Below are 115,343 nucleotides of genomic sequence, written 5' to 3'. Positions count from 1 at the left end.
TAGATAATCCAGGAACAGGAGATAATGATTCTCCATTACAATATCCTTCACTTACATTTAATTGGTTTAAAGAAACAAGCCCTACTACATCTGATTTTGTTGCTTCAGGGGCAAGTTTAGAAGTAAGTGAACCTGGAACTTATTTTGTAGAAACAAATTATGGAACTTGTTCTTCAAATTCATTTTCAAATAGAGTAACTGTAAGTCAGGCTTCGTCTGGTGGGACTAGTAATATCAGTTCCAGTTTAGGGAATCCATTTTGTTCTAGTCAAGGTTTAACAACCTTAACAGCAACATCAGGTGCTAGTTACCAATGGTTTAAAGACGGTAATGAGATTATTGATGCTATAAATCGAACCTATGAAACCAACGAATCAGGAGTATACTCAGTAAATGTTACTTTAGGTAGTTGTTCAACAAGTGCATCCATAGATTTAGATGCCAATCAATTTACAAGTAGTATTGATATTCCTGAAGCTCCGGTAATGAATTTATTGCCAGCTAGTGGTACATTGACAGTAACTGTTACAGACACAGCTACCAACCCAGAATATGAGTGGTATTTAAATGAAACTTTAATAACGGGAGCTATTAATAATACTTACGAAGCAACACAGGTAGGTCGTTATAAAGCGGTTATTAAACAAACAGCAGGGTGTATATCATCAAAAGAATATCTTTTTGAAATACAAGAAACCTTTCCAGATGTTCCTAACATCCCTAATTTAATAAGCCCAAATGGTGATGGTATAAATGATACTTGGGTGATTCCCCAAGCCTATATAAGTGGAACAAATACAAAAATTACATTGATTAGTTCACAGGGAGAAATAGTATTCCAAACTAATGATTATCAAAATAATTGGCCAGTAGAAGCATTAGATTTTAAAGATGTAAATCCAGTTTACTACTATATAATAACAACTGAAACTCAACAAACAAAAAAGGGTTCAATAACGGTGATAAAATAGCGTGAAAAAATATTTATTACATATCGTTATATTTTTATGTTTTTTACAGCAATTCCATACTCAAGAAAAAGAAGATGGAGTTGTTTCGTTTGCGCTACCTGTTAGAAATTCTTTAAAGTTTAATAGATATATTATCAATCCTACTTTCAGTTTTGTAAGAGAACAAAATAAATATATTAGTTTTAATAATAAAAGACAATGGGTTCAGTTTGAAGATGCTCCACAAACATATTTATTCGGTTACTCAGGAAGATTTAGAGAAGATATAGGTGTTGGTGTTGGATTATTTCAACAAAGTTATGGCGTATTAACCACCTTTGGGGGGGTCTTAAATTTTGCTTATAATGTTGTTTTAGACAGAGATAGCAATTTAACTTTTGGTATGAATCTGGGATTTTACAAAAGTGGTTTGAACGACGGCAAAATAGTCACAAATTTTCCAGACGATTCATTAGATAATATACCTTCAAATTCATTATTAACTGTAAATCCTGGAATAAATTATGGCACAGATTTTCTTGATTTTGGACTATCAATTAATAATGCTGTTTTATATAATTTAAAAACATCAAAAATAGTTGAAGATGATCCTGAACAAAGTATTCAGGCACATGTTATGTATACAGGTTATACTAATAGTCGCGGTTTTTTTGATGAAAGTAAGTTTTCCGGATTAATTAGATCAGAATTCAAAAAGGATAAAACGGTTCTTTCCGGAATAGCTATGTTGACTGTTCCTAAAGGTATTTGGGCACAAGTAGGATACAACACTTTATATGGATTATCCGGTGGATTGGGGCTTAATATTAGCACTCAAATTTCTATAGAGTATAATTTTGAAAAAGCGATGGGAGACTTAGTAGATTTTGGAAGCTCTCATGATATTACTTTAGCTTATAAATTTAAAAATAGATACAGATATAGATATAGTGGTGATGACGAAGAAAATTCAATTATTATTCCTACTAAAAGAACAAGACGTCCTATAGCTAGGAGAAAAGCGCCTACAAAACCAAAAGTTTCGGCTAAAGAAAGAGCAGCAGCGGCAGCGAAAGCAAAAGCCGATGCAGCAGCTAGAGTAAAAGCAGCAGAAGAAAGAGCTAAAGAAAGAGCTGAAGCAGCAGCTAGGGCAAAAGAAGCCGCAGAAGCTAAAGCTAAGGCAGATGAAGAAGCAGCCAGATTAAAAGCGACAGCCGAGGCGAAAGCAAAAGCAGACGAAGCAGCTAGATTAAAGGCAGCAGCCGAGGCGAAAGCAAAAGCAGACGAAGCGGCCAGATTAAAGGCAGCAGCCGAAGCGAAAGCCAAAGCAGACGAAGCAGCCAGATTAAAGGCAGCAGCCGAAGCGAAAGCCAAAGCAGATGAAGCAGCCAGATTAAAAGCAGCAGCAGAAGCGAAAGCCAAAGCAGACGAAGCAGCCAGATTAAAAGCAGCAGCAGAAGCGAAAGCCAAAGCAGATGAAGCAGCTAGGTTAAAAGCAGCCGCCGAAGCGAAAGCCAAAGCAGACGAAGCAGCTAGATTAAAGGCAGCAGCAGAAGCGAAAGCCAAAGCAGACGAAGCGGCCAGGTTAAAAGCAGCAGCCGAAGCGAAAGCCAAAGCAGACGAAGCGGCCAGATTGAAAGCAGCAGCCGAAGCGAAAGCCAAAGCAGACGAAGCAGCTAGATTAAAGGCAGCAGCCGAAGCGAAAGCAAAAGCAGACGAAGCAGCTAGGTTAAAAGCGGCAGCCGAAGCGAAAGCAAAAGCGGATGAAGAGGCTAGGTTAAAAGCAGCAGCCGAGGCGAAAGCCAAAGCAGATGAAGAGGCCAGGTTAAAAGCAGCAGCCGAAGCGAAAGCAAAAGCAGACGAAGCAGCTAGATTAAAGGCAGCAGCAGAAGCGAAAGCCAAAGCAGACGAAGCAGCTAGATTAAAGGCAACAGCCGAAGCGAAAGCCAAAGCAGATGAAGAGGCTAGGTTAAAAGCGGCAGCCGAAGCCAAAGCAGACGAAGAAGCCAGATTAAAAGCGGCAGCAGAAGCGAAAGCCAAAGCAGACGAAGCAGCTAGATTAAAGGCAGCAGCCGAAGCCAAAGCCAAAGCAGACGAAGCGGCCAGATTAAAGGCAGCAGCCGAAGCGAAAGCAAAAGCGGATGAAGCAGCCAGATTAAAGGCAGCAGCAGAAGCGAAAGCCAAAGCAGATGAAGAGGCTAGGTTAAAAGCAGCAGCAGAAGCGAAAGCCAAAGCAGACGAAGAAGCCAGATTAAAAGCGGCAGCAGAAGCAGCGGCCAAAGCTAAAGCTGAAGAAGAAGAAAGGGCAAAATCACCAGTAGCTGATATTACCAAATCGATGAATGATTTATTAACAAGGTTAGATGAAACAGTGGCTATTAGAGATCAAGACCTTAAGGATTTAAAAGAAGAAAATGATTTAGGTGAAAAAGGTATTTTTAAAGCTCCAAGACCTTTTAAAAGTATAACAGCAGAAAATGCTGCTTTAGAATCCTTGAAATCAGAGCTTGACGGTGTTATTAATACCCGAAATGAGCAAATTGAAAAGTTAGAAAAATCATATAAAGGTTCGATTAATCCGACTGAATTGAAAATGTTAGAAAGATTGAAATCAGAACAAATACAAGCTTTAAAATCAAGAGAAAATTTAATGTCTGCATTAGATAAAATTAATGTAGCTACAGAAATAGAGAGAAAACGAAGAATTAAACGTGCGGCTTACGATAATGCAGATGACAGGCATTCAAAAGATATGGCTACATTAAATCGAATCAAACAAAATACACGTGTAAGTACGGTACCTCTTAAAGAAGAAGATTTTGATTTTGGAGAAAAACAGAGTGAAAACATACAAATTGTAAAAGATGTTAAAAATACAGAAAGTGGTTATTATTTAGTAATTGCTGTACATAATGATGTTGATAAAAGAGATGAGTTTGTAAAGAAAGCAGTATCTGCAGGACAAGCTGATATAAACTTCTTCTACGACGAAAACACTAGTAAGTATTTCATTTATTATGAGAAGTTTAATAGTGTAGAACAAGCAACAAGGGCTTTAAAAACTAAAGGTGATAAACCATATAATGGAAAAATGTCAATGGTTAAAATTGAAAATTAGAAATATGCAACAAAACTAGTCTAGCTATACTTTATCTGATTATGCCCCAATACAAATGAGGATAAAGAAGCATCAAATATAAACTATTATGAAAAAACCTACTACTTTTAAAAAAGAACTAATTGTTCTACTGATATTTTTGTTCAGTTTACAATTATTCGCTCAAAATCAAGTGCCCTTCACACCCAGATTTAATCAAGATTTGAAGGGTGATATCGTTCTGATAGGTAATAACATTTTGGGACCAAATAATAATGATTTCAATAATAACTCAACATATAACCATACGGTTAATATGAGATATATTGATATTGATTCAGATGCAACAACGTTTAGTTCATCAAGTGCGGATTTAGCAATTCCTATTAATCCTAACATTCCTCCCGCAGCCAATAGTTGTTATGAAGTTGTACATGCCGGTCTATATTGGAGTGCGGTTACAAGTGGCACTGAATCTATTACCGATGTAAAATTAAGAGGGCCCTCAGGTGGATATGTAGATATTGTGGCAGATGACACTATTTTTAATGCAGGAGGCACATCAGTAGATGGAGGTAATAGTTTTCCATATGCATGTTATGCAGATGTAACAAATATAATAAGAGCGTTAGGAACCGACCAGGGAACATATACAGTTGCCAATGTATCATCAGCTGAAGGACAAACAGATACTTTTATCCCTAGAAATGGTACAGGGTATTCTGCAGGTTGGTCTTTATTTATAGTATACCAGAACCCATCATATCCGGGTAAATCAATCACTAGTTTTGATGGTTTTAGTACCATTACCAGTGCTTCTAACCCTACGGTTGATGTCGCAGTTTCTGGATTTAGAACAGTGCCAGCACCTGCACCGGTCAGAGCAAATTTTGCATTTGCAGCTTTAGAGGGAGATAAACCAATTACTGGTGATCGTTTAAGAATTAATGGAACAAGTTTGTCCGATTTGAATCGTGCAACAAATAACTTTTTTAATAGCTCGGTAACCGGGCCACCTGTCAGACAACCTAATAGTAGTAATGCATTAGGGTTTGATACAGGTATATTAGCTATTCCTAATCCTAGCAATACTGTTATTGCTAATAATGATACGAGTGCTACAGTACGTTTAGAATCCACTGGAGACACTTATTTTCCATACTTTTTCGCTTTTGCTGTCGACATTATCGCCCCAAATATGGTACTGACTAAGACCGTTGAGGATTCTTCAGGAAACAATATTGGAGGAGGATTAGTAAATCTTGGAGAAGAATTAAATTATGTTATTGGTTTTCAAAATACAGGAAATGATGATGCTACTGGTCTCACGATTAGGGATATACTTCCTACCAATATTGAGTTTAATTACCCCGCTGACATAGGCTTATTGCCTCCGGGTGTTACAGTACAGAGTTATAACGCGGGAACCAGAGAGCTTATTTTTGCTGTAGACGATTCTGTGATTGAGGAGAATGATCCTATACTAGAAATTCGTTTTAAAGTTACGGTAGTAAGAGAATGTAGCTTATTAAATAATGCGTGTGATAATGTTGTAAGTAATCAGGCATTTTCAACATATAGAGGAACACTAAACCCTTTGTTTGTTATTTCTGATGACCCAAGTTATAGTACCAATACAGGCTGTTTAATTACACCAGGGGCTACGAACTTTTTGGCTGATATTAATTGTACGTTTGAAGAAGACGTTATACTCTGTGGAGATAATGTCGTATTAACGGCAGGTGCCGATTATGATACATATTCATGGTCAACAAGTCCTTCGGGTACTCCGGTAATAGGAACAACGCAATCTATAACAGTTACAACAGCAGATACATATTATGTTCGTAATACAGCAACGGCACCTTGTCAATCTATCGATCAAATATTTAATGTCATTACTTATGGAGCTGGGGTTACAAATCCAGTCATTCCATTTGCAGATCAAGTAGTTACATGTCCTAATGATGGAAAAGCATTACCTAATATATTTATGTGTGGTGCTAATGATACAACATTTATTGACACAAATATTACTGATGCATCCTCAATAATTTGGGAAAGATTGGACGAAACAAGCTGTGCTGCAGTTGCTGATATTAGATGTGCTAATGAAGATGCTTCTTGTGCATGGAATCAAGTCCAAACCGGACCAGATTATCTGGTAGATACAGCAGGACAATATAGATTAACGATAAATTACACAGGCGGTTGTTTTAATGAGTTTTTCTTCAATGTTTATGAAAATGTATTGAATCCTACAGTAACAACTAATGATATTATTTGTACAACACCAGGAGAAATAGTTGTAGGAGATGTTCCTAGCGGCTATGAATACAGTATTGATAATGTAAATTTTCAAGCAAGTAATATTTTTTCTATTACAACTGCAGGTATTTATACTGTTTATATTAGACAAATTGGTGTGACACCTAACCCTTGTATCTTTACAGTACCAGATATTCAAATAAGAGAAAGAAATTTTACCGTTTCAACAGACATTACACAACCCTTATGTCATAACGGACAAGGAAGTGTCTTAATAGCGGCAAATGATGTGCGTCCACAGTATTACTTTTCAATTTCCCTAGGAGGTACATTAATAAATAGTGTAGGTCCTATAGTTGCTGGTGATTATACGTTTCCGAACTTAAATCCTGGAACATATACTATAAATGTATCGACAGACGATGGTTGTGCTTATACAGGAGATATAACAATAATAAACCCGCCACTGTTAACAGCTACTGCGGCATTAACAAGTCCATTAACTTGTACGGACGGGGAGATTACCGTATATCCGGTAGGAGGTACAGCACCTTATTTCTATTTTGTAAATAGTACAACTGTTTTTCAAACCGTGCCGGTAATTCCTGTATCGAATCCAGGAGGCGTATATAATATTAGAGTAGTAGATTCTAATAACTGTTTTGTAGATTTATCAATAACGGTAGATCCCGTACTACCTCCAGATTTTAATATTACTAAAACGGATATTTTATGTGCAGGCTCAGGTAATGTTGGAGAAATAAATATTAATGTTACAAACCCTAATGGCAATAGTTTACGATATAGTATTGATAATGGGGCGACATTCTTTAATTCACCTAATTTTACAGGGCTCGCTGTTGGAAATTATGAGGTAGTCGTTGAATACACTACAGGACCAGATGTCTGTGAGACTGCACCTCAAACAATAAATATCATAGAACTTTCTGCAGTTACAGGAACAGTGACATTAACAACACCATATACTTGTATTACGAATGGTGTTATAACTGTTTCTGGAGTTTCAGGAGGAACAGGGCCTTATACATATAGTATTGATGGCGTTACTTTTCAACCAGGACTTACATTTACAGGATTAACAGATGGTACTTATACAGTTACTATAAGAGATGCCAATAATTGTACATTTGTAGCAGCACCTATAACGATAGATCCATTAGACCCACCAACAGATTTAGCTTTTAGTAGCTCAGCTCTAACTTGCCCTTTAAATGTGTCTGACGTTACAATTACTGGAACAACAGGAGGTTTAGGAACATTAGAATATCAAATAACAGCACCTGCAGCATCGGCTACAGCGTATCAAGCTTCAAATATTTTTTCAGGATTAACGCCAGGAACTTATACATTTCAGGTAAGAGATGCGGCTGATTGTACTTATAGTGAGTCTTATACCATTGATCCACTGCCAGCATTAAGCGTAGTAGGGCAATTGATAAATGATGTTACTTGTGTTGGAGCCTTAGATGGTGCAGTTCGATTTACAGTTTCAGGATCAACTGGCTTTACTTATACGATTAATGGTGGCGCTTCCGCAGCAGGAACGTCTCCTATTAATCTAACAGGTTTGGGAGCTGGAACTTATACGATTCTTATCACGGATACAACAACAAATTGCCAGGATACGGCTTCTGTAACGGTAAATGAACCACCAGTGTCATTAAGTGTTACGGCAACCGAGTCTCCTATTACTTGTGATGTTGATGGTAGTGTTGTTATTAATGCCACAGGAGGTTGGGGCGGAAATACATATACGCTTACATTACCAGATACAACAGTTTTAGGGCCGCAAGGAAGTAATACGTTTGCAAACTTAACGCAGACAGGAACTTATACGGTAACGGTTACAGACGCAAATGGATGTATAGTTACAGATACATTTACTTTAAGTTCACCAACAGCACCAACAGCTTCTATTGATGTAACATCAGATTTATGTTATGATGTAACCAATGCAGCGACGTTAGTGGTAACAGCATCAGGAGGGCAGATTCCTTATGAGTATAATATTAATGGAGGCCCTTTTGGACCTGGTAATACATTTGCTAATTTAACTCCTGGGAATTATACGATTATAGTAAGAGATGCCTATGGATGTACGGTTACTTTGCCCGCTCAAACTATTGCCCCACAATTAACGGTAAGTGCGGTTTTAACGAAAGATTTGGATTGTTCCGCTACGCCAGATGCCTTGATAACGTTTACAGTAGCGGGAGGGGTATCCCCGTATACTTATGAGATATCCGTAAATGGAGGAGCATATGGAGTTTCATCCGCAGTAACAGCAAACCCGTTTACATATTTAACGCCAAACCCAGGAGATTACAGGTTTAGAATTACCGATGCACAGGGATGTGTGGCAGAATCGAATGTTGTTACTATTGATGCGATAACAAACCCAACAGCTACGGTAATACCAGTAGACCCTACATGTAATGGCGCAGCCGATGGATCGGTACAAATAACAGCATCAGGCGGCGTAGGCCCTTATACCTATAGTTTTAACGGAAGTGCATTTACAGCAACATTGTTATATACAGGGCTAAGTGCGAATATTGTATACCCATATGTAGTAATGGACAGTAAAGGGTGTGTATTTAATGGTTCAGTAACATTAACAGAACCAACGTTATTAGCAGCAACAGCAGCAGTGGCACCCCCATTAAGCTGTAGTCCAGCTAATACGAACCAGCCAGCAACGGTAACGGTAACCGCTACACCAGGGACAGGGACAGCACCATACGAATACAGTTTTAACGGATCAGGGTTTAGTGCAACCAACACATTAAGTGTAAACGATAACGGATCAGATCAAACGATAAACTATATAGTAAGAGATGCACAAGGGTGTACCGTTCCAGGTTCTATAGTAGTAACGGCGTTAGATCCACCAACAGATTTAAGTTTTGGATCTACACCAGTTACCTGTACAGATATAACCAGTAATGTAACCCTGACAGCAACAGGCGGGGTAGGACCATTAACCTATGCGATTTTATCACCAGCATCAGCAACAGGAAATGTTACAGGGCTTAATACTGGAGTTTTCATAGGCTTAGCCCCAGACACCTATTTATTTGAAGTAAGAGATGCCAATGGATGTTATTACACAGAATCATATACGGTAGATCCAGTAATCAATATAACAGTTTCAGGATCATTGGTTAGTGATGTTAATTGTAATGGTGGATCAGATGGCGCAGTAAGTTTCTCAGTAGGAAGCTTTACAGGAACCTATGATTATACTATAACAGGCGGCATCGTACCAATAGTACCAGTAGTTGGTTTAGCTCAATCAGGAGCCACAGTTAACTTACCAGGTTTAGCAGTTGGGATTTATACTATAGATGTAACAGATAATACAACAGATTGTACAGCTACATTTGCAGTAACCGTAAATGAACCGGCCAATCCTTTAGCATTTACAGCAGTAGGAACCAATGTATTCTGTACAAATTATAACTCACAAATAACGGTAACGGCCACAGATGGTACAGGGCCTTATACTTATATAGCACTTGCATCAGGAGCTCCGGCACCTTTACCAGGAGCATATGGTAACAGTAATGTTTTAACAGTAGACACAAGTTTAGGGACAGTTTTAGCTTGGGATGTATATGTTTTAGATGCTAATGGTTGTCCAGCAATGAGCACCATAAATATCACTAATGATCCATTGCCAACAATCAATCCAGTAGCACAACAATGTTACGTAGGAAGTCCTTTAAATATAACATTAGTAGAGGGAACAGGTACGGCCATAGCACCATTAACCTATAGTATAGGCAGTGGTTTTCAAGCGAGTCCAAACTTTGTAATTAATACCCCAGGAACCTATACATTAACAGTAAGAGATGGAAATGGATGTGAGGCGACAACACCTTATGTGGTTGATCCTCAGTTAACGGTAGGAGCTGTATTAACGAAGGAGTTAGATTGTTCCGTTACGCCCGATGCCTTGATAACGTTTACAGTTGCGGGAGGGGTATCTCCGTATACTTATGAGATATCCGTAAATGGAGGAGCATATGGAGTTTCATCCGCAGTAACAGCAAACCCGTTTACATATTTAACGCCAAACCCAGGAGATTACAGGTTTAGAATTACCGATGCACAGGGATGTGTGGTAGAATCCAATGTTGTTACTATTGATGCGATAACAAATCCAACAGCAACAGTAACATCAGTAAACCCTACTTGTTTTGGAGCAGCCGATGGATCGGTACAAATAACAGCATCAGGCGGCGTAGGCCCTTACACTTATAGTTTTAACGGAAGTGCATTTACAGCAACATTGTTATATACAGGGCTAAGTGCGAATATTGTATACCCATATGTAGTAATGGACAGTAAAGGGTGTGTATTTAATGGTTCAGTAACATTAACAGAACCAACGTTATTAGCAGCAACAGCAGCAGTGGCACCCCCATTAAGCTGTAGTCCAGCTAATACGAACCAGCCAGCAACAGTAACGGTAACCGCTACACCAGGGACAGGGACAGCACCATACGAATACAGTTTTAACGGATCAGGGTTTAGTGGAACCAACACATTAAGTGTAAACGATAACGGATCAGATCAAACAATAAACTATATAGTAAGAGATGCACAAGGGTGTACCGTTCCAGGTTCTATAGTAGTAACGGCGTTAGATCCACCAACAGCTTTAAGTTTTGGATCTACACCAGTTACCTGTACAGATATAACCAGTAATGTAACCCTGACAGCAACAGGCGGGGTAGGACCATTAACCTATGCGATTTTATCACCAGCATCAGCAACAGGAAATGTTACAGGGCTTAATACTGGAGTTTTCATAGGCTTAGCCCCAGACACCTATTTATTTGAAGTAAGAGATGCCAATGGTTGTTATTACACAGAATCATATATAGTAGACCCAGTAACCAATATAACAGTTTCAGGATCATTGGTTAATGATGTTAATTGTAATGGAGGCTCAGATGGCGCAGTAAGTTTCTCAGTAGGAAGCTTTACAGGAACCTATGATTATACTATAACAGGCGGCATCGTACCAATAGTACCAGTAGTTGGTTTAGCTCAATCAGGAGCCACAGTTAACTTACCAGGTTTAGCAGTTGGGATTTATACTATAGATGTAACAGATAATACAACAGATTGTACAGCTACATTTGCAGTAACCGTAAATGAACCGGCCAATCCTTTAGCATTTACAGCAGTAGGAACCAATGTATTCTGTACAAATTATAACTCACAAATAACGGTAACGGCCACAGATGGTACAGGACCATATACTTATATAGCACTTGCATCAGGAGCTCCGGCACCTTTACCAGGAGCATATGGTAACAGTAATGTTTTAACAGTAGACACAAGTTTAGGGACAGTTTTAACTTGGGATGTATATGTTTTAGATGCTAATGGTTGTCCAGCAATGAGCACCGTTAATATCACTAATGATCCATTGCCAACAATCAATCCAGTAGCACAACAATGTTACGTAGGAAGTCCTTTAAATATAACATTAGTAGAGGGAACAGGTACGGCCATAGCGCCATTAACCTATAGTATAGGCAGTGGTTTTCAAGCGAGTCCAAACTTTGTAATTAATACCCCAGGAACCTATACATTAACAGTAAGAGATGGAAATGGATGTGAGGCGACAACACCTTATGTGGTTGATCCTCAATTACAGGCAATTGCTGCTTTAACAAAAGGTTTAGATTGTTCCGTTTCACCAGATGCAGCTATTGATGTGAACATATCAGGAGGAAATGCGAACTACACAGCGTATGAAGTTTCTATAAATGGAGCTGCTTACGTACCGGTGTTACCAGCACCAGTAGGCGCGTCATTTACATATCCAACCTCTGTTGTAGGAACATATGAGTTTAGAATAACAGATACAAACATAACAGGCGGTACTTGTACGGTAATAACCAATGAAATTACAGTGGTAGCTTTAGTACCGGTAACAGCATTAGATGTACAGTTGGATCCTACATGTAATGGTTATACAGATGGTTCTATTACCTTAACGGCCACAGCAGGTCAGGCTCCTTTTACTTATAGTATAGATGGAGGTGCTACTTTTGTGTCTACCAATGTATTTGGAGGTTTGGGAGCAGGTGTCTATAATTATGTGGTAAGAGATAATTTAAGTTGTACAGTAGCAGGGTCTGTAACATTAAATAACCCGTCACCAATTATTGCTAATGTTCAGCCATTTGGGTTATCATGTACAGGTATGGTACCAACACCAGGAAGAATTGAAGTTAGTATAACTTCAGGAGGTACAGCAAATTATACTTATACTTTATTAGATAATACCTTTACGCAAGTTGGATTAGCACATGTTGAAGCATCAGCAGCACCAACTCCAACACATACTTTTGGAGGATTATCCTTTGGAGATTATTATGTTAGAATTGTAGATGACAACGGTTGTGAATTCAACAGTGGCTCTATAAGAGTAAATACAACACCGGATTTATTATTAACTGGTAATGTAGATACAAATAATTGTGCTACTGGAGTGGATTATACCGTTACAACAATAGGAGGAACAGGACCTTATAATTATTCGATTTTAGGTCAACCTGAAACAGTTGGACCAGCTGTTTATACTTTTACTGGACTATTACATAATGTAAGTTACTTTTTACAGGTAAGAGATGCGAATAATTGTATTTTTGTTTTACCTATTGTAACGCCAGCACCACCATCTACGATAGCCATATCGGGTACAACAGTGACCAACGTAACTTGTAATGGTGCTGATGATGGTACATTTGCATTTACCGTTGAAAATTATGACCCTACGGTTACAGATATTGATTATAGACTATTAAATGCTCTAACATTATTACCATTACCAACACCAGTAAACGGAACACTAGTTGGACCGGCAGGAGGGCCAGTATCACATACTATTACTGCTTTACCTCCGGGTAATTATGTTTTAGAAGCTAGAGAGGCAACAGGAACGCTTTGTGCTAGTACATTTACTTTTGAAATTACACAACCGACACAACCAGTTTCTACAACAGTTTCAAACTTGGTACCTTCAAATTGTAATGCTGATGCCCAATTTACACTTACAACAGTAGGAGGTACAGGACCTTATACTTATGCAGCAGTAATACAAGGAGCACCAGCTCCGTTAGTAGGCGCTTATGGTAGTAGTAATGTTATCACAGTTAATACAAATTCGGGATCAGATTTAGATTGGGATGTGTATGTTTTAGATGCCAATGGTTGTCCTACAATGATCACCGTTAGTGTTACTCATGACCCATTACCAACAATCAATCCAGTAGCACAACAATGTTACGTAGGGAGTCCTTTAAATATAACATTAGTAGAGGGAACAGGTACGGCCATAGCACCATTAACCTATAGTATAGGAAGTGGTTTTCAAGCGAGTCCAAACTTTGTAATTAATACCCCAGGAACCTATACATTAACAGTAAGAGATGGAAATGGATGTGAGGCAACAACACCTTATGTTGTAGAACCACAATTATTGGCAAATGCAACATTAACGAAAGAGTTAACGTGTTCGTTACCAGCCGAAGCAACAATAGATGTTGTTGTATCAGGAGGAACGACAACATATACGACCTATGAGGTTTCAACAGATGGCGGTGCTACTTATTCAGCAGTCTTACCGGCACCGGTAGGAGCTACGTTTACATATTCAACCGCAGTAGCAGGAACGTATCAGTTTAGAATAACAGATACAAACAGTTGTGAAATAGTAACGAATGCAACTACTATTGATGCGATAACAAACCCAACAGCTACGGTAACATCAGTAGACCCTACATGTAATGGCGCAGCCGATGGTTCAGTACAAATAACAGCATCAGGCGGCGTAGGCCCTTATACCTATAGTTTTAACGGAAGTGCATTTACATCAACATTATTATATACAGGGTTAAGTGCAAATATTGCATACCCATATGTAGTAAGAGACAGTAAAGGTTGTGAATTTAATGGTTCAGTAACATTATCAGAGCCATTGGCATTATTAGCAACAGCAGCAGTGGCACCCCCATTAAGCTGTAGTCCAGCTAATACGAACCAGCCAGCAACGGTAACGGTAACCGCTACACCAGGGACAGGGACAGCACCATACGAATACAGTTTTAACGGATCAGGGTTTAGTGCAACCAACACATTAAGTGTAAACGATAACGGATCAGATCAGACGATAAACTATATAGTAAGAGATGCACAAGGGTGTACCGTTCCAGGTTCTATAGTAGTAACGGCGTTAGATCCCCCAACAGATTTAAGTTTTGTATCACCAGCAGTTACATGTACAAATTTAACCAGTGATGTAACCCTGACAGCAACAGGCGGGGTAGGACCATTAACCTATGCGATTTTATCACCAGCATCAGCAACAGGAAATGTTACAGGGCTTAATACTGGAGTTTTCATAGGCTTAGCCCCAGACACCTATTTATTTGAAGTAAGAGATGCCAATGGATGTTATTACACAGAATCATATACGGTAGATCCAGTAATCAATATAACAGTTTCAGGCTCATTAGTTAGTGATGTTAATTGTAATGGAGGCTCAGATGGCGCAGTAAGTTTCTCAGTAGGAAGCTTTACAGGAACCTATGATTATACTATAACAGGTGGCATCGTACCAATAGTACCAGTAGTTGGTTTAGCTCAATCAGGAGCCACAGTTAACTTACCAGGCTTAGCAGTTGGGACTTATACGATAGATGTAACAGATAATACAACAGATTGTACAGCTACGTTTCCAGTAACCGTTGGAGAGCCAGCGAATCCTTTAGCATTTACAGCAGTAGGAACCAATGTATTCTGTACAAATTATAACTCACAAATAACGGTAACGGCCACAGATGGTACAGGGCCTTATACTTATATAGCACTTGCATCAGGAGCTCCGGCACCTTTACCAGGAGCATATGGTAACAGTAATGTTTTAACAGTAGACACAAGTTTAGGGACAGTTTTAGCTTGGGATGTATATGTTTTAGATGCTAATGGTTGTCCAGCAATGAGCACCATAAATATCACTAATGATCCATTGCCAACAATCAATCCAGTAGCACAACAATGTTACGTAGGGAGTCCTTTAAATATAACATTAGTAGAGGGAACAGGTACGGCCATAGCACCATTAACCTATAGTATAGGAAGTGGTTTTCAAGCGAGTCCAAACTTTGTAATTAATACCCCAGGAACCTATACATTAACAGTAAGAGATGGAAATGGATGTGAGGCAACAACACCTTATGTTGTAGAACCACAATTATTGGCAAATGCAACATTAACGAAAGAGTTAACGTGTTCGTTACCAGCCGAAGCAACAATAGATGTTGTTGTATCAGGAGGAACGACAACATATACGACCTATGAGGTTTCAACAGATGGCGGTGCTACTTATTCAGCAGTCTTACCGGCACCGGTAGGAGCTACGTTTACATATTCAACCGCAGTAGCAGGAACGTATCAGTTTAGAATAACAGATACAAACAGTTGTGAAATAGTAACGAATGCAACTACTATTGATGCGATAACAAACCCAACAGCTACGGTAACATCAGTAGACCCTACATGTAATGGCGCAGCCGATGGTTCAGTACAAATAACAGCATCAGGCGGCGTAGGCCCTTACACTTATAGTTTTAACGGAAGTGCATTTACAGCAACATTGTTATATACAGGGCTAAGTGCGAATATTGTATACCCATATGTAGTAATGGACAGTAAAGGGTGTGTATTTAATGGTTCAGTAACATTAACAGAACCAACGTTATTAGCAGCAACAGCAGCAGTGGCACCCCCATTAAGCTGTAGTCCAGCTAATACGAACCAGCCAGCAACGGTAACGGTAACCGCTACACCAGGGACAGGGACAGCACCATACGAATACAGTTTTAACGGATCAGGGTTTAGTGGAACCAACACATTAAGTGTAAACGATAACGGATCAGATCAAACAATAAACTATATAGTAAGAGATGCACAAGGGTGTACCGTTCCAGGTTCTATAGTAGTAACGGCGTTAGATCCACCAACAGCTTTAAGTTTTGGATCTACACCAGTTACCTGTACAGATATAACCAGTAATGTAACCCTGACAGCAACAGGCGGGGTAGGACCATTAACCTATGCGATTTTATCACCAGCATCAGCAACAGGAAATGTTACAGGGCTTAATACTGGAGTTTTCATAGGCTTAGCCCCAGACACCTATTTATTTGAAGTAAGAGATGCCAATGGTTGTTATTACACAGAATCATATATAGTAGACCCAGTAACCAATATAACAGTTTCAGGATCATTGGTTAATGATGTTAATTGTAATGGAGGCTCAGATGGCGCAGTAAGTTTCTCAGTAGGAAGCTTTACAGGAACCTATGATTATACTATAACAGGCGGCATCGTACCAATAGTACCAGTAGTTGGTTTAGCTCAATCAGGAGCCACAGTTAACTTACCAGGTTTAGCAGTTGGGATTTATACTATAGATGTAACAGATAATACAACAGATTGTACAGCTACATTTGCAGTAACCGTAAATGAACCGGCCAATCCTTTAGCATTTACAGCAGTAGGAACCAATGTATTCTGTACAAATTATAACTCACAAATAACGGTAACGGCCACAGATGGTACAGGACCATATACTTATATAGCACTTGCATCAGGAGCTCCGGCACCTTTACCAGGAGCATATGGTAACAGTAATGTTTTAACAGTAGACACAAGTTTAGGGACAGTTTTAACTTGGGATGTATATGTTTTAGATGCTAATGGTTGTCCAGCAATGAGCACCGTTAATATCACTAATGATCCATTACCAACAGTAACAGTTCCTGTAATGGCTACATGTATAGGAGGAGCAGACCCATTTACTTTTACAATAACTGGGAGTTCAGGTGTAGCACCTTTAGAATATTCTATAGGAACTGGTTTCCAATCTAGCGGAACATTTACGGTTTCTACAGCAGGAACTTATACAGTAACAGTAAGAGATGCTAATGGTTGTACAGCAACTAGTACTCCTGTAACTGTTTATGAACCTTTAGATTTAACACCAGTAATAACGACATTGCCTAGCTGTACTAATGATGATGGTGTGATCACGATAACACCATCTGGAGGTTCAGGAGGACCTTATACTTTTGCTATAAGTCCGAGTCCAGCATCAATAAGCATTTCTAGTAACGTGATTTCTGGTGTACCATCAGGAACCTATACGATTACAATAACCGATACGGTGACTACATGTATAAGTACGGCTTCAGTAACTTTAGACCCTGCAACACCAGTAACATTTACGACATCGGTAGTCGATGTAAGCTGTAATGGCGGCAATGATGGTTCAATCACTGTAAGTTTACCTGCTAGTAATGATAATCCAGTTTATACTTATGAGATAACGGCACCTATAGTGGTAGCCCCACAGACCTCAAATATTTTTACAGGATTAATAGCTGGAACTTATACAGTGCGAGTAAACTCAGGTAGAGGGTGTTTCTTTGCCGATGATATTACTGTTACAGAACCATCTCTTCTAACAGTTTCAGGAACGGCGACTGCTTATACGTGTGCACCAGATAATTCTGTAAACACGTCTACATTAACCATTAATGAAGGAGCGGGAACAGGAACTGCACCATATGTATATAGTATTGATGGTACAAATTATTTTACCACAAATACGTTTGATATCATTGACACGGGAAGTGCACAAAATATCAGCATCTTTGTAAGAGATGATAATGGATGTATAGCGACCAATACGGTTGCTATAGCACCATTGCCAACATTAACAGCAGCCACAGTGGTCGTTGCAACACCTATTGATTGTAATGGTACAGGTTCGGTTGCAATAACCGTTACCGGAGGTTCTGGTAACTTTAGTTATCAAATGTTGCCAGGTGGTACGCCACAGGCTTCAAATATATTTAGTATAACAGCTCCCGGGGATTATTATTTCCAGGTAAATGACTTAACTACAGGTTGTACGATAGTAACACCGCCATTTACTGTAGCTCCTTTTGATACTATTGATGCAGTGATAACTGCAACAACAGCGGTCACTTGTTTTACAGACACTAATGGGGTATTTGAAATTAATGTAACGGGTTATACAGGACCTTATAATTATGATATATTAGATAGCACAGGTGCCTCAGTAAGAGGTCTTACAGCTGCTAATACATCTACTAATCCTGAAGTAGTCATGGGATTGTCAGGAGGTAATTACACAGTGGTTGTGACAGAAACAGCTAGTCCGTTTTGTACAACAACATCGAATGTAGTTACTATAGATTCTCCTGCTACGCCACTAACAGTGGTAGCAACAGAAACTGCTAATGTAACCTGTGATAATAATATAGGAACTATTACTGCTGTTGCCAGTGGAGGTAGAGGTACTTATGAGTATGAATTAACAGGAGCAGCTACAGTTGCTTATTCTCCAAACGGAACGTTTAGAAACTTGGCAGCAGGAGCTTATACTGTAAATGTAAGAGATGCAGGAGGTTGTATAGCTTCCGATCCAATTACGCTTACGATTCCAACACCTATTAGTGCAACGGTAACCCCAAGTACAAACTTATTGTCTTGCTTTGGTGATACAAATGCTACAATAACTGTAAGTTTAGTGACTGGTGGACAAGGAAGTAATTATTCTTATTCACTTAATATGATTTCGCCAACGGCGACTACATCAGGTCCTCAAACATCGCCTGTATTTACTAATTTAGGAGCAGGAACTTATAATGTGACTGTAACCGATGGTTATAATTGTGTGTTTAACTCACCTAATATTGTTATAAATGAGCCTACTCAAATACAAACAACTTTAGCAAGTGCGACTTCACAAACCTGTTTAACAAGTTCTACATTAACATTAAGTGCTACAGGAGGAACAGGGCCATATACGTATAGTGATACTCAAAATTTTGTAACAACATTAGGATCATTTGCATCATCAACGACATTCCCGGTAGGGGTCGGAACTCATGTATATTATGTGAGAGATGCTAATGGTTGTAATGCGAATGTGTCTAATGAAATTAAAATTGATCCGCTTCCAGCTTTAACAGCAGATATAGTGTCTACTAACATTAATTGTGCAGGCGATAATACAGGGAGCATAGTTGCCACGGCTCAAGGAGGTTTGGGTAATTATGTTTACACCTTACAAGACGCTTCTGGAACTAATATAACGCCAGTAACACAAAATAGTCCAGGTGTTTTTACAGATCTAGTAACTGGAATTTATCAAGTAAGAGTCGATAGTGGAGATTGTGTGTTTACTTCGGCAACTATTAATATTACAGAGCCTGCAAATCCATTAATAGCAAGTTTTGTGACAAGTGCCGTAACGTGTCCTGGTACTAATGATGGTATTTTACAAATAAATGCTTCAGGTGGTACAGGGGTTATTAGATATGCTATTTCTCCTAGGTTAGATCAATTTTTTGAAACATCTACATTTGAGAATCTTGCTCCTGGTACTTATCAAGTCATAGCGCAGGATGAATTGGGTTGTTTCGTATTTGATAATTTCACTATAGATGCTCCAGTTCCAGTAATACTGACTATTGTACCTAATTCATTGATTCCTGAGATTTGTGAGGGTGATATGGATGGCGAATTTAGTGTTGATATTTCTGGAGGGGTTTTACCATATAGTGTTGCCTTAGATGATATAAATGGTACTTACATAACAGGAGCTCCAACTCAAACAGTATTTGATTTCACAAATCTTGGAGGCGGAGACCATATAGTTTATGTTAGAGATGCTCTTGGTTGTGAGTCTGAATGGACTATAACATTCCCGGAATCGGTGATAATTAATCCCGAAGCTAGTGTTGAATATGGTTGTACAGGTAATTTATCAACCAATACCGTTACGGTAACTGTGGATGCTAGTATAACAAATCCAACAGATTTAGATTATTCGTTAAATGGTGGGCCATATCAAGCTAGTAATGTGTTTGTAAACGTGCCGGCTGGATTAGATCATTTTATAGATGTAAGACATACGAATGGTTGTATTCAAAGAACAGAAACTTTCGATATTTCTCAATTCGATCCATTAACACTTGTTTTAGAAGATGGTGGATTAAATGAAATCGTTGCAGTAACCGGTGGAGGTTCTGAACCATTTGAATACACGCTTAATGATGAATCTTATGGTAGTACTAACACGTTTATTATTTATGCATCTGGAGATTATACAGTCACTGTGACAGACAGTAAAGGTTGTGTTGCTACAGCTACTAGATATTTTGAATATATAGATGTATGTATTTCTAATTACTTTACGCCAGATGGAGATGGTAATCTTGATGAATGGGGTCCAGGCTGTACGTCTCAATATAAAGATCTTACTTTCGATATTTTCGATAGATATGGTCGAGAGATAGCAACATTACGTGTGGGAGATACATGGGATGGAAAATATAATGGCTCTGAGCTTCCAACTGGAGATTATTGGTATGTTTTAAAACTCAATGACCCAAAGGACGATCGTGAATTTGTTGGACATTTTACACTTTATAGATAATGAAAATAAAGGATTATGATTTTAAAAATTAAAATGATTCAAATGCAAAAACTATTTATATATGTATGTCTCTTGGTTATAGCTAACAGCTATAGCCAAGAGTTAAACTTACCTGTTTTTACGCAGTATTTGGCAGAAAACAACTTTGTAGTTTCTCCTGCATATGCCGGAATTGGAGATAACCTAAAGACTAGAGCTAATGGATTGACACAATGGGTTGGTATAAAAGATGCACCTCAGAACCAATCTATTTATGCTGATTTTAGAATTGCGGACCGCTCTGGGATAGGTGTATCTCTTTACAATGATAGTAATGGACTTACCATTCAACAAGGAGCCAAATTTTCTTTTGCACATCATCTTATCTTAGATTATTATGCTAAGATGTACTTATCATTTGGTATTTCTTATAACCTCAATAGTTTTAGAATTGACGTTGATAAATTTGAACCTTCTTCTCAAGATCCTTTCCCTGTTATACCAACAGATGATAGATCTACTTCAAATAATAACTTTGATGTTAGTGCCTTGTACAGGTTTAAAGGTTTTTTTATGAGCTTTAATGCTAATAATATTCTAGGTAAAGATATTGACGAAACTATTAGAACATTTGAACCAAATTTACTTTTAAATTATCAAATATACTCTGGATATACATTTCGAGGCCCTAAAAAAAGTGGTTTAGAATTTGAACCGTCGGTTTATTATCAATTGTTTAGTAGTGATAAAAGATCAAGTACAGATTTAAATTTTAAATTTAGAAAGTTTAGTAGAAATGAAGATTATTATTGGGCTGGAATATCGTATCGTTTTCTTAATGATCAATTTTTTAAGCCTTTGAACATTGGACCAATGGTCGGTTTTAAGAAGTCTATTTTCTATTTAGGTTATGCTTATCAAATTACAACTAATAACCTGTCCAGTTTCAACTCTGGTACACATATGGTTACTATAGGATTAGACTTTTTACGTGGTATTAGTAACTGTCCATGTACACAAAGCCCTGTGCATTAATTAAACTTATTTTTATTTTATAATAAGAAATAATGTATTCTATTTTTTAAATATGTGATTACTTTTTTGAAAAAAAGTGATCATTTTAGTTATATGCGCATTATAGCTGTTTTTCTTCACCCACGCTTTAATTAGATAAAGTATATTAGTATCTATTAAACATTATTCTCTTATAATTTATACCCAAATTGGTATTAGATACTCAACAAAAAAATGATTCAAGATAACTAGCCAAAAGGTTGAAAGTCTATTTCAACTTATAAACCACCGTTTTTAACTTTCCAGATTCAATAGTATTTATTTGGTATTAAAGAGGCGATCAAATTAAAAATATCAGCGTTCTCTAAAAGTCAATACTCATGTTGAATTTATGTTGTGCACGACATAAATATGTATTTGTTATTTGTAATTCTTTATAAGTAATTATTTCCAGAACTACCCGTTCTAAGTTTTATTTGTTGTTATTTAAAGAATACTTTGTCAAACAAAAAGATAATTTTAACATTTTATTAATAGGGTAAAATAAAATACTGGCGTCTTAACCTACATACAAACAAAAACAAATACTAATGATTAAACAACAAGTTAAAACAATTGCTTTTTTACTATTTATAGTAAGCACCATAACTAATTTGCTTGCACAAGAGGTGGTAAAAAGCGTAGATTCAAACAGTCTACTACCTATAGACCAAAGTATAAAAAAGGGAGTGCTCCCAAATGGTTTAACTTATTACCTAAAAAGTACAGATATTACTAAAGATGTAGCGAGTTATTATATTATCCAAAATGTAGGTTCTGTTTTAGAAAACGATGATCAACAAGGTTTGGCTCATTTTTTAGAACACATGGCGTTTAATGGAACCAAAAACTTTGAAGGAAAAGGTATTTTAAATACAATGCAAAAACATGGACTAGTTTTTGGAAAAGACATTAATGCTTATACATCTTTTGATGAGACCGTATACAATATAAACAATATCCCTACAACACCAGAACTAATAGATACAGGCTTATTGGTATTACATGATTGGTCAAATTATTTATTACTTACAGATGAGGAAATTGATGCAGAAAGAGGTGTTATTAAAGAAGAATGGCGTACACGCCAGAATGGCGGTATGCGAATCCTTCAGAAAAATATAGGCACCATGTTTAATGATTCAAAGTATGCACAACGTATGCCAATTGGATTAATGGATATCGTTGATAATTTTGAATACAAAGCATTACGTGACTTTTATCATGATTGGTATAGAACCGATTTACAAGCTATTGCTATTATAGGGGATATAGATGTTAATCAAGTTGAAAAAAAAATTAAAGCATTATTTTCAAAGATTCCAGCTGTCAATAATCCTAAAGAACGTTTTGTTGTTAATATTCCGGATAATGACGTTATGTTGTATTCTATGGCTATGGACGAAGAGGTATCTACATCTAGTATAAGTTTTGGAATAAGACACCCGAAGCCTTTAAAAGAAGAAACCGTAGCAAGCTTAAAAGAATCTTTATTAAATAATATGATAACTAGTATGTTATCCGCAAGAATCAATGAGCTTTCTAGAAAACCAGAAGCTACTTTTTTAGGTGCAGGCATAGGCTATTCAGATCATTCTAGATCAACAAAAGCTTTTAACATTTCTGTGTCTCCAAAGCCAAATCAACAGCATGCAGCATTTAAATCAGTTTTAACAGAAGTTAATAGAGCTGTGAAATTTGGGTTTTCTAAAGCTGAGATAGAACGAATTATTACAAATTTCACTAGTTATTACGAAAACCAGATCAGTAAAAAAGACGATATGTCTCATAGTCGTATCGTTCAATTAATACAGGATAATTATTTAACTAATGTAGCTATTACAGATATTGAAAAAGAATTTGAGATTGTAAAAAGAATTTTTAGCACATTAAAATCAGATGAAATTAATGTAGCACTTAAAAAGTTATACGCAGATAAAAATAGATTTTTAACTGTTACTGGTGTAAAAGGTAATAATAATTTGACTAAAGAAGATGCATTAAATATTATTAGCAAAGTGGAAAATGATGCCTCTATAGAAGCTTATACAGATGAATTTGGAGGAAAAACATTAATTTCTGGTATTACGATTAAAAAAGGTGCTATTACATCTGAAGAAGAAAATAAAATTTTAGGTTCTACAACATTTACTTTGGATAATGGCATTAAAGTACATTACAAGTATGCCAATAAGAATGCAAACGATGTAAAACTAATGGGACTAAGTAAAGGAGGTACATCGTTATTAAAAGATACAGATTTGCCTTCAGCAAATTTATTAGGTAATGTTATACAATACTCTGGATTAGGAGATTATTCTGCTACAGATTTGCCAAAAGTGTTGGCTGGTAAAACTGCGAGTGCCTCAGTTAGTGTTTCAAATTTATCAGAAAGCGTTTCAGGTTCATCTGTAACAAAAGATACAGAAACCATGTTACAGATGGTATACCTTCGTTTCGTAAAGCCCCGTTTTGATGAGAATGGATTTAACGTCATCATGCAAAATGTAGAAAATTACAAAATAAGAAGAAAAGAAAATGTAGCTGAGAAAATGAAAGATAGTATGACGGTTACGTTATACGGAAATAATAATCCAAAACGCCGTCTGTTTAATGACGATTTTATTAAAGATATTTCTTTTGATAAAATAAAGGTTATCTATAATGACAGGTTTAGTAATGCAGCAGATTTCGAATTTTTTATTGTAGGTGATATTCAAAAAGATGCTTTAAAACCTTTATTAGAAAAGTATATAGCGAGTATACCAACCAACGATATAAAGGAAAATTGGAAAAACAATTCCACACCATGGTTAAGTGGAAAAATAGATAAAGACATTTATCTAAAAATGGAAGACCCAAAAAGTTCTGTAAGGATTTCATATAAAAATGATTATGAGTATAGTTTAAAAAATGCCTTGATAGCTCGTACATTAGGAGATATGTTGGATTTAAGGTATACAGAAACTTTAAGAGAAGAAGAAGGAGGGACTTATGGAGCTAGCACCAGTGCGGGTTTATCTAAACGTCCATTGCAAAAAGCATCTATTTCTGTGAATTTTGATTGTAACCCAGAAAAGGTAGAAACTTTAATAGCTATTGTGCATGAAGAAATAAATAAAATAGCGCAGGGTAATATTATTCAAGTAGATTTAGATAAAACGCTAACAAATTATTTAAAAGAAAGAAAGCAGCAAAAAGATTATAATAGTTACGATATGAGTTTGTTAACACGTTTTTATCGTGAGGGGTATAATATGAACGATTCAAAGAATTTTGAAGATATTATTAATAGTATTACAACAAAAGATATTCAAAACTTTGTAAAAACATTCTTAAAAGACGCAAAATCATATGAAATTGTATTCAAACCTAAAGTTTAATCGGTGTTGTTTATAAATAAATAATATATATAATTAAAAGTGCTGGTATCTTTCTTTATACTTTTGTTTTAGTGTAAATTATTTGAGTTAGTTAGAAATAAATGGAAGATAGCAAAAGGGTTATTTTATATAAAATAACCCTTTAAAAAAATATTATGAAAAGCTTATTCTTCTATTTTCTTTAACTAAATTCATCTTGATAATTCCGAAATAAAATCAAAAACCCTATCCAAAATAGGATTTCTATTGTGCTTATTCCAAACAATTGAAAGTGTGGTTTTTTGTTTTATTTTAGATAATTCAATAAACTTTACTTTTTTGTTATTGATATCTATTAGAGATTTAGGAACAATAGATACTCCAAAACTATTTTCTACAAGTTTATATATGGAGCTTGCATGAATGGTATTATGAGAAACAATAGGAGAAAAACCACTATCATCAAAAATTTGCATCACTTTTTCATAATAGGTAGCGCTATATTTTGGATCGAATAAAATAAATGACTCCTCCTTTAATTGATATAAACCCTTAAAGTTTTCTTTATTCAGAGCATGGTTATGCGGTAATACGAGGCAAAAATTTTCTTTTAAAATAGGTGTAATTTCCAATTCTTTTGGCACACGGTCTAAACGCACAAAGCCTAAATCTATATGGTATGAAAGTAACTCTTCTATTTGTTTATGATTATCCATTTCCTTTAGATTAAAAAGGACATTAGGATGTTCTTTTTTAAATTCTATTAATAAATTTGGAATTATTTCCTGCATGGCAGAACCTACATAGCCAAATTTTAAATCACCTTTTTTTCCATCATTTAACAATTTTGCGTGATAAAAAGTATGTTCCAGGCTTTTTAAATTTAATGCTAATTCTTCTTTAAGATATTCACCAGCTTTAGTTAGTATGACCTTTCTATTATGCCTTTCAAATAAAAGAACCCCCAAATCATCTTCCATCTGTTTAATTTGTCTACTTAATCCTGGCTGGGAAATAAATAATCGCTCTGCAGCTTTTCTAAAATGTAAATCTTTAGCAACCGCTAAAAAGTATTTTATATGTCTTAACTCTATTTGATAACTCATAGTTATTATTTAGGGACTTAAATAGTATTGTTGGTTATCAAAAATAGAAATAACTTTGTTATTCACCAATTTTTATAAAATGACATTCAAATACGGTATAGATAATTTGACAGTTGATAAGGTATTAGCCATTTCTAAAGGCGAATTAAATGGGGTTATCACTGTTGAAGCAAAAGAACAAGTGATAGCCTGTAGAAAGAAAGTTGAGACTATGGCAGCTGGACATAAAGCGGTGTATGGCATTAATACTGGATTCGGACCATTATGCGACGTTCAAATCACCGCAGAAGAGACCAATAAATTACAAGAAAACCTGTTGATTACACATGCAGTTGGTGTTGGAAACCCTATAGACAAAGAGTTGTCTAAGATTATGATGATTTGTAAGGTTCATGCTTTATGTCAAGGGTATTCGGGAGTCCGATTAGAATTAATTGAAAGAATTTTATATTTCATTGACAATAATTTATTGCCCGTAGTCCCTGAGCAAGGTTCTGTTGGAGCATCAGGAGACTTGGCACCATTATCACATTTATTTTTACCTTTAATAGGAGAAGGAGAATTTTGGATTGATAATAAAATTGAGCAAGCAAAAATTGGATTAGAAAAACATCAATTAACACCTTTAACATTGCAGGCTAAAGAAGGCCTGGGTTTAATAAATGGTACGCAATTTATTTTGGCACATGCTATTATTGGCTTAAATAAAATGGCCTATTTATTAGATTTAGCGGATGTTTCTGGTGCTATGAGTATAGAAGGCTATCAAGGGAGCTCTTCTCCGTTTAGAGAGGAATTACATAGAATACGCCCTTTTAAAGGCACTATAAAAGTTGCTGAAAGAATGTCTATGTTACTTCATAAGTCACAAAATTTAAACTCTCATGAAGATTGTGAACGTGTTCAAGATCCTTACTCAATGCGTTGTATTCCTCAAGTTCATGGAGCTTCTAGAAATGCCTATTATCATTTAAAAGAATTAGCAGAAATAGAAATGAATTCTGTTACAGATAACCCTATTGTCTTAAGCGATACAGAAGCTATTTCCGGAGGAAACTTTCACGGGCAACCTTTAGCCATGGCATTAGATTATGCCTCTATTGCAGCATCAGAATTAGGAAACATTTCAGACAGACGTTGCTATCTATTATTAGAAGGGAAATTTGGGTTGCCACGATTATTAACTAGCGGTGGTGGGTTAAATTCTGGTTTTATGATTCCGCAATACACAACAGCCGCTTTGGTTACAGAAAATAAATCATTATGTTTTCCGCCATCGGCAGATAGTATTCCAACATCTTTAGGGCAGGAAGACCATGTGTCTATGGGAAGCATTTCAGGTCGTAAATTCAATCAGATATTAGGAAATGTCGATAAAATATTAGCGATAGAGCTTATGTATGCTGCGCAAGCTTTAGAATTTAGAAGACCTAACACTTTTTCAGATATTCTGGAAGAAAACTTCAGAATTATCAGAGAAAAAGTTCCAAAATTAGAAGATGATAGAATCCTGAAAGATGATATCAATAGTATGATTCAATTAGTTAAAAACCAAGCTTTCATTTTAAAGTAAACACAGAAATGACATTTCAAGATCAAATATTACAGGGAATCCCTAAGGTATTACCAACTAAAAGAGTATATCCATTAGATGTAAATAGAGCTCCAAAGCGAAAAGATATTTTATCCATAGAAGAAAAACAATTGGCCGTTAGAAATGCGTTGCGTTATTTTCCAAAAGATTGGCATTTGGAGTTAGCTATTGAATTTGCAGAAGAATTGAAAGCATATGGCAGAATTTATATGTATAGATTCAAGCCAGATTATACAATGTATGCAAGACCAATTTCAGAATATCCTGCTAAATCTTCACAAGCAGCTGCCATTATGCTCATGATTCAGAATAATCTAAATCCTGCTGTTGCGCAACACCCTGAGGAATTAATAACTTATGGGGGAAATGGTGCTGTATTTCAAAATTGGGCACAGTACCTTTTAGTAATGCAATATTTAGCGACCATAACGGATGAACAAACCTTGCATATATATTCAGGTCATCCCATGGGTTTATTTCCTTCTTCTAAAAATGCCCCAAGAGTTATTGTAACCAATGGTATGATGATACCTAATTATTCGCAGCCGGATGATTGGGAAAAATTTAATGCATTAGGGGTGACTCAATATGGACAAATGACAGCCGGTTCATTTATGTATATAGGACCGCAGGGCATTGTACACGGGACAACGATTACAGTTATGAATGCTTTTCGTAAAATTTTACCAAAAGGAGAAGATTCTAAAGGAAAAATATTTTTAACAGCAGGGTTAGGAGGGATGAGCGGTGCACAACCCAAAGCAGGTAACATAGCTGGCTGTATTACTATTTGTGCAGAAGTAAATCCAAAAGCAGCTACCAAGCGTTATGAGCAAGGTTGGGTGGATGTATTGATTGATAATATGGATGACCTCATTATGAGAGTTCGACAAGCACAAGCCAATGAAGAGGTCGTTTCTATAGCGTTTATAGGAAATGTTGTTGAAGTATGGGAGCGATTTGATGAAGAAAATATTTTTATTCATGTCGGATCAGATCAAACCTCATTGCATATTCCCTGGACTGGGGGATATTACCCTGTTGATATTTCGTATGAAGAATCAAATCGACTCATTCGTGAAGAACCAAAAGTGTTTAAAGAAAAAGTGCAGGAAACATTGCGTAGACACGCTTCATCCATAAATAATCACACTAAAAAAGGAACTTATTTTTTCGATTATGGTAATGCCTTTTTATTAGAATCGTCTAGAGCAGGAGCAGATGTGATGGCAGAAAATGGTATTGATTTTAAATATCCATCGTATGTACAGGATATTTTAGGACCTATGTGCTTTGATTATGGGTTTGGTCCTTTCCGTTGGGTTTGTACTTCTGGAAAATCCGAAGATTTAGATATGACTGATGAGATTGCTGCAACCGTTTTACAAGAAATCATGGAAAGCTCACCGGAAGAAATTCAGTTGCAAATGCAAGATAATATTACCTGGATTAAAAATGCCAAAAAGAATAAAATGGTCGTAGGATCCCAAGCTCGCATATTATATGCAGATGCAGAAGGACGTTCTAAGATCGCTGAAGCATTTAATAATGCGATTGCAGCAGGTAAAATAGGATCTGTAGTTTTAGGAAGAGATCATCATGATGTAAGCGGAACGGATTCGCCTTTTAGAGAAACATCTAATATCTATGATGGCAGTAAATTTACTGCAGATATGGCTATTCATAATGTTATTGGTGATAGTTTTAGAGGTGCCACATGGGTATCTATCCATAATGGTGGTGGTGTTGGCTGGGGAGAAGTGATGAATGGCGGTTTTGGTATGCTATTAGATGGCACACCAGAAGCTGAAGCTCGCTTAAAAAGTATGTTATTCTATGATGTAAACAATGGCATTGCTCGTAGAAGCTGGGCTCGAAATAATGAGGCTATCTTTGCAATAAAACGAGAAATGGAAAGAACACCTAATTTAAAAGTAACGATTCCTAATTTAGTAGAAGACAACATACTTAACAATTTATTTTAATGACTACTTTATTCAAAAATATTAAAGAACTCATTCAAGTTCGTACAGAACCAATTTCATATGTTTCAGGAAAAGCAATGAGTGAATTACCAACCATAAAAAATGCTTTTTTAATGGTTAATAATGGATTGATTTCTGATTTTGGAAGTATGAATGATTGTCCAAAAACAGGTTTTTCAGAAGTCATTGATGCCACCGGAAGGATGATTTTGCCGTCTTGGTGTGATTCTCATACACATATTGTCTATGCTGGAAATCGTGAAGGTGAATTTGTAGATCGAATAAAAGGCCTGTCTTATGAAGCTATTGCTGCTAACGGTGGAGGCATTTTAAATTCAGCTAAAAAATTACAAGAAACTTCAGAAGAAGTATTATATCAGCAAAGCAAAGAGCGTTTAGAAGATGTTATTCAACTAGGGACAGGAGCCCTTGAAATTAAATCGGGTTATGGTTTAACGGTAGCTGCTGAATTAAAAATGTTGCGTGTTATTAAACGTTTAAAAGAGAACTACCCTATAGCCGTTAAAACGACTTTTTTAGGTGCACATGCCCTCCCTTTAGAATATAAAGAAAATAAGGAAGGCTATTTAAAACTATTAATAGATGAAGCACTTCCAAAAATAGCGGAAGAAAACTTAGCAGAATACATCGATATTTTTTGTGAAACAGGTTACTTTTCTGTAGAAGACACAGAATTAATGCTTGAAGCTGGTAAAAAATATGGCTTGATACCAAAAATTCATGTGAATCAATTTACGGCTATTGGAGGCGTTCAAGCTGGCGTAAAGCATCATGCTTTGTCTGTAGATCATTTAGAAGTCATGCGTGATGAAGATATAGAAGCTTTAAAAAACACAAAAACAATGCCTGTAGCTTTACCAAGCTGCTCTTATTTTTTAAGCATACCATATGCTCCAGCCCGTAAGATGATTAACGCTGGATTACCCTTAGCATTGGCAACGGATTATAACCCAGGTTCTACACCATCTGGAAATATGAATTTTGTGATATCAACGGCCTGTATAAAAATGAAAATGACACCAGAAGAAGCTATTAATGCTGCTACAATAAATGGCGCTTATGCGATGGGGCTGGATGATAAAGTGGGCTCAATAACTAAAGGGAAACAGGCAAATTTAATCCTTACTAAACAAATTAATTCTTACGGATTTATTCCGTATTCGTTCGGAACGAATCAAATAGAAAAAGTGTATCTAAAAGGCAAAGAAATTTGTATATAGAAGCCATGACTAAGTTGTTGTTTTCAGATGTCATTCAGAGCAAAGCAAAGAATCTCATAATCATTAGCCGCAAATAAAAATTAAAGGATAACTATTATGCTTTATACTTAATAGGTAAATAAATAGAGTTTAGATTCTTCAGTAGTTCCTCCTTCTGAATGACATTCCGATGCCTTTTGTTAATGAATAGTGTCAGAGCAAAGCGAAGAATCTTATCGAGCAAATCAAAAGAAAAATTGATGTTCAAGAATAGTGTTAAACTATATAAAAGAAATCACCCAAGACCTATTTTACTAAGCTCTCTTTTTCAGTAATTTCTACTTCAAACAATTTGTCCCAGCGTTTACCTGTTACAAAAATGGTATTGGTTTTAGGGTTATAAGCGATGCCATTAAGAACATCTAATGTTTCATGTTGAGTGACCAGTTTTTTAAGAGGAGAAAAATCAATAACACCTATAACAGCGCCATTTTTAGGATTAACAATAGCAACACCATCTTTTTGATAGCGGTTTGTATATATTTTTCCATTTATCCATTCCATTTCATTGATGCCCACAATTTTTCCTTTATTAGTATATACCTGAATAAACGATTCTTCGACTAAAGTTTCTGAGTTTAAAAGCCATATTTTTTCCGTGCCATCACTTTTATAAATAGTATTTTCATTGTTGCACAATCCCCAGCCTTCTTTACTGTTTCCATATTTGAAACTGCTTATTTTATCAAATGAATTTACATCATAAACAAAACCAGTACTTGCTTTCCAAGTTAATTGATATATTTTGTCATTTAAGATAGTAAGCCCTTCTCCAAAATATTCATCTGCAAGGTTAATGCTTTTAATGATTTTACCTGTTTTATAATCAATTTTTCTAAGCTTAGATTTTTTATATTGACCGGTGCTTTCATAAAGCGTATCGTTAAAAAATTCAATCCCTTGAGTGTATGAAGTAATGTCATGTGGGTATTCATTGATAATTTTATAACTATAAACCTTTGGAGGTGCATCACTTAATATGGAAACAGTTGTATTAACCGTTTCTTTTTGATTATTAAAGTATACAATAGCTTCAATGGTTTGTTTTCCTAATTTGAAATTGGTTAGTTGAATATTATCATCAACCTTAATACCATCTAAAGTATATGATACAGAATCTATAATATGCTTTTTTTTATTTTCTAAGGACAGTGATAAGGTCTTATTATTAGAAATATCCCCTTTAATTGCATTAGTTTTAATAAAAAAACCGCTTTTATTTTTACCAGAATTAGAGCCACAAGAAATAATTAATCCGCCTAAAAATATGATTAATAGATATTTAAAAGTATTCATTGTTTATTTTTAATTTGAAGCAAGATATTTATTTAAAATCAGTTTAAAAAATCATTGTGAAAATTTTAAAAGATTGTATCTTTGCACTCGGCAAGTCCTACACAACCAGCTCCTGTTGAATCCTCCAGGTCGGGAACGAAGCAAAGGTAAATGGTCGTAGCGGTGTGATGTAGGTAGCTTGCCTTTTTTTGTGCAATAAACTTAAATCTTGAAAGCTTTAGCGAATCAAGATTTTTTAGTTTAATGTATTCCCATGCAGATGGGAATCTTTTAATTTTAATTGTATTTTTGATACTTCTATTATTTTAAAATATATGTCTAAAGTTGTTTTAATCACAGGCGGTTCTTCAGGAATCGGGAAATCTATTGGAGAATATTTAATTCAAAAAAACTATATAGTTTATGGTACTAGTAGAAATCCAGATAGGTATGAAAACAGCAAGTTCCCTATTTTAGCATTAGATGTTAAAGAGAATGCGACCATATTAAAAACGGTTAATACTATTATAGAAAAAGAGGGTAAGTTAGATGTTGTTATAAATAACGCAGGAGCTGGTATCACTGGACCTATTGAGGAAATACCAGAAGCAGAAATCAAGAATAATTTTGAAACTAATTTTTTTGGTCCCATTAATGTTATTAAAGCGGTATTACCACAAATGCGCGCACAACAATCTGGATTAATTATAAATGTAACTTCTATTGCAGGCTATATGGGATTGCCATATCGTGGTGTTTATAGTGCGAGTAAAGGTGCTTTAGAGCTTTTAACAGAAGCTTTTAGAATGGAACTTAAAGGTTTTAATGTTAAAATGACCAATGTCGCACCTGGTGATTTTGCGACAAATATTGCTGCAGGTCGTTATCATGCTCCACTTCTTGAAATGTCTCCTTATAAGAAATCATACGGAGATTCATTAAATTTAATGGATGCCCATGTAGATAATGGAAGTAATCCAAACCTAATGGCACAAGCTATACATAAAATTATAAATACAAGCAACCCGAAGGTGCATTATAAGGTAGGAGAGTTTATGCAAAAGTTCTCAATTGTTTTAAAAAGAATATTACCAGATAAGGTTTATGAAAAGCTATTAATGAATCATTATAAACTTTAACCCGCATAATACAGGTCTAAAATATTTTCGGCATATTATTTGATAATTATTGTTTCTAAACTTAAAATGATGAAACGATATTTACTTATAATTCTTTTAATTTCTCTTTTTTCTTTTAATGGTTGTGATGATGTATTAGATTGTATTATCAATGTAAGACCAGAATTACATGCAAAAACCTTAGCGATTGGATTTGTTGATGAGTATTATTCAGATAATATAACTGCGGAAATTAAGAACGAAGTACATGATAATGATTATGACTATTATTTCGATGTTTCGGGTAGGTTACCAGAAGGGATAGATGTTTTTTATAATAGACATAGAGAGGTCATATTTAAAGGGGTTCCAAAAGAATCTGGTCGATTTTCTTTTAAAGTATTTTTAGAGGTCATACCTCACGATGATGAATTTGGAAACATTAATGGACCATTATGTAGTGATAATACTTCTAAAACATACGTTCTAGCTATTAAATAGAAGATTTTTGTTATCTATTTATTAAATCTAAAAGTTGTTTCTCGAATTTTATAGAAAAAATATTAGTATGATTATTTACTATTTTTTTGTTTTTATCTATTATTAAAGCCTTTGTCATTGGATGAATAACAAAAGTTTTAGCTGCTTTTTTCGGGTTTTTAAATACATATTCATTTTTAAAAACGAATTTATTTCTTTTTAATGATTTTTTTGTTTTTTCTAATCCATAATTGTCAATATTAATAGTAATGAACACAACTTCTGGATATTTTATCTTTAGTTCTTTTATCTTTTTATGATTGTCTTTAAAATGTTTATGGAATGTATGAGACCAAAAACTTATAACGGTAGTAGCGTCTATAATTGAATTGATATCTAATTCAACATTATCATAGTCAATAAGTTTAATATTAGGTAAGCTAGAACCGTTTTTTAAATTATTTAGTGAATTTGTGAAGCTTATCATTTTCTCTTTGCCTTTTTCACTTTTGGTTTTATCTAAATAAGATTTTAAAACGATATTGTTGTTTTCTATATTTTTATTTTTTGATATATAATTTATTGCAAACTCATAAAGCAATTCATCTTTAACAGAGGTATTTGTTACCAAACTATCAATAAGCTTTAATCTATCCAGATTATAGCATAGTGAATATCTATCGAAGTGTTTGTCATCAGAATGAGCACTATGCTCTTTTAAGGAAATATTACTAAAACTATGCTCTAAAAATTTATTATATTTATAGTAATGAACAGAAAAGTCATCATTATAATTAATATTTTTTCTGTAATCGTAAAAATCCTCTGGAAGCGATTTTAAGACGGCATTTTTATTCTTACCATAATGTACAAATGGATACACTTCTTTACTTGAATAATAGTTATAATCTATATTCGCTTGTGCAATTTTTTCAAATAAAGGAGACGTCTCATATTTACTTATAAAAGTCTTATATTTTTTAACCTTTATTGTTTTTAATGAATCTATATGGTTTTGGTAGACGGTTGGGGTTAATTGACAAAGTCTAAGTATATATTTCTCTTCAATTTCGTTTTCTAAAAACTCATTTATTAAATAATTATTTTTTTTAGCTCCTTTACCAGTGAAAACAAGTGATTCATCAAAATCTAAAGTATTCAATCTAAAAAGAATACTGTCTTGAGGTTCTAATAATATCATTTGATATTCATCACCATGTCTAAATGAATATAAACCTTCTTTTAAATCATGAACTTTATATAAAAACCTATTTCTGCCGTCAAGTTTAATAGTGTCAATGGCTACTTCGGACTTTAATAATACTACATAATTAGTGGTTGGATTAATAATTTCTCCACCAATATATGCGTAATTAATTTCCATACCACTTTTATCCTCTTTACAACTTAAAAGTGCTAATAATGTTAATATTATTGAAAAGTATAACTTCATAAAAATCCCCTAATAGTATTTAATCAATACAAATTACTATACAAAAATATGCGTTGTATTTATAAACTGCTGTTAATGCGTTGTTAAATATTGTTATAGCTAGAAAAAACGAATCTTTTTTATTGAAGTAGTTTAAAAAGAGCACATCTAAGTTTCTTTGTGCCATTTGAATTTTCTACTTTTGCAAAAACTTACAATTAAGGTCTATGTCAAGGAGTAAACCGTATCAATTTGTGAGTTTGTAAAGACTTATTTAATAAAATAAAAATATCTGAGTAAATTAAAACGACTTTTATGCTATCAGTATCAAATCTTTCAGTTCAATTTGGAAAACGTATTCTTTTTGATGAAGTAAATACAACCTTTAATAATGGTAATTGTTACGGAATTATTGGTGCCAATGGTTCTGGAAAATCTACATTTTTAAAGATTCTTTCTGGCAAGCAAGACGCAACATCTGGTCATGTTTCTTTAGAATCTGGAAAACGTATGTCTGTATTAGAACAAAGTCATAACTTGTATGATGAACATTCTGTTTTGGAGACTGTTTTAATGGGTAATAAGCCTTTGTATAAGATTAAATCTGAAATGGATGCTCTTTATGCAGATTATTCTGATGAAAATGCTGAAAAAATAGGAGAACTTCAGGTACAGTTTGAAGAAATGAATGGATGGAACGCCGATAGTGATGCGGCTGCCATGTTATCTAATTTGGGTATTAAAGAAGAATTTCATTATACCTTAATGAGTGATTTGGACGGTAAACAAAAAGTACGTGTTTTATTAGCACAAGCATTATTTGGTAATCCAGATGTCTTAATTATGGATGAGCCAACAAATGATTTGGATTATGAAACCATTTCATGGCTTGAAAATTTCTTGGCAAATTATGATAATTGTGTCATAGTCGTATCGCATGACCGTCACTTCTTAGATGCTGTATGTACTCATATTTCTGATATTGATTTTGGGAAAATAAACCATTTCTCGGGGAATTATACTTTTTGGTATGAATCATCTCAATTAGCCGCTCGTCAGCGTGCACAGCAAAATAAGAAGGCTGAAGAAAAGAAGAAAGAATTAGAAGAATTTATCAGACGTTTTTCTGCCAACGTGGCAAAAAGCAAGCAGGCTACTAGTAGAAAAAAGATGATTGATAAGTTAAACATTAATGATATAAAACCAACATCACGCCGATATCCTGCTATTATTTTTGAAAGAGATAGAGAAGCGGGGGATCAAATTTTAAATGTTGAAGGTTTAGCAGCATCTGCGGATGGAGAAACCTTATTTAAAGACATAGATTTAAATCTGGCAAAAGGGGATAAAGTAGTTGTTTTTTCTAGGGATTCTAGAGCTACAACGGCATTTTATCAAATATTGAATAATAAAGAAAAGGCTGATGCCGGTAAATTTGCCTGGGGTATTACAACCACGCAATCTTATTTGCCATTAGATAACAGTGAATTTTTTAATAATGATTTAAGCTTAATTGATTGGTTACGTCAGTGGGCACAAACAGAAGAAGAAAGGGAAGAAGTTAATATTAGGGGCTTCTTAGGAAAAATGATTTTTAGTGGGGAAGAGGCCTTTAAAAAATCGTCTGTTTTATCTGGAGGAGAGAAAGTACGCTGTATGTTATCTAGAATGATGATGACGAGAGCCAATGTACTTCAATTGGATGAACCCACAAATCATTTAGACTTAGAGAGTATAACAGCTTTTAATAATTCGTTAAAGAACTTTAAAGGCACCATTTTATTCACTACGCATGATCATGAATTTGCACAAACTGTAGCTAATAGAGTAGTGGAATTAACACCAAATGGTGTTATCGATAGATATACAACATTTGATGAATATATGCAGGACTCTAAAATTAAGGAATTACGTAATAAAATGTATGCTGTTTCTGTTTAGCTAGCGAGTATACTTAAACTTAGCGCATGATAACGTTGCCATTGATATTGAGTTTTATCTTTTTTATTCTGGGAATTATTCATTTAAATTGGGTGATAGGTGGCACATTTGGATTTGCTGAATCCTTACCTACAAAAGAAACAGGAGAACGCGTGTTAAATCCAAAAAAGTTGGATAGTGCTATCGTTGGATTATGCCTGATGTGTTTTTCCTTTTTTTATTTAATAAAAGCTGATCTTATAAGATTTGATCTACCAAGTTGGGTTTTGAAATATGGAAGTTGGTTAATTCCAACTGTATTTATTCTAAGGTCGGTTGGCGAATTTAAATATATAGGCTTTTTTAAAAAAATAAAGCATACAGCCTTTGGACAGTTAGACACTAAAGTCTACTCGCCTTTATGCTTTTTTATTGGTATAATAGGGATTTTAATGCAAATATTAAAATAAGCTTCCTTTTCTTTAATTTTTATGCTTGTGATTCAGAAGTTATGTTTTGAACAATAAGTACAGCTCTATCAAGCTCATCTTTATTTACAAAAACCTCTTGAAACCCTGGAACGATACCACCTCCAAAACCAGCTAAACGAGCAGATTCGGTTGCATCTTTAACAATGGCATTGATATTAATAGATTTTAACTCATTAGTAATACGTTGAACAATTATAAAATCCCCAGTAAATATTTTTATATAATTTGAATCTGTCATAGATATATCGGTTTTATGAGTTCTATTAAATATACGAAATTTTAATTATACCAAATAGATTTTAAAATAGTGCTAAAATAGTTTAGAATATAGCGTGCACATATTTCGTAATAAAACAGAACCGTAGCTTAAGCTATGCTTAGATTTTATTACGAAATATGTGTGCGATAGAAATGAATTATTAGCGTTATTTTAAAGTTTATTTGGTATTACATAAAATTAGAAGAACTGTTGGGGTATATTTCCGAACTGTTTTAAGTATTAATGCCATATAAAAAGAAGTCTTTACAAATCAGATTTGGTAAGAATTTAAATCTTTTATTTGTAAATATTAGTGTTATATTTTTGATGTAAATACGTTATTTATTGTTGTATATTTTCCTTGTTTATGTGTAAGATAGGTAAACGTTTTTAATGAAACTATTGTGGTTTAACGTATTTGTAATCAGTTAGTTGTAGATTGTTTCATTTTTATGTATACTTGCCCTTCCCTAATTAAACCAAAACCTAAAATGAAAAAACCTACTCTAACCTTTATTCTTTTTTGTTTTATTTCTATTGCTTACACTCAAGTTGGTATTGGCACTATAACATCAGGTAGTTCGTTAGTATCAGATATTGATAGTGTAAATAGTAATAATGTAGTCCTACCAACCGTCATTATTTCTAATAATTCCTTAGAAATTAATGCTTCAAGTGATAGTCAATGGCTTAATGTACCGGATTTGACTACTACGTTTACAGTTTCAGAAAATAAAATTGTAAAAATAGATTGGACCTTGTTTGCAGGTCAGGCTAATTCATCATCATCTTCTGGTTTTGCACAGATGTTTACTATTCTTGAAGTTAATGGTGTTAATGATGTGGCATCCTCTAATTATTTTCCTATGATTCATAATCCAGGAGGTAGTAACTATAGACTTTTAATGAATGCTTCTAAATTTTCGCATGCTATTAATCTGGATGCAGGAACTTATACTGTTCGGGTGAAAGTTTTGGCAGCTTCATTTTTAGGATCAACAAATAGTGTAGAAATTGGTTCTTATATTGATAATTGGGTAGGAGCTGGTAATATGACAGCACAAGAGAAGCTAAATGCAGCATCAAATAAGTTATTGATTACTTTTTAGTATTATAGGCGAATAATGCTTAAGAGCGACGTAGTAATTATCATTAATATAAGCCAAACTTGTTCCTCCCTTTTGAAAACTGCCGTGTGTACACATCTTTAAAAAAGACACGAATACCACAGATTTTCACTAATTAATCTGTCTATCGACAGATTTCAAACCTGTACAGTTAGGGATTTGTGTACATGTTGGGTCCAATCTACGCCATAAAGTATTAGATTCGTGTGAATTTGTGTCATTCGTGTCCAGTATTTAGTTTTAACTTTCTAAACCTTTTATCTCAACTCAGAAAAGCTATTTTAAGAGATCTTATGATATGCTTTTGAGGTCATGTAACCGCACGTTGTAGAATAATATTGAGAACAAAACAGTTAAAATACACCTATAATCCCAATTTTATTTCCTGTAAAATGGAGTTTCCAAGAAATACGATTCTTTTCTTTTACAGAATCGTTATAAGCTTTTGTATTGAATAGAAATTTATCTACAGAATCAACAACAGCAATACTTATTACAGTTCCTAAGGCAACATCTGTAAGCCAGTGTACACCTGCAAACAATCTTGAAATAGGAACTATAGAACCTAGTGTATATATACCAACTTTAGACCATACATTGTCAAATTGTTTCGCGATAGCATGAGTCATGGTCATAGATAAAACAGTATGTCCGGATGGAAATGAATGAAATTGAGGTTCTTTCGACCAAAATCGAAATTCTGTGCTTTTATAGCCGTTTTTAGGTCGGACTCTACCGAAAGCAGTTTTGCTAAAGCTTTGTATGAGTCCCGTGGTAAATGAAGATGAAATAATTAATACACTTGTTTTTCTAATCTTTTCATTTTTAGTCAATAAACCAAAACCATACAATCCGGCATTTGCAATAAAATAAACTTGCGGGCTGCCAAATCTGGTGCCTGCTTCCTGAAATACATTTGGCACATAGGGTTCTTGACGAATAAAAAAAGCACTACCTTCATCATCTATAGTAGAAAGTCCAAAGAGCCCCAGACTTATTGCTCCTAAAGTTGTAAAATCTTTCTTTTTCCAATGAAAAGGCCGGGTAAAAGAATGCTTAATACCTAAAAGAGCTTGTTTAGCATCGTAGCCAGCTAATTGAATTACAGAAGCTGTGTCTTTAGTTTTTTTCAAGTGTATTTTCTGTGCGCTCAATTTAAATGAGGCAAAGAATATAAAGGTTAGAAAAAAAACTTTTTGCAATGTCATATTATCGCAGCTCGGCACCAAGCTGCTTTTCAAAATTAGTTTGCAACTTGTTCATTATTTTATCAATTTGCTTATCAGTAAGGGTTTTGTTTTCGTCTTGTAACGTAAAACTAACAGCGTAACTTTTTTTACCTTTTGGCAATTTTTTCCCTTGATAAACATCAAATAAATTGACATTTTTTAATAATTGTTTCTCACTTTGCTTTGCTATTTTATAAATAGATTCAAAAGTGACTTTTTTATCTAATAATAAAGCAAAATCACGACGTACTTCCGGGTATTTGGGAATCGCCTTAAATTTAATCTTGTTATGCTTAACTAAATCCAGAATGGCATCCCAATTAAAATTTGCAAATAATACTTCTTGAGAAATATCAAAATGTTTAAGGATTGGTTTTTTTATTAATCCAAAGTCAACTAATTTAGTTTTTCCCTGGTTAAATTCAAGACCTTCACTAAAAAAGTCATTTTTGACAGGAGTTTCATTAAATCTCGAAATACCTAAGCGTTGAAGTACAGCAATAATGTACCCTTTAATTAAAAAGAAATCACTCTTTTTACTCGTACTATGCCAATTCTCTATGATTTGGTTTCCAGTTACAAAAAGTGATAAATGTTTTAATTCTTCTCTTTTGTCACCAAAACCATGATATGTTTTACCATATTCAAACAACTTTAAATCTGCACGTTTTCTATTAATGTTAAACGATATAGCTTCCAGGCCAGAAAATAATAGAGATTGCCTTAAAATGGACAAATCATTACTTAGAGCGTTTAGTATACTAATATTGTGTTCTTCCTTCAATTGTTCGCTTAAGGCTGTGTAATCCGGAGTCGTTAATGAATTAGAAAGGATTTCATAGAAACCTTGTGAGACCAATTGATTTCCTATGGTATTTTGTATTTTATAATCTTCAAACTTTGATGTTCCCGAAATAGAAGCGTTTAATTTTTTCGTCGTATTGATATTGTTGTATCCATACACACGCAATATTTCTTCAATAATATCAGCTTCTCTTTGTACATCATTTCTATAAGCAGGTACGGTTAAACCTAAACCAGCTTCGGTAACATTGTTTACTTTTATATCTAATGATGATAAAATACGTTTAATAACTTCTTTAGGAATCTCTTCTCCAATTAGTTTTTTAGCGTTCTCAAAGCTTAACCGAACCTCAAAATCTTTAATTTTATTCGGATATAGGTCAATTAAATCGCTGGTAATTTCTCCACCTGCTATTTCTTGAATCAATAAGGTGGCACGTTTTAATGCATATTCTGTAATATTAGGATCAATACCGCGTTCAAATCTAAAAGAAGCATCTGTATTTAATCCGTGTCTTTTAGCAGACTTACGGATGCTAACAGGATTAAAATAAGCACTTTCTAAAAAGATACTGGTTGTAGCTTCGGTAACTCCAGAATCAATACCTCCAAAAACTCCAGCAATACACATCGGTTTTTCGGCATCACAGATCATTAAATCATCTTCGTGTAATTCACGTTCTACACCATCTAAGGTCGTAAACTTTGTTCCTGCAGCTAAAGTTTTTACTTCAACTTTATTACCAGAGATCTTTACAGCATCAAAAGCATGTAATGGCTGTCCTAAATCGTGTAATACATAGTTTGTAGCATCAACGATATTATTTATTGGGCTTAAACCGATCGCTTTTAACCGGTGTTGTAACCAGGCAGGAGATTCTTTAACTTTTAGTCCAGATATAGTAACACCACAGTAGCGAGGTGCCAGATCTTTATTTTTTACATCTATATCAATTTTAAGTGTACGATTATCAATACGAAAAGAACTTACTGATGGTGTGATAAGCTCTAAATTGATATCTTTTTGAACTAAACCAGCTTTTAGGTCACGTGCTGTTCCTAAATGGCTCATAGCATCTGCTCTGTTGGGGGTCAACCCAATTTCGAATACCTGATCGTTTTCTATATCAAAAAGATCGGCAGCTGGTGTTCCCACTTTAACGGCGGCATCTAAAACCATGATGCCATCATGAGATTTCCCTAAGCCTAGCTCATCTTCAGCACAAATCATTCCATGACTTTCTTCACCACGTATTTTGCCTTTTTTTATAGTCCAGGGGTCACCTTCTTCATTATACAAAGTCGTTCCAATAGTAGCAACGGGTACTTTTTGTCCAACACCCACATTTGGTGCACCACAAACTATTTGTAAAGGAGATTCGCCTCCTATATTTACAGTTGTTATTTTTAGTTTATCGGCATTAGGGTGTTTAACACTGGTTAAAACCTTTCCAATAACGACACCTTCCAGTCCTCCTTTAACAGATTGATAGGTTTCAACACCTTCAACTTCAAGCCCCAAATCAGTAAGCAATTCGCTAGTTTGTTCTGGTGTCCACTCGGTTTTTAAAAACTGTTTTAACCAATTGTAAGAAATTTTCATAAAAAATTTACCATTTTAAGAGTGCAAAGATAAAATATTGAAGCTAGCATTCAAATATTGCTTGTAATTTGTGGGCTTAAAAAGTATAATTATTATCTTTTATTTGTTAGTATTAAGTTGTTATTTCGAATAATGTAATTCAAACGATCTTTTATGAAACATCCATAACTAAAAGTTCGATATCCAAGAACAATGATTGTATGGATGCTACATGTGACAAATAAAAAACAATAAATATAAACACATGAAACATATCATCATAACACTATTAACTCTTTTTGTCTTTGCTTGTAAACAGGACATTAAAATAAATAAGCTCAAGACAGGTACATACCGTGCTTTATTAAAAGTAAATGAGACAGCCGATTTACCATTTAATTTTAAGGTGATTTCTGAAAATAAATTACATATTTTAAATGCCGAAGAAGTTATTGAAGTTGATGATGTTACCTATAAAAATGACTCAGTATTTATAAGAATGCCCGTTTTTGAAGGCTATTTAGTTGCTAAAATTGAAAACAATAAGTTGGTGGGGCGTTTTGTGAAAGCAGGCTTAAACAGAGTCATGGGGTTCTCTGCTGAAAAAAACAGGACTCGGTTTGATACCTCAGAAAATGCTAAACATGATATTTCTGGAAATTGGGAGACAGTTTTTAGTCCGGATTCTGATGCCAACAAATACATAGCAAAAGGGATTTTTAGTCAGAATGGGAATATGGTAACAGGAACTTTTAGAACAACCACAGGCGATTATCGCTATTTGGAAGGTGTATTGGATGGAAATCAACTTAAGTTATCAACTTTTGATGGTGCACATGCCTTTTTTTTCTCCGCTATGGTGACCGATAGCTCCATGGTTGGTACATTCTATTCTGGAGATCATTTTCAGGAACCCTTTGTGGCTAAACGTAACAACACTTATGAGTTACCGGATGCCAATACTCTTACCTTTCTAAAAGAAGGTTATGATAAAGTTGAATTTTCATTTCCTGATGAAACTGGAATGATGGTTTCTTTAAACGATGCACGTTTTAAGAATAAGACCGTTTTGGTTCAAATTATGGGTACCTGGTGTCCTAACTGTTTAGATGAAAGTAAGTTTTATTCAGAATTTTATAAAAACAATCGCGATAAGGATATAGAAATAGTAGCTTTGGCTTTTGAGTATGTGAAAACTGAAGATGCTGCTTTTAGTAATATTAAACGCTTAAAAGATAAAACAGGTATTGCATATCCTGTTTTGTTAGCACAATACGGTTCTTCAAGTAAGGTTAAGGCACAAGAGAAGCTACCCATGCTTAACCATGTGTTGTCTTATCCAACTACTATTTTTATTGATAAAAAAAGAGTGGTAAGGAAGATTCATACTGGGTTTAATGGGCCAGCTACTGGAGATAAGTACGTTGCTTTTAGAAAGGAGTTTGAGGCATTTGTTGGTGAGGTGTTGAATGAGTGATTATGGATTTTGTTTAATGATTGGACCTAATTGTGTTTTAACAATGTTTAGGCTTTGTTGATAATTATATTATTAAATATCTTCAAATAATAATTCTTTTCCATCCGCTGCTAATTCATCATATTCTTCTTTATCAACAATTACGATCTCATTTGAAAACCCTTTTATACTCTTGGCTATAACCTTTAAATAATCTCAAGTTTTAATAAGTCTCGATTTTAGTTTATCCTAAAGGAGCGAAGACGAAGTACTCGACCAGATAATTTTTTAAGTATCTGAATTCGTATGATTTGTAATGTTAAAGTTATAGAAGTAATTAAACGAACAACTGGTTTTAGTAGGAAAATATAAACAGTATAAGGGGTTGTATTTAAAAAATCATGCATTTCGTCGATAAAATTTGCATTTCATGGGCTGTAATTGTACGTTTAGAGCATATAATAATTAGCAATTATTTAACATGAAAAATTTTTACATAGTATTTTGGGTCTTTTTTTTGATAATTTACAGTACGAATGCTCAACAGGAAGAAGAAATAATAACTAAGAATGAATGGTTAAAACATTGGACAGATTTCAAACCAAATTTAGCCGATAATAATGAGCCTACACAGATATTAACAGGTGAAATTGCTGAAGATATTCAACTTTATAAAAGAGAAACTTACTTATTGTTAGGACATGTTTTTGTAAAAGAAGGTGTTACTCTTACTATAGAACCTGGCACAGTAATAATTGGAGATCATGAGACAAAAGCATCTTTAACTATTGCCAAAGGAGCAAGCATAATTGCAGACGGTTTAGTAACAGATCCTATTGTTTTTACATCTAATAAAAGTGTTAAAAAACCTGGAGATTGGGGAGGTATAATTTTATTGGGCGATGCTCCCTTAAACAAATTTGGAAGAGCTTCCGTTTCTTCTTTTTATCCAGAATTATCCCCGGAATATTATAAAAACACAAATTATGGAGGTGAAAACGTTACAAGTAATTCTGGTATTTTAAGATTTGTAAGAATAGAATATGCGGGTAAAAAAACATATACAATAAACAGTTTTAGTGGTTTATTATTGGCAGGAGTAGGTAACGAAACAATTGTAGAAAATGTGATGGTAAGTTATTCTGCTGGAGAATCTTTTAAAGTTTGGGGAGGAGAGACCAATTTAAAAAATATGGTTTCTTATAGAGCTAATGGAAGTGATTTTAATCTTAACTTTGGTGCTCAATCTCAGTTACTTAATTCATTAGCTATTAGATTTCCTTATATATCCAACAGCAGAGGCGCAAGATGTTTAGATATAAGGTCTTATGATAAAAAGGATGATATTGATTTTTCTAAAAAGGGTACATCCTTAGTTGCTGAAAATTTAACGTTAGTTAATAATAGTAAGGATTTCGAATTTGATATTCAATCGGGATTGATAAAAGAAGGCGTTTATGTAGGACATAATACTTTGCTCAACATAACTAAAAGCATGATTTCTGGTTTTAAGCCGGCAATTGTTTTAGAAGATGAAATTCAAGTAGATCAACCAAATTTAGAAAAAATTAAGGTTACAGATATGCATTTCAAAAATTGTAGAGGATATGTGTTTTCAAAGAATGATGCTAACAATGCTGCTTTGGAAAATTGGTATGCCAATAAAGAATTTTTAAACATGCTTTCTGTAGGTAATCGTTCAAAAACATTTATTGCTGATGCAAAAAAAGCAGAAATTGAGAATAAAAAGGCAAAAAACAAAGTAATAAATAAGAATATTGCTATACCTTTTGATTTGATTGAACTAAGTCCTATTTTTCCAGGATGCGAAAGAAAGGAAATAGGAGAATCTAAACAATGTTTTCAAAAGAAAATACGATCACATATAGCTAACAATTTTCGCTATCCAGAAGAAGCACTAAGAAATGATATTGAAGGACGTGTATTCATTATGTTTAATATAGATTCTAATGGACATGTTGTTAATGTCAAATCAAGAGGACCGGATAAAAGTTTGGAAGAAGAAGCTGAACGTATGATTAAATTGCTACCAAAAATGCAACCTGGTAAGCAACAAGGGCAAACAGTTAAGGTGTCTTATGGGCTTCCTATTGCTTTTAAAAAGACATTATAGTCTAACTATATAATATTTGTTTTTTTGTGAGAATGTTTTTAATAAACATCTCATGTCATCTTATTTATGTGTCTTAAATATCATCCAGCATTAAATTATAATCATACTGCAAATCTTCATGCAAATTTGAGATGATCTTTTTAGAAAGTAGTATCTGTCGGTTATACATATTCTGTAGTTGAACGCTTCTTTTAATACTAGGCGAGAAGTCTTTTAGTTTCTGACAAAAGTAGAGGAGGAGCTCTACTTCAGTTTCTTTGTTTTGAGAATAACGAATATATTTCTTGACGTTTCTTAAAATTTTCCGAACACTTTTTCTAATATAAAAGTAGCTGTCTCTATTAATTAATTCAAATTCAGCATCGACATAACTTTTTACACTTTCAATATAACCAGACTCATTATGAGATTCGAAGAGTAAATAGGTTAGGAGTTCTTTGTTTTCCTTTTTAAACCTTGATAAACGAAGACAAAGTTCTTGGATCTCTTGTGTTGAAAGCGTATTTAATTCTTGTTTAATCTCTCTTAATGTAACAGCTTTCATGTTAGTTTCCTTTTAATAAGTTAACGCTTACTGTAGCTAATTTGCTATTGGGAAACGTTGTAAAATAGTTAGGGTCTGGATGTAAACCGGCTTCAGTAGCCACTTTATTGAACAGATCAACTTCCAGAATGTATTGATCACTATAGCCATGCGTGGCATCATAGGCTGTGGCTGCTGTTTTACCCAAATTGTTAGCTGTTAATTTGGGATTTATAGTGTGTAATTCTATAATCAATAAACCGAATCGTTCCACATAGCCTTTCCATTTTTGTAAATGTTCTAACAAAGAACTTTCAACTAAATTATTACTAATGCGTTCGCCCTGGTAACTATAAGCTCCAGTTGAATTACTTACGCGCTCTGAAATTTGTTTTGGTGTTTCCCAGATACGATTGTGATCTAAAAAAGTTCTGACGTTCAATAAATCTTTTAAATCAATATTATAGTCTTCTTTTAAATCTTTAGCTAATAAATCTGGTCTACCAATATTACCCCAAATGACCTTTGCCCAAATATCTGCTTTAATTAAGTTACCTCTTGTTACTTTTAAGGCAGCCTGATTAAAATCGGCACCAACAAGCAATAATGGGTATTCATCAAGCATTTTACCTCTTAGAGTTTTGTATTCGATGACATCAAAAATATGTTGGATAAAAGCACCATTACCACAGCCCATGTCTAAAATTCCTTTTGGCTGTTCGTCAATAGGTTTATTGAATAATTCGATAATGATATCATCTATTATTTTAAAGTAAGTAGAGTGTGCACCACCACTTCCCCAAACATTCATTTCTCTATCTACATGTTTTTCTTTTTCGTCTGGTGAGCTAGTTTTTAACACTAAAGGATATCCAAAAATAAGCTCATCTAATTTCATAAATGTTGGTAAATATGAAATGGTAACGCCATATGCACTAGCGCGTTTGGCAAAAAACAATCCTTTATTGGTAAACTGATAAGTATTTTTCTTTTTAGTAAACCAACCTAAATGTGATAAAAAATCAAGTATTTTTTTGAAACTTTCAGGATCTTTATGGTATTCTTCAGCCCTAAAAGAGGCTTCCATAAAGTATTTATGAAAAAAACCATTAAGACCTAATAATACAATTATGGGTGCAGCTATAACACCTTCTATATGCTTTAGAACCTGGTGTTCAATAGAGCCGTCTTTAGCCATAGAAAGACCAAAATTTTGCTCATATTTTACAAATGCTTTTTCTAAGGCATTAAAGGCATCTGCTCCAATACCAGCTTCTGGAAATTTGACAGCGTAGTTCAGTAAATTTACAGCATCAGCATATATTGGTACTAATTTAAAAGCCTTTTCACTTTTAGCATTCGTTTCATAATGGACAGTATTATTAGTATTGTTAATATTCATGTTTAGCCAACCCTGAGAGGATAATACACGCAAACCAACATTGAGGTAGCCTTCGTTTGCATTAAATTCTTTAGCTAGGTTTTCAATACTAGATTTTTTATGATTCAACAAATATTGTAGCACACCATTTTTGTGAAGTGAATAGGCTGTTGTTGCTGTTGCAATACCATCTAAATGTCTAAAAATGGTACCTCTAAATTGTTCTTTATCTAGTTTTGTTAACATACGATAGGTTGTTTGGTATATAAATATAAAAAGAAAAACCTTTCCAATTTGATTAGGAAAGGCTTTTAAAAAATATTTTATTTTTTAGTTTATCGTAATTTAGGAAAATCAGCAGGATTTAATTCATGCATGACGTCGTAAATAGCTTCAAAAATATCCTCGGCAGAGGGTTTTGAGAAATAGTCGCCATCATTTCCGTATGCCGGTCTGTGTGCTTTTGCTGTAAGTGTTTTTGGTTGACTGTCAAGATGCTGATAGGCGTTTTGAGTATTTAATATTTCGTTTAAAATATATGCCGAAGCACCTCCAGGAACATCTTCATCAATGATCATAACACGATTTGTCTTAGCAATACTCTTTACGATATCATGATTTAAGTCAAAAGGCAGTAAAGACTGTACGTCTATAACTTCTGCATCAATACCAATGGATAAAAGATCTTTGGCGGTTTCTTCTACAATACGTAAGGTCGATCCATAAGAAACTAATGTGATATCTGTACCTTCTTTAACGATTTCAACGACGCCAATAGGTGTTTTTATAGTGCTTAGGTTGTTTGGCATTTTTTCTTTTAGCCTATAACCATTAAGGCATTCAATAACTATAGCAGGATCATCACCTTGTAAAAGTGTATTGTAAAAACCAGCAGCTTTAGTCATATTTCTTGGTACCAGAATGTTTACGCCTCTAGCTAAATTTAGAATACCTCCCATTTGAGAGCCAGAGTGCCAAATACCTTCAAGCCTGTGGCCTCTGGTTCTTATTATCAATGGCGCTTTTTGTTTGCCTTTGGTTCTGTAGTGTACGGTTGCTAAATCATCACTAATTATCTGCAATGCATATAAAATATAATCAAGATATTGAATTTCTGCAATAGGTCTTAATCCACGTAATGACATACCTATGCCTTGTCCGATAATAGTGGCTTCTCGTATGCCGGTATCTGCTACACGTAATTCACCATGCTTTTCTTGTAAACCTTCTAAACCTTGATTTACGTCTCCAATATTACCTGTATCTTCTCCGAAAATAAGTGCTTCAGGATAATTGCTGAAAATGGCATCAAAGTTATCACGTAGAATGATACGCGCATCAACTTGAATGGCATCGTTATCGTAAGTCGGTTTTACTTCTTTTATAAGAATGTTCGATCTACCAGTTTCAGAATATAAATGCGAGCTAAAATCAGGCTGTATTTTTTTGAAAATGCTATCAATCCAATCACCAAGTTGTTGCTTTTCTTTAGATGTTTCACTTATAAGAAATCTTAAAGCCTTTCTCGCGCTTGATAGAATGTCCTTTCTGGTCGGTTCATCTATATGCGCTAAGTCTTCTTTAATTTTAGATATGAACACTTTGTTAGGACTAGACGAAGCTACTTGTGTTAATATAGAAATTAATTCTTGTTTCTCTTTTAAAACAGGCTTTAAATAGGTATTCCACGCTTTCTTTTTGGCTTCTCGAACCTCCCTTTTAATGGTTCTTTCAATTTCTGTAAGCGTTTCATTTGTAGCAATCCCACTTTCTATAATCCATTCACGCATTTTTAAGTTGCAATCGTGTTGAGCTTCCCATTCTAAACGTTCAGCATCTTTATACCTTTCATGGGACCCAGAAGTTGAATGACCTTGTGGTTGTGTCAATTCCAATACATGAATGAGTACTGGTACATGCTCGTTTCTGGCAATATTAGAAGCTTCTTGGTAGGTTTCCATAAGATTGGCATAATCCCAACCTTTAACACGTAGTATTTCGTAACCTTTATGCTCGTTATCTCGTTGAAATCCTTTTAAAATTTCCGATATATTCTCTTTAGTTGTTTGGTGTTTTGCATGTACTGAAATGCCATATTCGTCATCCCAAATACTAATAACCATAGGGACTTGTAAAACGCCTGCAGCATTAATAGTTTCAAAAAACAAACCTTCACTCGTACTTGCATTTCCTATAGTACCCCAAGCAACTTCATTTCCATTAATAGAGAAATTAGTTGTATTAATGTTATCAACATTTCTGAAGATTTTTGACGCTTGAGCTAAACCTAACAAACGAGGCATTTGTCCAGCTGTAGGAGAGATGTCTGCACTTGAGTTATATTGTTTTGTGAGATCTTTCCAGTTTCCGTCTTCATTTAAACTATGTGTTACAAAATGACCACCCATTTGACGACCAGCAGACATAGGTTCTAATTCTAAATTTGTATTAGCGTATAGGCCTGCGAAAAATTGTTCAATAGTTAATTCACCAATAGCCATCATGAATGTTTGATCTCTGTAATAACCAGATCTCCAATCTCCTTTTAGAAAGGCTTTGGCCATAGCTAATTGTGGTACTTCTTTACCGTCTCCAAAAATTCCAAACTTAGCTTTACCTGTTAAGACTTCACGTCTACCAAGTAAGCTACATTCACGACTTTTAATAGCTATTTTGAAATCGTTTAGAACTTCTGCTTTAAAATCATCAAATGATATGTCGGTCTTCAAATTTGGAATAGTTTGCATTTAGCTGTGCTTTTTGCTCGTGCAAAAGTAGTTAAAATTTGTCGTTTTCGCAATTATATTAGCGCCTAAATATTTGAGGTATTTATAAAAATAGTCAAAAAAAAGGAATTAAAATGGTGATTATGTAATAAAAATAGGTTAAAAGTGATTATTCACTAATATATTAGTACCATCTTCTTCTAAATAAGCCTAAAAGCACTTGTGGGTCTACGGTAAATTTAAATCTGATTTTTTCATCGTAATTTGGTTGTCCTATTTCCCAACCGAGGTTAGAATATACGGGGAAGTAAATTTCAAAATAATCAGTAACTAAATTAACTCTTACACCAGAATCATATACAAAATGGGGATCATTAAACTTGTTTTTAACAAATCCAATATCACCATAAGCTAATATGTATTTCCATAATGTCGTACTTGCATTAAATGTGGTAATCCATTGGTTTGCAAAAGGTGTTTCTAGTTTGGATTTAAATCCACCTTCGGCATCTATATATTGTTGACTGAAGATCCCAGAAGCCTCAGAACGACCTAAATAAGGAAGATCGAATAAATAATCTGTTGGTCTATCTAACGCAAAACTGAAATAATCTGAAGTTATATCTGTCTTATTTTTTAAAAAAGCACCAGCAAACATGCGTAAATTTAATTGCCTGTTACTTTGAAATAATCGCCTATATTCATAGTTAAAGGACATTTTACTGAACTTTTCTCCAATTTGAAAATCGGCATACCATTTATTAAAGTTTATAAGATTATCATTAGAATTTCGATAGCGGATATTAAAAAGCTTATAGTTTGGTCTAAAAGTGGGGGAGATATTAAGTACATCTTCATCTCTTTTAATATCTAAATATCTAAATTTTAATGTTTGCCTTTTGTTTGAGCGTAAATCGTCATTTCTTCTAAATAACAGTGTTACTGATGGTTTTATTTGTCTAACAAATAGGTCTTCCGCATAGGATGTATAACTTCCAACGATGCCATAGTTGATAGCAAATAGATCGTTGTTGAAATAATGAGTTTTAGATAAAGAAGCTGAGCCTGTTAGGGATCTTGACTTGAAAGCGTATGATGGCTCAATTTTGTATTTAAAAAGCTTTCTTAAAATAGTAGTATTATAGGCTCGCATACCCAAAGTGAGTCCATCATAAATATTATTAAATTCTGCAATAGGCATGAGAAACACCTGATTGTAGTGAGGATCTTCAATATCCTTGAAAAGTCTAAATTGTAATGGTTTGTTATTAAAGAAGAAGCCTTTTAATGATTTCCAATTGTCTCTTAAATTGATTTCCGGAACAATTTTTTCATAATTTAAAACAAGCTTGTCAGCATTGTTTCTAGGTATTGTGAGTGTTTTACTTTTTGTAATGTTTTCTATCCATGTTTTAGAGATAATACTGTCATTATTCAAAGTATATAAAGAAATAGGCATGCTATTATCTCGCTTATTTTTTATGGTAAGCGTTATGGAGTCTTCGGTTTTAAGAACCTTTCTTATTTTGAAATCAATTTTTTTCCGGGTCGTTAGGTAATCTTCAAAAAACCAATCTATGTTTTTGTTTGTTTTGGATTTTAAATAGATTTCAAAGTCTTTGGCTGTTATTTGTTTTAATTTATTGTTGGATAAAAACGATGTTATGCTATTTTCCAATACTTGTTCGTTTATAAAATCGTCTAAATACTTAAGCCCGATACCTGCTTTATATTTGTTGGCAATATTAGTGTTAAACTTAAGCAAAGAGTCTTTTTGCATGGTAAGCGGTTGATCTCTATTAGTTCTTGCAGCAGACATCGCAGCTAGTGTATATTTATCATTATACATCATGTCTGAAATATGAAAAGATTTAACGCCCCAGAAGTCAGCTAAGGCACCGAGAAACTTCATGTTAGGATAGTATTCTTCAACATAATTCATTAAATAATAAATTTGTATACCATCTAACAACCACTGTTCTTTTCTTGGATTTACAAGTAGGGTGTTTTCTAAATAATTGTGTAATGCGATTTTTAATAATTTAAGCTCATATTGAAAATGAATCGGGTAAGTTTTTATAAATTTTGGTAAAAAATTTACACCATAAACGGGATCTTTTACGTTATCAATTTCTGTTAGTAAGAGTTTTTTATGAGGGTATTCTCCAAAGTTTTTTAAGATAAACTTTGTTACCTTTTCTGTAATTAAAACTTTCTCTATGACTTCTAATCCTTCGTCACTTATGTTTGAGACTATAGAAAAATCTTCGGATTGTATGGTATTGAAATTTGAACCTTTACTTAAAAATAGTTTATTGCTGTTTCTATTTTTTCCTTCTAGTTTAATAATTTGTTTATCAGCTAATTGAATCTGTTTACTTAAATTTAATTCTGAAGTTAAAGTGTAATTGTTTGGATGTTCAATTTCCAGTGTGATATCCGATTTAGGGATGAATAAATCATCTAAATTTTGATTGCTATAATATTGCCATTCACCATTATATATAGCTGGCGTTATATACCAATATCTTAAATTTAAATTACCAGAGTCTGTGATACCGTAACTTGTAAATTTAGCATTTGGGATTTGAACGATATATTCTAAATGAATTTTATAAGAATCATTTGGTTTTAATGGGGCTTTTAATTCAACTTTAATAATATCAATTTGGTTTTTTAACTGCTGAAATACTAAATCCTCATTATTCTGTTTGATGGAAGTGATAGCAGAATATCCTCTATCCCCGTTTTTAGCTAAATGAAAATCATTTTTGTATTCATCTGCAATTCGTATAGCTAATGGTGTCTTTTTTGTAGAATAACTATTGCTCCAATCGTTTAAATAAATAGTTTGTAGTTCATCTTGTGTTGTGTTTTGATATTGAATAGTTTGTGATATTTTGATTTGTTTGTTCTCAATATCAAAAACCGCCTTTACATCAATCTTATTTTGACTGAAGCTTGTAAAGCATATTAGGGTAAAAATGATGTAACTAAATAGGCGTAATTTCAATTTATTATAAAACATTTAACGGTTAATAATTCATGTAAGGCGTTACAATATAACAAAATATGGTGGTTTTAAAATTCACCAATGTTTATAGTGCCTAAACATTTAGTCGTAAAAAGGTTGTCATGCTAAAAGTTAGGGCTTAAACCGGATTCTTTATAGAATGCGTCAAGAATGTCTATAACTTCCTCTTCGGTATCTACCAAATGAATTAAATCTAAGTCTTTTGCGCTTACGTTTGAAAATGAATCTAATAAGGTCTTTTTTACCCAATCAAGCAAACCTTCCCAAAAATCTGTACCTACAAGAATAATTGGAAATTTTCCAATTTTATGTGTTTGTATAAGCGTCATGGCTTCAAATAACTCATCTAAAGTACCAAAACCACCAGGCATGACTACAAAACCTTGAGAGTATTTAACAAACATGACTTTACGGACAAAGAAATAATCGAAATCCAAACTTTTATCTGAATCTATATATGGGTTGTCGTGTTGTTCAAAAGGTAAATCAATATTTAAACCTACGGAGGTTCCACCACCTAAGTGAGCCCCTTTATTTCCAGCTTCCATAATTCCAGGACCACCACCAGTAATAACACCATATCCAGCTTCTACAATTCCTTTTGCTACTTTTTCTGCCAGCTTATAGTATCTGTCTTCTGGTTTCGTTCTGGCCGACCCAAAAATAGATACACAGGGGCCTATTTTGCTCATCTTTTCAAAACCATTAACAAACTCGCCCATTATTTTAAAAATGGCCCAAGAATCGTTTGTTTTTATTTCATTCCATCCTTTGTGATGTTGTTCTTTTCTCATATATAAATGTTTATATGGTTATCTGTTTATTCGTGTATTTGAATTTTGTATAAATCTAAACTATTTATCTATTTGATTTACTATTAACTGTTACTGAATACTGCTTACTGAATTTAATTCTCTTTTAAGGAATTTAGCGGTGTAGCTTTTTTTATGCTTAATCACTTCTTCAGGTGATCCTTCAACAATAATTTGGCCACCACCTTGTCCGCCTTCATAGCCTATATCAATAATATGGTCAACGGTTTTTATAACATCTAAATTGTGTTCTATAATGAGTACAGTATTTCCTTTGTCTGCTAGTTTGTTAAGTACAATCATAAGCACTCGTATATCTTCGAAATGTAGACCTGTTGTGGGTTCATCAAGAATATAAAAAGTGTTTCCAGTATCACGCTTGCTTAATTCTGTTGCCAATTTAATGCGTTGTGCTTCCCCACCGGAAAGTGTGGTACTTTGCTGTCCTAGGGTGATATAACCTAAACCAACATCTTTAATGGTTTTTAGTTTATTATAGATTTTAGGAATGTGCTCAAAAAATTTAACAGCTTCGTTAATAGTCATGTTTAATACATCACTAATCGATTTTCCCTTATAACGAATCTCCAGTGTTTCTCTATTAAAACGCTTGCCTTGACAGGTTTCGCATTCAACATATACATCTGGAAGAAAATTCATTTCTATAACTCGTAAACCGCCACCTTGACAAGTTTCACAACGACCTCCCTTTACATTAAAACTAAAACGCCCCGCTTTATAACCACGAATCATGGCTTCCGGAATTTTAGCATATAAAGCTCTAATTTCACTAAAAGTGCCTGTATATGTCACCGGATTACTTCGTGGTGTTCTGCCAATGGGAGATTGGTTGATATCAATCACTTTATCAATATGCTCTAAACCTTTTATACTTTTATATGGCATTGGTTTTTTTACGCCATTAAAATAATGCGCATTTAAAATAGGGTAGAGGGTCTCATTGATTAATGTAGATTTTCCGCTACCAGAAACACCAGTAACTCCTATCATTTTTCCTAAAGGAAGTTTTATAGATACATTTTTTAAATTGTTTCCTGTACAGCCCTTTAGTACTAAAAACTCACCGTTGCCTTGTCTGCGTTTTTTAGGGATTTCAATTTCTTTATTACCGTTTAAATAATCGGCAGTTAAGGTATTATGTGTTTTTAATTCATCAGGGTTACCAATACTAATTATTTCACCACCATGTTTTCCAGCTTTCGGCCCAATATCAATAACATAATCGGCACGTTCGATCATGTCTTTGTCATGCTCTACAACTATAACCGAATTTCCAATATCGCGAAGCGATATTAAGGAGTTAATTAGTTTTTCATTATCACGTTGATGCAAGCCAATGCTAGGTTCATCCAAAATATACAATACGCCAACTAATTGTGAGCCAATTTGAGTTGCCAAACGTATGCGTTGTGCTTCCCCACCAGATAAAGATTTAGAGCTTCTGTTTAGTGATAAATAATTTAATCCTACATCTAATAAAAACTGCAGTCTAGACCTTATTTCTTTTAAAATTTCTTCTGCTATTTTGAGTTGTTTCTCTGATAAATGCTCATGTAAGCTATTAAACCAAGTTGCTAATTCATCAACGTCTGTGTTGGCGAGTTCTGCTATGTTTTTATTATTTATTTTGAAATAAAGTGATTCTTTTTTTAATCTGGAGCCATGACATTCCGGACATTCAATTTTATCCATATATTCTTTTGCCCAGCGTTTTAAAGAGGTGGATTCGGCTGTTCTGTATTGATTTTCAATAAAGTTAGCGACGCCTTCAAAATCTATTTTATAATCTCGGGTAACCCCGAGTGTTTTACTTTCTACGGAAAACTTTTCATTCCCACCATACAAAATCATTTGTTTGGCTTCCTTGGGAATATCTTTATAAACATCAGTTAATTTAAAATTGAAACGTTGCGCAATGGTTTCAAACTGTTTAAATATCCAACTGTTCTTTTCTGGTCCGTGAGGCGCTAATGCTCCAGCTTTTATTGATAAACTGTCGTCTGGAACAATTTTATTTTCGTTTACTTGATATAACTCTCCAATACCATTACAATTTGAACAAGCTCCTTTAGGTGAATTGAAAGAGAAATTATTAGGTTCTGGGTTTGGGTATGAAATCCCAGAAGACGGACACATTAAATTTCTACTAAAATAGCGAGTTTCGTTGGTGTCCTGATCAATAACCAAGAGAACGTCTTCACCGTGATACATTGCCGTATTTATAGTTTCGGTAAGACGCTTGTCGTTATCTGCTGATGCATCAATAACTAACCTATCAATGACGATTTCAATATCGTGTGTTTTATAACGGTCTAGTTTCATGCCTTTTGTGAGGTCTTTGATTTCGCCGTCTGTTCTTACTTTTACAAAGCCTTGTTTTGAAATTTGCTCGAATAATTCACGATAATGTCCTTTACGTGAACGTACTACAGGTGCTAGTATATTTATGCGTTTTCCACTAAAATCACTAATTATGAGCTCTTTGATTTGCTCGTCACTGTAACTTACCATTTTGTCTCCTGTATTGTAACTATACGCATCACTAGCTCTTGCAAACAGTAAACGCATGAAATCATAAATCTCAGTAATAGTACCAACAGTAGATCTTGGTGACTTACTTGTTGTTTTTTGTTCGATAGCAATAACAGGAGAGAGTCCATCAATTTTATCAACATCAGGTCTTTCTAAACCACCTAGAAATTGTCTTGCATAGGCAGAGAATGTTTCAATGTATCGGCGTTGTCCTTCGGCATAAATAGTATCGAAAGCTAAAGATGATTTTCCGCTACCAGACAGACCCGTTATAACTACAAGTTGCTCTCTTGGGATAGAAACATCAATATTTTTAAGGTTATGCACACGGGCACCTTTTACTTCAATAAAATCATTAAATTGACTCATAAAATTGCAAAACTGCGAAGTTACGATTTTAGAAGTTAAATTTTTGTAAACTTTATTTAGACTTATTAAACAATTTAAAGGGTATGGTTTAAGAAGAGTAAAATATTTAAATTAAAAGAGCAATACTTTATGTTTACAAGGTGTAAATATTAGAACTCTTGCGGAACTATTGTTTTATTACTGTCAATTCCTTGGACTCTAATGATTTATTGTAATTTGCTTTTACCTTATTAAGAAATCCAAAGAATTTTTTACCATTCTTTTTTTCAAGAATAACATAAATATTTCCGTTGTCATCATTAATAATGTTCTTAACAACTACCTTATTACCATAAACACTTTTATAATTTGCTGGCTTGCCTCTTTTAACTAGGAAATTAAGCTTTGGAAAATCTATATGATTATAGTTAGTTCTGCTTGGAGCGTTTATAACTAGTTCGTCTCCAATTTCTGGTTTATTTTGTGCATTTGTTAAAAAACAAAAAATTAAAGAAAACATTATAAAAATTAAATTTTTCATAAATAAAATACTTTTTAGGTTAGATGAAAAGTTGCGATAAAGATATATGTTTATTGCTATTTTTTCAATCATTTCTCAAGAAACTATGAATTTTTTGAGTACTTGAAATTTCTGTAAGAGCCAACTCTGTTTAAGGGGGACGAAAACTGTTTTTATTGCAATTTTAATAAAAAATCATGAAAAAATTAGCATATTTGGTCAATGAAACTAAGATGTGACTTTGCACTTTTATAAAAAATAAAAACATTAAAATGAAATTATTAGGAATAGGATCAAGGATTAATCATTCGGAATATGGAAAAGGTGTAGTAACCAATGTGACTACACAACATTATTGGGTAACTTTTATAGAAAGGGGATTAGAAACCATCGATTTAGATAGTGAATTTGAGATTATTGAGGCTGCTGATGGAGATGTGGATACGGTTAGCTTTTTTGATGTTGAAAGTAGTTTGGTAAACATTTTAAAAAAATGGAGTGATACCAGTGAGGTTGTGCCTATTGCAGATAAATATAAAGGGGGGAAGTTAATTTTAGAGCCAGCTGATGAAGGTTTAAAATCTTACGAATTACCAATTGATACTTTTTTTCATAAAATAACAATGGTTAGGGATCGATTGCGGGTTATGGAGCAACGTATAAACTCTAGTGATTTAGATGAACAAGGTAAAATAGATTTACAGCAATACATTACCAGAATTTACGGTAGTCTAACTAGTTTTAATATATTGTTTAAGTCTAAGAGTCATAATTTTGTAGGGCAGCGGAAGTAAGTAAAAGGAGTTGTTAGGCTATGGGACGTCTACAACTTCGTGAACTTGTTAAAATAGACTATTTCTAAGGAGTAATAGGTTTCGTATTGTTGGTATGTGACGTTTGTATTAAATAAAAAGCAAATAAGTGTTTTTTATATTTAGATAGTTGCGTTCATCGAATTAATGCGGTTTTATTTTAATTTAGAATTTTGAAACTGTAAATTCGTTTTAAAGATTCCCAAATCTATAAAACGTACTACATTATGGAACTTTTCCAAATAAAGTCATGTAAATGGCTGTTAGTCATTTTTTACCAGCTTCTTTTTTTATCATTTTCTTGCTCTAAAGAGGATGCACCACAACATGGGCCAATGATAGATTTAGGAATTGATGAGCAAGAAGTTCTGTCAAGATTAACAGCCTCTTTAGTAGGGAGGGTACCTGATGATGACGGAAATCCAGAAAACTTATGCAACAATGGTGAAATGCAACTTATGACAGATGATCCCTATTGTGGCTATGTTGATGTGGGTGAGTATGGTCTTAATCAGATTAATGAATATCGTGCTAAGCACGGTCTGCCTCCATATGTACGTGCTATTGAATATGAGCTTTGTGCCGCCCGTGAGGCTAGATTAGCCGCAGAAAATGATGTTTATCATTGGAGTGATGGATGTGGCTGGAGATCACAGGGTGCAGCTGGTGGTGGACGTGGAGGTGACGCCTCGAGCGGGACTGTTGAAAAATCAATTTGGTGGGTGCCTAAACTTTTTTATGAAGAAGGACCAAATGGGGGGCACTATCAGGCTATGATGACACAAAGAAGCAGAGGTGTCGCAATTGGTTATTATGCCATTGATAGAGACCGGCATGGAGTGGTGGTAAATTATTATGATGAGCTTTGATAAATGTTATTTTATATTCATCTAATAGCTTAATTGGTTCCTTTAACATCACCTATCTCCAAACCTAAAACAAGCATTTTATGAAATGTTGGTAATTGTGCACCACTTTCAGTGGTTGTCCAGTTACTCCATGAGGCTTCTAGACCATCAATGGGTAGTATTGATGTCCACATTTTAAAGGCTGTTGGTTTACCAGAATCGTCAAGCAGCCATAAATAAGAATCTCCTGGAGTGGACCCTCCAGAAGTATAGGTAACCAAAAGTGCTTTATCGCCATTTTCAAGCTTTACAAGTCGACGCTCCACGCCTTTATCAAAAACCTTATAGGGAGCTACCAGCCAAAAGGAATCATTATTAAAGTACTTTAAAGCTTTTGTTTTTAATTCTTTAGCCATATCACTCTCAACTTTAAAACTGTGTACATAAGCTTTACTTTGAGTATGGTCATTTAAATCTAAATTTACTTTAAATTCTTTCCAATAAACGTCGCAAGTATTATTTTCTTTATCCCATTTGTAATGATGTCTTTTCTTGAATGTCCATTCTATATGATTCGTATTTTTAAAGGCATTATAGTCTAAGGCTTCGAGCATATTATAAGCTAGGGCATCTGCTTCTTCACCTTGAATACCGTTAGGTAAATTTTCGTTGTATTTGAAAAATAAAAAACCAAAGAACAATAAACTAGGTAGTGTTAAAAATATGACTACTCCAGATATTATCTTAAATATTTTTTTTGATTTCTTCGTCATAAAACCTTTGTGTAGTTTTTGATACTTAGAGCTAAATTATTAAATACTATTGTTTTAGAGAAAGGAAAACTTTAAAAACCGACGGCTGTATCATCACCTCGATGATCTGCACCTCCCTCTAACAATTCGTCATTTAAAACAAGTATTCCATCGACCTTGCCAATTACTGGTGAATCTTTTTCGTTTATGGAATACCCTAGCTTTTCGAGCTGAAAAATCAAAGTATCATTAAAGGAATTTGGTTCCATTCGGATTTCGTCAGGGAGCCATTGATGGTGAAAACGTGGTGCGTCAACTGCTTCTTGCATGGTCATATTAAATTCGTGAACATTTAAAATAGTTTGTAATACAGACGTTATGATGGTTGAACCCCCTGGTGTGCCAATAGACATTAACAGCTTACCATCTTTTTCTACTATAGTTGGTGTCATGGAACTTAACATTCGTTTTTCGGGTAAAATACTATTAGCTTCGCCGCCAGTTACCCCAAACATATTTGGGACTCCCGGTTTACTACTAAAGTCATCCATTTCATTATTTAAAAAGAAACCTAAATCCGAACAATATAATTTAGAACCATAGGCCCCATTTATGGTGGTTGTTACCGAGACTGTGTTTCCAAAAGTATCAATAATGGAGTAGTGGGTCGTTTCATTGCTTTCAATAACCTGGATGTCTCCGTGTGATACATCACTGGACAAAGTGGCTTTTTTAAAAGAAAAGTCGGACATCCTTTTATTTAAGTATGCTTTTTGGGTAAGTGTTTCTATGGGGATGTCAACAAAATCAGGGTCACCTAAATAAAAGCTTCTGTCGGCATAGGCTCGTCGTTCAGCTTCAGCAATGACTTGAATGGTTTTGAGTGAATTATGTCCGTACTCATCAAGATGAAAAGGTTCAATCATTTTCATTATTTGTGCTAAACATACGCCACCGCTTGAAGGAGGTGACATGGAAATGATATTTAAATCATCATATTTAAAGCTTACGGGATCTCGCCATTTTACTTCGTACCTAGCTAGGTCTTCTTCGGTAAGTATACCTCCATTTTCTTGAATAAACTTAGCTAAACGCTTTGCCGTATCACCTTTATAGAATTCGTCCTTCCCATGAGTCATAATTCTGGTTAGTGTTTTTGCCAAAGCCTCATATTTAATAGTGTCATTTTTTTTCCATGGTTTGTGAAACAAAGTAGAATATTTATTCGCCCGTTTAAACAATGGCATATAATGCGCAATCTTTTCTTCTTGCTTTTTTGTGACAATAACGCCCCTGTATGCTAACTCAATAGCCGGTTTAATAATGTCTTCTATAGATAAGCTCCCAAATTTTTCATGCACAGCAAAAACCCCAGCAATAGTCCCTGGTACACCCACAGCCATAGCCCCCAAAGTGCTTTTTTCAGGTATAACATTACCGTCTTCGTCTAAGTACATATCTGTTGTAGCTGCTAGTGGAGCTTTTTCTCTAAAATCCAACCCGCCAATCTCTCCATTAGCTTTTCGGTATACCATAAAACCACCTCCTCCGATGTTTCCTGCATAGGGGTATGCAACTGCTAAAGCTAATTGTGTAGCGGCCATGGCATCAAAAGCATTACCTCCTTTTTTAAGAATGTCACTACCAATTTTTGAAGCTTCTACTCTTGCCGAAACTACCATGGCATTTTTGGTTATTAAACCTGTTTTGCTAGGTTCAACTGTTTTTTTACAAGAAACATAAAGGGTTAATAATAAGATCGTATATATTAGTTGTTTCATGATTTATTCTTTAGAATAGTTTAAACTTTTTTGATTTGTGCGAAAAATAGTGATTTTATTCCCAAATTAAAGTTTTTTAGAGCTGCATAACATCACTACGGAGTAATAAAAAGACAAAATGTGAAGATGAAAAGGCATTTTAGAGCCAATTATAAAAATATGTGCTCAGTTTGACAGGATAAGGGTAGTCTAAACCACTTTTTTGTTTAATTCTTTAAGTTTTTGCTTGGAAAAGGTAATTAATTCATTAAAAAAGACAGTAAATTCATTTTCAAATTCTTTATAGAACGCTTCAAGTTCAACAATGGCCTCATTCATCCCGGATCTATTTTTAGTTCTTCTATTCATACCTTCCAAAACTCTGGAAATACCATCTATAGAAGCATAACTTAAAAGCCAATTATCAGCTATCATATATGGCATCATTTTTTGTATTCGTAAAGGAAGTATGTTGTAATGTTCTTCTAAAGAATCATAAAAAGTATTTACATATTCTTCTAAAGATATGGTGCTATACTTGCTCCAGTTTTTTGCAAGAAAATGATCGTAAAGAATGTCAACAATGATACCTGAATAATGTCCATACTTCTCGTGCAACCTTTTAGTGCTTAGTCTAACTGTTTTATGTGCATCTGTATAGGTGTCTATATTTCGATGTAATAAAATACCTGTTTGAATGTTTTTTGGATATTTTTTATAATCTTTCCCTTTAATGCCATCTGCAATAAAATTACCAATAGTTACTAAATCGTTTTCGCCAGAAAGGTAAATATGAGCTAAATAATTCATTTGTGAAATTTACGAATTCCGTTTTAAGAATTCCAGTTTTGGAATTGTATATTTGCTTTTTTAATTTCAAAATAATAACATGACACTTATAAAATCAATTTCAGGGATTAGAGGAACTATAGGCGGACAAGTAGGTGAAAACCTAACACCCATTGATACTGTGAAATTTGCAGCAGCTTATGGTACTTGGTTAAAACAGAATAGAGAAAAAGAAAATTATCGTGTTGTTGTTGGTAGAGATGCTCGTATTTCTGGAAAAATGGTTCAGAACTTAGTAATGAATACCTTAGTGGGTATGGGGATTCATGTGGTTGATGTTGGGCTTTCTACAACACCAACAGTTGAAGTTGCTGTGCCTATGGAACATGCAGATGGAGGTATTATACTAACAGCAAGCCACAACCCAAAACAATGGAATGCTTTAAAGTTGTTAAATGAAAAAGGGGAATTTTTAAATGCTGTAGAAGGTGCGAAAATTTTAGACATAGCAGAAAGCGACCATATGAATTTTGCTGATGTTGATAGCTTAGGGAAAATAACAAAAAACAAAGCGTATATTGATTTACATATTATTGAGGTTTTAGATTTACCACTAGTAACTGTAAAACCAATAGAACAAGCACGTTTTAGAGTCGTGGTAGATGGTGTGAATTCAACAGGAGGTATTGCTATTCCGTTACTATTAGAACGATTAGGTGTAGATGTTATAAAATTATACTGTGACCCAAACGGACGGTTTCCGCATAACCCAGAACCCTTAAAAGAGCATTTAACAGATTTATCTGCAGAAGTAAAAAAACATAAAGCAGATTTTGGTATTGTTGTAGATCCTGACGTGGATCGTTTGGCTTTTATGGATGAAAATGGAGAGATGTTCGGTGAAGAATATACCTTAGTGGCTTGTGCAGATTATGTATTGAGTAGAACGCCAGGGAATACTGTTAGTAATATGAGTTCTACAAGAGCATTAAAAGATATTACTGAAAAACATGGAGGTACTTATGAAGCAAGTGCAGTAGGTGAGGTGAATGTTGTAAACCTTATGAAGAAGAATAAGGTTGTTATAGGTGGAGAAGGTAATGGAGGTATTATTTACCCAGAGTCTCATTATGGTCGTGATGCCTTGGTGGGAGTTGCTTTGTTTTTGAGTTTATTAGCAGATAAAAATATAAGTGTTAGTGAACTTAGAAAAACATACCCTAACTACTTTATGAGTAAAAAGAAAATCCAGTTAACCCCGGAGTTGGATGTTGATGGGATTTTAAAAGCTATGGAAGATCGTTATAAAAATGAAGAGTTAACCACTATTGATGGTGTTAAAATAGATTTTTCTGAAAGTTGGGTACATCTTCGTAAAAGTAATACAGAGCCTATTATCAGGATTTATACCGAAGCAAAGTCCCAGGAAGCAGCGGATACTTTGGCTGATAAATTTATTGAGGAGATAGGAGCTATTGCGAATATTCAGGCTTAACTGTATCCCTATCATAATAAAATAAAACAACGCATTAACAATAATGAGTTGGTTAGATACGAATATGTTGAAAAATACAAGAATATAGCACCTTGCTTATTATTGTATTTTAATACAGATCCAAAATTAAGACCAATTCGAGAGCATCGTTTTGAAGAATATGAAATGCTCTTTAAAAGTTTGTAAGAAGACTTTTAAAGAGTCTTTTCTCTATGTTTCCAGCGTTTATGAGTCCAGAAATAATATTCGGGAGCTTTATAAATTTGCTTTTCTACTTCTTTAAGAAATAGATCTGTTAATTCATAATCTTTATACTTATTTGAGTCTTCTGCAAGTGTTACAATTTCTGCTTCATAAAACCCTCGTTTTACCTTGTTGACTTTTAAATAAGCTGTTGTTAGATCTAACTTTTTAGCTAGGCGTTCACCGCCTGTGAAACACGGTACCTTGATTCCCATAAAACGATTCCAATACACATCTTTGCTTAATCTGGGAGACTGGTCACTTAAAAAGCCAGTAATACTTTTAATACCCTTGGCTTCATTGTGATTTATAATGCTTGTGGTCTCTTTGGTGCTAATTAACTGCGTATTAAATTTAGAACGAATGTCTCTAACCAGTTTATCAAAATGTTGGTTTGCCAGTTTTTTATATACGGCTAAGCCTTTAAAATTTATATAATTTTGAAGTACTATAGACCACTCCCAACTGGCATAATGTCCAAATATTAAAATAACACTTTTATTTAAAGATTCTAAACGTTTAAGTTCTTCCGGATTGGTGATTTTAAAACGTTTTTTTAACTCTTTTTTAGATATAGACATGGTTTTTGCCATTTCTAAAAACATGTCACATAAATGTTTGTAGAATTTTTTTCTAATAGTAGTAATTTCTTTTTCTGTTTTGTTAGGAAAAACAAGCTTTAAATTATTATTGACAACCTTTTTTCTATAGCCTATTACATGGTAAAGTAATATGTAAAGACCATCTGAAACTATATACAATAACCTGAAGGGAAGTTTGGATATAGACCATAAAAATGGATAAACAATGATATAAATTAGAAATTGCATTAAATAATTTTAGATTTGTAGCGGCAAATATATGCTAAATAGATTTTAAACGTTTACACTACATGGGCAAATTAGACTTAATTACCATCATTATAATAGCAGCAAATGTCATCATATCTTATAAGGGTTTTGGTGATTATAGTTTTTTTGATAAGTATAAGTTCCACGTAGGTGGCGTTCAAAGAGGCGAACAGATTAGAATGTTTAGCTCTGGGTTTTTACATGTAGATACACAGCATTTATTGTTTAATATGTTGACCCTGTATTTTTTTGCAGGTGTTGTTATTACACTTTTAAGTCCTCTTTATTTTCTCTTAATTTATATAGGTAGTTTGTTATTGGGGAGTTTACTATCCCTGTACTTTCATAAAAATGAGTACCATTACAGTGCTGTTGGCGCGAGTGGTGCAGTAACAGGCATTTTATACGCGGCTATTTTATTGAGACCAGGAATGGATTTATATATGTTTTTTATTCCGGTTCCCATACCAGCATATATTTTTGGGGTAGGGTATTTGTTATACTCTATTTACGGGATGAAAAACAGAATAGGTAATATAGGCCATGATGCGCATTTTGGAGGTGCCATTGGAGGGTATCTTATTACTTTGATCTTATCACCAGGATTATTTAAAACCAATTTGCTTATGATTGGTTTATTAGCGGTACCTATTGTTTTGCTATTTGTTTTGAAGAAAATGGGGAAGGTGTGATGCTATTTGGGTAGTTATGAATAAAAAAGAGCTATTTCCAATTTAAGAAATAGCTCTTTTTGTTTAGGGTTTGTCCCGTCCTAAAATAGCGATACACTAAAAGCTTAGTGTAATGAAAACATCGGAAAACAAAGGGTATTTAAAGCGTACCCAAAAAGATTATTCGCTTTCTTTCAAGCTTCAATTAGTAGAAGACATAGAACAAGGCAATCTCACAAAAAGCCAGGCCAAAGCTAAATATGGCATTCAAGGAGACTCTACGGTAACCAATTGGTTGAAAAAATACGGTACCTTTGATTGGGAAGATCAATCCCCTTTTACTTTGGCAAAAACACCGGAACAAAAGATACTTGAATTAGAAGCAAAAATCAAACTGCTGGAAAAGCAAAAAGCTCGGGCAGAACATTTGGCTGAACGCGCTGACAAGAAAGTGATCATCTTTGACATGCTTGTTGATATGGCAGAGAAAGAATATGATATTCCAATCAGAAAAAATTACAAACCCGAGTTATTGAACACTACAAAGAAGCACACAAAGAAACATTAGTTTCTACCTGTAAATTACTCGGGGTAGACAGACAGGTTTATTATAGGGCTATAAAATCAAAAGCCCAAAGACAAGCCATAGTTCAAAAAGTGATCGCCCTAGTTCGTGGTATACGCAATGTCATGCCCAAGCTAGGAGCTAGAAAGCTGTACCATTTGTTAAAAAAAGAACTATCAGCTCTAAAGGTAGGCAGAGATAAGTTATTTAAAATATTACGGGCTAACCATATGCTTATAACCCCAAAGAAAAGTTACCATATCACTACAGATTCGCACCATCGGTTCAGAAAACACAAAAACCTGATAAGTACCATGGAGATAGAAAAACCAGAATCTGTGTGGGTTAGTGATATAACTTACGTAGGAACTAGGAGCAACCCTTCTTACCTGGCCTTGATCACCGATGCATACTCCAAGAAAATAGTAGGTTATAATATATCTGATAGCCTAAGTATGGAAGGTTCATTGCAAGCTCTCAATATGGCATTAGGGAATAGAATGTATAAAAACCAACCACTAATACACCACTCTGATAGAGGTTTGCAATACTGTTCTAATGAGTATCAACAACTATTGATGAGCAATAATATAAGTTCAAGTATGACTGAGAAATATGACCCCTATGAAAACGCAATCGCAGAAAGAGTAAATGGGATTTTAAAACAAGAATTTGATATAGCCAGAAGTATTAAAGATCTGGATATAAAGAAGAAACTGATCAAAGATGCAATTGATATTTATAATGATCAAAGGCCTCATTTATCAAACCATATGTTAACTCCTGAAAAGATGCACAAACAAAACGAACTCAAAAGAAAACAATACAAATCAAAAAAGCTGAACAATGATGCCCCATTGTTCAGCTTTAATTTATAAATTTAATCCTTTATAATCTGTATCGCTTATTTAGGACTAGACAGTTTTAATGATTACTCGTAAAAGTATTCTATAGAACCATCTAATTCTCCATCAAAATAAGATTTTGCCGCAATTGGATAACCGCTGTTGTTATAAGTATATTCAAATGTTTCTTTGTTAAATTCATTTGGACTAGTAGAACTTTCTATAAAACTAGTTACGTTATTACTATTTCCGTTAATATATGCTCCAAATTCATTTTGACTCAAAAGATTTAATACTTCTATGGCATGAATATTTTTAAATATACCATTACTATTGTCATATGAGTATAATAATTTGTATTCACCCGCATTATCATCTTTTATTTCTGTAATATTCTTACCATCAAGAGTAATTGTTTGAGTGACAGATAAATCTGTTTGAGAGTTAATGTCTCCTCGGTAAACTTTATTTGTTATGGTATTGTCATTGTTATATGTTAATACGTGTTTATATACTAGCCCTTCAATTCCAGAGGGTTCAAGCCAAAACTCTGTGAAGCTAGCAACCTTTTTATCAGCGTTATATTCTAAAGTAATATAAGCAGCCAGCTCACCTTCAAGAAATTGATCTTCTCTAATTAACTTATCATTTTCATATGTGTATGTATTCTTAGAACCATCGTCGTAAATGACATTAGTAAGTTTATTGCCATCATAAGTATAGTTAGTTGTTAGTTTTTCACCATCACTATCAGTTTCAATAGTTTTTTTTAATAAAGTTGAATCGTTAGTTGGTTCATTCGTGTTATCTGTAGATTCAGAACTACATGAAAAAAGAACCATGCATAGAGCAAAGAGTAATGTACTTTTTTGGATCATAATTAAATTAATATTTTTGAGATTTTTGAAAGCACAAATCTAATAGTTTGCATGAGAAAAACCTTGTTTAATAACTTGAATTTTCTACTGAAATTAAAGATATTTAGTTGGGTTGTGTATTGTGGCACAGCTATTGAATTTATAGTAGTGATGTATATCTTTAATATTTGTTAAGTATTTGGTATTCATTGTTTTAACATTTTTAAAAATAAATATAATAAATGCTCAATTTTGTTTTAATGACAGATTGACCTAAAAATATATATGAAGAAATCTAATTTTATTGCCCTTGACAGTTTGTCATTACAGGAGTTTGATGAAAACTCAGAATTAATTCCGTTAATGACACCAGAAGATGAAGAAGCCATCAATAATGAGGAATTGCCAGAAACACTGCCGATTTTATCATTGAGAAATACAGTGTTGTTCCCAGGAGTGGTCATTCCTATTACTGCTGGTAGAGACAAATCAATTAAGCTAATAAATGATGCTAATAAAGGCGGAAAAGTTATTGGTGTAGTATCTCAAAAAGATGAGTCTGTAGAAAATCCAACAGCAAAAGATATCAATGAAACAGGTACGGTTGCAAGAATACTGCGAGTTTTAAAAATGCCAGATGGTAACGTAACAGTTATTATTCAAGGAAAAAAACGTTTTAAAGTCGCAGAGGTTCTTACCGAAGACCCCTATATGAATGCGACTATTAGAGACATGGCAGAGGCAAAACCTGCGGTTAATAATAAAGAGTTTTCAGCAATTATAGACTCTATAAAGGACTTGGCACTGGAAATTATTAAGGAGAGTCCTAATATTCCTAGTGAAGCATCTTTTGCTATTAAAAATATAGAAAGCAATTCATTTCTGATAAACTTTGTATCCTCTAATATGAACCTTTCGGTAGCTGAGAAGCAGGCTCTTTTAGAAATGGATGATCTAAAAAAACGTGCTTTGGCAACGCTTAAGTTTATGAATGTTGAATTTCAAAAGCTAGAACTTAAAAATGATATTCAGTCCAAAGTTCAAATGGACATGAGTCAGCAACAACGAGAGTATTTCTTGCACCAACAAATGAAAACCATTCAAGAAGAATTGGGAGGTGTAAGTCATGATGAAGAGCTTGAAGAAATGAAGCTGCGAGCCAGTGAAAAGCAATGGGATGAGCAAGTAGCTAAGCATTTCGATAAAGAAATTGCTAAAATGCAACGTATGAATCCGCAAGTTGCGGAATATTCTATTCAACGCAATTATTTAGAGTTATTTCTAGATTTACCTTGGAATGAATTTAGTACAGACAAATTCGATTTAAAACGTGCTAAAAAAGTTTTAGATAGAGATCATTTTGGATTAGAAGATGTTAAGCGTAGAATCATAGAATATCTTGCTGTATTGAAGTTGCGTAATGATATGAAATCACCTATTTTATGTTTGTATGGCCCTCCGGGGGTTGGTAAAACTTCGCTAGGTAAATCTATAGCAGAAGCTTTGGGTAGAGAGTATGTGCGTATTTCTCTGGGTGGTTTACGTGATGAAGCTGAAATTAGAGGACATCGTAAAACCTATATTGGTGCTATGCCTGGGCGTATTATTCAAAGTTTGAAGAAAGCTGGAACGTCTAACCCTGTTTTTGTTTTAGATGAAATAGATAAACTATCCAACTCACATCAAGGTGATCCATCATCTGCCATGTTAGAGGTTTTAGATCCTGAGCAAAATAGTGAGTTCTATGATAATTTCTTAGAAATGGGTTACGACCTTTCTAAAGTTATGTTTATAGCAACATCTAATAGTTTATCTACTATTCAACCAGCATTACGTGACCGTATGGAGATTATTAACGTAACAGGGTATACTATTGAAGAAAAAGTTGAAATAGGGAAACGTCATCTATTACCAAAACAATTAAAAGAACATGGGTTGTCTGGTGATCATTTAAAGATTGGTAAATCGCAATTAGAGAAGATAGTAGAAGGCTATACACGCGAATCTGGTGTTCGTGGTTTAGAAAAACAAATTGCAAAAATGGTACGTTATGCTGCCAAAAATATCGCCATGGAAGAAGATTATAATATTAAGATTTCTAATGAAGATATTATTGAAGTTTTAGGTGGCCCTAAATTAGAACGCGATAAATATGAAAACAATAATGTGGCTGGTGTCGTAACAGGGTTAGCGTGGACACGTGTCGGTGGTGATATTCTGTTTATTGAATCTATTTTATCAAAAGGAAAAGGTACGCTTACCATTACTGGAAACTTAGGTAAAGTGATGAAAGAATCTGCAACTATTGCCATGGAATATATCAAATCTAATGCGGATAATTTTGGAATAGATGCTACTGTTTTTGATAAATACAATGTGCATATTCATGTACCAGAAGGTGCAACACCAAAAGATGGCCCAAGTGCGGGAGTAACGATGTTAACATCATTAGTATCCCTATTCACACAAAAGAAAGTGAAGAAAAGTTTAGCGATGACAGGAGAAATTACACTTCGCGGAAAAGTACTTCCAGTTGGAGGGATTAAAGAAAAAATACTAGCAGCTAAACGTGCGCGTATAAAAGAGATTTTGTTGTGTGAAGAAAATAGACGTGATATAGAAGAAATAAAAGAAGATTACTTAAAAGGGCTAACATTTCATTATGTAACAGACATGAGTGATGTTATTAAAATAGCGCTTACAGATCAAAAAGTCAAGAATGCTAAAAAGCTTTAAAATCAGATAAAATAAAACCTCGATTCGCTTCGGGGTTTTTTTATGAAAACTTGTATTGGTTTTTTGTTTTGATAAGTTCATTACAAAATAAAAGATACTTGCTATCGTTTTAAGATAGATTTACTTACTTTGTATCGTAAATATGCTAAAGAAAATTATCACTTTTTTTTGTTTTTCTCTTAGTGCCCTAGCTATGGCACAAGTTGGAGGAGAAACGACCTATCAATTTCTTAATTTGATATCGTCGCCTCGTCAGGCAGCATTAGGAGGTAAAGTGTTAACCAATGTTGATTATGATGTTACTCAAGGGCTTTTCAATCCGGCAACTATAAACGTTGAAATGGATAATCAACTAGCAGTAAATTACACAAGTTATTTAGGAGATATTGGTTATGGAACAGCTTCTTATGCCTATACTGTAGATAGGCGTACACAAACATTTCACGCTGGTGTTACGTATATTAACTACGGTACATTTGATGGATATGATGAAAACGGTAATAGTACTGGTACATTTACAGGTAATGAAGCTGCTCTTTCCATGGGATATGCACTTCAAATAGGTTATTCTGATTTTTATTTTGGAGCCAATGTTAAGCTTATTACATCAAAATTAGAACAATACAACTCGCTTGGTGTAGCTACGGATTTAGGGGTGCTGTATATTAATGAAGATTTAGATTTTAATGCTGCGATAGTTATTAGAAACTTAGGAACTCAAATTACAACGTATGCAGGACTTAATGAGCGTCTTCCGTTTGAAGTCGATTTCGGAATGTCCCAGAGGTTGGAAAATGTGCCAATTCGTTGGCATGTTACTTTTGAAAATCTTCAGAAATGGCCAATAGCCAGACCAAACCCAGCTCGGTCGGTTAGTGATTTAGGAGGAAACCAAACTGATGAGAAAGTTGGTTTTTTAGGTCAATTAATAAGGCATACCATTCTTGGAGCAGAAATATTTCCTGAAGGTGGTTTTAATATAAGGCTTGGTTATAACTTTCGTAGAGGTGAAGAATTGCGAATTGTAGATCAGCGTAACTTCTCAGGATTATCTGCAGGAATTTCAATTAAAATGAATAAAATGCGTTTTAGCTATACGCATGCAAAATATACAAGTGCTGCTAATTCAAACTTTTTTGGTTTGCAAATAGATTTACAATAATTAGTATTTAAAGTGGCTAAAATTATAAGTACTTAAAGTTAACTTCTTTTTAATTTAGATTATTAGTTTTTCACCTTAAGCATTTTAAGTATTTTTGGCACTTCAAACTTAATATCTATGTCAAAGATTACTATAGCTATAGATGGATTTTCTTCAACGGGGAAAAGTACTGTAGCCAAACAACTTGCTAAATATTTAGGCTATGTATATGTTGATACAGGTGCTATGTACAGGGCTGTTTCCTTTTATGCTATGGAAAATGGGCTTATTAGTGGTGAGGACTTTAATATCGAAGCACTTATTTATCAGTTACCTAAAATAGAGATAAGTTTTAAGTTTAATAAGTCTGAGGGGTTTGCTGAAGTGTATTTGAATGGCATTAATATTGAAAAAAGAATAAGAACGTTAGAGGTGTCAGGTTTTGTTAGCAAAGTAGCAGCTATTTCTGAAGTTAGACAAAAGCTGGTTGAGCAACAACAGGAAATGGGAAAAAATGGGGGAGTTGTTATGGATGGAAGAGATATAGGTACTGTAGTTTTTCCTAAAGCAGATCTTAAAATATTTATGACTGCGTCTGCAGAAACCAGAGCAAAGAGACGTTATGATGAGCTTATTAATAGAGGAGATCAAGTTAAATATGTAGATGTTTTAAAAAATGTTCAAGAACGGGATTATTTAGATTCTAATAGAGAAGATTCTCCGCTTGTTAAAGCTGAAGATGCCATTGAAATTAATAACTCTAATATGACATTAGATGAACAGTTTGATAAGGTTTTGAACTTAGCAAAAATCACACTTGAAGGCATAGAATAAAACTTATATTTTTAAGTCATTTCGCATCTTAGTTTTTTATTAATAAATTAAAAACGATTTATATAAACGTTTTTTGTAAACGCTTATTTTAAGAAAACTTCACTTACATCATTCTTTATATTGGTTAAAGGTTTAAGATAAATGGTTACGAGAATAAATCTATAATTATAGTTGAAATTGTTAGTTTTTGGTAAAACGACGACTTAATGTTTCATATTAACCAAATTATAATTATAATGAAAAGTATTTTGCCCCTATTACTATTTATTTGTATAAATGGATTTGCACAAACAATCGATTTAACAGCGTATAATGAGTTTTTAAAAGATCATGTTTCGTCTAAAGGAATTGTAGATTTTGATAAAGTTTTAAAAAATGTCGATGAGCTAAATAAAATTACTCATTATTTTTCTAAAATATCTCCAAATAGCGGATGGAGTAAAAGTGAAAAAAAAGCGTATTGGATTAATTTTTATAATGCTAATATTATAAAATTGTTAGTTGAACATTACCCTATTAAAAGTATCAATTATGTACAAAACGCCTTTAGCATAAAGGTCATTGATTATGCTGGAGGAAAAGTATCATTGGATGATATAGAGCATGAAATTTTACGAAAATTAGAAGACCCTAGAATTCATTTTGCCCTTTACTCTACAGCCATGTCATCACCTGTATTAAAAAGAACGGCGTATAAGCCAGAATCTGTAGAACGCGATTTAGGATTAGCAACCAGTAATTTTTTAAACGATCTAACAAAGAATAAAATAGGATCAAGTTTAAGTAAATTATCTAAAACCTTTCAGTGGTACAAGGATGATTTTGCCAATTTAAATGAGATGATAAGTTTTATTAATAAACATTCGGGAGGTGCTAAAATTAATGCAAAAACCAAAATAGTGTATATGGATTATGATTGGAATTTACACCGTAAAATATAAGACAAGCAAACAAAAAAGACTATTAGATATCTAATAGTCTTTTTTGTTTCTAATTATAAATTATTAAGATTTATACATTAGGAATAATTAATTCTTGATCTGGATATATTAAATCCGGATTCTTTAAAATATCAGAATTTGCCTTAAAAATATCTTGATATTTTGATGCTTTACCATAATACTGAAGAGCTATTTTTCCTAAAGTTTCTCCACTTTTAACAGTGTGTCTGTGAAAAACACTCTCATCAGCTACTTTGATGTCAGCTATGATATCTGTTGGGTTTTCGCCACCAATTTCCTTTATTTTATCCCAAAGAAGGTTTTTTTCATAAGGTGTATTAGCAGTTCCCCAAACCTTTAAAACGCCATTTTCTTCTTGTATATCACCGTTTTGAATGTTTAATGATTCCCCCAAATCTAATACTGGCTGGTATTTTGCTTTCATTGTCATAAGTGTTATAATTTAATAATTGTTAGTTTTTAAATATAACAAAATGAATGCCAAAAATAAGTCTTTTTTTAACTTTATTATTAACTTAAAAACCAGATGGTTAAAATAATTTATTCAAATTAGGGTAATTTATTGAAATTGTGTATTTTTGCACTCCTTTTAGCGAATTATTGGAAAGATAAAGGGAATGAAAACAAAATTTATATATAACACTTCTGTGTGTTAATCGCATAAAACTTTCCAAAACATACAGAATACAAAACGTCATGTAATTACGTTTCTGCAAAAATGGAAACCTTTTTATAATGACATAATAATCTTAAATGGCTGAAAAAGCAAAACAAGCTGAAGTTGAAGCAACAGATGCTCCAGCAGTAGAAGCTCCAGTAGTATCTGAAGCTAAAGCAAATCCAGAAAAATTCTTAAAAGAGTTCAATTGGCACAATTACCAAGAAGGTATTGATGAGGTTGATGACAAACAGCTTAAAGAATTTGAAAAATTAGTAGCAGAAAATTTCGTTGACACGCTTAATGATGAGGTTGTTGAAGGTACAGTAGTTCACATTTCTGATAGAGATGCAATTATTGATATCAATGCAAAATCTGAAGGTGTTATTTCTTTAAACGAGTTCCGTTACAATCCTAACTTAGCAGTTGGTGATAAAGTAGAAGTATTAATTGATGTTCGTGAAGATGCAACAGGGCAATTAGTATTATCTCATAGAAAAGCACGTGTTATTAAAGCTTGGGATCGCGTTAATGCGGCTCATGATACTGGTGAAATCGTTAATGGTTTTGTTAAATGCAGAACTAAAGGGGGTATGATTGTAGATGTTTTCGGAATTGAAGCATTCTTACCAGGTTCTCAAATTGATGTAAAACCAATTAGAGATTACGATCAGTACGTAAATAAAACTATGGAATTTAAAGTTGTTAAAATCAACCACGAATTCAAAAACGTAGTAGTATCTCATAAAGCGCTGATTGAGGCTGATATTGAAATACAGAAAAAAGAAATTATTGGTCAATTAGAAAAAGGTCAAGTATTAGAAGGTGTTGTTAAAAACATTACTTCTTATGGTGTATTTATTGATCTTGGCGGTGTTGATGGTTTAGTTCATATCACAGATTTATCTTGGTCTAGAATTAATCATCCAAACGAAATTGTAGAATTAGACCAAAAACTTAATGTTGTAATCCTTGATTTTGATGAAAACAAATCAAGAATCCAATTAGGATTAAAACAATTAAGCAAACATCCATGGGAAGCTCTTGCAGAAGAGGTGAAAGTAGGTGATAAAGTTAAAGGTAAAGTAGTAGTTATAGCAGATTACGGTGCATTTATTGAAGTAGCTGATGGTGTAGAGGGATTAATTCACGTATCTGAAATGTCATGGTCTACACATTTACGTTCTGCTCAAGACTTCGTTTCTGTAGGAGATGAGGTTGAAGCTGTTATCTTAACGCTTGATAGAGAAGATCGTAAAATGTCTCTTGGTATTAAACAATTAACTCCAGATCCATGGACAGATATTACAGGTAAATACCCATTAGCTTCTAAGCATACAGGTGTTGTACGTAACTTTACAAACTTTGGTGTTTTTGTTGAACTAGAAGAAGGTATTGATGGGTTGATTTATATCTCAGATTTATCTTGGACTAAGAAAATCAAACATCCATCTGAGTTCTGTGCAGTAGGAGATAAGTTAGAAGTTATTGTATTAGAGTTAGATGTTGAAGGACGTAAATTAAGTTTAGGTCATAAACAAACAACTGATAATCCTTGGGATAAATATGAAACAGAATTCGCTTTAGAAACTGTTCATAATGCAGCTATTGCTGAAATAGTTGACAAAGGAGCTACTATTGAATTTAACGAAGATATCGTTGCATTTGTACCTTCTCGTCATCTTGAAAAAGAAGATGGAAGCAAACTTAAGAAAGGTGAAACTGCAGAATTCAAAATCATTGAATTTAATAAAGAATTTAAACGTGTTGTAGCGTCTCATACAGCTGTATTCAAAGCTGAAGAGGTTGCTAACGTTAAAGCGGCAGTTAAGAAAGCAGCTAGTGCAGCAGCAGAGGCTAAACCAACTTTAGGTGATGCTAATGACGCTTTACAAGCTCTTAAAGATAAAATGGACGGAAAAGTATAATTAAAAATTCTTTTTCACTTCCGTGAAGACGGAAATCCATTATAAAATTAAAGCCTTCAAGAAATTGAAGGCTTTTTTATTTTATATTATTGATTACGGAAGTGTTAGCTTTTATGTTTCTACTTCTAAAATTTTGCATTATCTTTGTACTCCAAATACGTTTGGATAGTATATATGAGTCAAAAAGTTTTACTTAACGCAAAAGAGGTAAACATCATTCTTCATCGATTGGCTTGTCAACTCATTGAAAAACACAATGACTTTTCTGATACCGTTTTAATTGGTTTACAGCCACGTGGTGTGTTTTTAGCCGATAGATTAGCAAAAATATTAGAAGATCATTACAAAGTTAAAAACATTCAACTAGGACATCTGGATATTACGTTTTATAGAGATGATTTTCGTAGAGGAGAAAAGACGCTTGAAGCTAACACTACTAAAATTAACTTCTTAGTTGAGGATAAAAATATTGTCTTTATTGATGATGTTTTATATACCGGGCGTAGCATTAGAGCCGCTTTAACGGCCATTCAATCTTTTGGAAGACCAAACGAAATAGAGTTATTAACGTTAATAGACAGGCGTTTTAGTAGACATTTACCTATACAACCAGATTATAGAGGTAGACAAGTGGATGTTATAAATAACGAAAAAGTAAAAGTAAACTGGAAAGAATATGACGATGAAGATTCCGTTTATTTAATTGAAAAATAATAATTTACTAGAGGCTAGAGGCTAGAAGAAAAACAACTGGCAACCAAAAACTGTCAAAGAATACTAAAAAACATGAGCGAATTAAGTGTCAATCACTTATTAGGAATAAAATATCTTAAAGAACAAGATATTCAACTTATTTTTGAAACAGCCGATCATTTTAAAGAAGTTATTAATAGGCCTATAAAAAAAGTACCTTCGCTTAGAGATATTACCATTGCTAACCTTTTCTTTGAAAATTCAACCAGAACAAAACTATCATTCGAATTAGCCGAAAAACGACTTTCTGCAGACGTTATTAATTTTTCATCTGGGCAATCTTCAGTTAAAAAAGGAGAGACCTTAATCGATACTGTTAATAATATCTTATCTATGAAAGTAGATATGGTTGTCATGAGACATCCTAATCCCGGGGCAGGTGTATTTTTATCAAAACATATTAATGCCAGTATTATAAATGCAGGTGACGGCGCTCATGAACATCCAACACAAGCGCTTTTAGATTCGTATTCTATAAGAGAAAAATTAGGAGATGTAAAAGGAAAGAAAGTTGTTATCGTAGGAGATATTCTTCATAGTCGTGTAGCGCTTTCAAATATATTTGCACTACAGCTTCAAGGAGCGCAAGTTATGGTTTGTGGACCAAAAACCTTATTACCGAAGTACATCAAAGAACTTGGAGTAAAAGTTGAAACGAATTTACGTAAAGCTCTCAATTGGTGTGATGTAGCAAACATGCTTCGTGTGCAAAACGAGCGTATGGATATTAGCTATTTTCCATCAACCAGAGAGTATACACAACAGTTTGGTGTCAATAAAGAACTGCTAGATTCATTAGACAAAGAGATTACGATCATGCATCCAGGCCCAATTAATAGGGGTGTGGAAATTACCAGTGATGTTGCCGATTCAAAACAATCCATTATTCTAGATCAAGTTCAAAATGGTGTAGCTATAAGAATGGCAGCTATATATTTATTAGCGTCCAAAATAAAACAGTAGATTATGATTTTAGACCAAAACGGAAACACTTCTATAATCACTCAAGAAAAAGCCACGGTTATAGAATTAGTTAAAAAACTACAGGCTTTATATCCAAAATTTAAAAACAATAATATTATTGTTGTTTTAACAACTCTAAATAAACCGGGATTTCAAGATATCATTGAGTTTCTTGAAGTATCAAACATCCACCGTGCATCAAAGCAATCCTTTGTTGTTGTCTCAGATAACATTAATATAGATAATATTCCGGATGAAATTGTAGTCGTGCCAACGATTCAAGAGGCTTACGATATCATCGAGATGGAAGAAATGGAACGTGACTTAGGGTTTTAATATGAAGGAATTGTATCTTGCACAGGTAAATATTGCAAAAAGATTGGCGCCAATGGACGACCCCATTATGCAAGATTTTGTAAACAATTTAGACAGAATTAATGCTTTAGCTGATGAAAGTAAAGGTTTTGTGTGGCGTTTAAAAGATGAAGATAAAGACTTGGGAGCTCAAGTTTTCCAGGATGATACGCTACTTATTAATATGTCTGTCTGGAAAAATTTAGAAACATTATTTAATTACACTTATAAATCTGGCCATATTGAGGTTTTTAAACGAAAAAAAGAATGGTTTAGTAAAATGAAGATGATGCATATGGCATTTTGGTACATTCCAAAAGGTTATGAACCAACATTTCAAGATGCTAAAAATAGATTAGACTATTTAAATAGGCATGGAGATACGCCTTATGCTTTTAGTTTTAAAAGTAAATTCACAGCATTAGATTCATTAAATTACAAACCTCTTTTGTAATATGAAGCTCAAAATTTTAGGCTGCTATAGCGCAACACCAAGAGCGCTAAATAATACAACATCTCAAGTATTAGAGATTAATAGTCATATGTTTTTAATCGATTGCGGAGAAGGTACACAAGTACAACTTCGTAAACATAAAATAAAGTTTAATCGTATTAAGCACATATTTATATCACATTTACATGGCGATCATTTTTTTGGCTTAGTTGGTTTAATATCAACTTTTAGATTGCTTACCAGAGAAGCAGATTTACATATTTATGGCCCCAAAGGCATTAAAGAAGTTGTTACACTGCAAATGAAATTAGCCGATTCCTGGACTAATTTTAACCTTATCTTTCATGAGTTAACTTCAGATGAATCCGAATTAATTTTTGAAGATGATAAAGTTCAAGTACATACAATTCCATTAAATCATAGAGTTTATACCAATGGGTATTTATTCAAAGAAAAAGAAGGCGACCGTAAGTTAGATATTAGAGCGGTTGAGGACGCTAACATCAATGTTGCTTATTATCGAAAACTAACACAAGGTTATGATGTTGTAAATGAAGTTGGAGAAACTATAAAAAATGAATTAGTTACTAAAGCTGGTTTAAAGCCAAAAAGTTATGCGTTTTGTAGTGATACCATGTACAAAGAAGATATTGTACCTATTATTAAAAATGTAGACGTGTTATACCATGAATCTACCTTTTTGGAAAAACATGCTCATTTAGGTCCTAAAACTAAGCATTCTACTGCAAAAGAAGCCGCTAGAATAGCTAAATTGGCAAATGCAGGTACATTATTGCTTGGACACTATTCAACGCGTTATGATGGCTTAAATGCTTTTAAAGAAGAAGCTCAAGAAGTTTTTAATAATGTGGAATTATGTGAAGATGGAAAAACTTTTGAGTTTTAATTTAATGCTTCCAAATTTAGAACCCATTCTATAGCCTCATTCAAAGATAGACAAGGATGAATTTCACCTTTTGAAAACCTTTTTTCTAATGAAGCATTCATGTACATGGCATAATTGTAATATACGATGGCACTCCTCTTAATTATATTAAACTGTTCAATTTTTATCCAATTTTGTGGGTTATTAGAATAAGAATTAACTCTATTGGAGATATAGTCTAATTTAACGCCTTTACCATAAAACGCTATAATTTCTTTAGCTAGTATTTCAATCTTGGGCCAATCAAAGTGTACGCCAGCATGTAATTCTGAGATTAAAAACTTTTCACAGAAATAAAAATTGCCAAAAGGCATTTCCAATTTATAATAACTTAACGTTTTGCTAAGGATAGAGTTTTCAAATTTCATAAAAATCTTATTGAAAGCGTCTACTAATTTACAATGTTTTATAAAAGTTTAATGTATAAGAAAACATATTTTTTTGATATTTTGTGACTTGCCTTTTAAAAATGGTTTCATCTTAACAAATTATACCTCATTTTCGGTTAAACACTAAAACTTAAGACGAGTTCTAATACAGAATTATATTAAAATAAATTTTAATTTACTTTTTTCAGGATTCACTTCTTCCAATTTCATAACCCATTCTATAGCTTCGTTTAAAGATAAACAAGGATAGATTTTACCTTTTGAAAACCGTTTTTCTAAAGAGGCATTCATGTACATCATATGGTTGTAACATACAATGGCACTCCTCATAATTACATTGTATTTTTCGATTTTTATCCAATTTTGTGGGTCAATAGAATAAGAGTTAACTCTATTGGAGATATAATCTAATTTCACGTTTTTACCATAAAACGCTATAATTTCATTAGCTAGTACTTCTATCTTGGGCCAATCAAAGTGCACACCAGTGTGCAATTCTGCGATGAAAAATTTTTCACAGAAATAAAAATTCCCAAATGACGTTTCTAGTTTATAATGATTTAATGTATTACAGTAGGTCGAATTTTCAAATTTCATAAATGTATTTTAGGGCACTACGAATTTACAATGTTTCATATAATTTTAATGTTTAAGAAAACATTATTTTTTTGTTATTTTGTAATCTATGGAAAAAGATTTAAGCAATTATAGAAAGTCTTACGAAAAGCACGAATTGCTTTTAAAAGATGTACCAGAAAACCCAATGGAATTATTTCAAAAATGGTTTTATGAAGTAGACAAGTTTTTTATCGAAGATGAAACTAATGCTATGACGGTTTCTACAATAGGTTTAGATGGATTCCCAAAGAATAGAGTGGTGTTATTAAAACGTTTTACATACGAGGGGTTTATATTTTACACAAATTATAACAGTGAAAAAGGAAAAGCGATAAATAAAAATCCAAACGTATGTTTATCCTTTTTTTGGCATGGAGCCGAACGTCAAATTATTATAAAAGGGAAAGCTGAAAAGATTGCAGAAAACTTAAGTGATGGCTATTTTGAGTCTAGGCCCAGAGGCAGTCAATTAAGTGCTATAGCTTCAAATCAGAGTGAAGTTATTGAAAATAGGGATGCCATTGAAAAAAAGCTTTTAAAATTAGAAAAAGAATTTGAAGGAAAAGAAATAACAAGACCAACAAGTTGGGGTGGTTATATTGTAAAGCCTTCAGAAATTGAATTTTGGCAAGGTCGTCCAAATAGATTACACGACAGAATTAGATTTACACTTCAGGCTGATTATAATTGGAGAATTGATCGGTTATCTCCTTAAATCATCGTTAAAATTTATAATATTTTTATTACAAATTGCATTTTGTCGATTAAAAGCATTATAATACGACATAATGCGTGTTTTTAATCGATTTTAACATTTTATTAACATTTACTTCAGGGTAGGCTGCTAATTTTACAGAACCTAATCTAAATTACCTACTTATGAAGTCATTAATTAAACTGCCATTATTGGTATTGTTTGCTGTGTTGACATTTACTTCCTGCTCAACAGACAGCATTGATGATAAGGCTGATGCTATGGAGTTAAGCCTTGTTACAAAAGAATCAAAAGACATTGAAATAGAGATACTTAAGCTTATTAATGAGTATAGAGTGTCATTAGAGTTGAATGCCTTAAATGATATGTCTGTAGTGAAATCTGTAGCATATAGTCATACAGACTATATGGTAGACCAAAATGAAGTATCACACGATAATTTTTTTACCCGTAGTAATTATTTAAAGGCTAATGCTGGTGCTAAAAAAGTATCTGAAAATGTTGCATATGGATATAGTTCTGCACAAACTGTAGTAAAAGCTTGGATTAAAAGCGATGGACATAGAGGGACTATAGAAGGCGATTTCTCAAACTTTGATGTTTCTGCAGAAAAAAACGAGAATGGAAGGTGGTATTTTACTAACATCTTTATAAAGAAATAAGATTGCTTTTGAGAAAGCGATTAAAACATAACCTAATTTAATATACTAATTTTTAGCGAAATTTGCATGGTTTAATCATGTAATGTAGAATTAAATAGGTTATTTATTGATAACTTAATTGTTATTGAATTTAGCTTTAGGTAAAAAATCCTCTCATTTTTTGAGAGGATTTTTGTTTTATTTTTAAAGGGTTGATATGTCTAAAGATTAAATAAACGAAGTATTGCTTTTAAATTATTCCATTTTAATTACAATAAACTGTGTGCGTCTGTTTAATTGATGTTCTTCTTCAGTACAATTAATAGTGCCATCACAATTATTTAATAATTTTTGCTCACCAGAGCCTTTGTATTCAGTAATTCTGTCAGGGTTGACTCCTTTGTCTATTAGGTATTTGTACGTTGCTTTTGCTCTATCTAGAGACAGTTTATTGTTATATTCAGAGGAGCCCCTGGAATCTGTATGCGATTCTATTTTAATGATCATATTTGGATAAATATTCATCATTAAATTAACGATTCTATCTAATTCAACGGTATCATCTCGTCTTATATCAAACTTATTAAAGTCAAAGTAAATAGGGTAGAACTCAGTAATAGGTGTCACCTTTATAACACGATTTAGATTGAAGTCTTCGGTAATGCGCGTCACTTTATTTTCTACACCTTTAGAAGTAACGTGTCTAGTATCGTTTATATAATCATCTTTTTTGATGTTTAATACATAGTCGGTATCTCTGTCTATATTTATTTCATAATTTCCATCTTCGTCTGTTTCTAAACGTGCTATTTGTTCATTGTTACTATCAAGCAGTGTAACAATGGCATTTGGTATAGGCTCGTTTGTAGTGACATCTGTTATAGATCCTTCTATTTTTAGCTGTGGAATTCTGTCATATGCATAAATATCATCACTACCGACACCACCATTTCTATTAGATGCAAAATATCCTGACAACCCATCTTCATTCATGAAAAATGAAAAATCATCTTTACTTGAGTTTACTGGAACACCGAGATTAAGAATACTGATAATGTTATTGTTTTTGTCTGAAACGGTTCCGAAAATATCTAATAGACCTAATCCAGGATGACCGTCTGAAGCAAAGAAAAGTACACCTTCATTATTAATAAAAGGAAATCTTTCATTTTTATCTGTGTTTACTATATTTCCTAAGTTTTGGGGTGTACCAAAAGAGCCATCACTATTTATATCTACATGGTAAATATCTGTTCCTCCAAAGCCATTAGGCATATTAGAAGCAAAAAACAACTTTGTTTCATCATTGTTCAATGCAGGATGCCCATTAGAAAAGTCATTGTTATTAAAAGGAAGCTCTTCAATATTTGTCCATTCATTTTCAATTAAGGATGCTTTATAGATTTTAAGATTTGAGATACCTTCTTCGTCTTTTTCTAAAACATTTTTCGCATAATTATTTCTAGAAAAATACATGGTTTTCCCATCTTTTGTTATAGTAATTGGACCTTCATGATAAATAGAATTTATATCTCCTTTTAGTTTAGATTTGTGATCTACAATACTATCATTAGCACTTTTGTCAGTTACATATATGTCTAAAAAAGGTTCTTCATTCCAACCGTAAATATGTTTTGTTGAAACGCCTTCATTTCTGGATGAAGCAAAGTAAATATGACCATCATGCTCGTAAGCTCCAAAATCGCTATATTTTGAATTAAAATTAACCTCAGTCAAAAAATATTGTTGTTTCGCGTTAAAAATGGAATTAATAAAATCAGAGTCTTTTAAAAACTTTTCATTATCTATTTTTCCGCCGGCTTTTTTATAGCGTTTCAACCAAACACGAGATTCTTTATATGCTTTTATACCTCTTAATGCTTGTGCGTAATTGTAATAGTATGCAATAGGAACATTAGGTTGTTCTACTACTTTTTTATAGTAGACTACAGCGCTATCTGGATTTCGCATGAAAGCATAACTATCTGCTAATTGTCTGGTTGCATAATCTGCATTAAAGTCTTTCTCTATAAGATTATGATAAACTTGAGCAGCATTAACAAACGAAAACTTGTTAAACAGATTGTCTGCCTTTTTTTGAGAACCGTATTGAGCAAGTGCAGAGAAACTTGCAAACAATATAATACTAGTTAATATGTTATTTTTTAATCTCATGGGGTCATAGTTTTAATTAAAAACTTATACTAATTAGTGATAGTTTTTATTTATTTAGGCACAGTTGGTTAAACTGTATGCTATTCCATTTTTACAACTATAAATTGAGTACGTCTGTTTAATTGATGGTCTTCTTCTTCACAGTTTTCTCCATCTTCACAACCATTGGTTAATCTACGCTCACCAAAACCTTGATGTTCTGTAATTCTTTCAGGAGTAATACCTTTAGAAATTAAATACTCATAAGTTGAATTTGCTCTATCTATAGATAATTTATCATTATATGTTAGATTACCTCTTGAATCGGTATGGGACTCAATTCTGATTACCATCTCAGGATAATCGTTTTGCATCAGGCTAACAATTTTATCCAGTTCTAAAGCAGCATCTTCTCTAATGTTATATTTGTTGAAATCGAAATATATATTGTTTAATTCTGCAAGTTTTATAACATCTTGTACTGGATTTAATAACAAGTTAGCATTAATAGTTATTAGCTCGGTTTGAATATTTTTTGATGTAAATGTTCTGTAGTCATCAATATATTTATCTTGACTAGCAACAATTTTATAATCTTTATTTCTATCAATATTTATTTGATAATAGCCATTTTCGTCGGTTACCATGTTGGCTATTTTGTTGTCATTATCATCGTATAGCGTAATAACTGAATTAGCTATAGGGTTGGTATTAATAGCATCTGTTACAACACCTTCAACATGCAAAACAGGCTTTCTGTGATAAGCGTAAATATCATCGCTACCGCGACCACCCTTTCTGTTTGATGCAAAATAACCAGTAATGCCATTTGGGTTCATAGTAAATGAAAAATCATCTTTATTGGAATTTACAGGAACTCCTAAATTTATGACGTCTACAATGCTGTCATCATCTTCACCTTTAATAGTGGCAAAAATGTCTAATAGCCCTAGACCTGTATGTCCATCTGAAGAAAAGAATAGAACACCTTCATTATTTATAAATGGAAACCCTTCAGCACTTTCCGTATTTACAGTATCTCCAACATTTTTCAATTCCATTAGTGTACCATCTGGACGTATATCTATAACCCATATATCTGAACCTCCTTTAGTTCCTGGTCTATCAGATGTAAAGTACAGCTTAGTATCATCAATATTTAAAGCGGGGTGCTGTGTTGAAAAATTATCACCATTGATGGATAGGTCTTCAATATTAGTCCATTCACCATCAACTAAAGTAGCCCTGTAGATTTTCATATTTGTTAGCCCTTTTTTGTCTTTTACTTCACCGGCTTCCTTTGTAAAGTTATTACTAGAAAAGTACATAGTACGGCCATCTTTTGTAATGGTTATCGGACCATCATGATAAATAGAGTTTACATCTCCTTTTACTTTTCCAGTATGATCAACATTTCTTTTAGATCCAACATCGGTTACATAAACATCTAAAAAAGGTTGTTCATTCCAACCATACAGGCGTTTTATGGAAACGCCTTCATCTCTAGCAGAGGCAAAATACACTTTACCATCATGTTCAAAAGCACCAAAATCACTATATTTTGAATTGAAACGCACGCGATCTAAAAAATACTGCTGTTTTGCACCAAAAACACTGGTAATAAAATTGATGTCTTTTGAGAAATCATTAGCATTTACAACACCTCCAGAGTCCTTATAACGCTTTAACCAAACTTGAGAATCGTCATATTTTTTCATTCCTCGAAGTGATTGTGCATATTTATAGTAATATTCAACAGGGGCATTTTTTTGCTTAACGACACTTTTATAATACCTGGAAGCATTTCTAGGGTCTCTTAAATAAGCATAGCAATCTGCTAATTGACGAGTTGCATAGTCTTTATTATAATTATTTTGGATAAGTTCTCTGTAAACTTTTGCAGCTTTCACAAAAGAGAATTTATTAAATAAGGTATCTGCTCTTTTTTGTTTTCCTTGTTGAGAAAAGACAGAAAAGCTTAGCATTAAAGCGATACAGACTAATATGTAGTTTTTATTTTTCATATAAAAAGTCTTATTAGAAATATCTTGGTGATTTTAGTTTAGAACTTAAGAATTTAAATTCATATATAAGTAATATCTCGTGTGTACCTGTCGTGTAGCTAGCTATGTCAGAAATTGGTTTTTCATAAGCATAACCTACACGTAATTGTCTTGAAACTTGAAAGTCAGCAATACCACCAATAGCAGCAGTTTGCTCATTAATTCTATAAGATCCACCTATCCAGAATTTCTCATTGTATAAGAAATTAGCGGTAAGATCGAATGATAGAGGCGCTCCATTGGTTGCCTTTATTAAACCAGCAGGTTTAAATTTGAAGCTTTTACTTATATCAAGTACACCACCTAGTGTAAAATAGTAACTAATACGTTCTAAAGCTTTATAGTCGCCTTGTTTGTTTTCATCAGTGTTTAATATTCTTGGAGCAGATAACCCAGCATAGAACCTGTTGGTATGGTAATAAACACCCGCACCAATATTTGGAGCCCAGCGATTTTCTGTACCACTAAAAAAAGGATCTTCAGTTACTGTTGGATCAGTTAAAAAATCTTGATCAAAAGTATAACCAGTAAAACCACCTTTTAAACCAAAAGCTAATTTTCCAGTTTTTCCAGTAGGAATACTATATGAAAAATCACCATATAAGTATGAGTAATTTTGAGGACCTAAATCATCTTCAATAAAAGTTAATCCCAATCCAATTCTATCATTCCTTAGTGGGGTATGAACAGAAAGCGTTTGTGTTATAGGACCTCCTTTAAAACCAACCCACTGGCTTCTATGTAATCCAACGACGCTTAAAGCTTCTCGACTCCCTGCATAAGCTGGGTTTATTGAGATTGTATTGTACATATACTGTGTGAATTGCGGTAATTGTTGTGCAATTCCAACCGTACAGCTTAACAATGCAATAGCGATTATATTATATTTAATAAGTTTCATAGGTTATGTTTTTTATTTGGTTCCTAAATAAACAGGTCCTGTTATAGGATTCAATCCACTATTTTGTAATTTAATGATATAATAATATGTTCCGTTGGGGACTTTTCCAGCGGTACCAATTGATCCGCTACTAGCTGCACCGTTCCAATCGTTTTGATAATTATCAGATTCGTATACTAAAGCACCCCATCTGTTGAATATTTTTACGTCATATATAAATCCACATAATTCAATACCAGAGATTTCGAAAAATTCATTATAAGCATCACCATTAGGGGTTACAGCTTTTGATATGGTGATATCGTTTTCACCACAAGGGAGTACCACACAATCTGCATGTACATTCATAGTAACTTCTGTAATGCTTATACAACCTTCATCTGTAGTTGTGTATCTGAACTTATAATCAATTCCACCACTTTCCGGTAAGAAATCTACGCTTAATTCAAGCCCAGAAGGATCAAATATATTAGCGTTTAGCGTTGCAGCAGGATCACCTTCTAATAACTCCCAGGTACCATTCGTATTAAGATCGTCAGGTAACAAATTATTCATATTTATAGCACCTTCATCATAACACCAATCTGGAGCAGCTAAATCAGTAATAACTTCATCAAGTGCTACTTGAAGTGTTTGCGTATAAGTTTTTTCATTATCACATTCGTCTCTTACTATCCAAGTTCTAACAATTTCATAATCAACAAACACGTTTTCTTCGTATGAATTTGTTTCATTAAATACCACCGTAATATTAGTTGAACAATTATCGGCAAAAGTCAATTCTGGTATATCTGGTATGTCCGTACAACTAACGTTTAATATCTCTTCAAAAGTTGTTGTAGGTTCAGGAGCTTTAGTATCTTGAACTGTTATGATTTGTGTGTGCTTAGTTTCTAAACCACATTCATCAGTAGCTGTCCATGTACGAGCAATTGTATAATTGTTAGGGCAATCTCCATTTGTTCTAACATCTTCAAAAGAGATATTAGGAGGAGTACCACAATCATCTGTAGCCACAGCTGTACCAAGTGAGCTTGGTGTTAAATTATCACTGCATTCAACAGTTTGATCATTCGGTAACGATGAAAATACTGGTGGGGTTGTGTCAACAATATTAATTTTATGCGTAATCGTAATGGAATTACCACAAGCATCTTTAATAGTATAAGATCTGGTAATTACAATCGGGCAGGAGTTTTCAGACGTATCAGAGTTGGTTACAATAAGGTTGGCATTGTCTGTACAATTGTCAGTTATATTAAGCCCAAAATCTTCAAGTTCAGCAATTGAAGTAACAGGAGCTGGAGCATCTGTAACACTACATCCTTCCACAACAAATTCAGCTATAGTACCCGATACTTTAGGAGCAGTAGTGTCAGCTGTTGAAATTTCTTGGTTTGCAGATACACTATTTCCACAACTATCTGTTGCTGTCCAGGTTCTAATAATTTTAAAAGTGTTAGGACAAGCACCATCCTCTATATCATCTTCAAAAGTTATAGTTGGAGTAGGGTCACAGTTATCTGTGGCTGTAGCTGTACCAAAAGCTATTGTTGTTAAATCATCACTACATTCTGCAGTTGCATTAGAAGGTAATGAAAGTACAGGAGGTAAAGTATCTACGATAGTAAATGTTGCATCAAGCTCAATATCGTTACCACATTCGTCCGTAAGGAAAAAAGTAACCGTTTCCGAACCGGTAGCACCACAAAGGTCGCTTAGGCCGGTACTATTGTTAGTTACGGTAGCCGTACCACAAGCATCCGTTCCAGAGAACGACGTTAACCAAGCGGCAAATGCTCCATTAGGATCAGTTGTACCGTCACACTCCACCGTTAAATCGGCAGGCGGGTTGGTCCATTCAGGATCGGCAGTATCTACGATAGTAAATGTTGCATCAAGCTCAATATCGTTACCACATTCGTCCGTAAGGAAAAAAGTAACCGTTTCTGCACCGGTAGCACCACAAAGGTCGCTTAGGCCGGTACTATTGTTAGTTACGGTAGCCGTACCACAAGCATCCGTTCCAGAGAACGACGTTAACCAAGCGGCAAATGCTCCATTAGGATCAGTTGTACCGTCACACTCCACCGTTAAATCGGCAGGCGGGTTGGTCCATTCAGGATCGGCAGTATCTACAATAGTAAATGTTGCATCAAGCTCAATATCGTTACCACATTCGTCCGTAAGGAAAAAAGTAACCGTTTCCGAACCGGTAGCACCACAAAGGTCGCTTAGGCCGGTACTATTGTTGGTTACGGTAGCCGTACCACAAGCATCCGTTCCAGAGAACGACGTTAACCAAGCGGCAAATGCTCCATTAGGATCAGTTGTACCGTCACACTCCACCGTTAAATCGGCAGGCGGGTTGGTCCATTCAGGATCGGCAGTATCTACAATAGTAAATGTTGCATCAAGCTCAATATCGTTACCACATTCGTCCGTAAGGAAAAAAGTAACCGTTTCCGAACCGGTAGCACCACAAAGGTCACTCAAGCCATTACTGTTGTTGGTTACGGTAGCCGTACCACAAGCATCCGTTCCAGAGAACGACGTTAACCAAGCGGCAAATGCTCCATTAGGATCAGTTGTACCGTCACACTCCACCGTTAAATCGGCAGGCGGGTTGGTCCATTCAGGATCGGCAGTATCTACAATAGTAAATGTTGCATCAAGCTCAATATCGTTACCACATTCGTCTGTAAGGAAAAAAGTAACCGTTTCCGAACCGGTAGCACCACAAAGGTCACTCAAGCCATTACTGTTGTTGGTTACGGTAGCCGTACCACAAGTATCGGTTCCAGAGAACGATGTCAACCATGCAGCAAAGGCCCCATTAGGATCGGTAGTACCGTCACACTGAACCGTTAAATCGGCTGGTGCGTTGGTCCATTGAGGATCCGTATTATCTTCAATAGTGAATGTAGCGGTAGTTGTACTTGTATTATTACAGGCATCAATAGCGCTAAATATTACTGTTACAGAACCTGTAGCACCACAATCATCAGAAAGGGAATTAAAATTATTCGACCATGTTACAGTACTACAATCATCAGTAGCAGTAGCTCCACCATTGTTGGCTAACCAATCATTTAAATTAGTAAGATTACCAGCTCCATCACATTGTACTGTTTCATTAGACGCTTGAGTTGTAATATTAGGAGCAACCGTATCCTTTATTAAATAAGTAGCTGTTGTTGAACTTTTATTACCGCAGGTATCTTCGGCTGTAAATGTTACTGTAATGGCACCGTTATTACATTGTACAGAAGTATTAAGGCCATAATCATTGTCCCATGTAACCGTACTACAGTTATCTGTAGCGGTAGCTCCAGCATTAGAATTTAACCATGCAGTTAAAGTTGTCTGCGTATCACCTGTACCGCACTCAATTTCTATATTAGCAAGGTTTGTGTTGTCTATGATAGGATTAATTTGATCCGAACCAGAGTGCGTAATGGTAACTGTGAAGTCGTTAGCGGGACACCCGTCCGAGATATTATAGGTACGCTCTAGAGACCAAGCACAGGCATCGCCCGTAAGTGATTGACTTAGAAAAGTAGCCGTTACCGTACCACAGTCATCCGTATAAGCAGTTTCCAAAGCAGTGATGTCAGCGGCGGTAGTTGCAATGGTATCAATTTCCGTTTCACTGGCACATGCATTGATATCAGTAGTTCCGTCAGGTGTAATCCCTGATGCAGGGTCCTGATCCGAACCAGAATGCGTAATGGTAACGGTGAAGTCGTTAGCGGGACACCCGTCCGAGATATTATAGGTACGCTCTAGAGACCAAGCACAGGCATCGCCCGTAAGTGATTGACTTAGAAAAGTAGCCGTTACCGTACCACAGTCATCCGTATAAGCAGTTTCTAAAGCAGTTATATCAGCAGCTGTAGTTGCAATGGTATCAATTTCCGTTTCACTGGCACATGCATTGATATCAGTAGTTCCGGCAGGTGTAATCCCTGATGCAGGGTCCTGATCCGAACCAGAGTGCGTAATGGTAACGGTGAAGTCGTTAGCAGGGCATCCATCCGAGATATTATAGGTACGCTCTAGAGACCAAGCACAGGCATCGCCCGTAAGTGATTGACTTACAAAAGTAGCAGCTACCGTACCACAGTCATCCGTATAAGCAGTTTCTAAAGCAGTGATGTCAGCAGCTGTAGTTGCAATGGTATCAATTTCCGTTTCACTGGCACATGCATTGATATCAGTAGTTCCGGCAGGTGTAATCCCTGATGCAGGGTCCTGATCCGAACCAGAATGCGTAATGGTAACGGTGAAGTCGTTAGCAGGGCATCCATCCGAGATATTATAGGTACGCTCTAGAGACCAAGCACAGGCATCGCCCGTAAGTGATTGACTTAGAAAAGTAGCCGTTACCGTACCACAGTCATCCGTATAAGCGGTTTCCAAAGCAGTGATGTCAGCGACAGTAGTTGCAATGGTATCAATTTCCGTTTCACTGGCACATGCATTAATATTAGTAGTTCCGGCAGGTGTAGTCCCTGATGCAGGGTCCTGATCCGAACCAGAGTGCGTAATGGTAACGGTGAAGTCGTTAGCAGGGCATCCGTCCGAGATATTATAGGTACGTTCTAGAGACCAAGTACAGGCATCGCCCGTAAGTGATTGACTTACAAAAGTAGCCGTTACCGTACCACAGTCATCCGTATAAGCGGTTTCCAAAGCAGTGATGTCAGCAGCTGTAGTTGCAATGGTATCAATTTCCGTTTCACTGGCACATGCATTAATATTAGTAGTTCCGGCAGGTGTAGTCCCTGATGCAGGGTCCTGATCCGAACCAGAGTGCGTAATGGTAACGGTGAAGTCGTTAGCAGGACACCCGTCCGAGATGTTATAGGTACGTTCTAGAGACCAAGTACAGGCATCGCCCGTAAGTGATTGACTTACAAAAGTAGCCGTTACCGTACCACAGTCATCCGTATAAGCAGTTTCCAAAGCAGTGATGTCAGCGGCAGTAGTTGCAATGGTATCAATTTCCGTTTCACTGGCACATGCATTAATATCAGTAGTTCCGGCAGGTGTAGTCCCTGATGCAGGGTCCTGATCCGAACCAGAGTGCGTAATGGTAACGGTGAAGTCGTTAGCAGGGCATCCGTCCGAGATATTATAGGTACGTTCTAGAGACCAAGTACAGGCATCGCCCGTAAGTGATTGACTTACAAAAGTAGCCGTTACCGTACCACAGTCATCCGTATAAGCGGTTTCCAAAGCAGTGATGTCAGCGGCAGTAGTTGCAATGGTATCAATTTCCGTTTCACTGGCACATGCATTAATATTAGTAGTTCCGGCAGGTGTAGTCCCTGATGCAGGGTCCTGATCCGAACCAGAGTGCGTAATGGTAACGGTGAAGTCGTTAGCAGGACACCCGTCCGAGATGTTATAGGTACGTTCTAGAGACCAAGTACAGGCATCGCCCGTAAGTGATTGACTTACAAAAGTAGCCGTTACCGTACCACAGTCATCCGTATAAGCAGTTTCCAAAGCAGTGATGTCAGCGGCAGTAGTTGCAATGGTATCAATTTCCGTTTCACTGGCACATGCATTAATATCAGTAGTTCCGGCAGGTGTAGTCCCTGATGCAGGGTCCTGATCCGAACCAGAGTGCGTAATGGTAACGGTGAAGTCGTTAGCAGGGCATCCGTCCGAGATATTATAGGTACGTTCTAGAGACCAAGTACAGGCATCGCCCGTAAGTGATTGACTTACAAAAGTAGCCGTTACCGTACCACAGTCATCCGTATAAGCGGTTTCCAAAGCAGTGATGTCAGCAGCTGTAGTTGCAATGGTATCAATTTCCGTTTCACTGGCACATGCATTAATATCAGTAGTTCCGGCAGGTGTAGTCCCTGATGCAGGGTCCTGATCCGAACCAGAGTGCGTAATGGTAACGGTGAAGTCGTTAGCAGGGCATCCGTCCGAGATGTTATAGGTACGCTCTAGAGACCAAGCACAGGCATCGCCCGTAAGTGATTGACTTACAAAAGTAGCCGTTACCGTACCACAGTCATCCGTATAAGCGGTTTCCAAAGCAGTGATGTCAGCGGCAGTAGTTGCAATCGCATCAATTTCCGTTTCACTGGCACATATATTGATATTAGTAGTTCCAGCAGGTGTTGTCCCTAATGCAGGGATTGTATCATTTATATTAATTACCTGTACTGCAGTTGTTATATTGTCACAATCGTCTGTAGCTGTAAATGTTCTTGTTACTATTAATTGACAACTTGAATTTTGTGTAATGACATCCGTATAAGTTATACTAACAATAGTCCCATTATCAGAAGCTGTGTAACCAGTAGTTACATAGGTGTCTTTTATATCAACAGATTGTGAAGCACTATAAGGGTATCTAGCATTCAATGCTGTGATATCATTTTCGTCACAACCTTCAATATCTAGTGGGCTAGGAGCAGTAATAACAGGCGCTTCATTAACATAATCTGAAGACTCAATAGGTATTATAATTGGCACTGGTATAGGGTCTCCTATACATGGTCCTGTCGATTCGTACCCTTGTACTAATGGATTATTAAACGATGAATTAGATATTGCACCAACACCACTAATAGTTCCATTTACAGTTACATTAGCTCCGAGATTAGGATCACTTAAAATAGAACAATCTGTTGTAACAGTTAAACTAAAACTGATATCTGCTAATAAAGTATCTGGATCTACCGGTACCGGTAATGTTCCAATATTCCATTCAATAGCTCCATTTGAACCTATGGCTGGGTTATAAGTAGGGTTCCCTAGCGTACTTACAAGCGGAGGGTATATATTAGAATTTATATTTAAATCGTTAGGGTCAATAGAGCCTAAAGAGGGGGGTAAAGGAATTGTAATAACGGTGTTATTTGTAGCTTCTGTTCCTTTATTTCTAATTTGAATAGCAAAGTCTGCATTCTCATTTGGTTCCAGAGATGTATTTCCTGCACCAGGTGCATTTCCATCAATCAATGTATTTGTTAAAATACCTTCAGGTTCAGGAACATATGCATCTACTGAAAATGTTGTATTAAAAATCATAAAAGTATCCCGACTAGAACCATATCTAAAGGATGTATTTGTTTGAGAGTTACCAATAATACTATTACCAGGATTTGGTATGTCAAACATGACGATGTCTAATCCGGTATTGTTAATCAGGTCTGGAAGCCTTGCATTTCCACCAGTCTCTATAGTAGAATCAAAAAAGTTATTAGTAGCCCCTCTATTATTAGCTAGCCTTTGATAGTTTCCTGTTTCTAATATTTCTATTTCAAAATAATCGAGATCCCATCTTAACTCACCTTCACTAGCCATAAGGCCTAGTTTAACATTAACATCTCCAGTTTGTACAGCATTAAAACCATTAATATCAAACTCAAATTCATCAGCGTTATTTCCTTCAACAAAAGCATATCCATCAAAAACAGTCACATTTCTCCATTTCATAAGGGCGTTTTCATAAACAATCACCATACCCCAACCACCGGAATAACCATTTATATCGATAGATCCTTCATTTAATGCTATATCTGCAACAAAATATTCACCAAGACCATTGTCTCTTACATATTGTGTTACCTCTGTGTAAGCAGTAAAAATATTGCTATCAAGACCATAATTATTACTAGGGTCAAGACCCGTAGGGTAATGTATATCCGATGGATCTGCCGTAAGTTCGGTATAACCAGAAGCCCCTGGTCCTTTTATGGACACTTTTCGTTTATCAAAACTTTTAGTGATACCGTCTTTTGTAACTTGAAATGTATGAGGGTTATTATCTCCGTCATCATTATTGTCAACACCATTACCAGCTCTACCTACCCAGTATAATCCAGCAAAAAGAATATTTGAACAATCTGGAATAGCGCCATTTTCGGTTGAAAAAGTTAATGTAGCTGAAGAGGAGTTAAAGGTATTGTTACCGGGAACAGCAGTACCATCTTCATCCACATATTTCATGTCGCCATCATTTGCGCTAGTTTCATCATAATCAACAAGGGTGAGATTGGTATTACCCATCATGGTAAAATCCCCTTTGATATTATATATGGTTTGCGTAGGAGTAAGATCCGATGTTCTTGGTGTAAACGGCACTCTAACCTGACTATAACTATTAGTCGAGTAGGCTATTATAAGCAAAAAGGCAAATAACATCAATTTTATTGAGGGTATATTTGCGAAGGTTTTCTTAGCGTATAGTTTTTTCATGTCTTAATCTTTTAAATTGGCCTTATGCTTGATTTAAGATGGTGTTTCTGATCTGTAAAAAATTCTTATTACGGAATTTGCGTTTACAAATGTTTTTAATTGATCTGCGGTACATTTAAAATTACACCTTATAAAGATGTATTTTAATTCACTTAAACCAGATAAACTAGATAAGTCTAACTTCGTATTTAAATCGCTTGATTTATTGAGTTTTATTGTTATTAATTGTACTTTGTTATATTTAGGATTTCCACTATTTAATATACTTACAGATTTAGCGTCTTTTAATGTTAATTTAATTGGAAGGCCTTCTCCATAGGTTGTCTTTTCAATACCATTTCCAACATAGACAGTAGGGTGTAGATTCTTGACAAGTTTATTGAACTCACTTCTTCCGTTATCAGCTTGGCTTTTTGCGACTGATTTTGAAAAATTATTATTACTTAGTTCATATATGCCATTTTCTTGAGCTATGATCTTATTGGAGAAAAACAATGAAATACAGCACAGAAATAGAAAAGTACAAAATGTTAAAGTCGATTTATTTTTCATGATTTAGTAAAATTATTTTATTTAAAACTATATATATTATAGACACTAATGAACCAAAATAGTCACCATTAGACATTCATGTTAATTATTAATAAAAAAGCTTTCGAGGGAAAAAACTGCGAGGGAAAAACATTGTTTAACAATGCTATATTTATATATGGTATTGGATTCAGGTTCATAACTTTATATCTTAAGTAGGTAGTACAAAAGAATACATATACTGCTACGTTTTCAAAAATATATGGTAAATCACTCATAAATTCGTTTAAAAGCTTTTATTAAACTTTTAGTCGTCATAATAAGTTTTTTATCGGTTTCCGAGCTGCACAGTAGTTTTAGTCTGTTTTAATCTTTAACTTTTTAGCGTTTATAATGTCTTCTTATATGGTAATTTTAGCTAACTTTATAAAACAAATTGATTGATTTTGTTGGTAAAAATGACTTTTAATCGACGAAAATAATCGCTTAATCGCTTTTTTATGAAAAAATTAATTTTGATAAGGCATGCCAAATCTTCGTGGAAACACAACGTAATAGATCACGAAAGACCTCTTAATGATAGGGGTTTTAAAGACGCAAATTTGGTTTCAAATGACTTAAAGGAAAGACCATTAAATATTGATTTAGTTTTGTCAAGCGATGCCATGCGTGCAAAAACAACGGCTAATATTTTTGTTTCTAACCTTAAAATTGATACGGGTATTGTTCATTTAAACCATGAGTTATATGATTTTTCAGGAACTAATCTCATTGAAGTTCTTAAAGCATGTGATGATTCTGTTAATACACTCATGCTTTTTGGGCACAATCATGCTATTACAGCTTTTGTAAACACTTATGGTGACAGCTACATAGATAACGTCCCTACTAGCGGTGTGGTTGTTATAGATTTTGATATTGCAAATTGGAAAAATTTAAATAAAGGAAAAACCGTACGAACTTTATTTCCTAGGGATTTAAAATAATGCCATTTATAGTTTAATGCCAATCAGATATGTGCTTTTAGTGATACTTACAAAAAGCGCTTGTACTTAACTTTTTATGTAAGTATGTAGATAGATTCTTTTCAATGTATTATTAAACTATTAACCCGTTCTAAACCTTCCTATTTCATATTAGTTTTTATTAATAATATTAAGCTTAAATAGAATATATTTGTGGATCTATTTCTAAATCATGAATCATCCTATATGACGAAACCAGAATTACAGAATAATAATTATATAAATAGAGAAATAAGTTGGTTGCAATTTAATGCTAGAGTTTTGCAAGAAGCATCAGATGAAAATGTGCCGTTAATAGAACGCTTGCGATTTTTAGGCATTTTTTCCAATAATTTAGATGAATTTTTCAAAGTTAGATATGCTACGGTTAAGCGTATTGTTGAGGCCGGAAAAGGAGGAAAGAATGCTTTAGGAGGTATTAAGGCTAAAGAGTTATTGGAAATTATAACTCAAATTGTAATAAAACAACAAAGTAAAAGTTTAGAAATACTAAGTACTATTCATGAAAGGTTAGAAGATGAGAATATTTATATCATTGACGAAAATCAAATTGATGATGCGCAACATGACTTCATAAAAAAATATTTTTTAACAAAAGTTAGCCCAGCTTTGGTGACTATTATTTTAAATGATTCTGTAGTACTTCCTAATTTAAAGGATAGTGGCGCCTATTTAGCAGTTAGAATGTTAATGTCTAATAATGAAAGACAGTTTGCATTAATTGAAATACCAAAATCTTTTAATCGATTTGTTGAATTACCAAAAGAAAACGAAAAGAGTTATATTATAATGATTGACGATTTGCTTCGTCATTGTTTAAGCGATATTTTCAATATTTTCGATTATAAAAGTATTTCTTCTCACATGATCAAAATTACTCGTGATGGTGAATTGGATTTTGAGAGTGATTTAAGTAAAAGTTTTATTGAAAAGATCTCCGATAGTGTTAAGCATAGACAAATTGGTGAGCCAGTTCGTTTTGTATACGATAAAACTATAGATCAAGAGACATTACAATATTTATTGGCTAAAATGGGTATTGATGAAACAGATAGTATTATACCTGGAGGTCGTTATCATAACAGAAGAGATTATATGGGGTTTCCCAGTTTAGGCAGGAATGACCTTCTTTATGATAAAATAGAAGCTTTACCGGTTAAAGGTCTTAGTTTAGAGGCTAGTATTTTTGAAGCTATTAAGAAAAAAGATTATTTACTTCAGGCGCCATATCAAACCTTTTCTTATGTTGTTAAGTTTTTAAGAGAAGCAGCTTTAGATCCAAATGTAAAAACTATAAAAATTACCATTTATCGTTTAGCTCAAATCTCACATATAGCGAGTTCACTTATTAATGCTGCTATTAATGGAAAATCTGTTACTGTCTCTATAGAACTACAAGCCAGGTTTGATGAACAAGCAAATATTGATTATGCGCAACAGATGGAAAATGAAGGTATTAATTTGGTTTTTGGTGTGGCAGGTTTAAAAGTGCACAGTAAAATGTGTATTATAGAACGAGAGGAAGGAAAAAAACTAAAGCGATACGGTTTTATAAGTACAGGAAATTTTAACGAATCCACTGCAAAAATTTATACAGATTATACGTTGTTTACTTCAGATCAACGCATTTTAAAAGAGGTAAATAAAATTTTTAGTTTCTTTGAGACTAATTATAAAATTTTTACCTATAAACATTTAATAACATCTCCTCATTATACTCAAAAAGCAGTTTTTAAATTAATAGACGCAGAAATTGAAAGTGCTAAAAATGGAAATCTGGGTTGTATAAGATTAAAAATGAACAGTATTTCCAGCTATAAAATGATTGATAAGCTTTATGAAGCAAGTAGAGCGGGTGTGAAAATCCAAATGATAGTTAGAGGTATTTGTTGTTTAATTCCCGGTGTAAAAGGAATGAGTGAAAATATAGAGGTAATTAGCGTTGTAGATAAGTTTTTAGAACACTCCAGAGTTTATATATTTGGAAATAATGGGGATTCTAAAATTTATATTTCCTCTGCCGATTGGATGACGAGAAATATTGATAATAGGGTGGAAGTAAGCTGCCCTATTTATGATGATGAGATTAAACAAGAAATTATTGAGACGTTTAATATTAGTTGGAGTGATAATGTTAAAGCCAGGCTATTAAATGAATCTCAAGAAAATAATTATAGAATAAATGATAAAGAAAAAGTAAGGTCTCAATTTGCTATGTATAATTATTATTTAAAAAAGCTAGATAGTTAGTATGCTTACAATAAAGAAATATGCAGCTATAGATATTGGTTCTAATGCTGTAAGGTTACTTATTTCAAATATAATTGAACAAAAAGGAAGACCTGTACAATTCAAGAAAAATTCATTGGTTCGTGTGCCCATACGTTTGGGGGCAGATGTATTTATAGAAAATAAAATTTCCAAAGAAAATACACAACGAATGGTTGATACCATGGTAGCGTTCAAATTGTTGATGAAATCGCATAAGGTGGCAAAATATAAAGCTTGTGCAACATCTGCAATGAGAGAATCTAATAATGGTCAACAATTGGTCGATCTAGTTTTAAAAGAATCGGGAATAAGTATAGATGTTATTAATGGAGAGGAAGAAGCGGCAATAATTGCGGCAACCGATTTACATAAGTACATCGATAGTAATAAGACGTATCTATATGTTGATGTGGGAGGAGGTAGTACAGAGTTCACCGTCATACATAGAGGTAAACAAGTAGCTTCAAAGTCTTTTAAAATAGGCACAGTTAGGCTTCTTAACGATATGGTTAAAAAGAAATATTGGAAAGAGCTTGAGGCATGGATAAAAAAGCATACAAAATTTTATCATAAAATAGAAGTTATAGGTTCTGGGGGAAATATTAATAAAATATTTAAAATATCTGGTAAATCTATGGGAAAACCGCTTTCATATTTTTATTTAACGGCCTATTATAAAAAACTTCAGAGTTATTCTTATGAAGAACGTATTACAGAGTTAGACTTGAATCAAGATAGAGCGGATGTTATTATTCCTGCCATGCGGATTTATCTTTCTTCAATGAAATGGAGTGGGGCGAAAAATATTTATGTGCCAAAAATTGGTTTGGCAGATGGTATAATTAAAAGCATCTATTATGATACAGTTTCTAGCAATACACAGTAAAATTGTGCACTTCACCTTTTATAGTTGTCGGTTTTTAATTTTATAATATATATTCGTACCCAATATAATTGCTTAAAATTATATCCCAAACCTGATTTATTATGAAAAGAATATTACTATTAGCAGCCTTATTTACTTTTTCAAATTATGGCCTTTCTCAAGATGTAAAATATGGAATAAGGGGTGGTTTGAATATTTCAAATTTAGATTTCGATACTAACAGTGTTCCTACAAATAAGCATAGAAATAGTATTTATGTCGGTTTTTTTGCAAACATTGGTTTGTCTAAAACTATTGCAATAATGCCAGAAATACAGTTTTCTGCAGAAGGAGCTAAAGCAGAACCTCTCCATTTAGATTATATACAAGCACCTATTTTCTTAAAGTTTAGAGTAAGTGAAAAAATTCACATTGGAGCAGGACCACAAGCGGGGCTTAAAGTACATAAAGAAGAAGATGGTATTAAGAATTTTGCTTATTCTGGTGTTGCTGGTTTAGAATATAAAATAAACTATGCCATATTTGCGGATGTAAGATATACCTATGGCTTCTCTAACATTTTTGATGACAATTTAGGCGTTGAAGCTAAAAACTCAAATATACAAATAGGTATAGGTTACAAGTTTTAGCCTGGGTTTAACCGTGTATTGCTTCTGTATTCCCTAAATTAGACATAATTTCGGCTTCATATTCAAGAAGTTGTTGCCATTTGGTATCAACTTCTTTTTTATTTCCATACTTGCGAGCAAAGCCTAAAAACATGGTGTAATGGTTTGCTTCACTAACCATTAAATTTCTATAAAAGGTCGCTAATTCTTTGTCTTTAAGTTCCTCTGAAAGTAACCTAAAGCGTTCACAACTTCTGGCTTCAATTAACGCTGCATAAAGTAAGCGATGCACTAATTGGGTAGTTCTGCTTCCTCCTTTAGGAAAGAATTTTACAAGTTGAATGACATAATCGTCACGTCTATCACGTCCAAGAGTCCATCCGCGTTCTATGATTTTATCATGAACCATTTTAAAATGACTCATCTCTTCTTTCACCAATGCTGTCATTTCTTGTACTAATTCTGTGTATTCAGGAAAACTTACAATTAGTGAAATAGCAGTACTTGTTGCCTTTTGCTCACAAAAAGCATGATCAGTAAGTATTTCTTCAATGTTTTTTTCTACAATATTAACCCAGCGCGGGTCAGTTGGAAGCTTTAGTCCTAGCATGATTAGATGGTATTAGATGAAATGTTTATTTCTTCAATTTGAATATCTCCTTGTTCATTGAGTTTAAGCGTAAAATCTTTACATTCATCCGTATTAGAAGTACAAAAAGAAGTGTTTAATTGCAATGTGTTTTTATTTGAGGCCTCATAATCAATCCATATAAATTGCATGATGGCATTTGCCCAAAACTCTGCACTTTCAAATTCGTAAAAAAACTTTTTATTAATTAGACTCCTGTTAATAATAGTATTATTTTTTAATACCAGTAGTTGTGCTTCAAAGTTTTTGTAGTGAATTCTAGTTGTTGAATCATTTTTTAATTTTTTGGTTTCTAAAACAAAATCCCTCTCTAAAGAATGGTAGTTTATTTTAACTTCAAATCCACTGCTTAAAATAGTATCTGTTTTAATCTCAGTATACGCTTCTGGAACAAACTTTATTTCTTGAGTAAAGGACTCTAAAAGTTTGTTTTCTTTTAAAACTTCTGCATTGGTTTTATATTTTCTGTTTCGACCATCGCAACTTGCTAAAGTAATGATGAAGATAAAAAACAAAACCAATAACTTATTCATAATTAATTATTTATATGTCTAAATCAAAAGTTTTTCTTAAGAGGTCTATGTTCGAGTTTTTCTCTTTTAATTTTTCGAATTTGTCCGCAGGAGTATAAGCGTACTTCTTTTCCATAATGTCGTTTATACTAATTGATAAGCTAATGTCATAGTTATTTAAAGACTTTCTTATGTACGATAAAAGATCATATTGATTGCGTTCCACTTCTACTTTATTTGTAGCATTAGGGAATTCTAGATATACGGTCGTTTCTTTAACTTTTGGTGTATCAATAGATAATATAGAAGCTAAATTGTGTTTCCCTTTTCCTCTTATTATTTCTATAAAAGTATTCCAAACATCTATAAGCTCTTTCTCGGTAAAAGCTTCTTTAGGTAAATCCTCTTCTTCTATAACGACATCCATTTGTTTAATGAGATGTTCTTTTTTAGCTCTTATACTACTTAAAGAAAGACCAGAAGCACGTTTGGTTTCTTTTTTTAAAATGATTTTTGGAGGAGCTTTAACTTGAAAAGTTCCTGAAGAGTTAGAGCCTGATAATTGTGGGGCTCTATTTTCCTCTTTTAAATTGGAAGCAACTAAACTATTTTGTTCTTTTTTAGGAGGTGTTACGGGAATAGGAGTAATCCCTTTCTTTTTAAAATAAGAAGCTGGAATTATGTAATGTCTGCTATTTTTTTTTTCTCCATCAAAAGTGATAGAGGCAAGCTGCATTAAACATAACTCGATAAGTAAGCGTTGATTTTTACTGGTTTTATATTTGAGGTCGCAATCGTTTGCTAGATTTATGCCATGTAGCAAAAATTGCTGTGAAGCTTTTTTAGATTGTTCTAAATATTTAGTTTTGGTCTGCTCGCCTACTTCAAGTAGTTCAATCGTCTCAGGGGTTTTGCTTACAAGTAAATCTCTAAAATGAGACGCTAGCCCTGCAATATAATGATGACCATCAAACCCTTTGGATAATGTATTGTTGAATTGTAATAGCAATTCGGGAATCTTGTTTTCTAAAATTAAATCGGTACTTGTAAAATAGGTTTCGTAGTCAAGTACGTTTAAATTTTCTGTAACGGCCTGCCTGGTTAAATTTTTACCTGAAAAACTAACCACCCTATCAAAAATAGATAAGGCATCTCGCATAGCGCCGTCTGCTTTTTGAGCGATAATATGTAATGCATCGTCATCGGCGGTTACGTCTTGTTCTTCTGCAATATATTTTAAATATTCTTTAGCATCTTTTACTGTAATGCGCTTAAAATCAAAAATCTGACAACGGGATAAAATAGTTGGAATTATTTTATGCTTTTCAGTTGTTGCTAAAATAAAAATGCAATGTTTTGGTGGCTCTTCCAGTGTTTTAAGAAAAGCGTTGAAAGCAGCCTGAGATAGCATATGTACCTCATCAATAATATATACTTTGTATTTACCAACTTGTGGAGGGATACGAACTTGATCTGTTAAGCTTCTAATATCATCAACCGAATTGTTTGAAGCAGCATCGAGTTCAAAAATATTAAAGGCAAAATCTTCATCATCAGTTTCGGTACCATCACTATTAATCATTTTAGCTAGAATTCGTGCACAAGTCGTTTTACCAACCCCACGAGGCCCTGTAAAAAGCAAGGCTTGAGCTAAATGGTTGTTGTCTATAGCATTCAATAACGTATTTGTAATAGCTTGTTGCCCTACAACATCTTTAAATGTTTGTGGTCTGTATTTTCTAGCCGATACTACAAAGTGTTCCAATTTTACTGAATTTGCTTGTGTATAACAAAGTTAAAAATTCAGCTTAAAATTAAAGATAAAGCACATAAAATTTAAGAGGAGTTATTAACAACTTTAAGTGATAAGTGTCTAAAATAGAAAGTATGTTAAAATTGAGGAACAGTTATATCCATTTTTTTGAGATTTAATAGTTCTTTATTGTAATTTTGTAACCAAGTAGATTGCCTTATCGCTCATATGCTGAACTTGTTTCAGTATTATTTCTTTTCGTTAACTGAAAAGTTAAATTGAAAAGGTACTGAAACAAGTTCAGCACTTGGGAGGAAAGTCCGAACACCATAGTGCAACATAGTGGTTAACAACCACCAGTCGTGAGGCTAGGAAAAGTGCAACAGAAAGTATGTACAGGTCATGCTGTAGTGAAACCGGGTAAACTCTATGCGGTGCAATGTCATGTATACCAGTGTTTGAGGGCTGCACGCTCGATGCTGGAGGGTAGGCAGCTAAAGCGTATTGGTAACAATACGCGTAGATAAATGATAAGGATCACGCTTTGGCGTGATACAGAATTCGGCTTATAGATTTACTTTAACATAAAAACCCTTCTTAATTAAAGAAGGGTTTTTTGTTAAAAAATAATAGGTTAGTAATTATATCAAATGAACATTAAAACAAGCCCTATAATTTGTTTCTATAGTACTCATGTTTCATAATAAAGTAGATGGGGCTGTCTGAAAAGTGTCATTCTGAATATTACCGAGAAGCAAAATATATTTTGTTTCGAAGGTAGCAGCGAAGCTGTGAAGAATCTCTAAAAACATAATGTATTGATTTATAAATAAGATTCTTCGCTATGCTCTGAATGAAAAAATATAGTGCTTTTTAGACAGCCTCATTTACTTGGTATTACTCTTTTTTAGGAGAATAGGATAAATCGGGTCTCATTTCTCCACTATATTCTTCCATTCTTGATATGTAATTTATGACTTTGTTAAAAGTTTCCCAGCGATCCGGGCCTAAAACTTCTTCATTTGCTTTAGCTTGTGTTGCTCCATCTACTTCATCTTTAGCAGAAATAGACACCATATAGTAGTTTTCCATGGATCCAAAACCATTTCGGTAAATACGGTAATAACTTTTAGACCCTTTGCTAGTGAAGAGTTCTTTAACAGCTTTCATGCCTTCTTTTACCTTTTTAGCATTTTCGGGTGGGTAATACATAAAAAACCATTTACGATAATTTTGACCTTCTTGAGCTTCCTGGGCACCATCAGGCATATAACTTAGCTCTTCATCATGTACAACTATATAGTTGCCATGAGAATCGTAGCATTTATCAAAGCGGTTAAATATATCTCCAAATTTATCACCCATGGCTTTTGCCATATCAGCAAAAGGACGTTTATCTAAATCTGCGAAGTTTTCAATAGGAGAAATATAAAAATATTTAAAGTCATTTGATACTGCTGTAAACCATTCGGCTTGCGCATTATGTTCTACGGATGCCGCATTAAACTCTTTTGCAATTTTCTCATATTCCATAACCATTGAAGGTTTTACATTGTCTTGATGTACCGAGAACATTTTCTGTGCTTGAGAGATATTACATGTTAGGCATAATAATAATAATAATAATAATAGTACTAAAGTTGTTTTAGCTGTTTTCATAATTTATTATTTTGGTTGGTTAGTAATTTTATTCTTCTAAAACTTCGGTTTTAGTTTCAGCGGCAGCGGCTATAGCTGCAAATTCAGAATTCATAGCTGTGCCATCAAAGTAAATGTGTTCTTCTACAATTTTTCCATCAACGAATTGTACAGCCAAATGAACGGGTATGGACAATTCTTTATTATTTGCGGCAAAAGTACCTTTGTGTGTCGCCCAATAATAAACCCAAGTTTCGTCCTCTTTGTCAAGAACCATTTCAATGTATTCTTTATCATGGTTAAAACCATACGCAGACATAGCAGTGGTCATAGCCTTTAAGCCTTCTAATCTTTTTTCAATAGTTAATGGTTTGGTAGAATTAACAAATACTTTTGCTGTATCAGCAAAATGACTTTTCCATTTGTCCCAGTCACCTGTTTCGTAGGCTTTTATACCAGATTTTAATGTTTCAATTTCGGTAGAATCAGCAAAGTAACGTTGTGTTTTTTTTTGACAAGCGATAAAAAGAATCGTTACTAATAATAATAAAAGAAGTTTTTTCATTTCATTAATGGTTTTAAGGTTAGTGTTTAAATTAACCACAAACAACAGTAAGAAAAGAAGTACTTTTTTAATGAGATAAATTATGCATAGAGCCTGGGACTCTTAGGAAGATATCTAAAGTACTGAAAAAAAAGGAATTAACAAAAAAAGAGGCTGTGAGTTTAAACTACTTCAAAAAAACTAAACATATTACCACCATAGCTTTTAGAATAACTATAATGATTTAAGTTAGATAAATTAGTGTGTTTAGAATGCTCAACAATTAGAATGCCATCTTCAAGTAGCATGTTGTTTTGAAAAACCAATTCTGGAATTTTAGCAAATTGTTCTTCTGTAAAGTTATAAGGAGGGTCTGCAAATATAATATTGGTTTGTAAATTAGATTTTTCTAAAAATTTAAAAACGTCACTTTTAATAGTATTTATTGGCATTTCAAAAGACTCAGCTGTTTGGTTTATAAACTTGATGCAACCATAGTCCTGATCTACACAGGTAATGTTTTGGGTGCCTCTTGATGCAAATTCATAACTTATATTACCTGTTCCAGCAAACAAATCTAAAACAGAAATATCACCAAAATAAAACAGATTATTTAAAATATTAAATAAGGACTCCTTGGCCATATCGGTTGTTGGTCTCACCGGTAAATTTTTTGGTGCAACAATTTTTCTGCTTTTATAAATTCCTGAAATAATGCGCATTAAAAACTTTTTATTAAAATGAAATCTGAATGATCGTATTTTGGATTTTCATAATATTTGTAATGGTCATTTCGCTTACCAAAGCTTACATTTCTTATGTACTTGTATGCTATTTGATATAAATCATCATCTTTGTGAATAGCACCAATAAAAACTAAATATAATGTTTCTGGGTTTAGTTTTAACTGTTCCGCGGTAAATAGAACGTAGTATATAAAGTCTTCTTTTGTTACATATTCAAATGTATTATAAAGCAAAAGTTTACCCTTTTCAGTAACAATTATTTCAAAATGATTTTTGTTTACGTTTAAATATACTTTGGGAGTATTTGCATTTTTTTCGATGAGTAAAATTTCCTCAATTAAAATAGTAGAAACATGCTTAAAGGTAAAAGAGCCAAACTTTTCATATATAAAATTATTAATGTTTATATAGGGCACATATACGTTAATGCTATCGTTTAATACAATAGCGTCGTAAGTAATAAAATCAGATTTAAGAATTTTAGAATTAAATTTTAAATAATCAGCTAAACTATCTTCTTCAAAAAGTGGTTTTGGCACAAGAGTAGATAATTCATTGTCGTGGATTACACAAATTTTAGTGAACGCTTCTTGCAGAATAGTTTCTGTATTAAAGATATTTTTAAGATAATCTAATAGCTCTAAAGGATTCTGTTTTTTATTAAAATCAATGCGCTTTAAGGAAGAAATACGATTCGATTCTTTATGTAGTATACAAAAAGAAAGTCCACTCAAACTTATTTGAATGGACAATTCTAGATTAGTTAGTTTGTTAGGATTTTTATTCGGCTGAGCCATAATTTTTTGGCCAGTTTCCAATTGTTTTAACTTCGTCCATAGAACCTACTCTCAACATATTACCGTTTACTCCATCTACAGAAACAACCTGATTTTCTTGCATAAGAAGGTCTGGGTCTTGATCATGTAAAATAACGTTCTTTTCTACAGAAGCTTCAAAAACAGGTATCTGTATATCATTTTGTTCTAAATATCCAGCTTGTAATTTGAATTTAGCACCATCTTTACCCACTGGTACATTCATCATGTTTTTGTATCGATCAGAATTTTTAAATAAAGAATCTTTTACAGAAACAAAGCCTAAAGTATCAATTACAACAATTTCTTTAGTAGTGTCTACACCGTATAATTTAGTTAATTCTTCATCTATAATAGTAGAATCTCTACGTTGTGTAATAGTATATTCGGCTGTATCAATAAACTTAATTAAGTTTTCGAAATTACGAGAAAACTTACCAGTTACTTGTTTGTGAGCAATTTGAGCGTCTCTAATATCAATCAAACTTGTAATAACTGTTTTATAACGTTTGTTTTTAAGCTTGTTAAATTGAATGGGCTCATAAATAGATAAATAGGTTTGATAACCTAAAAAACCGATTAACAGCCAAAGAGCAATTGTCAAAACAGGTTTGAATTTAGAAGGTATAAATTTGTCAACCAGCTTTACTAAGCCAATTGTAACTAGTATCACTGCAATTGCAATAAGAATAAATGTCAACATAGTATGTTTTTAATTAAAAGTCTTTTCGCAAATCTACAATTTTTTTTTAATCGTAAAAACCTATAGAGAGTAAAAATCATTCTATCTTTGAATAATTTTTAATTTGTCGAAACTTTTAATGACCTCATCCGAATTTTATTCCCTTATAAAACAGCAGTTTCCGTTTAAACCAACGTTAAAACAGAATATTGTTTTACAACAACTTTCAGAATTTATTTTTAACAAAACACCAAATGTACTTTACCTATTAAAGGGATATGCCGGTACGGGAAAGACTACGATTGTCGGAACTATAGTCTCTAATTTATGGAAAGCAAAAAAAAGTGCTGTTCTAATGGCGCCAACTGGTAGAGCAGCAAAAGTCATTTCTAATTACTCGGAAAAAGAAGCATTTACAATACATAAAAAGATATATTTTCCGAAGAAAGAAAAGAATGGCGGCGTTAAGTTTGTTTTGCAGCCTAATAAGCATAAGAACACCATTTTTATAGTTGATGAAGCGTCCATGATACCAGATACCCCTGGGGAATCAAAACTTTTTGAAAATGGGTCGTTGCTGGATGATTTAATGCAATATGTATATTCTGGCCATCAGTGTAAACTGCTTTTAATTGGTGATACGGCTCAATTACCACCGGTTAAGCTGGATTTAAGTCCTGCTCTGAATGAAGATTCTCTTGGATTGAATTACAACAAGGACGTTACCAGAATGGAATTAGATGAAGTTGTAAGACAAGAACAAAATTCTGGTATTCTTGCAAATGCCACTGTACTGCGCGAAGCTTTGTCACATAGTATTCATGATAGTTTTAAGTTTGATTTAGCAGGTTTTAAAGATATTATCAGGTTAATAGATGGGCACGAGATCATGGATGCTATTAATGATGCTTATAGCGATTTGGGTAAAGAAGAAACAGCCATTATTGTAAGAAGCAATAAACGTGCAAATTTATATAATCAGCAAATACGAAATAGGATATTATTTAATGAGAGCGAGCTTACTACTGGGGATTATTTAATGGTGGTTAAGAATAATTACTTTTGGATTAAGACAACTACAGAGGCTGGGTTTATTGCTAATGGAGATATTATTGAAGTTCTCGAAATTTTCAGTATCCAGGAACTTTACGGTTTTCGTTTTGCAGAAGTAAAAGTGCGGATGGTTGATTACCCAAAAATGAGGCCTTTTGAAACGGTTTTACTTTTAGATACCGTTGAAGCGGAAACACCGTCATTATCTTATGATGATTCCAATAGATTATATCAAGAGGTCATGAAAGATTTTGAAAACGAATCCAGTAATTATAAAAAGTTTTTAAAAGTAAAAGGAAGTAAGCATTTTAACGCTCTTCAGGTGAAATTTTCTTACGCCATTACATGCCATAAATCGCAAGGTGGACAATGGAATACTGTTTTTGTAGAGCAACCTTATTTGCCAAACGGGATTGATAAAGAATATTTACGTTGGTTATATACTGCTGTAACCAGAGCTAAAGAAAAACTGTTTCTTATAGGTTTTAAAGATGATTTTTTTGAAGAAGACTAATTTAGTAATCAGTCACATTATCATCGCTTTGTGCTTTAACGACTTTGCGAGATTTCCATATTTAGTAATCAGTTGCAGCTAATATTGTTTATAACTTTTACGTCGCTTAAAAGCTTAGATCATTTAATATCAAATAAACATCTAAATAACCGGTTTAATCTAAAGAATTCCTTAAGGCTTGCCTCAGAGATAGTTGGTTTTAAGAAATTTTTCATTTCTTTTTCCTCCATAATTCACTATAAAACATAACCGTAGCTAATGCTATGCTTAAATTTTCTATTTCATCTGAATAAAAAATAATTCAAATTTGAGGTGATCATTTAGAAATTCATTTGGTATAAAGGTAAAACCTAATAATAATTATTCTATTTTTGAACTAGATTCTGACCATAATAATTATGAAAATAATTTCAATGATTCCTGCGCGTTATAGTGCATCGCGGTTTCCGGGAAAACTTATGCAAGACCTAGGGGGAAAAACGGTCATATTGCGTACATACGAAGCCACTAAGGCTACTAATTTGTTTGACGACGTATTTGTTGTTACCGATAGCAAAATTATTTACGATGAAATTGTAAATAATGGCGGGAAGGCAATGATGAGTAAAAAGGAGCATGATTGCGGTAGTGATAGAATAGCAGAAGCTGTCGAATTTATGGATGTAGATATTGTAATCAATGTGCAAGGAGACGAACCATTTACAGATAAAGAATCGTTGGCTAAATTGATTGAAGTTTTTAAAGATGATCATGATAAAAGTATTGATTTGGCGTCTTTAATGGTTCATATTACGGATATAGATGAGATTAACAATCCTAATACCGTAAAGGTTATAGTAGATCAATCCAATTTTGCGCTTTATTTTTCCAGAAGTCCAATTCCGTATCCAAGAGAAAAAAGGGTAGGAGTAAAATACTATAAACACAAAGGCGTTTATGCTTTTAGAAAAGAAGCCATACTGGATTTTTATAAGTTACCAATGTTGTCATTAGAAGCTTCAGAAAAAATAGAATGTATTCGTTATTTGGAATATGGAAAACGCATTAAAATGGTAGAAACTGATGTTCAGGGTGTTGAAATTGATACGCCAGAAGATTTGGAACGTGCTAAAAAAATATGGAAATAGTCTGTGTTGAACTTCCTGAACTGAATTATAAAATGAAAATAAATTGATAAAAGAATACGACAATATAAAAGTGATTGGCTTTGATGCCGATGATACGCTTTGGGTAAATGAAACCTATTTTCGTGAAGCTGAAGAAGCATTTGGGAGGTTACTATCAGATTATGAAACCCCAAATAAAATAGACCAAGAATTGTTTAAAATGGAAATGAGCAACCTACCCATATATGGGTATGGGGTTAAAGCATTTGTGCTATCTATGGTTCAATCTGCTTTAGAATTATCTAACTATAATGTGCCACATAAGACAATTGAAGCGATACTTGATATTGGTAAAAACATGCTTAATAAACCAGTGGAATTACTTGATGGTGTTGAAGATGTTTTGGAAGTGTTGTCAAAAAAATATCGTTTAATACTTGCAACGAAGGGTGATTTGTTGGATCAAGAGCGTAAACTAGAAAAATCTGGTCTTACAAGTTATTTTCATCATATAGAAGTATTAAGTGATAAAAAAGAAGTCAATTATTCTAAATTATTAAACCATCTGGACATTAAACCATCTGAGTTTTTAATGATAGGGAATTCTTTGAAATCTGATGTGTTACCATTAGTAAATATTAACGCCCATGCGATCCATATACCTTTTCATACCACCTGGGCGCACGAGGAAGTCACAGAAAAAGACACAAACGGAAAAACATACAAAACGATAAATAGTTTGCGAGATGTTATAAAACTATTGGATTAATTGAAGATAATAAATATAAATACTTGGAATAGAAAACAACATTACGAGCATTTTTGCAGATTAAAAGATCCTTATTTTGCTGTAACTATCCCTTTTAATGTTACTAAAGCATATAAATTTTCAAAAGACAGCAATAAAAGTTTTTTTGCTAAATATCTACACGATTGTATGAAAGCTATAAATGTGGTTGATAATTTTAGGTATAGAATTGAAGATGGAAATGTTGTGGATTATAATATTATTCATGCATCAGCTACAATAATGCGAAGTGATAAAACGTTTGGTTTTTCTTTCATTGAATATAACGACGATTTGGATATTTTTATAGAAAATATAGCCATAGAAAAGGAAAGAATTGAAAATTCAACAGACTTATATCCACCTCAAAATGGGTTAAACTGTATACATTGTTCCGCAATGCCTTGGTTACATTTTTCCGGACAGAAAGAACCTGTTTCTGGAGTCTTGGATTCTGTACCAAAAATAGCATTTAGTAAAGTAAGCAAAGTCAATAATGAATTAATGATGAATATTTCTGTTAACGTAAATCACGCATTAGTTGATGGTTACCACGTTGGTTTATTTTCAGAAAAATTTCAAGAATATTTAAACCAATAATATTTAAAATAAATACTATTTTTACTTTTTGTAAAAAAAAACTGTTAAATGAATTATAAGAACTTTCCAATGGTGCCAAGAGTCATTTTTGGCAGAGGTAGTTTCAATCAGTTAAACGAAATTTTGGCCCCAAAACGTTTAAACATCCGTGCTCCATTTATTTATTTGGTAGATGATGTTTTTAAAAGTAATTCTTGGTTAACTTCAAGAATACAATTATCATATGATGATAAGATTATTTTTATTTCTTCAAAAGAAGAACCAAAAACGTCTCAAGTAGATACTTTGGTTGAAGAAATTATTTTATTAACAAAAGAACGTCCGTCGGGAATTATTGGTATAGGAGGAGGAACGGTTTTAGACCTAGCTAAAGCTGTTTCTATAATGCTAACCAATGATGGAGAAGCTAAAGATTATCAAGGTTGGGATTTAGTAAAAAATGAAGGAATATATCATGTTGGTATTCCAACAATATCTGGAACAGGAGCCGAGGTTTCCAGAACGACGGTCCTTACAGGACCACGTAAAAAGCTTGGTATAAATTCAGATTTCACACCGTTTGATCAAGTTATATTAGATTCCGAACTCACTAAAAATGTTCCTATAAATCAATGGTTTTATACAGGAATGGATTGTTATATTCATTGTGTAGAATCATTAAACGGAACCTATTTAAATGCGTTTAGTCAAAGTTACGGTGATATGGCCTTAGACTTGTGTAAAGAGATCTTTTTAAGTGATGATCTTACAGAGGTTGAAGCTCAAGAAAAATTGATGATGGCTTCATGGCATGGTGGTATGAGTATTGTTTATTCTCAAGTAGGCGTTGCACATGCTATGAGTTATGGTTTATCTTATTTACTGGGTACAAAGCACGGCATTGGTAATTGTATCGTTTTTGATCATTTAGAAGAGTTTTATCCAGAAGGGGTAAAGCTTTTTAAGGAAATGAAAGCAAAACACAATATTGAATTGCCCAAAGGTATTTGTGCTAATTTGGCAGATGAGGAGTTTAATATAATGATTGATATTGCATTGAGTTTAGAACCACTTTGGGAAAATGCTTTAGGAAAAAATTGGAAAAAAACGATGACTCGTGAAAAATTAAGAGGGCTTTATCAAAAAATGTAATATGCGATGGCTTGCCAAATTTATTTATTATAAATTATTAGGATGGAAAGTTGTAGATCATACCCATATCTCAAAAAACTTAGTTAAAAAAGCCATAATAATTACGGTGCCACATACAAGCTGGCATGATTTTTATATGGCTATTTTGCTACGTTCAGTATTAGATATAGATACACATTTTGTAGGTAAAAAGGAATTATTTACATTTCCAATAGGATGGTTTTTTAGAGTACTGGGAGGGATACCAATTGATAGGCATACTAAAGAAAACAAAGTAGATTTAATTGCTAAATTATTTGAAGGAAAAGAAGAATTTAGGATGACTTTAGCTCCAGAAGGAACTCGCAAAAAAGTAGGTAAATGGCGTACTGGGTTTTATTATATAGCTAAAAAAGCGAAGGTGCCAATCATAATGATTACACTTGATTTTGAAAATAAGCAAAATAAAATTTCAAAACCCTTTTATCCAACAGATGATGTGGAAGCTGATTTTAAGTTTATGTACGAGTTTTTTAAGGGCGTAAAAGGGAAAATTTCTGATGCTTCCTAACTATTTATGATCCCACGAATCTTCATTGTTTTTGTTGCTAGGTGAGAGACCTAAAATTTCATTTTTAGTATTGACGCCTAGACCTAAAACTGTTCTATTTGCATAGTTAAAATATGAAACTACTTGATTTACTTCCAGTATCTCACCATCATTTATATCTAATTCTTTTAAATATGCTATATCACTCTCAATAAGTGAACTTGCTTCAAGTGTTAGTTGCTTTGCATAATTAACTAAGGCAAATTCTTTTTTAGATAAAATAATTTTTAGAGAATCATTTTCAATATGTGATTTTAATAATTCAGATTTCTTATCATCATTTAAGAAACGTTTCATTCCCTCAAAATGATGTTGATAACAGTAATCACATTTATTAATATAACTTGTATAGGTTCCTAAAAGCTCTAAAAACCAATTAGGAAAAGTATTATTGCTGTGATGTAATGTGTTTTTATAAAGAGCCATATGACCTGCAAGTGTATGCGGTCTTAAACTATGAATACTTAGCACATTATCAATTTGATTATTAGGCCCCTTAATTTTATTATAAATAGCT

78 protein-coding genes and 2 other RNA genes (2 of these 80 only partly in view) are annotated in these 115,343 nt (G+C 33.8%); 45 read left to right on the top strand and 35 right to left on the bottom strand.

Annotated elements, in window-relative coordinates:
- The 5 genes from Q4Q47_RS17730 to Q4Q47_RS17710 form a co-directional block, all read left to right on the top strand.
- Positions 1 to 971: the 3' portion of a T9SS type B sorting domain-containing protein gene (locus Q4Q47_RS17730; RefSeq protein WP_303307976.1), read on the top strand. Its footprint begins 472 nt before the window's first position; 971 of the gene's 1,443 nt are visible here — the last part of the coding sequence; the start codon falls outside the window, past its left edge; its stop codon occupies positions 969 to 971.
- Between the two features lies 1 nt (position 972).
- Positions 973 to 4,068, top strand: a complete 3,096-nt coding sequence (locus tag Q4Q47_RS17725; RefSeq protein WP_303307975.1) for a PorP/SprF family type IX secretion system membrane protein — start codon at positions 973 to 975, stop codon at positions 4,066 to 4,068.
- A gap of 88 nt (positions 4,069 to 4,156) precedes the next feature.
- Positions 4,157 to 20,893, top strand: a complete 16,737-nt coding sequence (locus Q4Q47_RS17720; RefSeq protein ID WP_303307974.1) for a T9SS type B sorting domain-containing protein — start codon at positions 4,157 to 4,159, stop codon at positions 20,891 to 20,893.
- Between the two features lie 15 nt (positions 20,894 to 20,908).
- Entirely contained in the window at positions 20,909 to 21,907 is a 999-nt protein-coding gene (locus tag Q4Q47_RS17715; protein WP_303307973.1) for a PorP/SprF family type IX secretion system membrane protein, read from the top strand.
- Positions 21,908 to 22,476: 569 nt separating this feature from the next.
- Positions 22,477 to 25,308, top strand: a complete 2,832-nt coding sequence (locus tag Q4Q47_RS17710) for a M16 family metallopeptidase (protein ID WP_303307972.1) — start codon at positions 22,477 to 22,479, stop codon at positions 25,306 to 25,308.
- 191 nt (positions 25,309 to 25,499) lie between these two features.
- Here Q4Q47_RS17710 and Q4Q47_RS17705 read toward each other — a convergent pair whose 3' ends face one another.
- The gene (locus Q4Q47_RS17705; RefSeq protein ID WP_303307971.1) at positions 25,500 to 26,393 is read right to left on the bottom strand and encodes a LysR family transcriptional regulator; all 894 of its coding nucleotides are present in this window, start codon (positions 26,391 to 26,393) and stop codon (positions 25,500 to 25,502) included.
- Positions 26,394 to 26,472: 79 nt separating this feature from the next.
- Between Q4Q47_RS17705 and hutH the strand changes: the two genes are divergently transcribed.
- From hutH to hutI, 3 genes are read left to right on the top strand one after another with little or no spacing between them, the layout of a single operon-like run.
- A complete protein-coding gene (hutH, locus tag Q4Q47_RS17700; protein ID WP_303307970.1) occupies positions 26,473 to 27,966 on the top strand; it encodes a histidine ammonia-lyase in 1,494 nt (497 codons plus the stop codon).
- 8 nt (positions 27,967 to 27,974) lie between these two features.
- Complete coding sequence (locus Q4Q47_RS17695; RefSeq protein WP_303307969.1) at positions 27,975 to 29,972, top strand: urocanate hydratase; 1,998 nt, start codon at positions 27,975 to 27,977, stop codon at positions 29,970 to 29,972.
- Positions 29,972 to 31,213, top strand: a complete 1,242-nt coding sequence (gene hutI / locus Q4Q47_RS17690; protein WP_303307968.1) for an imidazolonepropionase — start codon at positions 29,972 to 29,974, stop codon at positions 31,211 to 31,213. Before Q4Q47_RS17695 ends, hutI begins: the two co-directional genes overlap by 1 nt.
- 285 nt (positions 31,214 to 31,498) lie before the next feature.
- Here the strand turns inward: hutI and Q4Q47_RS17685 are convergent, their stop codons facing one another.
- The gene (locus tag Q4Q47_RS17685; protein ID WP_303307967.1) at positions 31,499 to 32,548 is read right to left on the bottom strand and encodes a glutaminyl-peptide cyclotransferase; all 1,050 of its coding nucleotides are present in this window, start codon (positions 32,546 to 32,548) and stop codon (positions 31,499 to 31,501) included.
- A gap of 88 nt (positions 32,549 to 32,636) precedes the next feature.
- On the opposite strand from Q4Q47_RS17685, the gene ffs reads away from it, so the two are divergent.
- The 3 genes from ffs (at position 32,637) to Q4Q47_RS17670 (ending at position 34,146) form a co-directional block, all read left to right on the top strand.
- Positions 32,637 to 32,735, top strand: an RNA gene (ffs, locus tag Q4Q47_RS17680) — signal recognition particle sRNA small type.
- A gap of 127 nt (positions 32,736 to 32,862) precedes the next feature.
- Entirely contained in the window at positions 32,863 to 33,666 is an 804-nt protein-coding gene (locus tag Q4Q47_RS17675) for an SDR family oxidoreductase (RefSeq protein ID WP_303307966.1), read from the top strand.
- A gap of 66 nt (positions 33,667 to 33,732) precedes the next feature.
- A complete protein-coding gene (locus Q4Q47_RS17670; RefSeq protein WP_303307965.1) occupies positions 33,733 to 34,146 on the top strand; it encodes a hypothetical protein in 414 nt (137 codons plus the stop codon).
- Positions 34,147 to 34,156: 10 nt separating this feature from the next.
- Here Q4Q47_RS17670 and Q4Q47_RS17665 read toward each other — a convergent pair whose 3' ends face one another.
- Positions 34,157 to 35,578 carry a TlpA family protein disulfide reductase gene (locus Q4Q47_RS17665; RefSeq protein ID WP_303307964.1) on the bottom strand — a complete coding sequence of 474 codons (1,422 nt, stop codon included), beginning with the start codon at positions 35,576 to 35,578 and terminating at the stop codon, positions 34,157 to 34,159.
- 294 nt (positions 35,579 to 35,872) lie between these two features.
- On the opposite strand from Q4Q47_RS17665, the gene Q4Q47_RS17660 reads away from it, so the two are divergent.
- Both Q4Q47_RS17660 and Q4Q47_RS17655 read left to right on the top strand, forming a co-directional pair.
- Positions 35,873 to 37,498 (top strand): ABC-F family ATP-binding cassette domain-containing protein, encoded by a 1,626-nt coding sequence (locus Q4Q47_RS17660; RefSeq protein ID WP_303307963.1) that lies wholly within the window; start codon positions 35,873 to 35,875, stop codon positions 37,496 to 37,498.
- A 26-nt stretch (positions 37,499 to 37,524) separates the two neighbouring features.
- A complete protein-coding gene (locus Q4Q47_RS17655) occupies positions 37,525 to 37,947 on the top strand; it encodes a DUF3995 domain-containing protein (RefSeq protein WP_303307962.1) in 423 nt (140 codons plus the stop codon).
- Between the two features lie 19 nt (positions 37,948 to 37,966).
- On the opposite strand, the gene Q4Q47_RS17650 is transcribed toward Q4Q47_RS17655, so the two are convergent.
- A complete protein-coding gene (locus tag Q4Q47_RS17650) occupies positions 37,967 to 38,206 on the bottom strand; it encodes a putative signal transducing protein (RefSeq protein WP_303307961.1) in 240 nt (79 codons plus the stop codon).
- 512 nt (positions 38,207 to 38,718) lie between these two features.
- On the opposite strand from Q4Q47_RS17650, the gene Q4Q47_RS17645 reads away from it, so the two are divergent.
- Complete coding sequence (locus Q4Q47_RS17645; protein WP_303307960.1) at positions 38,719 to 39,336, top strand: hypothetical protein; 618 nt, start codon at positions 38,719 to 38,721, stop codon at positions 39,334 to 39,336.
- 371 nt (positions 39,337 to 39,707) lie between these two features.
- Here the strand turns inward: Q4Q47_RS17645 and Q4Q47_RS17640 are convergent, their stop codons facing one another.
- Together Q4Q47_RS17640 and pheT are read right to left on the bottom strand one after the other, a co-directional pair.
- On the bottom strand, positions 39,708 to 40,487 hold the full coding sequence (locus Q4Q47_RS17640; RefSeq protein ID WP_303307959.1) for a phosphatase PAP2 family protein: 780 nt from the start codon (positions 40,485 to 40,487) through the stop codon (positions 39,708 to 39,710).
- Between the two features lie 76 nt (positions 40,488 to 40,563).
- On the bottom strand, positions 40,564 to 42,990 hold the full coding sequence (gene pheT, locus Q4Q47_RS17635) for a phenylalanine--tRNA ligase subunit beta (protein ID WP_303307958.1): 2,427 nt from the start codon (positions 42,988 to 42,990) through the stop codon (positions 40,564 to 40,566).
- A gap of 244 nt (positions 42,991 to 43,234) precedes the next feature.
- Here pheT and Q4Q47_RS17630 point away from each other — a divergent pair, with 244 nt between their 5' ends.
- Positions 43,235 to 44,446: a peroxiredoxin family protein gene (locus Q4Q47_RS17630; protein ID WP_303307957.1), complete on the top strand. Its 1,212-nt coding sequence runs from the start codon at positions 43,235 to 43,237 to the stop codon at positions 44,444 to 44,446.
- A gap of 460 nt (positions 44,447 to 44,906) precedes the next feature.
- Entirely contained in the window at positions 44,907 to 46,559 is a 1,653-nt protein-coding gene (locus Q4Q47_RS17625) for an energy transducer TonB (RefSeq protein WP_303307956.1), read from the top strand.
- Between the two features lie 73 nt (positions 46,560 to 46,632).
- Here the strand turns inward: Q4Q47_RS17625 and Q4Q47_RS17620 are convergent, their stop codons facing one another.
- From Q4Q47_RS17620 to Q4Q47_RS17590, 7 genes are all read right to left on the bottom strand, one after another.
- The gene (locus Q4Q47_RS17620; RefSeq protein ID WP_303307955.1) at positions 46,633 to 47,103 is read right to left on the bottom strand and encodes a hypothetical protein; all 471 of its coding nucleotides are present in this window, start codon (positions 47,101 to 47,103) and stop codon (positions 46,633 to 46,635) included.
- 1 nt (position 47,104) lies between these two features.
- On the bottom strand, positions 47,105 to 48,709 hold the full coding sequence (locus Q4Q47_RS17615) for an AprA-related methyltransferase (RefSeq protein WP_303307954.1): 1,605 nt from the start codon (positions 48,707 to 48,709) through the stop codon (positions 47,105 to 47,107).
- Positions 48,710 to 48,798: 89 nt separating this feature from the next.
- Positions 48,799 to 51,210 carry an alpha-ketoacid dehydrogenase subunit alpha/beta gene (locus Q4Q47_RS17610; protein WP_303307953.1) on the bottom strand — a complete coding sequence of 804 codons (2,412 nt, stop codon included), beginning with the start codon at positions 51,208 to 51,210 and terminating at the stop codon, positions 48,799 to 48,801.
- Positions 51,211 to 51,373: 163 nt separating this feature from the next.
- Positions 51,374 to 54,202, bottom strand: coding sequence for a gluzincin family metallopeptidase (locus Q4Q47_RS17605; RefSeq protein ID WP_303307952.1), 2,829 nt, complete (start codon positions 54,200 to 54,202; stop codon positions 51,374 to 51,376).
- A 125-nt stretch (positions 54,203 to 54,327) separates the two neighbouring features.
- Positions 54,328 to 55,017 (bottom strand): LOG family protein, encoded by a 690-nt coding sequence (locus tag Q4Q47_RS17600; protein WP_303307951.1) that lies wholly within the window; start codon positions 55,015 to 55,017, stop codon positions 54,328 to 54,330.
- A 90-nt stretch (positions 55,018 to 55,107) separates the two neighbouring features.
- A complete protein-coding gene (gene uvrA / locus Q4Q47_RS17595; protein WP_303307950.1) occupies positions 55,108 to 57,957 on the bottom strand; it encodes an excinuclease ABC subunit UvrA in 2,850 nt (949 codons plus the stop codon).
- A 166-nt stretch (positions 57,958 to 58,123) separates the two neighbouring features.
- Positions 58,124 to 58,477, bottom strand: a complete 354-nt coding sequence (locus tag Q4Q47_RS17590) for a hypothetical protein (protein WP_303307949.1) — start codon at positions 58,475 to 58,477, stop codon at positions 58,124 to 58,126.
- A 251-nt stretch (positions 58,478 to 58,728) separates the two neighbouring features.
- Here Q4Q47_RS17590 and Q4Q47_RS17585 point away from each other — a divergent pair, with 251 nt between their 5' ends.
- Both Q4Q47_RS17585 and Q4Q47_RS17580 read left to right on the top strand, forming a co-directional pair.
- Entirely contained in the window at positions 58,729 to 59,250 is a 522-nt protein-coding gene (locus Q4Q47_RS17585) for a hypothetical protein (RefSeq protein ID WP_303307948.1), read from the top strand.
- 245 nt (positions 59,251 to 59,495) lie between these two features.
- Entirely contained in the window at positions 59,496 to 60,137 is a 642-nt protein-coding gene (locus tag Q4Q47_RS17580) for a CAP domain-containing protein (RefSeq protein ID WP_303307947.1), read from the top strand.
- A gap of 29 nt (positions 60,138 to 60,166) precedes the next feature.
- Here the strand turns inward: Q4Q47_RS17580 and Q4Q47_RS17575 are convergent, their stop codons facing one another.
- The 3 genes from Q4Q47_RS17575 to Q4Q47_RS17565 all read right to left on the bottom strand — a co-directional run bounded on the left by Q4Q47_RS17575 (position 60,167) and on the right by Q4Q47_RS17565 (position 63,438).
- Positions 60,167 to 60,889 (bottom strand): hypothetical protein, encoded by a 723-nt coding sequence (locus Q4Q47_RS17575; protein ID WP_303307946.1) that lies wholly within the window; start codon positions 60,887 to 60,889, stop codon positions 60,167 to 60,169.
- Positions 60,890 to 60,960: 71 nt separating this feature from the next.
- Positions 60,961 to 62,649, bottom strand: coding sequence for a gamma-glutamyltransferase (gene ggt, locus Q4Q47_RS17570; RefSeq protein WP_303307945.1), 1,689 nt, complete (start codon positions 62,647 to 62,649; stop codon positions 60,961 to 60,963).
- Between the two features lie 189 nt (positions 62,650 to 62,838).
- On the bottom strand, positions 62,839 to 63,438 hold the full coding sequence (locus Q4Q47_RS17565) for an acyl carrier protein phosphodiesterase (RefSeq protein WP_303307944.1): 600 nt from the start codon (positions 63,436 to 63,438) through the stop codon (positions 62,839 to 62,841).
- Between the two features lie 79 nt (positions 63,439 to 63,517).
- On the opposite strand from Q4Q47_RS17565, the gene glmM reads away from it, so the two are divergent.
- On the top strand, positions 63,518 to 64,912 hold the full coding sequence (gene glmM, locus Q4Q47_RS17560; RefSeq protein WP_303307943.1) for a phosphoglucosamine mutase: 1,395 nt from the start codon (positions 63,518 to 63,520) through the stop codon (positions 64,910 to 64,912).
- 194 nt (positions 64,913 to 65,106) lie between these two features.
- On the opposite strand, the gene Q4Q47_RS17555 is transcribed toward glmM, so the two are convergent.
- Positions 65,107 to 65,985 carry a lysophospholipid acyltransferase family protein gene (locus Q4Q47_RS17555; RefSeq protein WP_303307942.1) on the bottom strand — a complete coding sequence of 293 codons (879 nt, stop codon included), beginning with the start codon at positions 65,983 to 65,985 and terminating at the stop codon, positions 65,107 to 65,109.
- Positions 65,986 to 66,047: 62 nt separating this feature from the next.
- Here Q4Q47_RS17555 and Q4Q47_RS17550 point away from each other — a divergent pair, with 62 nt between their 5' ends.
- The 3 genes from Q4Q47_RS17550 to Q4Q47_RS17540 all read left to right on the top strand — a co-directional run bounded on the left by Q4Q47_RS17550 (position 66,048) and on the right by Q4Q47_RS17540 (position 68,120).
- Complete coding sequence (locus Q4Q47_RS17550; RefSeq protein WP_303307941.1) at positions 66,048 to 66,698, top strand: rhomboid family intramembrane serine protease; 651 nt, start codon at positions 66,048 to 66,050, stop codon at positions 66,696 to 66,698.
- A gap of 112 nt (positions 66,699 to 66,810) precedes the next feature.
- A complete protein-coding gene (locus tag Q4Q47_RS17545; RefSeq protein WP_303307940.1) occupies positions 66,811 to 67,245 on the top strand; it encodes a hypothetical protein in 435 nt (144 codons plus the stop codon).
- The gene (locus Q4Q47_RS17540) at positions 67,209 to 68,120 is read left to right on the top strand and encodes an IS3 family transposase (protein ID WP_303308492.1); all 912 of its coding nucleotides are present in this window, start codon (positions 67,209 to 67,211) and stop codon (positions 68,118 to 68,120) included. The genes Q4Q47_RS17545 and Q4Q47_RS17540 overlap by 37 nt, the downstream gene beginning before the upstream one ends.
- Before the next feature lie 53 nt (positions 68,121 to 68,173).
- Here Q4Q47_RS17540 and Q4Q47_RS17535 read toward each other — a convergent pair whose 3' ends face one another.
- Positions 68,174 to 68,965 carry a hypothetical protein gene (locus tag Q4Q47_RS17535; RefSeq protein WP_303307939.1) on the bottom strand — a complete coding sequence of 264 codons (792 nt, stop codon included), beginning with the start codon at positions 68,963 to 68,965 and terminating at the stop codon, positions 68,174 to 68,176.
- A 264-nt stretch (positions 68,966 to 69,229) separates the two neighbouring features.
- Between Q4Q47_RS17535 and lon the strand changes: the two genes are divergently transcribed.
- The 4 genes from lon to Q4Q47_RS17515 all read left to right on the top strand — a co-directional run bounded on the left by lon (position 69,230) and on the right by Q4Q47_RS17515 (position 74,596).
- Positions 69,230 to 71,680 carry an endopeptidase La gene (lon, locus tag Q4Q47_RS17530; protein ID WP_303307938.1) on the top strand — a complete coding sequence of 817 codons (2,451 nt, stop codon included), beginning with the start codon at positions 69,230 to 69,232 and terminating at the stop codon, positions 71,678 to 71,680.
- A gap of 142 nt (positions 71,681 to 71,822) precedes the next feature.
- Positions 71,823 to 72,842 (top strand): type IX secretion system protein PorQ, encoded by a 1,020-nt coding sequence (gene porQ / locus Q4Q47_RS17525; RefSeq protein ID WP_303307937.1) that lies wholly within the window; start codon positions 71,823 to 71,825, stop codon positions 72,840 to 72,842.
- Between the two features lie 117 nt (positions 72,843 to 72,959).
- On the top strand, positions 72,960 to 73,655 hold the full coding sequence (cmk, locus tag Q4Q47_RS17520) for a (d)CMP kinase (protein ID WP_303307936.1): 696 nt from the start codon (positions 72,960 to 72,962) through the stop codon (positions 73,653 to 73,655).
- A 236-nt stretch (positions 73,656 to 73,891) separates the two neighbouring features.
- Positions 73,892 to 74,596: a DUF547 domain-containing protein gene (locus tag Q4Q47_RS17515; protein WP_303307935.1), complete on the top strand. Its 705-nt coding sequence runs from the start codon at positions 73,892 to 73,894 to the stop codon at positions 74,594 to 74,596.
- 70 nt (positions 74,597 to 74,666) lie between these two features.
- Here the strand turns inward: Q4Q47_RS17515 and Q4Q47_RS17510 are convergent, their stop codons facing one another.
- Positions 74,667 to 75,047 carry a LysM peptidoglycan-binding domain-containing protein gene (locus tag Q4Q47_RS17510; RefSeq protein ID WP_303307934.1) on the bottom strand — a complete coding sequence of 127 codons (381 nt, stop codon included), beginning with the start codon at positions 75,045 to 75,047 and terminating at the stop codon, positions 74,667 to 74,669.
- Positions 75,048 to 75,370: 323 nt separating this feature from the next.
- On the opposite strand from Q4Q47_RS17510, the gene rpsA reads away from it, so the two are divergent.
- The 6 genes from rpsA (at position 75,371) to Q4Q47_RS17480 (ending at position 80,634) form a co-directional block, all read left to right on the top strand.
- A complete protein-coding gene (rpsA, locus tag Q4Q47_RS17505; protein ID WP_303307933.1) occupies positions 75,371 to 77,203 on the top strand; it encodes a 30S ribosomal protein S1 in 1,833 nt (610 codons plus the stop codon).
- A 174-nt stretch (positions 77,204 to 77,377) separates the two neighbouring features.
- Positions 77,378 to 77,917, top strand: a complete 540-nt coding sequence (gene pyrR, locus Q4Q47_RS17500; protein WP_303307932.1) for a bifunctional pyr operon transcriptional regulator/uracil phosphoribosyltransferase PyrR — start codon at positions 77,378 to 77,380, stop codon at positions 77,915 to 77,917.
- A gap of 72 nt (positions 77,918 to 77,989) precedes the next feature.
- Positions 77,990 to 78,919: an aspartate carbamoyltransferase catalytic subunit gene (locus Q4Q47_RS17495; RefSeq protein WP_303307931.1), complete on the top strand. Its 930-nt coding sequence runs from the start codon at positions 77,990 to 77,992 to the stop codon at positions 78,917 to 78,919.
- Positions 78,920 to 78,922: 3 nt separating this feature from the next.
- Entirely contained in the window at positions 78,923 to 79,255 is a 333-nt protein-coding gene (locus Q4Q47_RS17490) for a ribonuclease Z (protein WP_303307930.1), read from the top strand.
- Between the two features lies 1 nt (position 79,256).
- A complete protein-coding gene (locus tag Q4Q47_RS17485) occupies positions 79,257 to 79,727 on the top strand; it encodes a DUF3291 domain-containing protein (protein ID WP_303307929.1) in 471 nt (156 codons plus the stop codon).
- Between the two features lies 1 nt (position 79,728).
- On the top strand, positions 79,729 to 80,634 hold the full coding sequence (locus Q4Q47_RS17480) for a ribonuclease Z (protein ID WP_303307928.1): 906 nt from the start codon (positions 79,729 to 79,731) through the stop codon (positions 80,632 to 80,634).
- On the opposite strand, the gene Q4Q47_RS17475 is transcribed toward Q4Q47_RS17480, so the two are convergent.
- Positions 80,631 to 81,041, bottom strand: coding sequence for a hypothetical protein (locus tag Q4Q47_RS17475; RefSeq protein WP_303307927.1), 411 nt, complete (start codon positions 81,039 to 81,041; stop codon positions 80,631 to 80,633). The genes Q4Q47_RS17480 and Q4Q47_RS17475 overlap by 4 nt on opposite strands.
- Before the next feature lie 174 nt (positions 81,042 to 81,215).
- Positions 81,216 to 81,659 carry a hypothetical protein gene (locus tag Q4Q47_RS17470; RefSeq protein WP_303307926.1) on the bottom strand — a complete coding sequence of 148 codons (444 nt, stop codon included), beginning with the start codon at positions 81,657 to 81,659 and terminating at the stop codon, positions 81,216 to 81,218.
- Between the two features lie 88 nt (positions 81,660 to 81,747).
- Here Q4Q47_RS17470 and pdxH point away from each other — a divergent pair, with 88 nt between their 5' ends.
- The gene (pdxH, locus tag Q4Q47_RS17465; RefSeq protein ID WP_303307925.1) at positions 81,748 to 82,395 is read left to right on the top strand and encodes a pyridoxamine 5'-phosphate oxidase; all 648 of its coding nucleotides are present in this window, start codon (positions 81,748 to 81,750) and stop codon (positions 82,393 to 82,395) included.
- Between the two features lie 164 nt (positions 82,396 to 82,559).
- The gene (locus Q4Q47_RS17460) at positions 82,560 to 83,057 is read left to right on the top strand and encodes a CAP domain-containing protein (RefSeq protein ID WP_303307924.1); all 498 of its coding nucleotides are present in this window, start codon (positions 82,560 to 82,562) and stop codon (positions 83,055 to 83,057) included.
- Between the two features lie 234 nt (positions 83,058 to 83,291).
- On the opposite strand, the gene Q4Q47_RS17455 is transcribed toward Q4Q47_RS17460, so the two are convergent.
- The 5 genes from Q4Q47_RS17455 to Q4Q47_RS17435 form a co-directional block, all read right to left on the bottom strand.
- On the bottom strand, positions 83,292 to 85,211 hold the full coding sequence (locus Q4Q47_RS17455) for an OmpA family protein (RefSeq protein ID WP_303307923.1): 1,920 nt from the start codon (positions 85,209 to 85,211) through the stop codon (positions 83,292 to 83,294).
- Positions 85,212 to 85,291: 80 nt separating this feature from the next.
- Positions 85,292 to 87,214 carry an OmpA family protein gene (locus Q4Q47_RS17450; RefSeq protein WP_303307922.1) on the bottom strand — a complete coding sequence of 641 codons (1,923 nt, stop codon included), beginning with the start codon at positions 87,212 to 87,214 and terminating at the stop codon, positions 85,292 to 85,294.
- A gap of 13 nt (positions 87,215 to 87,227) precedes the next feature.
- The gene (locus Q4Q47_RS17445) at positions 87,228 to 88,154 is read right to left on the bottom strand and encodes a PorP/SprF family type IX secretion system membrane protein (RefSeq protein WP_303307921.1); all 927 of its coding nucleotides are present in this window, start codon (positions 88,152 to 88,154) and stop codon (positions 87,228 to 87,230) included.
- 12 nt (positions 88,155 to 88,166) lie between these two features.
- Positions 88,167 to 96,386, bottom strand: coding sequence for a T9SS type B sorting domain-containing protein (locus Q4Q47_RS17440; RefSeq protein ID WP_303307920.1), 8,220 nt, complete (start codon positions 96,384 to 96,386; stop codon positions 88,167 to 88,169).
- A gap of 33 nt (positions 96,387 to 96,419) precedes the next feature.
- On the bottom strand, positions 96,420 to 96,938 hold the full coding sequence (locus tag Q4Q47_RS17435; RefSeq protein WP_303307919.1) for a hypothetical protein: 519 nt from the start codon (positions 96,936 to 96,938) through the stop codon (positions 96,420 to 96,422).
- 479 nt (positions 96,939 to 97,417) lie between these two features.
- Here Q4Q47_RS17435 and Q4Q47_RS17430 point away from each other — a divergent pair, with 479 nt between their 5' ends.
- The 4 genes from Q4Q47_RS17430 (at position 97,418) to Q4Q47_RS17415 (ending at position 101,728) form a co-directional block, all read left to right on the top strand.
- Positions 97,418 to 97,903, top strand: a complete 486-nt coding sequence (locus Q4Q47_RS17430) for a SixA phosphatase family protein (RefSeq protein WP_303307918.1) — start codon at positions 97,418 to 97,420, stop codon at positions 97,901 to 97,903.
- Positions 97,904 to 98,128: 225 nt separating this feature from the next.
- On the top strand, positions 98,129 to 100,192 hold the full coding sequence (ppk1, locus tag Q4Q47_RS17425) for a polyphosphate kinase 1 (RefSeq protein WP_303307917.1): 2,064 nt from the start codon (positions 98,129 to 98,131) through the stop codon (positions 100,190 to 100,192).
- A gap of 1 nt (position 100,193) precedes the next feature.
- Complete coding sequence (locus tag Q4Q47_RS17420; RefSeq protein WP_303307916.1) at positions 100,194 to 101,099, top strand: Ppx/GppA phosphatase family protein; 906 nt, start codon at positions 100,194 to 100,196, stop codon at positions 101,097 to 101,099.
- A 101-nt stretch (positions 101,100 to 101,200) separates the two neighbouring features.
- Entirely contained in the window at positions 101,201 to 101,728 is a 528-nt protein-coding gene (locus tag Q4Q47_RS17415; protein WP_303307915.1) for a porin family protein, read from the top strand.
- A 7-nt stretch (positions 101,729 to 101,735) separates the two neighbouring features.
- Here the strand turns inward: Q4Q47_RS17415 and miaE are convergent, their stop codons facing one another.
- Genes miaE through dnaX form a run of 3 tightly spaced genes read right to left on the bottom strand, consistent with a single transcriptional unit; the run spans position 101,736 to position 104,633 of the window.
- Positions 101,736 to 102,317 (bottom strand): tRNA-(ms[2]io[6]A)-hydroxylase, encoded by a 582-nt coding sequence (gene miaE / locus Q4Q47_RS17410; RefSeq protein WP_303307914.1) that lies wholly within the window; start codon positions 102,315 to 102,317, stop codon positions 101,736 to 101,738.
- Positions 102,318 to 102,319: 2 nt separating this feature from the next.
- On the bottom strand, positions 102,320 to 102,889 hold the full coding sequence (locus Q4Q47_RS17405; RefSeq protein ID WP_303307913.1) for a hypothetical protein: 570 nt from the start codon (positions 102,887 to 102,889) through the stop codon (positions 102,320 to 102,322).
- A 10-nt stretch (positions 102,890 to 102,899) separates the two neighbouring features.
- Positions 102,900 to 104,633 carry a DNA polymerase III subunit gamma/tau gene (gene dnaX, locus Q4Q47_RS17400; RefSeq protein WP_303307912.1) on the bottom strand — a complete coding sequence of 578 codons (1,734 nt, stop codon included), beginning with the start codon at positions 104,631 to 104,633 and terminating at the stop codon, positions 102,900 to 102,902.
- 257 nt (positions 104,634 to 104,890) lie between these two features.
- On the opposite strand from dnaX, the gene rnpB reads away from it, so the two are divergent.
- An RNA gene (gene rnpB / locus Q4Q47_RS17395) (RNase P RNA component class A) lies at positions 104,891 to 105,206 on the top strand.
- A 312-nt stretch (positions 105,207 to 105,518) separates the two neighbouring features.
- On the opposite strand, the gene Q4Q47_RS17390 is transcribed toward rnpB, so the two are convergent.
- The 5 genes from Q4Q47_RS17390 to Q4Q47_RS17370 form a co-directional block, all read right to left on the bottom strand.
- Positions 105,519 to 106,280 (bottom strand): hypothetical protein, encoded by a 762-nt coding sequence (locus tag Q4Q47_RS17390; RefSeq protein WP_303307911.1) that lies wholly within the window; start codon positions 106,278 to 106,280, stop codon positions 105,519 to 105,521.
- 28 nt (positions 106,281 to 106,308) lie between these two features.
- Positions 106,309 to 106,824, bottom strand: a complete 516-nt coding sequence (locus tag Q4Q47_RS17385) for a nuclear transport factor 2 family protein (protein WP_303307910.1) — start codon at positions 106,822 to 106,824, stop codon at positions 106,309 to 106,311.
- 161 nt (positions 106,825 to 106,985) lie between these two features.
- The gene (locus tag Q4Q47_RS17380) at positions 106,986 to 107,525 is read right to left on the bottom strand and encodes an RsmD family RNA methyltransferase (RefSeq protein ID WP_303307909.1); all 540 of its coding nucleotides are present in this window, start codon (positions 107,523 to 107,525) and stop codon (positions 106,986 to 106,988) included.
- Positions 107,525 to 108,346, bottom strand: a complete 822-nt coding sequence (locus tag Q4Q47_RS17375) for a DUF3822 family protein (RefSeq protein ID WP_303307908.1) — start codon at positions 108,344 to 108,346, stop codon at positions 107,525 to 107,527. Before Q4Q47_RS17375 ends, Q4Q47_RS17380 begins: the two co-directional genes overlap by 1 nt.
- On the bottom strand, positions 108,330 to 109,067 hold the full coding sequence (locus Q4Q47_RS17370) for a hypothetical protein (RefSeq protein ID WP_303307907.1): 738 nt from the start codon (positions 109,065 to 109,067) through the stop codon (positions 108,330 to 108,332). Before Q4Q47_RS17370 ends, Q4Q47_RS17375 begins: the two co-directional genes overlap by 17 nt.
- Positions 109,068 to 109,185: 118 nt before the next feature.
- Between Q4Q47_RS17370 and Q4Q47_RS17365 the strand changes: the two genes are divergently transcribed.
- From Q4Q47_RS17365 to Q4Q47_RS17340, 6 genes are all read left to right on the top strand, one after another.
- A complete protein-coding gene (locus tag Q4Q47_RS17365; protein WP_303307906.1) occupies positions 109,186 to 110,613 on the top strand; it encodes an ATP-dependent DNA helicase in 1,428 nt (475 codons plus the stop codon).
- Between the two features lie 398 nt (positions 110,614 to 111,011).
- Positions 111,012 to 111,740: a 3-deoxy-manno-octulosonate cytidylyltransferase gene (gene kdsB / locus Q4Q47_RS17360; protein ID WP_303307905.1), complete on the top strand. Its 729-nt coding sequence runs from the start codon at positions 111,012 to 111,014 to the stop codon at positions 111,738 to 111,740.
- Positions 111,741 to 111,783: 43 nt separating this feature from the next.
- Positions 111,784 to 112,488: an HAD family hydrolase gene (locus Q4Q47_RS17355; protein ID WP_303307904.1), complete on the top strand. Its 705-nt coding sequence runs from the start codon at positions 111,784 to 111,786 to the stop codon at positions 112,486 to 112,488.
- On the top strand, positions 112,489 to 113,106 hold the full coding sequence (locus tag Q4Q47_RS17350) for a CatA-like O-acetyltransferase (protein ID WP_303307903.1): 618 nt from the start codon (positions 112,489 to 112,491) through the stop codon (positions 113,104 to 113,106). It begins immediately after the preceding gene.
- A gap of 48 nt (positions 113,107 to 113,154) precedes the next feature.
- Positions 113,155 to 114,237: an iron-containing alcohol dehydrogenase family protein gene (locus Q4Q47_RS17345; RefSeq protein ID WP_303307902.1), complete on the top strand. Its 1,083-nt coding sequence runs from the start codon at positions 113,155 to 113,157 to the stop codon at positions 114,235 to 114,237.
- Between the two features lies 1 nt (position 114,238).
- Positions 114,239 to 114,787: a 1-acyl-sn-glycerol-3-phosphate acyltransferase gene (locus Q4Q47_RS17340; protein WP_303307901.1), complete on the top strand. Its 549-nt coding sequence runs from the start codon at positions 114,239 to 114,241 to the stop codon at positions 114,785 to 114,787.
- Here the strand turns inward: Q4Q47_RS17340 and Q4Q47_RS17335 are convergent, their stop codons facing one another.
- Positions 114,788 to 115,343 carry the 3' portion of a peroxidase-related enzyme gene (locus Q4Q47_RS17335; RefSeq protein ID WP_303307900.1) on the bottom strand. The gene runs 50 nt beyond the window's last position, so the window shows 556 of its 606 coding nt (coding positions 51-606); the start codon falls outside the window, past its right edge; the stop codon is at positions 114,788 to 114,790.

Origin of the sequence: Flavivirga spongiicola (genome assembly GCF_030540825.1) — a bacterium.
Lineage (GTDB): Bacteria > Bacteroidota > Bacteroidia > Flavobacteriales > Flavobacteriaceae > Flavivirga > Flavivirga spongiicola.
Note: the sequence above shows the minus strand (reverse complement) of the source record. Positions and strands in the feature narration are given on the sequence as shown.

Bases quoted from the DNA above. Each gene is read 5' to 3' on its own strand.
- Q4Q47_RS17720 (WP_303307974.1), top strand. From the start codon at position 4,157: ATGAAAAAACCTACTACTTTTAAAAAAGAACTAATTGTTCTACTGATA.
- Q4Q47_RS17715 (WP_303307973.1), top strand. From the start codon at position 20,909: ATGATTTTAAAAATTAAAATGATTCAAATGCAAAAACTATTTATATAT.
- Q4Q47_RS17710 (WP_303307972.1), top strand. From the start codon at position 22,477: ATGATTAAACAACAAGTTAAAACAATTGCTTTTTTACTATTTATAGTA.
- Q4Q47_RS17705 (WP_303307971.1), bottom strand. From the start codon at position 26,393: ATGAGTTATCAAATAGAGTTAAGACATATAAAATACTTTTTAGCGGTT.
- hutH (WP_303307970.1), top strand. From the start codon at position 26,473: ATGACATTCAAATACGGTATAGATAATTTGACAGTTGATAAGGTATTA.
- Q4Q47_RS17695 (WP_303307969.1), top strand. From the start codon at position 27,975: ATGACATTTCAAGATCAAATATTACAGGGAATCCCTAAGGTATTACCA.
- hutI (WP_303307968.1), top strand. From the start codon at position 29,972: ATGACTACTTTATTCAAAAATATTAAAGAACTCATTCAAGTTCGTACA.
- Q4Q47_RS17685 (WP_303307967.1), bottom strand. From the start codon at position 32,548: ATGAATACTTTTAAATATCTATTAATCATATTTTTAGGCGGATTAATT.
- Q4Q47_RS17675 (WP_303307966.1), top strand. From the start codon at position 32,863: ATGTCTAAAGTTGTTTTAATCACAGGCGGTTCTTCAGGAATCGGGAAA.
- Q4Q47_RS17670 (WP_303307965.1), top strand. From the start codon at position 33,733: ATGATGAAACGATATTTACTTATAATTCTTTTAATTTCTCTTTTTTCT.
- Q4Q47_RS17665 (WP_303307964.1), bottom strand. From the start codon at position 35,578: ATGAAGTTATACTTTTCAATAATATTAACATTATTAGCACTTTTAAGT.
- Q4Q47_RS17660 (WP_303307963.1), top strand. From the start codon at position 35,873: ATGCTATCAGTATCAAATCTTTCAGTTCAATTTGGAAAACGTATTCTT.
- Q4Q47_RS17655 (WP_303307962.1), top strand. From the start codon at position 37,525: ATGATAACGTTGCCATTGATATTGAGTTTTATCTTTTTTATTCTGGGA.
- Q4Q47_RS17650 (WP_303307961.1), bottom strand. From the start codon at position 38,206: ATGACAGATTCAAATTATATAAAAATATTTACTGGGGATTTTATAATT.
- Q4Q47_RS17645 (WP_303307960.1), top strand. From the start codon at position 38,719: ATGAAAAAACCTACTCTAACCTTTATTCTTTTTTGTTTTATTTCTATT.
- pheT (WP_303307958.1), bottom strand. From the start codon at position 42,990: ATGAAAATTTCTTACAATTGGTTAAAACAGTTTTTAAAAACCGAGTGG.
- Q4Q47_RS17630 (WP_303307957.1), top strand. From the start codon at position 43,235: ATGAAACATATCATCATAACACTATTAACTCTTTTTGTCTTTGCTTGT.
- Q4Q47_RS17625 (WP_303307956.1), top strand. From the start codon at position 44,907: ATGAAAAATTTTTACATAGTATTTTGGGTCTTTTTTTTGATAATTTAC.
- Q4Q47_RS17620 (WP_303307955.1), bottom strand. From the start codon at position 47,103: ATGAAAGCTGTTACATTAAGAGAGATTAAACAAGAATTAAATACGCTT.
- Q4Q47_RS17615 (WP_303307954.1), bottom strand. From the start codon at position 48,709: ATGTTAACAAAACTAGATAAAGAACAATTTAGAGGTACCATTTTTAGA.
- Q4Q47_RS17610 (WP_303307953.1), bottom strand. From the start codon at position 51,210: ATGCAAACTATTCCAAATTTGAAGACCGACATATCATTTGATGATTTT.
- Q4Q47_RS17600 (WP_303307951.1), bottom strand. From the start codon at position 55,017: ATGAGAAAAGAACAACATCACAAAGGATGGAATGAAATAAAAACAAAC.
- uvrA (WP_303307950.1), bottom strand. From the start codon at position 57,957: ATGAGTCAATTTAATGATTTTATTGAAGTAAAAGGTGCCCGTGTGCAT.
- Q4Q47_RS17590 (WP_303307949.1), bottom strand. From the start codon at position 58,477: ATGAAAAATTTAATTTTTATAATGTTTTCTTTAATTTTTTGTTTTTTA.
- Q4Q47_RS17585 (WP_303307948.1), top strand. From the start codon at position 58,729: ATGAAATTATTAGGAATAGGATCAAGGATTAATCATTCGGAATATGGA.
- Q4Q47_RS17580 (WP_303307947.1), top strand. From the start codon at position 59,496: ATGGAACTTTTCCAAATAAAGTCATGTAAATGGCTGTTAGTCATTTTT.
- Q4Q47_RS17575 (WP_303307946.1), bottom strand. From the start codon at position 60,889: ATGACGAAGAAATCAAAAAAAATATTTAAGATAATATCTGGAGTAGTC.
- ggt (WP_303307945.1), bottom strand. From the start codon at position 62,649: ATGAAACAACTAATATATACGATCTTATTATTAACCCTTTATGTTTCT.
- Q4Q47_RS17565 (WP_303307944.1), bottom strand. From the start codon at position 63,438: ATGAATTATTTAGCTCATATTTACCTTTCTGGCGAAAACGATTTAGTA.
- glmM (WP_303307943.1), top strand. From the start codon at position 63,518: ATGACACTTATAAAATCAATTTCAGGGATTAGAGGAACTATAGGCGGA.
- Q4Q47_RS17555 (WP_303307942.1), bottom strand. From the start codon at position 65,985: ATGCAATTTCTAATTTATATCATTGTTTATCCATTTTTATGGTCTATA.
- Q4Q47_RS17550 (WP_303307941.1), top strand. From the start codon at position 66,048: ATGGGCAAATTAGACTTAATTACCATCATTATAATAGCAGCAAATGTC.
- Q4Q47_RS17545 (WP_303307940.1), top strand. From the start codon at position 66,811: ATGAAAACATCGGAAAACAAAGGGTATTTAAAGCGTACCCAAAAAGAT.
- Q4Q47_RS17535 (WP_303307939.1), bottom strand. From the start codon at position 68,965: ATGATCCAAAAAAGTACATTACTCTTTGCTCTATGCATGGTTCTTTTT.
- lon (WP_303307938.1), top strand. From the start codon at position 69,230: ATGAAGAAATCTAATTTTATTGCCCTTGACAGTTTGTCATTACAGGAG.
- porQ (WP_303307937.1), top strand. From the start codon at position 71,823: ATGCTAAAGAAAATTATCACTTTTTTTTGTTTTTCTCTTAGTGCCCTA.
- cmk (WP_303307936.1), top strand. From the start codon at position 72,960: ATGTCAAAGATTACTATAGCTATAGATGGATTTTCTTCAACGGGGAAA.
- Q4Q47_RS17515 (WP_303307935.1), top strand. From the start codon at position 73,892: ATGAAAAGTATTTTGCCCCTATTACTATTTATTTGTATAAATGGATTT.
- Q4Q47_RS17510 (WP_303307934.1), bottom strand. From the start codon at position 75,047: ATGACAATGAAAGCAAAATACCAGCCAGTATTAGATTTGGGGGAATCA.
- rpsA (WP_303307933.1), top strand. From the start codon at position 75,371: ATGGCTGAAAAAGCAAAACAAGCTGAAGTTGAAGCAACAGATGCTCCA.
- pyrR (WP_303307932.1), top strand. From the start codon at position 77,378: ATGAGTCAAAAAGTTTTACTTAACGCAAAAGAGGTAAACATCATTCTT.
- Q4Q47_RS17495 (WP_303307931.1), top strand. From the start codon at position 77,990: ATGAGCGAATTAAGTGTCAATCACTTATTAGGAATAAAATATCTTAAA.
- Q4Q47_RS17490 (WP_303307930.1), top strand. From the start codon at position 78,923: ATGATTTTAGACCAAAACGGAAACACTTCTATAATCACTCAAGAAAAA.
- Q4Q47_RS17485 (WP_303307929.1), top strand. From the start codon at position 79,257: ATGAAGGAATTGTATCTTGCACAGGTAAATATTGCAAAAAGATTGGCG.
- Q4Q47_RS17480 (WP_303307928.1), top strand. From the start codon at position 79,729: ATGAAGCTCAAAATTTTAGGCTGCTATAGCGCAACACCAAGAGCGCTA.
- Q4Q47_RS17475 (WP_303307927.1), bottom strand. From the start codon at position 81,041: ATGAAATTTGAAAACTCTATCCTTAGCAAAACGTTAAGTTATTATAAA.
- Q4Q47_RS17470 (WP_303307926.1), bottom strand. From the start codon at position 81,659: ATGAAATTTGAAAATTCGACCTACTGTAATACATTAAATCATTATAAA.
- pdxH (WP_303307925.1), top strand. From the start codon at position 81,748: ATGGAAAAAGATTTAAGCAATTATAGAAAGTCTTACGAAAAGCACGAA.
- Q4Q47_RS17460 (WP_303307924.1), top strand. From the start codon at position 82,560: ATGAAGTCATTAATTAAACTGCCATTATTGGTATTGTTTGCTGTGTTG.
- Q4Q47_RS17455 (WP_303307923.1), bottom strand. From the start codon at position 85,211: ATGAGATTAAAAAATAACATATTAACTAGTATTATATTGTTTGCAAGT.
- Q4Q47_RS17450 (WP_303307922.1), bottom strand. From the start codon at position 87,214: ATGAAAAATAAAAACTACATATTAGTCTGTATCGCTTTAATGCTAAGC.
- Q4Q47_RS17445 (WP_303307921.1), bottom strand. From the start codon at position 88,154: ATGAAACTTATTAAATATAATATAATCGCTATTGCATTGTTAAGCTGT.
- Q4Q47_RS17440 (WP_303307920.1), bottom strand. From the start codon at position 96,386: ATGAAAAAACTATACGCTAAGAAAACCTTCGCAAATATACCCTCAATA.
- Q4Q47_RS17435 (WP_303307919.1), bottom strand. From the start codon at position 96,938: ATGAAAAATAAATCGACTTTAACATTTTGTACTTTTCTATTTCTGTGC.
- Q4Q47_RS17430 (WP_303307918.1), top strand. From the start codon at position 97,418: ATGAAAAAATTAATTTTGATAAGGCATGCCAAATCTTCGTGGAAACAC.
- ppk1 (WP_303307917.1), top strand. From the start codon at position 98,129: ATGACGAAACCAGAATTACAGAATAATAATTATATAAATAGAGAAATA.
- Q4Q47_RS17420 (WP_303307916.1), top strand. From the start codon at position 100,194: ATGCTTACAATAAAGAAATATGCAGCTATAGATATTGGTTCTAATGCT.
- Q4Q47_RS17415 (WP_303307915.1), top strand. From the start codon at position 101,201: ATGAAAAGAATATTACTATTAGCAGCCTTATTTACTTTTTCAAATTAT.
- miaE (WP_303307914.1), bottom strand. From the start codon at position 102,317: ATGCTAGGACTAAAGCTTCCAACTGACCCGCGCTGGGTTAATATTGTA.
- Q4Q47_RS17405 (WP_303307913.1), bottom strand. From the start codon at position 102,889: ATGAATAAGTTATTGGTTTTGTTTTTTATCTTCATCATTACTTTAGCA.
- Q4Q47_RS17390 (WP_303307911.1), bottom strand. From the start codon at position 106,280: ATGAAAACAGCTAAAACAACTTTAGTACTATTATTATTATTATTATTA.
- Q4Q47_RS17385 (WP_303307910.1), bottom strand. From the start codon at position 106,824: ATGAAAAAACTTCTTTTATTATTATTAGTAACGATTCTTTTTATCGCT.
- Q4Q47_RS17380 (WP_303307909.1), bottom strand. From the start codon at position 107,525: ATGCGCATTATTTCAGGAATTTATAAAAGCAGAAAAATTGTTGCACCA.
- Q4Q47_RS17375 (WP_303307908.1), bottom strand. From the start codon at position 108,346: ATGGCTCAGCCGAATAAAAATCCTAACAAACTAACTAATCTAGAATTG.
- Q4Q47_RS17370 (WP_303307907.1), bottom strand. From the start codon at position 109,067: ATGTTGACATTTATTCTTATTGCAATTGCAGTGATACTAGTTACAATT.
- Q4Q47_RS17365 (WP_303307906.1), top strand. From the start codon at position 109,186: ATGACCTCATCCGAATTTTATTCCCTTATAAAACAGCAGTTTCCGTTT.
- kdsB (WP_303307905.1), top strand. From the start codon at position 111,012: ATGAAAATAATTTCAATGATTCCTGCGCGTTATAGTGCATCGCGGTTT.
- Q4Q47_RS17345 (WP_303307902.1), top strand. From the start codon at position 113,155: ATGAATTATAAGAACTTTCCAATGGTGCCAAGAGTCATTTTTGGCAGA.
- Q4Q47_RS17340 (WP_303307901.1), top strand. From the start codon at position 114,239: ATGCGATGGCTTGCCAAATTTATTTATTATAAATTATTAGGATGGAAA.